The sequence below is a fragment of the Paraniabella hibiscisoli genome (genome assembly GCF_022512515.1).
Classification (GTDB): domain Bacteria; phylum Bacteroidota; class Bacteroidia; order Chitinophagales; family Chitinophagaceae; genus Niabella; species Niabella hibiscisoli.
Map to the genome: position 1 here is coordinate 955,965 of NZ_JAKWBK010000001.1, position 110,743 is coordinate 1,066,707.

The 110,743-nt window shown below is 41.7% G+C and carries 142 protein-coding genes and 9 pseudogenes (2 of these 151 only partly in view); 90 read left to right on the forward strand and 61 right to left on the reverse strand.

Features of this window, described 5'->3' with window-relative positions; all coding sequences use genetic code 11:
• Together guaB and MKP07_RS43645 are read right to left on the reverse strand one after the other, a co-directional pair.
• A protein-coding gene (gene guaB / locus MKP07_RS43640; protein ID WP_240845832.1) for an IMP dehydrogenase crosses the window boundary here: on the reverse strand, positions 1–666 show its 5' portion. Its footprint begins 246 nt before the window's first position; 666 of the gene's 912 nt are visible here — the first part of the coding sequence; its start codon is at positions 664–666; its stop codon lies off the left edge, out of view.
• Entirely contained in the window at positions 660–1,250 is a 591-nt protein-coding gene (locus tag MKP07_RS43645) for an IMP dehydrogenase (protein WP_240845834.1), read from the reverse strand. The genes guaB and MKP07_RS43645 overlap by 7 nt, the downstream gene beginning before the upstream one ends.
• A gap of 240 nt (positions 1,251–1,490) precedes the next feature.
• Between MKP07_RS43645 and MKP07_RS37825 the strand changes: the two genes are divergently transcribed.
• The 3 genes from MKP07_RS37825 to MKP07_RS06155 all read left to right on the forward strand — a co-directional run bounded on the left by MKP07_RS37825 (position 1,491) and on the right by MKP07_RS06155 (position 5,819).
• Positions 1,491–1,769, forward strand: a complete 279-nt coding sequence (locus MKP07_RS37825) for a hypothetical protein (RefSeq protein WP_262919171.1) — start codon at positions 1,491–1,493, stop codon at positions 1,767–1,769.
• A gap of 2 nt (positions 1,770–1,771) precedes the next feature.
• The gene (gene zwf, locus MKP07_RS06150) at positions 1,772–3,016 is read left to right on the forward strand and encodes a glucose-6-phosphate dehydrogenase (protein ID WP_262919172.1); all 1,245 of its coding nucleotides are present in this window, start codon (positions 1,772–1,774) and stop codon (positions 3,014–3,016) included.
• A gap of 310 nt (positions 3,017–3,326) precedes the next feature.
• Positions 3,327–5,819, forward strand: a complete 2,493-nt coding sequence (locus MKP07_RS06155; RefSeq protein ID WP_240845836.1) for a DUF5686 and carboxypeptidase regulatory-like domain-containing protein — start codon at positions 3,327–3,329, stop codon at positions 5,817–5,819.
• A 52-nt stretch (positions 5,820–5,871) separates the two neighbouring features.
• Here MKP07_RS06155 and MKP07_RS06160 read toward each other — a convergent pair.
• Positions 5,872–6,560, reverse strand: a pseudogene (locus MKP07_RS06160) (zinc metallopeptidase).
• A 480-nt stretch (positions 6,561–7,040) separates the two neighbouring features.
• Between MKP07_RS06160 and radA the strand changes: the two are divergent.
• The 4 genes and pseudogenes from radA to MKP07_RS06190 all read left to right on the forward strand — a co-directional run bounded on the left by radA (position 7,041) and on the right by MKP07_RS06190 (position 10,393).
• Positions 7,041–8,432, forward strand: a pseudogene (gene radA, locus MKP07_RS06170) (DNA repair protein RadA).
• Positions 8,433–8,548: 116 nt separating this feature from the next.
• On the forward strand, positions 8,549–9,253 hold the full coding sequence (locus MKP07_RS06180; RefSeq protein ID WP_240845846.1) for a ComF family protein: 705 nt from the start codon (positions 8,549–8,551) through the stop codon (positions 9,251–9,253).
• Between the two features lie 26 nt (positions 9,254–9,279).
• Positions 9,280–9,801, forward strand: a complete 522-nt coding sequence (locus tag MKP07_RS06185) for a glutathione peroxidase (protein ID WP_240845847.1) — start codon at positions 9,280–9,282, stop codon at positions 9,799–9,801.
• A gap of 208 nt (positions 9,802–10,009) precedes the next feature.
• Complete coding sequence (locus MKP07_RS06190) at positions 10,010–10,393, forward strand: transposase (protein ID WP_240845849.1); 384 nt, start codon at positions 10,010–10,012, stop codon at positions 10,391–10,393.
• 1,528 nt (positions 10,394–11,921) lie between these two features.
• Here MKP07_RS06190 and gnd read toward each other — a convergent pair.
• Positions 11,922–13,373 (reverse strand): decarboxylating NADP(+)-dependent phosphogluconate dehydrogenase, encoded by a 1,452-nt coding sequence (gene gnd / locus MKP07_RS06195; RefSeq protein WP_240845851.1) that lies wholly within the window; start codon positions 13,371–13,373, stop codon positions 11,922–11,924.
• A gap of 154 nt (positions 13,374–13,527) precedes the next feature.
• Between gnd and MKP07_RS06200 the strand changes: the two genes are divergently transcribed.
• Both MKP07_RS06200 and MKP07_RS06205 read left to right on the forward strand, forming a co-directional pair.
• Entirely contained in the window at positions 13,528–13,869 is a 342-nt protein-coding gene (locus MKP07_RS06200; protein ID WP_240845853.1) for a hypothetical protein, read from the forward strand.
• Positions 13,821–15,164, forward strand: a pseudogene (locus tag MKP07_RS06205) (amidohydrolase). Before MKP07_RS06200 ends, MKP07_RS06205 begins: the two are co-directional and overlap by 49 nt.
• A gap of 50 nt (positions 15,165–15,214) precedes the next feature.
• Here the strand turns inward: MKP07_RS06205 and MKP07_RS06210 are convergent.
• Positions 15,215–16,246: an endonuclease/exonuclease/phosphatase family protein gene (locus MKP07_RS06210; RefSeq protein WP_240845855.1), complete on the reverse strand. Its 1,032-nt coding sequence runs from the start codon at positions 16,244–16,246 to the stop codon at positions 15,215–15,217.
• Positions 16,247–16,353: 107 nt separating this feature from the next.
• Between MKP07_RS06210 and MKP07_RS06215 the strand changes: the two genes are divergently transcribed.
• The 5 genes from MKP07_RS06215 to MKP07_RS06235 all read left to right on the forward strand — a co-directional run bounded on the left by MKP07_RS06215 (position 16,354) and on the right by MKP07_RS06235 (position 20,384).
• The gene (locus MKP07_RS06215) at positions 16,354–17,394 is read left to right on the forward strand and encodes a hypothetical protein (RefSeq protein WP_240845857.1); all 1,041 of its coding nucleotides are present in this window, start codon (positions 16,354–16,356) and stop codon (positions 17,392–17,394) included.
• A 98-nt stretch (positions 17,395–17,492) separates the two neighbouring features.
• The gene (locus MKP07_RS06220) at positions 17,493–17,759 is read left to right on the forward strand and encodes a hypothetical protein (protein ID WP_240845858.1); all 267 of its coding nucleotides are present in this window, start codon (positions 17,493–17,495) and stop codon (positions 17,757–17,759) included.
• A 68-nt stretch (positions 17,760–17,827) separates the two neighbouring features.
• Positions 17,828–18,169, forward strand: coding sequence for a hypothetical protein (locus tag MKP07_RS06225; RefSeq protein WP_240845859.1), 342 nt, complete (start codon positions 17,828–17,830; stop codon positions 18,167–18,169).
• A gap of 145 nt (positions 18,170–18,314) precedes the next feature.
• Positions 18,315–18,935, forward strand: coding sequence for a hypothetical protein (locus MKP07_RS06230; RefSeq protein WP_240845861.1), 621 nt, complete (start codon positions 18,315–18,317; stop codon positions 18,933–18,935).
• Between the two features lie 15 nt (positions 18,936–18,950).
• Complete coding sequence (locus MKP07_RS06235) at positions 18,951–20,384, forward strand: DUF5689 domain-containing protein (RefSeq protein ID WP_240845863.1); 1,434 nt, start codon at positions 18,951–18,953, stop codon at positions 20,382–20,384.
• 16 nt (positions 20,385–20,400) lie between these two features.
• Here MKP07_RS06235 and MKP07_RS06240 read toward each other — a convergent pair whose 3' ends face one another.
• Positions 20,401–20,559, reverse strand: a complete 159-nt coding sequence (locus tag MKP07_RS06240) for a hypothetical protein (RefSeq protein WP_240845865.1) — start codon at positions 20,557–20,559, stop codon at positions 20,401–20,403.
• Between the two features lie 159 nt (positions 20,560–20,718).
• Between MKP07_RS06240 and MKP07_RS06245 the strand changes: the two genes are divergently transcribed.
• The 12 genes from MKP07_RS06245 to MKP07_RS06305 all read left to right on the forward strand — a co-directional run bounded on the left by MKP07_RS06245 (position 20,719) and on the right by MKP07_RS06305 (position 27,072).
• Positions 20,719–20,985: a hypothetical protein gene (locus MKP07_RS06245; RefSeq protein WP_240845867.1), complete on the forward strand. Its 267-nt coding sequence runs from the start codon at positions 20,719–20,721 to the stop codon at positions 20,983–20,985.
• Between the two features lie 120 nt (positions 20,986–21,105).
• A complete protein-coding gene (locus MKP07_RS06250) occupies positions 21,106–21,783 on the forward strand; it encodes a porin family protein (RefSeq protein ID WP_240845869.1) in 678 nt (225 codons plus the stop codon).
• Positions 21,784–21,870: 87 nt separating this feature from the next.
• Positions 21,871–22,563, forward strand: a complete 693-nt coding sequence (locus MKP07_RS06255; RefSeq protein WP_240845871.1) for a hypothetical protein — start codon at positions 21,871–21,873, stop codon at positions 22,561–22,563.
• Between the two features lie 152 nt (positions 22,564–22,715).
• A complete protein-coding gene (locus MKP07_RS06260; RefSeq protein ID WP_240845873.1) occupies positions 22,716–23,417 on the forward strand; it encodes a DMT family transporter in 702 nt (233 codons plus the stop codon).
• A complete protein-coding gene (locus MKP07_RS06265; RefSeq protein ID WP_240845875.1) occupies positions 23,414–23,605 on the forward strand; it encodes a hypothetical protein in 192 nt (63 codons plus the stop codon). Before MKP07_RS06260 ends, MKP07_RS06265 begins: the two co-directional genes overlap by 4 nt.
• A 74-nt stretch (positions 23,606–23,679) precedes the next feature.
• On the forward strand, positions 23,680–24,441 hold the full coding sequence (locus MKP07_RS06270; protein ID WP_317235955.1) for a UDP-2,3-diacylglucosamine diphosphatase: 762 nt from the start codon (positions 23,680–23,682) through the stop codon (positions 24,439–24,441).
• Positions 24,442–24,481: 40 nt separating this feature from the next.
• Positions 24,482–24,889 carry a hypothetical protein gene (locus tag MKP07_RS06275; RefSeq protein ID WP_240845879.1) on the forward strand — a complete coding sequence of 136 codons (408 nt, stop codon included), beginning with the start codon at positions 24,482–24,484 and terminating at the stop codon, positions 24,887–24,889.
• A 50-nt stretch (positions 24,890–24,939) separates the two neighbouring features.
• On the forward strand, positions 24,940–25,248 hold the full coding sequence (locus tag MKP07_RS06280) for a hypothetical protein (RefSeq protein WP_240845881.1): 309 nt from the start codon (positions 24,940–24,942) through the stop codon (positions 25,246–25,248).
• A gap of 27 nt (positions 25,249–25,275) precedes the next feature.
• Positions 25,276–25,614 (forward strand): hypothetical protein, encoded by a 339-nt coding sequence (locus MKP07_RS06285; protein WP_240845883.1) that lies wholly within the window; start codon positions 25,276–25,278, stop codon positions 25,612–25,614.
• 29 nt (positions 25,615–25,643) lie between these two features.
• Positions 25,644–26,102, forward strand: coding sequence for a ferritin-like domain-containing protein (locus tag MKP07_RS06290; RefSeq protein WP_240845884.1), 459 nt, complete (start codon positions 25,644–25,646; stop codon positions 26,100–26,102).
• 80 nt (positions 26,103–26,182) lie between these two features.
• Positions 26,183–26,404: a hypothetical protein gene (locus MKP07_RS06295; protein WP_240845886.1), complete on the forward strand. Its 222-nt coding sequence runs from the start codon at positions 26,183–26,185 to the stop codon at positions 26,402–26,404.
• Positions 26,405–26,631: 227 nt separating this feature from the next.
• Positions 26,632–27,072, forward strand: coding sequence for a YciE/YciF ferroxidase family protein (locus MKP07_RS06305; protein ID WP_240845889.1), 441 nt, complete (start codon positions 26,632–26,634; stop codon positions 27,070–27,072).
• A gap of 137 nt (positions 27,073–27,209) precedes the next feature.
• On the opposite strand, the gene MKP07_RS06310 is transcribed toward MKP07_RS06305, so the two are convergent.
• The 3 genes from MKP07_RS06310 to MKP07_RS06320 are packed head-to-tail and all read right to left on the reverse strand — an operon-like array spanning position 27,210 to position 28,278.
• Positions 27,210–27,650 carry a cold-shock protein gene (locus tag MKP07_RS06310; protein WP_240845891.1) on the reverse strand — a complete coding sequence of 147 codons (441 nt, stop codon included), beginning with the start codon at positions 27,648–27,650 and terminating at the stop codon, positions 27,210–27,212.
• Positions 27,651–27,705: 55 nt separating this feature from the next.
• Positions 27,706–27,960 (reverse strand): short-chain dehydrogenase, encoded by a 255-nt coding sequence (locus tag MKP07_RS06315; protein ID WP_240845893.1) that lies wholly within the window; start codon positions 27,958–27,960, stop codon positions 27,706–27,708.
• A 42-nt stretch (positions 27,961–28,002) separates the two neighbouring features.
• Positions 28,003–28,278, reverse strand: coding sequence for an RNA recognition motif domain-containing protein (locus MKP07_RS06320; protein WP_240845895.1), 276 nt, complete (start codon positions 28,276–28,278; stop codon positions 28,003–28,005).
• A gap of 284 nt (positions 28,279–28,562) precedes the next feature.
• Here MKP07_RS06320 and MKP07_RS06325 point away from each other — a divergent pair, with 284 nt between their 5' ends.
• The gene (locus MKP07_RS06325; protein WP_240845897.1) at positions 28,563–29,612 is read left to right on the forward strand and encodes a fatty acid desaturase family protein; all 1,050 of its coding nucleotides are present in this window, start codon (positions 28,563–28,565) and stop codon (positions 29,610–29,612) included.
• An 18-nt stretch (positions 29,613–29,630) separates the two neighbouring features.
• Here the strand turns inward: MKP07_RS06325 and MKP07_RS06330 are convergent, their stop codons facing one another.
• From MKP07_RS06330 to MKP07_RS06340, 3 genes are read right to left on the reverse strand one after another with little or no spacing between them, the layout of a single operon-like run.
• The gene (locus tag MKP07_RS06330; protein WP_240845899.1) at positions 29,631–29,963 is read right to left on the reverse strand and encodes a dihydrofolate reductase family protein; all 333 of its coding nucleotides are present in this window, start codon (positions 29,961–29,963) and stop codon (positions 29,631–29,633) included.
• Positions 29,933–30,172 (reverse strand): hypothetical protein, encoded by a 240-nt coding sequence (locus MKP07_RS06335; RefSeq protein WP_240845900.1) that lies wholly within the window; start codon positions 30,170–30,172, stop codon positions 29,933–29,935. Before MKP07_RS06335 ends, MKP07_RS06330 begins: the two co-directional genes overlap by 31 nt.
• Positions 30,173–30,194: 22 nt before the next feature.
• On the reverse strand, positions 30,195–31,127 hold the full coding sequence (locus tag MKP07_RS06340) for a peptidyl-alpha-hydroxyglycine alpha-amidating lyase family protein (RefSeq protein WP_240845901.1): 933 nt from the start codon (positions 31,125–31,127) through the stop codon (positions 30,195–30,197).
• Positions 31,128–31,462: 335 nt separating this feature from the next.
• On the opposite strand from MKP07_RS06340, the gene MKP07_RS06345 reads away from it, so the two are divergent.
• Together MKP07_RS06345 and MKP07_RS06350 are read left to right on the forward strand one after the other, a co-directional pair.
• Positions 31,463–31,861: a hypothetical protein gene (locus MKP07_RS06345; RefSeq protein WP_240845903.1), complete on the forward strand. Its 399-nt coding sequence runs from the start codon at positions 31,463–31,465 to the stop codon at positions 31,859–31,861.
• Positions 31,862–31,918: 57 nt separating this feature from the next.
• Positions 31,919–32,965, forward strand: a complete 1,047-nt coding sequence (locus tag MKP07_RS06350; RefSeq protein ID WP_240845905.1) for a BtrH N-terminal domain-containing protein — start codon at positions 31,919–31,921, stop codon at positions 32,963–32,965.
• 75 nt (positions 32,966–33,040) lie between these two features.
• Here MKP07_RS06350 and MKP07_RS06355 read toward each other — a convergent pair whose 3' ends face one another.
• Both MKP07_RS06355 and MKP07_RS06360 read right to left on the reverse strand, forming a co-directional pair.
• Positions 33,041–33,595, reverse strand: a complete 555-nt coding sequence (locus MKP07_RS06355) for a hypothetical protein (RefSeq protein WP_240845907.1) — start codon at positions 33,593–33,595, stop codon at positions 33,041–33,043.
• A pseudogene (locus MKP07_RS06360) lies at positions 33,576–34,492 on the reverse strand (TPM domain-containing protein). Before MKP07_RS06360 ends, MKP07_RS06355 begins: the two are co-directional and overlap by 20 nt.
• 101 nt (positions 34,493–34,593) lie before the next feature.
• Here MKP07_RS06360 and MKP07_RS42205 point away from each other — a divergent pair.
• Positions 34,594–35,660, forward strand: a pseudogene (locus MKP07_RS42205) (DUF2891 domain-containing protein).
• Positions 35,661–35,725: 65 nt separating this feature from the next.
• Here MKP07_RS42205 and MKP07_RS41015 read toward each other — a convergent pair.
• From MKP07_RS41015 to MKP07_RS37835, 8 genes are all read right to left on the reverse strand, one after another.
• Entirely contained in the window at positions 35,726–36,334 is a 609-nt protein-coding gene (locus tag MKP07_RS41015; RefSeq protein WP_317235956.1) for a peroxidase family protein, read from the reverse strand.
• A complete protein-coding gene (katG, locus tag MKP07_RS41020; protein ID WP_317235779.1) occupies positions 36,322–37,773 on the reverse strand; it encodes a catalase/peroxidase HPI in 1,452 nt (483 codons plus the stop codon). The genes MKP07_RS41015 and katG overlap by 13 nt, the downstream gene beginning before the upstream one ends.
• A complete protein-coding gene (locus MKP07_RS41025; RefSeq protein ID WP_317235780.1) occupies positions 37,773–38,000 on the reverse strand; it encodes a hypothetical protein in 228 nt (75 codons plus the stop codon). The genes katG and MKP07_RS41025 overlap by 1 nt, the downstream gene beginning before the upstream one ends.
• A 245-nt stretch (positions 38,001–38,245) precedes the next feature.
• On the reverse strand, positions 38,246–38,746 hold the full coding sequence (locus MKP07_RS06380; RefSeq protein ID WP_240845915.1) for an archaemetzincin: 501 nt from the start codon (positions 38,744–38,746) through the stop codon (positions 38,246–38,248).
• Between the two features lie 545 nt (positions 38,747–39,291).
• A complete protein-coding gene (locus MKP07_RS06385; protein WP_240845917.1) occupies positions 39,292–39,546 on the reverse strand; it encodes a phosphopantetheine-binding protein in 255 nt (84 codons plus the stop codon).
• Positions 39,547–39,554: 8 nt separating this feature from the next.
• Positions 39,555–40,226 (reverse strand): beta-ketoacyl-[acyl-carrier-protein] synthase family protein, encoded by a 672-nt coding sequence (locus MKP07_RS06390; RefSeq protein ID WP_240845919.1) that lies wholly within the window; start codon positions 40,224–40,226, stop codon positions 39,555–39,557.
• A complete protein-coding gene (locus MKP07_RS37830; protein ID WP_317235781.1) occupies positions 40,148–40,396 on the reverse strand; it encodes a beta-ketoacyl synthase N-terminal-like domain-containing protein in 249 nt (82 codons plus the stop codon). The genes MKP07_RS06390 and MKP07_RS37830 overlap by 79 nt, the downstream gene beginning before the upstream one ends.
• Positions 40,323–40,862, reverse strand: coding sequence for a beta-ketoacyl synthase N-terminal-like domain-containing protein (locus tag MKP07_RS37835; protein WP_262919177.1), 540 nt, complete (start codon positions 40,860–40,862; stop codon positions 40,323–40,325). Before MKP07_RS37835 ends, MKP07_RS37830 begins: the two co-directional genes overlap by 74 nt.
• A gap of 29 nt (positions 40,863–40,891) precedes the next feature.
• Between MKP07_RS37835 and MKP07_RS06400 the strand changes: the two genes are divergently transcribed.
• The 3 genes from MKP07_RS06400 (at position 40,892) to MKP07_RS06410 (ending at position 42,589) form a co-directional block, all read left to right on the forward strand.
• Positions 40,892–41,476, forward strand: coding sequence for a hypothetical protein (locus MKP07_RS06400; protein WP_240845921.1), 585 nt, complete (start codon positions 40,892–40,894; stop codon positions 41,474–41,476).
• Positions 41,437–41,661, forward strand: a complete 225-nt coding sequence (locus tag MKP07_RS06405; protein ID WP_240845923.1) for an energy transducer TonB — start codon at positions 41,437–41,439, stop codon at positions 41,659–41,661. Before MKP07_RS06400 ends, MKP07_RS06405 begins: the two co-directional genes overlap by 40 nt.
• A 334-nt stretch (positions 41,662–41,995) precedes the next feature.
• Positions 41,996–42,589: an SIMPL domain-containing protein gene (locus tag MKP07_RS06410; RefSeq protein ID WP_317235957.1), complete on the forward strand. Its 594-nt coding sequence runs from the start codon at positions 41,996–41,998 to the stop codon at positions 42,587–42,589.
• A gap of 75 nt (positions 42,590–42,664) precedes the next feature.
• Here MKP07_RS06410 and MKP07_RS06415 read toward each other — a convergent pair whose 3' ends face one another.
• Positions 42,665–43,270, reverse strand: coding sequence for a superoxide dismutase (locus MKP07_RS06415; protein ID WP_240845927.1), 606 nt, complete (start codon positions 43,268–43,270; stop codon positions 42,665–42,667).
• Between the two features lie 186 nt (positions 43,271–43,456).
• Here MKP07_RS06415 and MKP07_RS06420 point away from each other — a divergent pair, with 186 nt between their 5' ends.
• The 5 genes from MKP07_RS06420 to MKP07_RS06440 are packed head-to-tail and all read left to right on the forward strand — an operon-like array spanning position 43,457 to position 48,136.
• On the forward strand, positions 43,457–43,834 hold the full coding sequence (locus MKP07_RS06420; protein WP_240845929.1) for a carboxypeptidase-like regulatory domain-containing protein: 378 nt from the start codon (positions 43,457–43,459) through the stop codon (positions 43,832–43,834).
• Positions 43,828–44,673 carry a TonB-dependent receptor plug domain-containing protein gene (locus MKP07_RS06425; RefSeq protein WP_240845931.1) on the forward strand — a complete coding sequence of 282 codons (846 nt, stop codon included), beginning with the start codon at positions 43,828–43,830 and terminating at the stop codon, positions 44,671–44,673. Before MKP07_RS06420 ends, MKP07_RS06425 begins: the two co-directional genes overlap by 7 nt.
• 32 nt (positions 44,674–44,705) lie before the next feature.
• Complete coding sequence (locus MKP07_RS06430) at positions 44,706–46,643, forward strand: SusC/RagA family TonB-linked outer membrane protein (protein ID WP_240850672.1); 1,938 nt, start codon at positions 44,706–44,708, stop codon at positions 46,641–46,643.
• An 18-nt stretch (positions 46,644–46,661) separates the two neighbouring features.
• Complete coding sequence (locus MKP07_RS06435) at positions 46,662–47,756, forward strand: RagB/SusD family nutrient uptake outer membrane protein (protein WP_240845933.1); 1,095 nt, start codon at positions 46,662–46,664, stop codon at positions 47,754–47,756.
• Between the two features lie 2 nt (positions 47,757–47,758).
• Positions 47,759–48,136 carry a RagB/SusD family nutrient uptake outer membrane protein gene (locus tag MKP07_RS06440; protein WP_394803632.1) on the forward strand — a complete coding sequence of 126 codons (378 nt, stop codon included), beginning with the start codon at positions 47,759–47,761 and terminating at the stop codon, positions 48,134–48,136.
• Between the two features lie 31 nt (positions 48,137–48,167).
• Here the strand turns inward: MKP07_RS06440 and MKP07_RS06445 are convergent, their stop codons facing one another.
• Entirely contained in the window at positions 48,168–48,608 is a 441-nt protein-coding gene (locus MKP07_RS06445; protein WP_240845935.1) for a nucleoside deaminase, read from the reverse strand.
• A 164-nt stretch (positions 48,609–48,772) separates the two neighbouring features.
• Between MKP07_RS06445 and MKP07_RS06450 the strand changes: the two genes are divergently transcribed.
• From MKP07_RS06450 to MKP07_RS06475, 7 genes are read left to right on the forward strand one after another with little or no spacing between them, the layout of a single operon-like run.
• Positions 48,773–49,045 carry a hypothetical protein gene (locus MKP07_RS06450; protein ID WP_240845937.1) on the forward strand — a complete coding sequence of 91 codons (273 nt, stop codon included), beginning with the start codon at positions 48,773–48,775 and terminating at the stop codon, positions 49,043–49,045.
• 47 nt (positions 49,046–49,092) lie between these two features.
• Positions 49,093–49,338, forward strand: coding sequence for an aldehyde dehydrogenase family protein (locus MKP07_RS37840; protein ID WP_262919624.1), 246 nt, complete (start codon positions 49,093–49,095; stop codon positions 49,336–49,338).
• Between the two features lie 7 nt (positions 49,339–49,345).
• Positions 49,346–50,143, forward strand: coding sequence for an aldehyde dehydrogenase family protein (locus MKP07_RS06455; protein WP_317235782.1), 798 nt, complete (start codon positions 49,346–49,348; stop codon positions 50,141–50,143).
• A gap of 10 nt (positions 50,144–50,153) precedes the next feature.
• Positions 50,154–50,594 carry a hypothetical protein gene (locus tag MKP07_RS06460; RefSeq protein WP_240845939.1) on the forward strand — a complete coding sequence of 147 codons (441 nt, stop codon included), beginning with the start codon at positions 50,154–50,156 and terminating at the stop codon, positions 50,592–50,594.
• Complete coding sequence (locus MKP07_RS06465) at positions 50,591–51,259, forward strand: hypothetical protein (RefSeq protein WP_240845941.1); 669 nt, start codon at positions 50,591–50,593, stop codon at positions 51,257–51,259. The genes MKP07_RS06460 and MKP07_RS06465 overlap by 4 nt, the downstream gene beginning before the upstream one ends.
• Before the next feature lie 58 nt (positions 51,260–51,317).
• Positions 51,318–51,689, forward strand: coding sequence for a mycothiol transferase (locus tag MKP07_RS06470; RefSeq protein WP_240845942.1), 372 nt, complete (start codon positions 51,318–51,320; stop codon positions 51,687–51,689).
• Entirely contained in the window at positions 51,686–51,922 is a 237-nt protein-coding gene (locus MKP07_RS06475; protein ID WP_240845943.1) for a hypothetical protein, read from the forward strand. The genes MKP07_RS06470 and MKP07_RS06475 overlap by 4 nt, the downstream gene beginning before the upstream one ends.
• Positions 51,923–51,963: 41 nt before the next feature.
• Here MKP07_RS06475 and MKP07_RS06480 read toward each other — a convergent pair whose 3' ends face one another.
• The 4 genes from MKP07_RS06480 to MKP07_RS42210 all read right to left on the reverse strand — a co-directional run bounded on the left by MKP07_RS06480 (position 51,964) and on the right by MKP07_RS42210 (position 54,892).
• Entirely contained in the window at positions 51,964–52,644 is a 681-nt protein-coding gene (locus MKP07_RS06480) for a DUF3575 domain-containing protein (RefSeq protein WP_240845945.1), read from the reverse strand.
• Positions 52,645–52,765: 121 nt separating this feature from the next.
• Complete coding sequence (locus MKP07_RS06485; protein WP_240845947.1) at positions 52,766–53,047, reverse strand: P-loop NTPase family protein; 282 nt, start codon at positions 53,045–53,047, stop codon at positions 52,766–52,768.
• A 196-nt stretch (positions 53,048–53,243) separates the two neighbouring features.
• A complete protein-coding gene (locus MKP07_RS06490; RefSeq protein WP_240845949.1) occupies positions 53,244–54,347 on the reverse strand; it encodes a hypothetical protein in 1,104 nt (367 codons plus the stop codon).
• A 404-nt stretch (positions 54,348–54,751) separates the two neighbouring features.
• Positions 54,752–54,892 carry a VF530 family DNA-binding protein gene (locus tag MKP07_RS42210; RefSeq protein ID WP_394803633.1) on the reverse strand — a complete coding sequence of 47 codons (141 nt, stop codon included), beginning with the start codon at positions 54,890–54,892 and terminating at the stop codon, positions 54,752–54,754.
• 688 nt (positions 54,893–55,580) lie between these two features.
• Here MKP07_RS42210 and MKP07_RS06495 point away from each other — a divergent pair.
• Positions 55,581–56,024 carry a fatty acid desaturase gene (locus MKP07_RS06495; RefSeq protein ID WP_240845951.1) on the forward strand — a complete coding sequence of 148 codons (444 nt, stop codon included), beginning with the start codon at positions 55,581–55,583 and terminating at the stop codon, positions 56,022–56,024.
• 160 nt (positions 56,025–56,184) lie between these two features.
• On the opposite strand, the pseudogene MKP07_RS06500 reads toward MKP07_RS06495, so the two are convergent.
• Positions 56,185–57,129: pseudogene (locus MKP07_RS06500) on the reverse strand (tRNA dihydrouridine synthase).
• 323 nt (positions 57,130–57,452) lie between these two features.
• Between MKP07_RS06500 and MKP07_RS06505 the strand changes: the two are divergent.
• The 6 genes from MKP07_RS06505 (at position 57,453) to MKP07_RS06525 (ending at position 60,469) form a co-directional block, all read left to right on the forward strand.
• Entirely contained in the window at positions 57,453–58,094 is a 642-nt protein-coding gene (locus MKP07_RS06505; protein WP_240845953.1) for a hypothetical protein, read from the forward strand.
• The gene (locus tag MKP07_RS06510) at positions 58,052–58,420 is read left to right on the forward strand and encodes a CPBP family intramembrane glutamic endopeptidase (protein WP_240845955.1); all 369 of its coding nucleotides are present in this window, start codon (positions 58,052–58,054) and stop codon (positions 58,418–58,420) included. Before MKP07_RS06505 ends, MKP07_RS06510 begins: the two co-directional genes overlap by 43 nt.
• Positions 58,410–59,192, forward strand: coding sequence for a phosphatidate cytidylyltransferase (locus tag MKP07_RS06515; RefSeq protein WP_262919178.1), 783 nt, complete (start codon positions 58,410–58,412; stop codon positions 59,190–59,192). The genes MKP07_RS06510 and MKP07_RS06515 overlap by 11 nt, the downstream gene beginning before the upstream one ends.
• Positions 59,180–59,302: a phosphatidate cytidylyltransferase gene (locus MKP07_RS37845; RefSeq protein WP_262919179.1), complete on the forward strand. Its 123-nt coding sequence runs from the start codon at positions 59,180–59,182 to the stop codon at positions 59,300–59,302. The genes MKP07_RS06515 and MKP07_RS37845 overlap by 13 nt, the downstream gene beginning before the upstream one ends.
• A 71-nt stretch (positions 59,303–59,373) precedes the next feature.
• On the forward strand, positions 59,374–60,087 hold the full coding sequence (locus MKP07_RS06520) for a DNA-processing protein DprA (RefSeq protein ID WP_240845957.1): 714 nt from the start codon (positions 59,374–59,376) through the stop codon (positions 60,085–60,087).
• A 112-nt stretch (positions 60,088–60,199) separates the two neighbouring features.
• On the forward strand, positions 60,200–60,469 hold the full coding sequence (locus tag MKP07_RS06525; protein ID WP_240845959.1) for a DprA-like winged helix domain-containing protein: 270 nt from the start codon (positions 60,200–60,202) through the stop codon (positions 60,467–60,469).
• Positions 60,470–60,535: 66 nt separating this feature from the next.
• On the opposite strand, the gene MKP07_RS06530 is transcribed toward MKP07_RS06525, so the two are convergent.
• Together MKP07_RS06530 and MKP07_RS06535 are read right to left on the reverse strand one after the other, a co-directional pair.
• The gene (locus MKP07_RS06530; protein ID WP_240845961.1) at positions 60,536–60,763 is read right to left on the reverse strand and encodes a YtxH domain-containing protein; all 228 of its coding nucleotides are present in this window, start codon (positions 60,761–60,763) and stop codon (positions 60,536–60,538) included.
• A gap of 88 nt (positions 60,764–60,851) precedes the next feature.
• The gene (locus MKP07_RS06535) at positions 60,852–61,589 is read right to left on the reverse strand and encodes an ABC transporter ATP-binding protein (RefSeq protein WP_240845963.1); all 738 of its coding nucleotides are present in this window, start codon (positions 61,587–61,589) and stop codon (positions 60,852–60,854) included.
• Positions 61,590–61,725: 136 nt separating this feature from the next.
• Between MKP07_RS06535 and MKP07_RS06540 the strand changes: the two genes are divergently transcribed.
• From MKP07_RS06540 to MKP07_RS06555, 4 genes are read left to right on the forward strand one after another with little or no spacing between them, the layout of a single operon-like run.
• Complete coding sequence (locus MKP07_RS06540) at positions 61,726–62,208, forward strand: insulinase family protein (RefSeq protein ID WP_240845965.1); 483 nt, start codon at positions 61,726–61,728, stop codon at positions 62,206–62,208.
• Complete coding sequence (locus tag MKP07_RS06545) at positions 62,205–63,662, forward strand: M16 family metallopeptidase (RefSeq protein WP_240845967.1); 1,458 nt, start codon at positions 62,205–62,207, stop codon at positions 63,660–63,662. The genes MKP07_RS06540 and MKP07_RS06545 overlap by 4 nt, the downstream gene beginning before the upstream one ends.
• Positions 63,634–63,834, forward strand: coding sequence for a hypothetical protein (locus tag MKP07_RS06550; protein WP_240845969.1), 201 nt, complete (start codon positions 63,634–63,636; stop codon positions 63,832–63,834). The genes MKP07_RS06545 and MKP07_RS06550 overlap by 29 nt, the downstream gene beginning before the upstream one ends.
• Positions 63,835–63,890: 56 nt before the next feature.
• Positions 63,891–64,664 (forward strand): M16 family metallopeptidase, encoded by a 774-nt coding sequence (locus tag MKP07_RS06555; protein ID WP_240845971.1) that lies wholly within the window; start codon positions 63,891–63,893, stop codon positions 64,662–64,664.
• Positions 64,665–64,794: 130 nt separating this feature from the next.
• Here the strand turns inward: MKP07_RS06555 and MKP07_RS41030 are convergent, their stop codons facing one another.
• The 5 genes from MKP07_RS41030 to MKP07_RS06580 form a co-directional block, all read right to left on the reverse strand.
• Entirely contained in the window at positions 64,795–65,676 is an 882-nt protein-coding gene (locus tag MKP07_RS41030; RefSeq protein ID WP_240845973.1) for a 3-oxoacyl-[acyl-carrier-protein] synthase III C-terminal domain-containing protein, read from the reverse strand.
• Positions 65,622–65,939: a hypothetical protein gene (locus MKP07_RS06565; protein ID WP_240845974.1), complete on the reverse strand. Its 318-nt coding sequence runs from the start codon at positions 65,937–65,939 to the stop codon at positions 65,622–65,624. Before MKP07_RS06565 ends, MKP07_RS41030 begins: the two co-directional genes overlap by 55 nt.
• Positions 65,940–66,205: 266 nt before the next feature.
• Positions 66,206–66,931, reverse strand: coding sequence for a hypothetical protein (locus MKP07_RS06570; protein ID WP_240845976.1), 726 nt, complete (start codon positions 66,929–66,931; stop codon positions 66,206–66,208).
• Positions 66,932–67,018: 87 nt separating this feature from the next.
• Entirely contained in the window at positions 67,019–67,174 is a 156-nt protein-coding gene (locus MKP07_RS06575) for a hypothetical protein (protein WP_240845978.1), read from the reverse strand.
• Positions 67,175–67,178: 4 nt separating this feature from the next.
• Entirely contained in the window at positions 67,179–67,556 is a 378-nt protein-coding gene (locus MKP07_RS06580) for a hypothetical protein (RefSeq protein ID WP_240845979.1), read from the reverse strand.
• A gap of 143 nt (positions 67,557–67,699) precedes the next feature.
• Here MKP07_RS06580 and MKP07_RS06585 point away from each other — a divergent pair, with 143 nt between their 5' ends.
• The 13 genes and pseudogenes from MKP07_RS06585 to MKP07_RS06645 all read left to right on the forward strand — a co-directional run bounded on the left by MKP07_RS06585 (position 67,700) and on the right by MKP07_RS06645 (position 78,111).
• Positions 67,700–68,212: a hypothetical protein gene (locus tag MKP07_RS06585; protein ID WP_240845980.1), complete on the forward strand. Its 513-nt coding sequence runs from the start codon at positions 67,700–67,702 to the stop codon at positions 68,210–68,212.
• Positions 68,213–68,245: 33 nt separating this feature from the next.
• Entirely contained in the window at positions 68,246–69,046 is an 801-nt protein-coding gene (locus MKP07_RS06590) for a glycosyltransferase family 2 protein (RefSeq protein ID WP_240845982.1), read from the forward strand.
• A 5-nt stretch (positions 69,047–69,051) separates the two neighbouring features.
• The gene (locus tag MKP07_RS06595) at positions 69,052–69,453 is read left to right on the forward strand and encodes a DUF2062 domain-containing protein (RefSeq protein WP_240845984.1); all 402 of its coding nucleotides are present in this window, start codon (positions 69,052–69,054) and stop codon (positions 69,451–69,453) included.
• Between the two features lie 207 nt (positions 69,454–69,660).
• Positions 69,661–70,107 (forward strand): hypothetical protein, encoded by a 447-nt coding sequence (locus tag MKP07_RS06600; RefSeq protein ID WP_240845986.1) that lies wholly within the window; start codon positions 69,661–69,663, stop codon positions 70,105–70,107.
• Positions 70,077–70,382 (forward strand): hypothetical protein, encoded by a 306-nt coding sequence (locus MKP07_RS06605; RefSeq protein ID WP_240845988.1) that lies wholly within the window; start codon positions 70,077–70,079, stop codon positions 70,380–70,382. Before MKP07_RS06600 ends, MKP07_RS06605 begins: the two co-directional genes overlap by 31 nt.
• Positions 70,383–70,548: 166 nt before the next feature.
• Complete coding sequence (locus tag MKP07_RS06610) at positions 70,549–72,162, forward strand: MMPL family transporter (RefSeq protein ID WP_240845990.1); 1,614 nt, start codon at positions 70,549–70,551, stop codon at positions 72,160–72,162.
• Positions 72,163–72,281: 119 nt separating this feature from the next.
• Positions 72,282–72,596: pseudogene (locus MKP07_RS06615) on the forward strand (lysophospholipid acyltransferase family protein); the annotation flags it as partial.
• A gap of 413 nt (positions 72,597–73,009) precedes the next feature.
• Positions 73,010–73,504: a class I SAM-dependent methyltransferase gene (locus MKP07_RS06620; RefSeq protein ID WP_240845992.1), complete on the forward strand. Its 495-nt coding sequence runs from the start codon at positions 73,010–73,012 to the stop codon at positions 73,502–73,504.
• 52 nt (positions 73,505–73,556) lie between these two features.
• Complete coding sequence (locus MKP07_RS06625) at positions 73,557–74,426, forward strand: ABC transporter ATP-binding protein (protein WP_240845994.1); 870 nt, start codon at positions 73,557–73,559, stop codon at positions 74,424–74,426.
• A gap of 11 nt (positions 74,427–74,437) precedes the next feature.
• On the forward strand, positions 74,438–75,919 hold the full coding sequence (locus MKP07_RS06630) for an ABC transporter permease (protein ID WP_240845996.1): 1,482 nt from the start codon (positions 74,438–74,440) through the stop codon (positions 75,917–75,919).
• Between the two features lie 74 nt (positions 75,920–75,993).
• Positions 75,994–76,329, forward strand: coding sequence for a hypothetical protein (locus tag MKP07_RS06635; RefSeq protein WP_240845998.1), 336 nt, complete (start codon positions 75,994–75,996; stop codon positions 76,327–76,329).
• Positions 76,311–77,003 (forward strand): hypothetical protein, encoded by a 693-nt coding sequence (locus tag MKP07_RS06640; RefSeq protein ID WP_240846000.1) that lies wholly within the window; start codon positions 76,311–76,313, stop codon positions 77,001–77,003. Before MKP07_RS06635 ends, MKP07_RS06640 begins: the two co-directional genes overlap by 19 nt.
• Positions 76,963–78,111 carry a M1 family aminopeptidase gene (locus MKP07_RS06645; RefSeq protein WP_240846002.1) on the forward strand — a complete coding sequence of 383 codons (1,149 nt, stop codon included), beginning with the start codon at positions 76,963–76,965 and terminating at the stop codon, positions 78,109–78,111. The genes MKP07_RS06640 and MKP07_RS06645 overlap by 41 nt, the downstream gene beginning before the upstream one ends.
• Positions 78,112–78,204: 93 nt before the next feature.
• Here MKP07_RS06645 and MKP07_RS06650 read toward each other — a convergent pair whose 3' ends face one another.
• From MKP07_RS06650 to MKP07_RS06665, 4 genes are all read right to left on the reverse strand, one after another.
• On the reverse strand, positions 78,205–79,020 hold the full coding sequence (locus tag MKP07_RS06650) for a hypothetical protein (protein ID WP_240846004.1): 816 nt from the start codon (positions 79,018–79,020) through the stop codon (positions 78,205–78,207).
• A gap of 202 nt (positions 79,021–79,222) precedes the next feature.
• A complete protein-coding gene (locus MKP07_RS06655) occupies positions 79,223–79,726 on the reverse strand; it encodes a heavy-metal-associated domain-containing protein (protein WP_240846006.1) in 504 nt (167 codons plus the stop codon).
• 116 nt (positions 79,727–79,842) lie between these two features.
• Positions 79,843–80,244, reverse strand: a complete 402-nt coding sequence (locus tag MKP07_RS06660) for a copper chaperone (protein ID WP_240846008.1) — start codon at positions 80,242–80,244, stop codon at positions 79,843–79,845.
• Positions 80,245–80,349: 105 nt separating this feature from the next.
• On the reverse strand, positions 80,350–80,736 hold the full coding sequence (locus MKP07_RS06665; RefSeq protein ID WP_240846010.1) for an HYC_CC_PP family protein: 387 nt from the start codon (positions 80,734–80,736) through the stop codon (positions 80,350–80,352).
• A gap of 50 nt (positions 80,737–80,786) precedes the next feature.
• Between MKP07_RS06665 and MKP07_RS06670 the strand changes: the two genes are divergently transcribed.
• From MKP07_RS06670 to MKP07_RS06680, 3 genes are all read left to right on the forward strand, one after another.
• Positions 80,787–81,815: a phytoene desaturase family protein gene (locus MKP07_RS06670; RefSeq protein WP_240846012.1), complete on the forward strand. Its 1,029-nt coding sequence runs from the start codon at positions 80,787–80,789 to the stop codon at positions 81,813–81,815.
• Complete coding sequence (locus MKP07_RS06675) at positions 81,812–82,330, forward strand: hypothetical protein (RefSeq protein ID WP_240846014.1); 519 nt, start codon at positions 81,812–81,814, stop codon at positions 82,328–82,330. The genes MKP07_RS06670 and MKP07_RS06675 overlap by 4 nt, the downstream gene beginning before the upstream one ends.
• A 78-nt stretch (positions 82,331–82,408) precedes the next feature.
• Positions 82,409–84,013, forward strand: coding sequence for a C45 family autoproteolytic acyltransferase/hydolase (locus MKP07_RS06680; protein WP_240846016.1), 1,605 nt, complete (start codon positions 82,409–82,411; stop codon positions 84,011–84,013).
• Between the two features lie 118 nt (positions 84,014–84,131).
• On the opposite strand, the gene MKP07_RS06685 is transcribed toward MKP07_RS06680, so the two are convergent.
• Positions 84,132–84,929, reverse strand: a complete 798-nt coding sequence (locus MKP07_RS06685; RefSeq protein WP_240846018.1) for a M12 family metallopeptidase — start codon at positions 84,927–84,929, stop codon at positions 84,132–84,134.
• A 192-nt stretch (positions 84,930–85,121) separates the two neighbouring features.
• Between MKP07_RS06685 and MKP07_RS06690 the strand changes: the two genes are divergently transcribed.
• Positions 85,122–85,700, forward strand: coding sequence for a nitroreductase family protein (locus MKP07_RS06690; protein WP_240846020.1), 579 nt, complete (start codon positions 85,122–85,124; stop codon positions 85,698–85,700).
• A gap of 123 nt (positions 85,701–85,823) precedes the next feature.
• Here MKP07_RS06690 and MKP07_RS06695 read toward each other — a convergent pair whose 3' ends face one another.
• The 4 genes and pseudogenes from MKP07_RS06695 to MKP07_RS06715 form a co-directional block, all read right to left on the reverse strand.
• The gene (locus MKP07_RS06695; RefSeq protein WP_240846022.1) at positions 85,824–86,582 is read right to left on the reverse strand and encodes a response regulator transcription factor; all 759 of its coding nucleotides are present in this window, start codon (positions 86,580–86,582) and stop codon (positions 85,824–85,826) included.
• A pseudogene (locus MKP07_RS06705) lies at positions 86,560–87,251 on the reverse strand (sensor histidine kinase). The gene MKP07_RS06695 and the pseudogene MKP07_RS06705 overlap by 23 nt, the downstream one beginning before the upstream one ends.
• Before the next feature lie 323 nt (positions 87,252–87,574).
• Complete coding sequence (locus MKP07_RS06710; protein WP_240846026.1) at positions 87,575–88,027, reverse strand: gliding motility lipoprotein GldH; 453 nt, start codon at positions 88,025–88,027, stop codon at positions 87,575–87,577.
• 44 nt (positions 88,028–88,071) lie between these two features.
• A complete protein-coding gene (locus tag MKP07_RS06715; RefSeq protein WP_240846028.1) occupies positions 88,072–88,947 on the reverse strand; it encodes a YicC/YloC family endoribonuclease in 876 nt (291 codons plus the stop codon).
• A 726-nt stretch (positions 88,948–89,673) separates the two neighbouring features.
• Between MKP07_RS06715 and MKP07_RS06720 the strand changes: the two genes are divergently transcribed.
• The 4 genes from MKP07_RS06720 (at position 89,674) to MKP07_RS06730 (ending at position 91,536) form a co-directional block, all read left to right on the forward strand.
• Positions 89,674–90,621 (forward strand): UDP-3-O-(3-hydroxymyristoyl)glucosamine N-acyltransferase, encoded by a 948-nt coding sequence (locus MKP07_RS06720; RefSeq protein WP_240846030.1) that lies wholly within the window; start codon positions 89,674–89,676, stop codon positions 90,619–90,621.
• 9 nt (positions 90,622–90,630) lie between these two features.
• A complete protein-coding gene (locus MKP07_RS06725; RefSeq protein WP_240846032.1) occupies positions 90,631–91,143 on the forward strand; it encodes a DUF72 domain-containing protein in 513 nt (170 codons plus the stop codon).
• A 67-nt stretch (positions 91,144–91,210) separates the two neighbouring features.
• Entirely contained in the window at positions 91,211–91,345 is a 135-nt protein-coding gene (locus MKP07_RS37855) for a hypothetical protein (protein WP_262919181.1), read from the forward strand.
• Positions 91,342–91,536: a hypothetical protein gene (locus MKP07_RS06730; RefSeq protein ID WP_240846034.1), complete on the forward strand. Its 195-nt coding sequence runs from the start codon at positions 91,342–91,344 to the stop codon at positions 91,534–91,536. Before MKP07_RS37855 ends, MKP07_RS06730 begins: the two co-directional genes overlap by 4 nt.
• Here MKP07_RS06730 and MKP07_RS06735 read toward each other — a convergent pair.
• Complete coding sequence (locus MKP07_RS06735; RefSeq protein ID WP_240846036.1) at positions 91,533–91,679, reverse strand: HAD hydrolase-like protein; 147 nt, start codon at positions 91,677–91,679, stop codon at positions 91,533–91,535. The genes MKP07_RS06730 and MKP07_RS06735 overlap by 4 nt on opposite strands.
• Positions 91,646–92,005 (reverse strand): HAD hydrolase-like protein, encoded by a 360-nt coding sequence (locus tag MKP07_RS06740; RefSeq protein WP_240846038.1) that lies wholly within the window; start codon positions 92,003–92,005, stop codon positions 91,646–91,648. The genes MKP07_RS06735 and MKP07_RS06740 overlap by 34 nt, the downstream gene beginning before the upstream one ends.
• A 325-nt stretch (positions 92,006–92,330) precedes the next feature.
• Between MKP07_RS06740 and MKP07_RS06745 the strand changes: the two genes are divergently transcribed.
• From MKP07_RS06745 to MKP07_RS06755, 3 genes are read left to right on the forward strand one after another with little or no spacing between them, the layout of a single operon-like run.
• On the forward strand, positions 92,331–93,032 hold the full coding sequence (locus MKP07_RS06745; protein WP_240846040.1) for an SDR family oxidoreductase: 702 nt from the start codon (positions 92,331–92,333) through the stop codon (positions 93,030–93,032).
• 51 nt (positions 93,033–93,083) lie between these two features.
• Positions 93,084–94,106 (forward strand): BatD family protein, encoded by a 1,023-nt coding sequence (locus tag MKP07_RS06750; protein ID WP_240846042.1) that lies wholly within the window; start codon positions 93,084–93,086, stop codon positions 94,104–94,106.
• A gap of 2 nt (positions 94,107–94,108) precedes the next feature.
• Positions 94,109–94,504, forward strand: a complete 396-nt coding sequence (locus tag MKP07_RS06755; protein WP_240846044.1) for a hypothetical protein — start codon at positions 94,109–94,111, stop codon at positions 94,502–94,504.
• Here the strand turns inward: MKP07_RS06755 and MKP07_RS06760 are convergent.
• Complete coding sequence (locus MKP07_RS06760; protein ID WP_240846046.1) at positions 94,481–94,783, reverse strand: DUF3817 domain-containing protein; 303 nt, start codon at positions 94,781–94,783, stop codon at positions 94,481–94,483. The genes MKP07_RS06755 and MKP07_RS06760 overlap by 24 nt on opposite strands.
• Positions 94,784–94,952: 169 nt before the next feature.
• Between MKP07_RS06760 and MKP07_RS06765 the strand changes: the two genes are divergently transcribed.
• The 7 genes from MKP07_RS06765 (at position 94,953) to MKP07_RS06795 (ending at position 98,700) form a co-directional block, all read left to right on the forward strand.
• On the forward strand, positions 94,953–95,471 hold the full coding sequence (locus MKP07_RS06765; protein WP_240846048.1) for a hypothetical protein: 519 nt from the start codon (positions 94,953–94,955) through the stop codon (positions 95,469–95,471).
• Positions 95,472–95,532: 61 nt separating this feature from the next.
• The gene (locus MKP07_RS06770) at positions 95,533–96,051 is read left to right on the forward strand and encodes a phage tail protein (RefSeq protein WP_240846050.1); all 519 of its coding nucleotides are present in this window, start codon (positions 95,533–95,535) and stop codon (positions 96,049–96,051) included.
• Between the two features lie 67 nt (positions 96,052–96,118).
• The gene (locus MKP07_RS06775; protein ID WP_240846052.1) at positions 96,119–96,637 is read left to right on the forward strand and encodes a phage tail protein; all 519 of its coding nucleotides are present in this window, start codon (positions 96,119–96,121) and stop codon (positions 96,635–96,637) included.
• 67 nt (positions 96,638–96,704) lie between these two features.
• Positions 96,705–96,938 (forward strand): phage tail protein, encoded by a 234-nt coding sequence (locus MKP07_RS06780; protein WP_240846054.1) that lies wholly within the window; start codon positions 96,705–96,707, stop codon positions 96,936–96,938.
• An 8-nt stretch (positions 96,939–96,946) separates the two neighbouring features.
• The gene (locus MKP07_RS06785) at positions 96,947–97,231 is read left to right on the forward strand and encodes a phage tail protein (protein ID WP_240846056.1); all 285 of its coding nucleotides are present in this window, start codon (positions 96,947–96,949) and stop codon (positions 97,229–97,231) included.
• 21 nt (positions 97,232–97,252) lie between these two features.
• Positions 97,253–97,768 carry a protein phosphatase 1 regulatory subunit 42 gene (locus tag MKP07_RS06790; RefSeq protein ID WP_240846058.1) on the forward strand — a complete coding sequence of 172 codons (516 nt, stop codon included), beginning with the start codon at positions 97,253–97,255 and terminating at the stop codon, positions 97,766–97,768.
• 101 nt (positions 97,769–97,869) lie between these two features.
• Positions 97,870–98,700, forward strand: a complete 831-nt coding sequence (locus MKP07_RS06795) for a hypothetical protein (RefSeq protein ID WP_240846060.1) — start codon at positions 97,870–97,872, stop codon at positions 98,698–98,700.
• 91 nt (positions 98,701–98,791) lie between these two features.
• On the opposite strand, the gene MKP07_RS06800 is transcribed toward MKP07_RS06795, so the two are convergent.
• From MKP07_RS06800 to MKP07_RS06830, 7 genes are all read right to left on the reverse strand, one after another.
• Entirely contained in the window at positions 98,792–99,130 is a 339-nt protein-coding gene (locus tag MKP07_RS06800; RefSeq protein ID WP_240846062.1) for a DUF1501 domain-containing protein, read from the reverse strand.
• Positions 99,123–99,407 carry a hypothetical protein gene (locus MKP07_RS06805; protein WP_240846064.1) on the reverse strand — a complete coding sequence of 95 codons (285 nt, stop codon included), beginning with the start codon at positions 99,405–99,407 and terminating at the stop codon, positions 99,123–99,125. The genes MKP07_RS06800 and MKP07_RS06805 overlap by 8 nt, the downstream gene beginning before the upstream one ends.
• Complete coding sequence (locus tag MKP07_RS06810) at positions 99,407–99,994, reverse strand: DUF1501 domain-containing protein (RefSeq protein ID WP_240846066.1); 588 nt, start codon at positions 99,992–99,994, stop codon at positions 99,407–99,409. The genes MKP07_RS06805 and MKP07_RS06810 overlap by 1 nt, the downstream gene beginning before the upstream one ends.
• Positions 99,995–100,120: 126 nt before the next feature.
• Positions 100,121–101,584, reverse strand: coding sequence for a DUF1800 domain-containing protein (locus MKP07_RS06815; RefSeq protein WP_240846068.1), 1,464 nt, complete (start codon positions 101,582–101,584; stop codon positions 100,121–100,123).
• A 203-nt stretch (positions 101,585–101,787) separates the two neighbouring features.
• The gene (locus MKP07_RS06820; protein WP_240846070.1) at positions 101,788–102,078 is read right to left on the reverse strand and encodes a hypothetical protein; all 291 of its coding nucleotides are present in this window, start codon (positions 102,076–102,078) and stop codon (positions 101,788–101,790) included.
• Between the two features lie 12 nt (positions 102,079–102,090).
• Entirely contained in the window at positions 102,091–103,110 is a 1,020-nt protein-coding gene (serS, locus tag MKP07_RS06825) for a serine--tRNA ligase (protein ID WP_262919628.1), read from the reverse strand.
• Between the two features lie 17 nt (positions 103,111–103,127).
• On the reverse strand, positions 103,128–103,364 hold the full coding sequence (locus MKP07_RS06830; RefSeq protein ID WP_240846072.1) for a hypothetical protein: 237 nt from the start codon (positions 103,362–103,364) through the stop codon (positions 103,128–103,130).
• 238 nt (positions 103,365–103,602) lie between these two features.
• Between MKP07_RS06830 and polA the strand changes: the two are divergent.
• The 3 genes and pseudogenes from polA to MKP07_RS06850 all read left to right on the forward strand — a co-directional run bounded on the left by polA (position 103,603) and on the right by MKP07_RS06850 (position 107,631).
• Positions 103,603–106,456 (forward strand): annotated as a pseudogene (polA, locus tag MKP07_RS43650) (DNA polymerase I).
• Positions 106,457–106,666: 210 nt separating this feature from the next.
• Positions 106,667–106,879, forward strand: a complete 213-nt coding sequence (locus tag MKP07_RS06845) for a hypothetical protein (protein WP_240846076.1) — start codon at positions 106,667–106,669, stop codon at positions 106,877–106,879.
• Between the two features lie 131 nt (positions 106,880–107,010).
• Positions 107,011–107,631, forward strand: coding sequence for a peptide deformylase (locus tag MKP07_RS06850; RefSeq protein ID WP_240846078.1), 621 nt, complete (start codon positions 107,011–107,013; stop codon positions 107,629–107,631).
• A 27-nt stretch (positions 107,632–107,658) separates the two neighbouring features.
• Here MKP07_RS06850 and MKP07_RS06855 read toward each other — a convergent pair whose 3' ends face one another.
• From MKP07_RS06855 to MKP07_RS06880, 6 genes are all read right to left on the reverse strand, one after another.
• Positions 107,659–108,435 (reverse strand): glycoside hydrolase family 16 protein, encoded by a 777-nt coding sequence (locus MKP07_RS06855; protein WP_240846080.1) that lies wholly within the window; start codon positions 108,433–108,435, stop codon positions 107,659–107,661.
• A gap of 129 nt (positions 108,436–108,564) precedes the next feature.
• A complete protein-coding gene (locus MKP07_RS06860) occupies positions 108,565–108,786 on the reverse strand; it encodes a hypothetical protein (protein WP_240846082.1) in 222 nt (73 codons plus the stop codon).
• A gap of 39 nt (positions 108,787–108,825) precedes the next feature.
• Positions 108,826–109,074 carry a hypothetical protein gene (locus MKP07_RS06865; protein WP_240846084.1) on the reverse strand — a complete coding sequence of 83 codons (249 nt, stop codon included), beginning with the start codon at positions 109,072–109,074 and terminating at the stop codon, positions 108,826–108,828.
• 80 nt (positions 109,075–109,154) lie between these two features.
• A complete protein-coding gene (locus MKP07_RS06870) occupies positions 109,155–109,910 on the reverse strand; it encodes a hypothetical protein (RefSeq protein WP_240846086.1) in 756 nt (251 codons plus the stop codon).
• Positions 109,911–109,934: 24 nt separating this feature from the next.
• Positions 109,935–110,084, reverse strand: a complete 150-nt coding sequence (locus MKP07_RS06875) for a hypothetical protein (protein WP_240846088.1) — start codon at positions 110,082–110,084, stop codon at positions 109,935–109,937.
• A protein-coding gene (locus MKP07_RS06880) for a DUF4302 domain-containing protein (RefSeq protein WP_317235959.1) crosses the window boundary here: on the reverse strand, positions 110,068–110,743 show its 3' portion. Its footprint extends 356 nt past the window's final position; only the last 676 of its 1,032 coding nucleotides appear in the window; its start codon lies beyond the right edge, outside the window — the gene reads right to left on this strand; the stop codon is at positions 110,068–110,070. The genes MKP07_RS06875 and MKP07_RS06880 overlap by 17 nt, the downstream gene beginning before the upstream one ends.

Sequence of the window (110,743 nt, forward strand, 5' to 3'; positions counted from 1 at the left end):
CGGATCCTGGAAATAACGATCGCTGCTTCCGGTAGCCATAGCACCCAGGGAGCCCATGCCCCGGTAAGATTTAAACTTACGACCCTCGAAAATAATCGCTTCGCCCGGGCTTTCTTCCGTACCGGCAAATACGCTTCCCATCATCACACAATCCGCTCCTGCCGCTAAAGCCTTAACCATATCTCCTGTATAACGGATACCACCGTCAGCAATCAATGGAATGCCTTTTTTAGAAAGGGTTTTGGCCGCTTCCATAATGGCACTTAATTGAGGCATACCTGCACCGGCCACAATACGCGTGGTACAAATAGAACCCGGACCAATACCCACTTTTACTGCATCAGCGCCCGCTTCGGCCAGCGCCAGGGCGCCAGCTGCTGTACCTACATTTCCGGCTACCACATTCAGCTTTTTAAAATTCTTTTTCACTTTCTTCAAGGCATCAATTACGCCTTTTGTATGACCATGTGCACTATCTAATACCACCAGGTCAACGCCAACAGTCTGCAAGGCACTGATGCGATCCAGCACATCGGCAGTAATTCCAATGCCCGCACCTACTAACAATCTTCCAAAAGAATCTTTTATGGCATTAGGGAAACTGGTTACCTGCAAAATATCGCGATAAGTAATTAATCCTACCAGCTTCCCCTGCTTGTCTACCACAGGTAGCTTTTCAATTTTATGCTGGCGTAGAATTGTTTCTGCCTTTTAAGATCGGTGCCAGCCGGGGCTGTAACCAGGTTTTCGCTGGTCATTACTTCTTTCACTTTCCTGGAAGGATCTTGTTCAAAACGCAGATCACGATTGGTAAGAATACCTTTTAACCTGTGATTGCCATCTATAATAGGTATGCCTCCGATCTTGTTCTCTTTCATCAACCTCAACGCATCACCAATCGTTTCATCTTCCAAAAGCGTCAAAGGGTCTAAAATCAAACCGCTCTCACTTCTTTTTACCTTGCGCACATGGGCAGCCTGCTGCTCAATGCTCATATTTTTATGAAGTATGCCCAATCCGCCCTCGCGTGCCATTGCTATTGCTAATGCCGCTTCGGTAACGGTATCCATTGCCGCTGATAAAATGGGGGTATTTAGCGTTATATCTTTTGTAAGACGGGTACGTATGTCAACATCTCTTGGTAACACCTCGCTGTAAGCCGGTACCAACAGTACATCGTCAAACGTTAAACCTTCTAATGCTATTTTGGGGGAATTTGCAGTTGCTGCAGAATTATTTCTTGTTGCCATGTGCAAAATTAAGGGAATGACAATAAACTGGAAAATCGAAAATGAAGATTACACTTAATTCAGTCCCGCAACAACCTTATGGCTTCTACTTTGTTTATTATTCAATCGTTTGAAAAGCGACAGGCATTTGTCAGGCTTTTGTCCATCTTTTATATAGGCTTTATATTCTCGAACATCTACCCTACATTTGCCGGATAACAACGTGTTGATACACTCTTTAGTAAGAGTAAAACCTTTAGCATGCAAAGAGATTTAGAAAACAGAAAGCCCAAAGCTACCATCCTTTTTATTTTTGGTGGTAGTGGCGACCTTAACCAACGCAAACTAACTCCAGCCTTATTCAATTTATGTATAGATGGACTGATGCCGGAAAAATTTGCCATTATAGGCACCGGCAGAACGGATTATAGTAACGATAAGTTCAGAGATCATTTATTGGGCGGTATCAAAGAATTTTCCGTCGTAAAGAAAACCCTCCCGGTAGCTGGGAAGACTTTTCCGAACATATTTCTTATTTAAGAATGGATGTGGACCAGCCTGCATCTTATGAACCGATTAAAGAAATTATCGACAAATATGAAGCTGAGTGGGGCAATGCTGCAGAAGTAATTTTCTACCTGGCCGTCGCGCCGCAGCTGGTTCCTGAAATCACGACCAACCTTCATGGCCTGCAATTAGATAAATCGAAAGATTGCATGCGTATTGTTGTAGAAAAGCCTTTTGGGCATGACCTGAAGAGTTCCAAAGAGCTGAATAAATTGTTGACGGATATGTTTGACGAAAGCCAGATCTATCGCATCGACCATTATTTAGGAAAAGATACGGTACAGAATATCCTCGCGCTTCGTTTTGCCAATGCCTTGTTTGAGCCGTTATGGAACAGTAATTATATCGATCATGTACAGATCACTGCGTCGGAAACAGTGGGTGTGGAAGACCGTGGCGGTTATTACGAGCGTTCGGGGGCGTTGCGCGATATGGTGCAGAATCATATTTTACAGTTATTATGCATGGTAGCTATGGAAGCGCCGGTATCTTTTAATGCCGATGAAATTCGCAATAAGAAATCGGATGTACTGAATGCGATCCGCAAGATCAAAAAAGAAGATGTTCAAAAATACGCGGTTCGTGGTCAATACTCGCAGGGATGGATGCAGGGTAAAGAAGAAAAAGCCTATCGTGATGAGAAAGGTGTAAACCCTAATTCTGGTGTTGAAACATTTGCTGCAGTGAAGTTTTATGTAGACAACTGGCGCTGGCAGGGTGTACCTTTTTACGTGCGTACCGGTAAGTTTTTAAAGGAAAAAACCACCCTGATCACCATACAATTTAAAGAAGGACCTAAGTATGCCTTCCCGCCGGAAGCATCAGAAACCTGGCGCTCAAACAGGCTCACTATCAGCATACAACCCGAAATGGATATCCGGTTGCGTTTCCAGGCAAAGCGTCCCGGGCAAACAATGTCGCTGAATCCGGTAAACATGGTATTCAGCTATAATGAAACCTTCCAGGAACCACAGCCCGAGGCTTATGAAACCTTACTGCTAGATGCTATGATGGGCAACCCTACGCAGTTTATGCGTGGCGACCAGGTAGAAATTGCCTGGGAAGTAATTGAGCCGATTCTGGACACCTGGGAAAAACGCCCGCCGGTGGATTTCCCTAACTATGCCCCGGGAAGCTGGGGACCAGAAGATGCAGAAGCACTGATCGCTAAAGACGGCAGAAACTGGATCACATTACCTCCCGGTAAAAAAGAGCATTAAAAGTTTACTTTGTAAGATATTAAATGGCGGCAACCGAAAAAGTTGCTGCCATTTTTATTTTTCGCTGGGTTATTGCACCTGCAGATAAGCATTCACTACAAACCTCTCCGGAAATATTTTTAACAAAATAACTTTATTATTCATCTGTAACTTAGTTTTCTAAACTACTGCCGATGAGACATTTTGCTTTCCTTTCTTTAATGATATCCAGGAAGAATAACCTGATATCGGTAATCTTGATAAGACTACATGTTAAAAATGAATCCGGTTTGCAAGTAACATTTTGACGCACTTATACGAAGTAGCTTCAATGAGAAAATTTTCTATAACAATCCTTTTAGCTGTCTTAGCTATAACCATCACTAATGCTGCTAAAATCCAGGGCGTCATCAAAGAAGAGCATGGAAATCCGTTAGCTTATGCCAGCGTAACTATAAAAGGAACTACAGCTGGAACTACGGCCAATAGCAAAGGCTTCTATGCGCTGAGTCTGCAGCCTGGCCGCTACACATTAGTATTCGAATATGTAGGGTTTGTTGCGGTTGAAAAAATGATCGAAGTAACCGAAAATGACCAACTGCTGGATATAACCCTTATCACCAATCAAAACCTGATGGGTGAGGTGATTATAAAAGCCAAGGGCGAAGACCCTGCTTATCGGGTCATCCGAGAAGCAATTAAAAAAAGGAATTATTACCAGAATCAAACAGACTCTCAGTCAGTAAATATTTATCTGAAAGGCATTATACGTACAATTGCTATTCCCGGTAAAGTGTTGGGGCAAAAAATTGAACGTGACGGATCCGACGGCCTCGACTCTGCTGGAAAAGGTGTATTAATGCTTTCAGAGTCTCATCTTTTACTGGATGAGGCAAAACCAGATCGATCAAAAGTTACGGTGTTGTCCAGCTTCTCCAGGGGTAACAATATGGGATTAAGTTTTTCCAAAGTCACATCTTTCTACAGCAATAACGTTAATATTTTTGATGTGAACAGCTCGTCAAGAGGCTTTATATCACCTATTGCAGATGGCGCACTGAGCTTTTACCGGTATAAACTATTAAATACTTATACCAGGGATGGCATTACTATTAAAACGATCAGGGTCATCCCCAAAAGAAAGCACGAGCCACTGTTCTCCGGCAATATTGAAATAGCCGAAGGTAGCTGGCGCATTTACAGCCTGGATCTGCTGCTTACCAAAGATTACCAATTAGAGCTAATAGATACACTACAGATCAAACAATTGCATGGACAGGTAACAGCTGATATCTGGAAAACCAAAAACCAGATCATTTCAATCGGCTTCAATATGTTCAATTTTAAAGGCGTTGGTAGTTTTGTAAATGTTTATAGTAATTACAACCTGCATCCCCGGTTCTCTCCGGGATATTTCGACAATATTGTCATGAAATACGACACCGGTTATTATAAAAAGGATTCCAGCTTCTGGAAACAAAGCCGGCCGATTACACTTGAAGATGATGAAAAGCGATATTATACTTTTAGAGACAGTATGAACAAGGTGCGTGAAAGCCGTCCCAAATCTTACTACGACTCTTTAAGGCGTAAACAAAAGATTACAATATCCAATATTTTATGGAGCAACCAAAACTATAGATGGAACTCACAACAATCAACCACTACCTACCAGTTAAAAGGCCTGATCAAAGGATTGGCCTATAATACGGTAGAAGGAATATCCTTAAAAGTGAACCAGCATTTCAGCTATTTGCCCGATAAAGGCAATTACAATTACCATTTACTCTGGAATATGCGATATGGCTTGGAGAACAGGCACTTTAACAGCTTGGGTACTTTTACCATAACATCAAAGGAAAGCTCTTACCGTAACAGGTATCTAAGCTTCTCAGGAGGTAAAAGAGTGAGCCAGTTGAATAATGATGACCCTATTGATGCGCTTACTAACTCATTATATACCCTTTTTGCCAGAAGAAACTACATGAAACTCTACGAGAACTGGTTTGGGAATATACAATACAATAATAAATTCGAAAATGGATTTAAAATAAATATAGGTGCCAGTTTCGAAGACAGGATACCTCTTGCCAATACTTCATTTTATTCTTTTAATAAGAGCGCCAGGCCGTTTACATCCAATCACCCCGAAGAACTCACTGCCATCGCTTTTGATCGCCACCAGGCATTGACAGCAGATATCACCATCAGCTATCAACCCGGTCAGAAGTATATCCAATATCCTAACCGAAAGGTGTCCATCGGTTCTGACAAGCCAGTATTTACGCTTAATTATACAGCAGGCATACCCGATCTTTTAGGGAGCGATGTAAACTACAACAAATGGAAATTATCTGCCACCGATCATATCAACCTGAAATTGGCCGGACTTTTCAAGTATAACGTTGTCCTGGGCGGCTTTTTGAATGCCGATAATTACTCAATACCCGATATGAAGCATTTTAACGGCAATCGCACTTTCTATAATGTGAAGTACCTGAATAGTTTTCAGCTAGCGCCTTATTACGCTTACAGTAACACTGCCAGACTATATGGTGAAGCTAATATAGAACATCATTTTAATGGGTTGCTAACCAACAAAATTCCTTTATTCAATCAATTAAAGTGGAACCTGGTTGCTGGCAGCAATGCCTTTTATGTAAACCAAAACCAATATTATGCAGAGGCTTTTGTGGGTTTGGAAAATATATTTAAGCTATTTCGTGTTGATTTCATAGCCGGCTACCAACCTTTACTTAAAACTCAATTCGGTATACGCGTAGGTTTCGGCGGGTTTTTAGGTGGTGCTTTTAAAATAGACTAATAAAAAACGGGGTTGGAACCCCAACCCCGTCTATAATACATATTCTTTTCTATTAATCTCTTCTTCCGCCCAAATAGATCATGATATATTGAACCAAAGTAACCACTGCCGCCAGGGCCGCTACCACATAGGTTGTTGCAGCCCACTTCAAAGCGTCTTTCGCCTGTGGATATTCGTTATTGTTGGTTATATTAGTATGCTGCAACCAGGCTAATGCACGTTTACTGGCATCAAACTCAACAGGTAACGTAATTAAGCTGAACACAACCGTAACAGCCATTAATATAATACCTATGAGCAATAGTGTAGTACTACCCGAATATGCCATAACCACTCCAGCCAATAATACCCAGTTTACAATTGTGGAGCTAAATTGTACAGCAGGTACCAGTTTACTACGCATTTCCAGCGGTCCGTATGCTGTCGCATGCTGCACCGCATGTCCGCACTCGTGTGCGGCAACTGCAGCAGCCGAAATACTTCTGCCTTCGTACACATCAGGACTTAAGTTCACTGTTTTTTTGTTGGATCGTAATGATCAGACAAAAAACCGGGTGTGGATATCACCTGTACATCATAAATGCCGTTTTCCCTGAGCATCTTCTCTGCTACTTCTTTACCGCTCATTCCGTTAGCTAAAGGAATCTGGGCATACTTCTTAAACTTACTCTTCAGCACCATCGAAACCAGCATACTGATGCCTACAAAAATCATTGAAACCAAAAAAATGGATGAAGTCATCTATAAAATATAATTTGTTTATGAAAATCAATCAAATCCGGAACCAAAGGCAAAATACTTCAAAAAACCGACTTTTTGTCATGTACAAAAATATTTGGGGCTTTTTTAACCATTCCGTCAATTTAATTACTCATTAATTATCAATCAATTACGAAAAAACATGCTTATCTGCCAGCGTCATTTTATAATTTGTTAACCTGCCGTATTAATAATTTCATTTTTTAATGTTAATCTCAATTTGTACCTTAGTACCAGAATTTAATGGGTTAGTAAGTAAAAGGGCCAAGCGTAAGCGAGGCTTTTTGCTTTATATGCCTTCTTGTTTCAACTCCTTTAATAACTTTATCAGCAAGTCAATTATTCTCACCTTATCTGTTTTTTTAGATAAACGTTAATCGATATCACTTATTGCAACAACCATTCATAAATCATTGAATGTATACGGTTGAGCCTGTAAACTTCATTACCTAACTTTACCGAATGAGTAAAGTGAAGAAGTCTTTTTCTGCCAGAACTGTGGTTATGAAAGTGTGAAGTGGGTAGGTCAATGTCCCGCATGTAGTCAATGGAATAGTTTTGTTGAAGAAGTGATTGAGAAAGCCAATGGTAAACAAAACTGGGATGATTATACAGCTAACGACAAACGTGGATCAAAGGCGGTGGCACTATCGCAGGTTAAAAGCGGAGAGGAGAAAAGAATAACGACAACGGATGCAGAGCTCAACAGGGTTTTAGGTGGCGGCATTGTTAGTGGTAGTATTATATTAGTTGCCGGTGAACCTGGCATTGGCAAAAGCACTTTATTTCTTCAAAGTGGATTGCAGTTGCAGGACCAGCGGGTATTATATATAAGCGGAGAGGAGAGCGAACAACAAATTAAAATGCGTGCGGACCGGTTATATAACAATGGCGCATCCATCAATAACGACAATTTTTTCCTGCTTACCGAAACATCTACACAAACGATCTTCCAGGAGATAAAGAAGCTAAAGCCCGATGTGGTAATCATAGACTCTGTTCAGACATTACAGTCCAATTTAATAGATGCTTCACAGGGAAGCATTTCGCAGATCAAAGAATGTGCGGGAGAGTTTCAACGGTACGCCAAAGAAACCAATACCCCTGTTTTCCTGATCGGGCATATCACTAAAGAAGGAGGCATTGCGGGACCTAAGATCCTGGAACATATGGTGGATGTGGTATTGCAATTTGAAGGTGACAGGCATTATGCGTATCGAATCCTGCGCACGTTAAAGAACCGCTTCGGCGGTACGAGCGAGCTGGGCATTTATGAAATGACCGATAAAGGCATGCGCGGCGTAGCCAATCCCAGCGAAATACTCATTACCCAGAAAGAAGAACAGCTCAGCGGTATTGCTATTGCTGCCACACTGGAGGGCGTAAGACCATTGCTTATAGAAGTTCAATCTTTGGTAACTCAATCGGTATACGGCACTCCTCAAAGAACCGTAAGCGGGTTCGACCTAAGGCGTTTGCAATTATTACTGGCTGTATTAGAGAAAAGAGGTGGGTTTCATTTCGGCGTAAAAGATGTATTCCTGAATATTGCCGGTGGCATTAAAGTAGAAGACCCTTCCATCGACCTGGCTGTTCTTTGTTTTGCCTTTACTTTCATCTTACGAAGATGTTCCATTACCACAAAGTATTTGCTTTGCCGGAGAGATTGGCTTAAGCGGTGAAATACGGGCGGTTAATAAAATTGATCAACGCATAGCGGAAGCTGAAAAGTTAGGCTTTGAAAAAATAATCGTATCAAAATATAACCAATCAGTAAAGCAGAGCCGCCAAAAATTTAATATAGAAGTAATTACTATGGCCCGGGTGGAAGAAGTGTACCAATATTTGTTTTAACTTTATATTGCTGGCAAACAAACACTGGTACTTTTCTATAATCAGATAAGTACATTGTTTCAATAGAGGAAGTCGTTTGCCTGTCATGACCTATTTTGAAACGTAAACACCTAACCATGAACACCGTTACGTTAATTAAGGAGTCGCTGTTGCAGCTTTTTTACCCGCATTTATGTGCCGGATGTGGTTCAGATACTTTGCCTCCCAGCAGTCAACTTTGCATAAAATGTATACACGCTTTGCCCTTGAGTGGGTTTGAGAAGCAGACAGACAACCCGGTAGAAAAAATACTTTCAGGCAGAATTGAATTTGAAAAAGCAACTGCTCAATTATACTTCACCAAGCACTCTTCCCTTCAGCATATCATGCATGCATTTAAATACAAAAGCAATAAAGATCTGGGGCATCAATTGGGTTTGATTATGGGTAATCATTTATGGCAAAGCCACCGATTTGAAGAGGTTGATGCGTTAATACCCTTGCCATTGCATAAGAGCAAGAAAAGAAAAAGAGGCTATAACCAGGCAGAGGTTTTATGCAATGGTATAGCTGAAATCATGAGTATTCCTGTTGTAACAGATGCCGTAATAAGACCGGACGCTACCGAAACCCAGACAAAGAAAAACCGCACTGACCGTTGGAAAAATATGGAAGGAAAGTTTGCTTTGGCCAACAAAAACCTAATTGAAAACAAACACGTACTTTTAGTGGACGATGTTATTACTACAGGCGCGACCCTTGAGGCCTGCGGCCAGGAACTTTTACAGGTTTCAGGTGTTAAGCTAAGTATTGCAACGTTATGTTACGCATCTAAAATTTAATTCATTAAACAGTTAATCATTTTACAATGAAAACTTTATTCTTGACGCTATTATTATCATCTACCTTATTTTTTGCCGGCAATATTTACCAGTTTAAAGTAAATGGCTTAAGCGGTGGCAGTATCAACTTCAACGATTTTAAAGGCAGAAAAATACTGGTGGTAAACACGGCCAGCAAATGCGGCCTGACTCCTCAATACGAAGGACTGGAAGCTTTATATAAAAAATACAAAGGCAAATTGGTAATCGTGGGATTTCCAGCTAATAACTTTAAAGGACAGGAACCCGGAAGCAATGAAGAAATATCTGAATTCTGTCAAAAAAACTATGGTGTAACCTTCCCAATGGCTTCAAAAGTTTCAGTATCTGGCGATGATGTAGCGCCTATTTACAAATACCTATCAGAAGAAGCCAAAAAGAAAGGGCTGGAAAATCCTTTAACCTGGAATTTTGGAAAATTCCTGATCAATGAGAAAGGAGAATTGATCGCGACCTTCTCTCCCAAGACGCAACCTATGAGCGATGATATTTTAAAGTACCTGAATTAGGATTGAGAAAATAGGTTCAGCTGTCAGGCAGGCTAAAATAAGAGTTTAATCATAGCTCCTGCTAAACCTGGAAGGTTGCAATAGGATATATTAAATTGGCATGTATCCAATGAGATAAAATTATTGCATTCATGGCAGGCACATTTTCACAGGTTTATATCCAGGTAGTATTTGCCGTTAAGGGCAGGCAAAACCTGCTTGATAAAGCATGGAGGGGGAGCTTTTTAAATACATGTCAGGTATTATAACAGCAAAAGGTCAAAAATCGATCATTGTCAATGGCGTAGCTGATCATGTACATTGTTTTATTGGATTAAGGCCGGTTATGTCTATATCAGACCTGGTAAGGGACATTAAGAATAATTCATCGAAGTTCATCAATGAAAAAGGCTTTATTAAAAGCAGGTTCGAATGGCAGGAGGGTTATGGTGTTTTCTCTTATAACCACTCTCAGGTGAGAACGATATATGATTATATTCTTAAACAAGAGGAGCACCATCGTAAGAAAACCTTTAAAGAAGAATATGTTGAATTTTTAGAGGCGTTCGAAATCGAATACCAGCCGAAATATATTTTTGATTGGATTGAATAATACCATCCCTTCGGGGTTATGCACCTTCTAACACCTCTATGTAATACGAATGCCATTCCTTCGGAATTAGATTGAGCCAATAATTAGCTTAATCAAAGCGCTTCCAGTAACCGATGAGCAGGAAGAGCGGGATGAATTAATAATACCACCCCTTCGGGGTTATGCACCTTCTAACATCTCTATCTTATACGAATGCCATTCCTTCAGAATTAGATTGAGCCAATAATTAGCTTAATCAAAGCGCTCCTGGTAGCTGATGAGCAGGAAGAGCGGGATGAATTAATAATACCACCCCTTCGGGGTTATGCACCTTCTAACATCTCTATCTTATACGAATGCCATTCCTTCAGAATTAGATTGAGCCAATAATTAGCTTAATCAAAGCGCTCCCGGTAGCTGATGAGCAGGAAGAGCGGGATGAATTAATAATACCACCCCTTCGGGGTTATGCACCTTCTAACATCTCTATGTAATACGAATGCCATTCCTTCGGAATTATATTGAACAACTGACCAGCTTAACTCAAATGTTCATGCAATAGATAAACCAGGATGATTACATATTTGCCCGGTACAAACAGGATATTCTACAAACCCGAAGGGTTGGCATAGCTATAAAAAAATAGATCAACCAAAAAGGAACCCTGAAAGGGTGACATTAATAAACATGCTATCAATTACGTTACATTTGGAATGCATTGAATACTACCACCCCTTCGGGGTTGTGAATCTTGTACTATCGTTATGTTATACCAATACCACTCCTTGAATTAGATCGGCAAAATAATGGGCCTGACTAGAAAGCTCCAGGCAACTGATGAGCGGGATATATGAATAATTTGGGGGCAAACGGAATCTCCCACAAACCCGAAGGGTTGGCATAACTATAAAAAATAGAAATCAGCAATGAACCCTGAAAGGGTGACATTCAATTTAAAATCAATTGCCACTCCTTCGGAATTGGCAACAAAAATTTCCACATACCCGAAGAGTCGGCATAACTATAGAAATATATAACCCGGCAGTAAACCCTGAAAGCGTGACATTCAGTTGAAATCAATTGCCATCCTTCGAAAATGGTACATGCCTATCAGGTATATGTGCTTTACAATAGTAAATTGTTGCGCAACAAAAAATTTCTATAAACCTAAAGGGTGGCATAACTATAGAAAAATAGAAATTAGCATTGAATAATATCACCCCTCCGGGGTTTGCAAATCTTTTACCATCTTCATTCTAGAGAAATGCCATTCCTACGGAATTAGATTGAACCAATAATCAGCTTAACTCAAATGCTCCCGGAAATCGATGAGCCAATGACTAACATATTAGCTCGGTACAAATAGGATCTCCCACAAACCCGAAGGGTTGGCATAACTATAAAAAATAGAAATCAGCAATGAACCCTGAAAGGGTGACATTATATTATCTACGCTGATGTAAGCTATTCTGTTTACATAAGAGTAGTACACAATACCAAAGAGGCCAGCTCGAAACGGCTGGCCTCTTTCTATAAACCTAATGTTTTTTTAAACGTCGTAAGTAGTAGATGCAGTTTCACCTCCACGACCCGTCCAGTTGGTATGGAAGAATTTACCTCTTGGCTCATCTATTCTTTCGTATGTATGTGCTCCAAAATAATCGCGCTGTGCCTGAAGCAGGTTAGCGGGTAGTCTCTCGGTGCGATAACCATCATAGTAATTGATAGCAGCACCTAAACATGGTGCAGGTATACCATTTGAGATAGCTGTTGCCGTTACTTTTCTCCCTTCCTGGCAAGCCTGTATCTTTTCTGCAAAATAAGGATCCAGTAACAGGTTCACCAATTCAGGGTTGTTGTCAAATGCCTCTTTAATATTACCTAGGAAACGGGAACGAATAATGCAACCGCCCCTCCACATCAGTGCAATATTACCGTAGTTAAGCTCCCATCCATATTCCTTAGCGGCGGCACGCATCATCTGGTAGCCTTGTGCATAGGAAATTACTTTGGCCGCATATAATGCATCTCTCAGTTGATCAATAAATTGCTTTTTATCACCATTGAAAGCAGGTGCAGGGCCTGCAGTCAACACCTTAGATGCGGCTACACGCTCATCTTTTACTGCCGATAAGCAACGGGAGAATACGGATTCTGTAATTAAAGTAAGCGGAATACCCAGCTCTAATGCTACAGTTCCTGTCCACTTGCCGGTACCTTTCTGACCAGCTGTATCTAATATTTTATCAATGGTAGGTTCACCATTTTCTTTATGTGCTAATATATCCCTGGTAATTTCAATCAGGTAACTGTCCAGCTCACCCTCATTCCATTCTTTAAACACTTCGTGCATTTCATCAGCAGACATGCCTAAAACATCCTTCATAATCTGGTACACCTCGCAGATCAATTGCATATCACCATATTCAATACCGTTATGCACCATCTTTACAAAATGGCCGGCACCACCATCACCTACCCAATCACAACAGGGCGACCCATCAGCCACTTTAGCAGCTATCCCCTGGAAGATAGGTTTTACCTCAGGCCATGCAGACTTAGAGCCACCTGGCATAATAGATGGGCCCAGCAATGCACCTTCCTCTCCGCCCGAAACCCCGGTACCAATATAACGAAGACCTTTACTTTCTACATATTTCACTCTTCTTTCTGTATCCGGAAAATGCGAGTTTCCGCCATCAATGATAATGTCGCCTTCTTGTAAATGAGGCAACAATGTTTCAATAAAATCATCAATCGGTTTACCAGCTTTCACCATCAACATCACTTTGCGCGGCGATTTAAGCGAACCCACTAATTCTTCTATTGAATGCGCTCCTGCAATATTTTTCCCTTTGGCCCTGCCATTGATAAAGTTATCCACCTTATCTACAGTACGATTATAAGCCGTTACCCGAAAACCTTTGCTTGCCATATTTAAAATGAGGTTTTCGCCCATTACAGCAAGGCCTATTACACCTATATCTGATAATTCTGCCATACTATTTGTAGATTTAATCGTTAGAAAATTTTTGATTTTTAAAACAGAGTGCCAAATTTAAACTGCTTCTGCTTTACAACCAATTAATTCTATAGACTATTAATAAAGCCGGGGAACCAGGGCTATTTTCTATATTCGTTTTAAATCTCACATTATGCGCACGCCCCTGCTATTTTTGTTATTGACTATTCTTGTTGTAGGTTGTCAATCCAAGAAAACCGCCGACCTGTTAATTTATAATGCTACGATTTATACGGTCGATTCTCAGTTTAATAAGGCAGCGGCAATGGCCATTCTGGACGGAAAAATTCTTGCCACCGGCACCCAGGCAGAACTCACCAGTAGCTACAACTTTAAAGACAGCCTCAATGCCGAAGGCAATTTTATCTACCGGGATTTATTGATGCACATGCTCATTTTGCGGGCTACGCCCAATCGCTCACCGAGATCAACCTTTTTAATACAAATAGCTGGGATAGCATTTTACAACGGGTAAGCAGCTATCAATCTCCTACCGGCGATACCAGCGGCTGGATTGTGGGCCGGGGCTGGGATCAAAACGACTGGCCAGTAAAAACTTTCCCCATCAACGAAATGCTGAATGCGCGTTTTCCCGATCGTCCTGTTTACCTGGTTCGTATTGACGGCCATGCTGCTATTGCCAATAACAAAGCATTGGAACTGGCTGGAGTAAAAGCTGGCGATACCATTGATGGTGGCGAATTCGTAACACATAATGGCAAGCTAACCGGAGTTTTGGTAGATAATGCGATGGACAAGGTTGCGGCTCATATCCCTGTCCCGGCAGATAAAAACTTTTAACAATCTTTACAATTAGCGCAGCAAAATTGCTTTGCAAGTGGCCTTACAACCATACATGATTGCGGCTTAAACTATGATGTGGTAGAAAAGATACAATCCTTCCAGGAAAAAGGATCTTTAAAAATGAGGTTGTTTATTTTGCTAAGCGATGCTAAAAAGAACTACGATTACTTAATCAAAAAAGGATCGATTAAAACGGACCGGCTCAAGGTAAGCGGCTTTAAATTATATGGCGATGGAGCATTAGGATCGCGCGGCGCCTGCCTGTTAAAAGACTATTCAGACAAGCCCGGATGGAAAGGATTTTTATTAAGTAGCGCTACGCATTTCGATTCTATGGCAGCTCTTATTGTTAAGAACAAATGGCAGATGTGCACACATGCTATTGGCGACAGCGGCAATCGTGTTTTACTGAATATATATGCTAAGTATCTAAAGGGCGATAATGATCTGCGCTGGCGGATAGAACATGCGCAGGTAGTAAATGAAAACGACTTCCATTATTTTGGAGACTATAAGATCATTCCATCGGTACAACCCACGCATGCTACTTCTGATATGTATTGGGCAGGCGACCGGTTAGGAAAAGAGCGTTTAAAAGGAGCGTATGCATACCGGCAATTGTTGCAACAAAATGGCTGGATGCCTTTGGGAACAGATTTCCCGGTAGAAGACATTTCACCCTTTAAAACTTTCTATGCGGCGGTGATCCGTAAAGACGCAAATGGTTTTCCTTCAGGTGGCTTCCAGATGGAAAATGCTCTAACCCGCGAACAGGCTTTGCGTGGCATGACGATATGGGCGGCCAGAGCCTCTTTTGATGAGCTGGAAAAAGGAAGCCTGGAAGCCGGCAAGCTGGCTGACTTTATTATACTGGACCAGGATATTATGACAGCTCCTGAGCAAGGTTTGCTCCACACAAGAGTATTAAAGACCTTCCTGAATGGAGAGCTGGTATACTCCCGGTAATGATGATCGAATTCAAGAGCTAAAGGTTTTGTCGTTTCACCCAACAAAAACTATCTCTTCAATAATACTACATAAGTTGGAAAGTGGTCGCTATAACCACCGCGGTACACATCGCCATTATAGCTGCGCATAGGATAGCCTTTGTATTGTCCGGTGTTTTCTATCATGTAGGCGGCTTTAAAGACCTGGTGCTTATAGTAAAAGAACCCTGGCTTCATCTTATCTAGGAAGGGAGCAGATAATAGTATCTGATCGAATAAGCTCCAGGCATCCTGGTAGGCTAATGTTCCCATACCGTTTTTATACATCGCTATCCAGGGATTGTAAAGCTCATCAGGCTTCAGGCTTTTGCTATCTCCAGAGGCTTTTAAACCTTTGGTAATACTGTTATCGATAGGATCATCGTTCAAATCACCCATCACAATTGTTTTTACGCCGAGGGCAATAATGTCCAATGAGTCAATCCAGTTTCTCACGGTTATCGCAGCAGCCATCCTTGCTGGCTCAGAGCGTTTTTGTCCGCCTGAGCGGCTGGGCCAGTGATTCACAAATAGTTGTATTGGCTCTCCATCTAGTAAGCCCTTTACCCATAAGACATCCCTTGTATAAATTGCGTCTTTTGTACCAGCCGGAATCTTTACAAAAACAGGCCGGCTTCGCTCTACTTTAAAGTATTTGGGGTTATAGATCAATGCCACATCAACGCCCCTGAAATCTTTGGAATCATAATGTACATACCGGTAACCGCGTGCTGCAATAAGGGGGTGCCGCAGTAAAGTATCCAGCACATACTTGTTTTCAATTTCAGCAACACCTAAGATGGCAGGACCATCAGGATTGATATCTGTGCCAATCTCTGATAAAACCCTGGCCAGTTTGGCCAGCTTATCCTGAAAGACTTTACTGGTATAAGCTTTGGCTCCATAGGGTGTAAACGATACATCATCATTGCTGCCATGAAAGATGGTATCATATAAATTCTCCAGGTTGTAAAATCCAATAATGGCCGAACGGTAGGCGGTTTGAGCGTTGGCAATCCTTCCTGCAATTAGGAAGAGCAATAGTAAATAAAAGTGTTTCATACGGTTACCAGGTTAGTTAAAAATGATAAAATAAAATTAATAAATATTAGGCCTCGTTGCACTTTTTATCAATCAAATTATTTAATTTTATAACGCATAATAACCATATGATAAAGCACATTATCACCGCATCTGCTTTCCTGGCAGCCTGTGAGACCTATGCACAAGCGTTGCCTGCAAAAGACAGTTTACCCAAAGGAGATTCTACTATAGTAGATATCAGAAGCGAGGTTCGCGACAACCTGCCTACAATTATAATTAACGAGGATGACCCCGATGATGAAGGCTCTAATGTGGTGTCGTCTATCTTAACAGCGGGGCGGGACCCTTTTCTATCCGCGGCAGAATTTAATTTCAGCCCGGTGCGATTCCGGTTGCGGGGTTACGAAACGCAAGGCAATGCCGTTTATATTAATGGCATCGATTTTAGCGGCCTCGACAATGGTTTTACCCCATTCGGCTTATGGAGTGGGTTAAACCATACCATGCGGGCACAGCAAAATATTTACGGCCTGCAGGGAAATGATTTTTCTATGGGAGCCATTGCGCTAAACACTTATATAGATATGCGTGCCGGAGCGCAAAGAGTCCAAACCCAGGTCGGGTACGCATTTTCTAACAGGAACTACAACCACAGAATAGTACTTCAACATGGTTCTGGTTTCAATAAAAAAGGATGGGCCTACAGCATGGCTTTTACAGGCCGATATGCTAAAGAAGGATATGTGCCCGGAACTTACTACCAGGGTGCAAGTTATTATGCCGCTATAGACAAAAAAGCGGGAATGCGTCATACCTTTTCCCTGATCAGCTTTGGTGCTCCCACAGAAAGTGGAAGACAAGGCCCATCTGTACAGGAAGCGATGAACCTGGTTGGCACCCATTATTACAATCCATCCTGGGGATATCAAAACGGGAAAAAACGTAATGCCAATGTGCTCCAAACCTTTCAGCCTGTATTTATGATTACCCATGATTATAAACCTGGAGAAAAAGCCGGCTTCTCACTTCCATTGCATATACTTCAGGAAAAAGAAAAAACTCAGGGCTGGATTGGTATAATGCGCCTGACCCCAGACCCGACTATTACCGTTATTTACCCAGCTATTATGAAGCTACAAATCCGTCAACCTTCCAGTCGCTGCTAACTCATTACCAGCAACATCCTAAAGATCTACAAATACAGTGGGATAAGCTTTATGAGGCTAACTCTGCCAATATACGAACCATTCATAATGCCGATGGTATGGATGATAATAATGTTACGGGAAAGCGATCTGTATATATTTTATCCAACCGCGTGAATGATATTAAAAGACTAATGGGCATTATGGTGTACAATAACAAACTAACCCAGGCACTTAGCCTAACGGCTGGCGCCAACTACCAACAACAGGTAAACCATTACTACCAGGAGGTGAAAGACTTATTGGGCGGCGACTTTGGGTCAACATCAACCAGTTTGCAGAAAGAGATTTCCCTACCGATCCCGACGCCGTACAGTACGATTTAACTCAACCCAACAGGATCATAACTTCAGGAGAACAATATGGATACAACTATACTATTACAATGACGCAGATGGCAGCATGGGCACAACTGCTCTTACAACTTCGATCCTTTGACCTTTTTGCAGCAGCCGAAATGTCCTCCACCTCTTTTTACCGCAATGGACTAAATCGTAACGGCTTGTTCCCGGAACTTTCTTATGGCAGGTCTCCCCGGCAAAGTTTTTATAATCCTACAATCAAGGCAGGCCTTACTTATAAATTGAATGGAAGAAACTATTTTTTGCAAACGGCACTTACAGAACGGCCGCTCCTTTCTTTGAAAATGCATATATCTCGCAGCGCACACGCAACACCGTACAGGATGGGCTTAAAAGCGAAACCATTATTTCGGGTGAGACGGGTTATAAACTGAACGCTCCAGGTATAAGGCTGGGTATTGCAGCATACTATACCCAACTCAGCCATGGAGTGGATGTATTAACCTTCTATCACGACCAGTATCAAAATTTTGTCAACTATGCACTAAGTGGTATTGACAAAGTTTTTTTGGCGTAGAAATGGGCGCAGAACTAAAGATCAATTCCACTTTAAGTTTTAATGGTGCAGCTTCTATTGGCCGTTACTATTTCGATAGCCGGCAACGCGCCATAGTTACTGTTGATAACAGTGCTAAAACGCTTGCCCGGCAAACTATTTATCTTAAAGATTACCGCATCCCTTCTACACCGCAAAATGCGTACAGCGCAGGTTGGTTTTATCGGTCACCTAAATTCTGGTATGCCAGCATCACCGGCAATTATTTCAGCAATATGTGGTTAAGTCCAAATCCATTGAGAAGAACATCCGATGCCATTGCAGATGCTGATCCTGAAAACCCTTCAGCAGATGCGATAAAGCGGGCAATTCTTCAGCAGGAAAAATTTGACAACCAATTCACTCTTGATTTTTTTGGTGGCTGGAGCAAACTACTACCGCGTAGCTACTACATTAATAACAGGAGAACCTACATCCTTTTTAATCTGGGCGTAGGTAATCTGCTCAATAACAAGAGTATTCGATCAGGGGGCTTCGAGCAATTACGTTTCGATTTTGAGGAAAAGAATGTAAACAAGTTTCCGCCCAAATATTATTATGCATTCGGCCTCAACTTTTTCGCCAGTATCGGCTTAAGGTTTTAAAATAAATGCTTTGCTATGAAAAGAAATTTACTGAACAAATGGATAATCACTTTGATGGCAATTGTACTGGCAACCTCCTGCAACAGGAAGTTTGATGTACCTCCGGCGAATGCAGATCCCGAGATAGACGCCACATTATCTATTATGGAGCTCAAAAACCGCTACTCCGCTATTGGTGATTTTCAACGTATTGAAGATGAGCACATTGTTTCGGGAATAGTGATTGCAGATGACCGGTCGGGTAATTTTTACAAACAAATCATTATACAGGATGAGACAGGTGGTATACCTGTTTTGCTGGACGCCAATAATGTGTATACCCAATACCCGGTTGGCCGCAGGGTATATATTTTACTGAAAGGAATGATGCTTGGAGACTATGGCGGTACGATCCAGATTGGAATCGACTCCTCCCGGTCAGGTGATGGTCGCTTTTTAAACCTTGAAGGTATACCTCAAACATTGTTTGACCAGTATATTGTAAAGGGTTCATTTAATAATACCGTAACGCCCAAGATTGTAAAGCCTGCCGACTTTACGAAAACAATCAACGATCCGCTACTAAGCACCCTGGTACAAATCAATAATGTAGAATTCAGAGATGCAGATATTAGTAAAACTTATGCGGATCCTACTACCAATATTAGTGCGGTAAACTTCACCCTTACTACCTGCGAAAAACAAAGCATGATATTAAGAACCAGTAGCTATGCACGTTTCGCCGCTTTTAATGTTCCTGATGGGAATGGAGGGCCAACCGGTATACCCAGCATTTTTAATGGCACCATGCAATTGACCATTAGGGACACGACGGATGTAGCATTCACAGGGACCCGCTGCAATGGCCAGGTGCCGGTACCTGTTTTAAAAACCATTGCTGACCTTAAGGCCTACGCCACCGGATATTCATCGGTTCCTGCAGGTGTTTCTATTAAAGGGGTTGTTGTTTCCAGCACCAAGAATGAAGCAGCAGGAAATTATCGCCTGCAGGACGCCAGCGGCGGCATTCAATTGCGTTTTACTACGGGCGCCAATCCTAATGCCGTGCCAGGAGATTCATTAACAGTAAATGTAGGAGGACTTGCACTCAGCACCTTCAATGGAGGATTACAGGTAAACAATGTAGCTGCAGTGGTCAAATCGGGAACAGGTATTATTACGCCCAGACCAGCAACTATTGCCGATATAATAGCGAATAACAGGGAATGGGAATCTACACTGGTATCTATTAATAATATAAGTATTACAGCCAGCACATCCGGCAGCACCGGTTCCAATTACATCCTATCCGATGCAACTGGACAACTTGCGACTTTTGTTCGCAATACCGCAGATATCATCATGCCGGCCGCAGCAATCAGCATCACGGGTTATGTTTCTGTATTTCAGTCTGCAAGCGCGGCGCTCCGCTCGAAACACAGATCACACTCCGCCAACAAAATGATATAGAAGGAGGAACGGGTGGCTATTTTGCTGCAGTATATGACTTTGCTAGTGTTACCAATACGTCAGGCACCACAGATCCGGGAAACCCTCCAACAGTAGAGGGGTTGATCTTTAGCCCATTTTCCGCAGTTGGTGTTGGGGCCAATTCATCCGCAGGAGGCAGATTCTCTTTTACCAACTGGCCAACGGATGTCGCTACCGGATCGGATAGTTTAAAAGGCTCCCCGATTTAAATAAGTATTATGAAATAGTTATAACACCAGGTGCTGGTAAAAAAATAGATCTTAGTAAAATTACATTCACCCTTCAACGTTCAGGAACAGGCATAAGGCAGGTAGTGCTGCGTTCTGGTATGGATGGCTATACAGCTAATTTGTCTGCTGCTATTGTACCTCTCAACAGTAATCTGTCAGTTGCCGCCAACAATATTTTCCAGATAGCCGATGCTGCTACTACTGCACAGGAAGGTTGTGTGGTGATTCCGGGAGAAAGTTTTACCAATATCAGCACTCCAATTAGAGTCCGATGGTACGGATTTAATGCAGAAACAACTGGAGGAACCTTTAGCATCGACAACGTAAAAATAGAAGGGGTCGTACGGTAACCTTACTATCCCCATAAATGGGTATCGGCAAATTTCATCATTTCATGGTATTGTTCTAAACCGCCATGTTTTGCAGTTTTACACTGTAAAAACAATTGGTTCATTTAAAACTCTATCATTATGAAAAAGATAATACTAAGCGCCCTGTTACTGGCCACTATTACCACACAGGCGCAAACAAAGTTTGGTATACAGGCCGGCGCAATAGGCAGCAACTTTAAAGTAAAAGCCGATGGCGATGAAAATGTAAAATACCGGATGACAGCCGGTTTCAAAGCCGGTGTATTTGCAGAAATACCTGTAAGCCAAAACGTATTCATCAATCCTGCACTAAATTTTGTGCATAAAGGAGGCAAGGCTGTAACCCATATAGAGAATGAAGGCGGAAGCGGAGATTTGAATGTGGTTACAAAAACCAACTATCTCGAAATGCCTGTTAACCTGATGTACAAACTAAATGGGGCAGATGCTCAGGGCTTTTATTTTGGAGCAGGGCCTGTTTTAGGCATGGGCCTGGGAGGAGAAATTAAAACAACCGCCAGAGGTACTACCAGTGGCGGCGATCCTATCAACGAAAGTGAAGGCATCAGCATAAAATTCGATGGTAAAAATACATCAGACGATAACGCACACTTTAAACGCCTGGAGTGGGGAGCCAATGCTTTTGCGGGTTACCAGCTTAATAATGGCTTAAGCTTTCAGCTACAGTATCGCCCCAACTTTACGAATGTAAGCGTTGAAGATAATGTATCGTATAAAAACAACTACTTCGGTTTCAGTATCAGGTATAGGTTTTAAAGGACAATTTTCATTTGTAAGAAGCTACTGAGCAGGTAGCTTCTTTTTTGGCAAATTTCAACACTCTGAAAAAATAAATCAAACGATATGAAAAATTGCCTGTTAATATCCGCGATGGCCATTTGTATAGCAGGCTGCACAAAATCCGGCTATAACGCCACGCCTGAGGCCGGAGCAGAGGCACAGCATCCCGTTCAGCCAAAAATTAAGATAGCCGCATATGCATCCAACTATTTTGGACAAAGTATTAAAACCGAAGCTTTAGCAAATGCAATAGCTATACCATCTGCCACCCATGTAGTGCTGGAGTACACCGAACTATCTGGCAATGTAAAAGATGTGAGGTGGTTGATAGATGGAGAGCCAATTGGCAATGGAAACAAGGTATCGGTGTCCGTGCCAACGCTGGGTACTAAAAAACTTACGGTAAATTATACGGATGCTGCCACCAGCAACAACTATACAGAATTATTACAGCTAAGACCTTTTCGCCATGTATATGCAAAAATTACGCTTACAACCCCTGGTAATGTATGCGGTGAAGTGAAGCTGGTTGCAAGCAAAGGGCAACAGACGGTAGAAATAGATTGCAATACCGGAAGGGCTACGATTGAAAATTATATTTTCCTGATCACAGATTACAGTTCTGATGTATTTGTAGGGTATATTAAGGACAATATAATTCCCCAATTGCTGCTGCGGTTAAACCCCGCCCTATGTAATAATTTTTCTGCCGGAACCTACTCTATCGGAGGAAACACTGTGACGATAATTCAATAATACCAGGTTTAAAGACGACTATAACAGCTGTATTCTAAATTTTGGATTAAGGGTAAATGAGGAATAAGATATGCCGGCCATGAAAAAGGCCTTAAAAGTGCCTACTCTCTTATTGTTGCAGCAAACAGTACCTTTGCACCATTTTTAGAAAGATGAATAATAAGCAGTCATGGCTGATCACGGGGTTTATTTTTGCCATACTCTGGCCCTCGGCAGCAACGGCAACTAAGGTGGCTTTGAAAGATGCACAACCATTAGTAGTGGCAGTGTTTAGGTTTGGCATAGCCGCCGCTATTATGTTATTGGTTTCTCATTTTATTTTAAAGAACAAATTGCCACAGGGCAGGGAGTGGCGGCAGCTGGCTATTTATGGGTTGCTCAACATTTCTGTTTATCTCGGCATGTATGTGGTAGCTATGAAGGAAGTAACAGCCAGCGTAGGAGCACTCACCGTGGCTGCCAGTCCGGTTTTCATTAGCTTTTTATCGCTGATCTTTTTAAAGAAGCCGATCAGCCCGCGCATTTTGCTGGCTTTATTAGTTTGCATTTGCGGCTTTGTAGTAGTAGCCTGGCCTTTATTTGCGGATGCATCGGTAACGGCCCGCGGCTTGGTTCTGCTATTGGTAAGCATGTTTTCTTATGCATTAGGCACTATTTATTTTACGTCCCGCAAATGGGAGGGGTTACACCTGCTCACCATCAATGGCTGGCAAACGCTATTAGGAGGCATTTTCCTGCTTCCCTTTATGCTATTAACCTATAAGTCAGACGCTAATCTTTTTCAACCGGCTTCTGGGCAGGAACCCTTTGGCTCGCGCTCCCCGTTTCTATTGCCGCCGTACTATTATGGTTGAGGCTGATCAAACAGGATGCGGTAAAAGCAGGGCTTTGGCTATTCCTTTGTCCAATATTCGGTATCATTATAGCGGCTCTTTTGATGGGCGATCAAATCAGCCTGTTTACCGTTGCTGGTTTAGCAATGGTATTGGCAGGGCTGGGTGTCAGCCATTATGACAAAAAGCTAAATACACCCATGGAGTAGCAGCCTGGAATTAAAATGAAAACATCTCCCTAATTTTACCAACTACATCCGGTTAACTTGGAACAGAAAAAAATATATACTTTTTATCAGATTTTCACCTGGGTACTCCTTCTCATGCAGATAGCCTGGTGCGTGAGAAGCTCATTGTTCAATTCCTGAATGAAATTGAAGATAAAGCAGCGGAGATCTTTATTGTAGGTGATATGTTCGACTTCTGGTATGAGTATAAATATGTTGTGCCCAAAGGATACGTAAGGTTGCTGGGCAAGCTGGCACAACTTTCTGACAAAGGAATACAGCTACACTTTTTTGTGGGCAATCATGATATGTGGATGACCGATTACCTGCAACAGGAGCTGAACATGCCGGTGTATTTTGAGCCAAAAGAATTTAACTGGAATGGCAAACAATTTTTGATTGGTCATGGCGACGGATTGGGCCCCGGTGATAAAGGTTACAAAAGACTAAAGAAAGTTTTCAGAAACCCGGTATGTCAGTGGGCATTTGGTGTGTTGCCACCCCAGATCGGCATTGGCGTAGCCAACTATATGAGTCGCCGAAGCCGGGCTAAAACGGGTAGCTCGGAAGAAGTATTCCTGGGAGCAGACAAGGAATGGCTGGTACAATACTGTAAACAAAAGCTGCAGGAAAAGCATTTCGATTTTTTTGTTTTCGGACACAGACATTTACCCATCGACTTTCGTCTTACCGCAGACAGCCGTTATATCAACCTCGGAGATTGGATCAGCTTTTATACCTACGCAGTATTCGACGGGAATGATATGCAGCTGTTATCGTATCAACATAATGATCATAAAATAGTACGCAACCATTGAGACGTTTAATTATCCTATTTTTTTATTTGCTGTCAGCCTTTTGGCTGAAAGTCAGCCTATATCTCCCGGGCCGATGTTAAAAAATATACCGGGCAATTATGTTTCTTTCTCGGTAGATAACCTGGACAACATTTACCTGCTCGGCGCTTCCAACCAGCTTAAAAAGCTGAATGCCAACGGTGATTCGGTTTCCGTTTTCAACGATATTAAAAAATTTGGAGAAGCCAGCCTGGTGGACGTTTCCAACCCGGTTAAGATACTACTCTATTATAAAGGCTTTTCAACTATTGCCATATTAGATGGTATGCTGAACCTGAAAAACACCATCGACCTGCGCCGGCAAAATATTTTTAATGTTACTGCCGTAGGACTTTCTTATGATGGAAAGATCTGGATGTACGACGATATGGACAATGTATTGAAAAACTCGACGACGAGGGCAAGGTAATCTTTAAAACCTCCGATTTTCGCCAGGTCTTTGACAAAGCACTGACGCCGGTGAAAATTTTTGATCAGAACCGTTTAGTATATCTCTACGATTCGCTGCAGGGCATTTTTGTATTTGATTATTATGGTGCTTATAAAAATAAGATAGACATAACCCGCTGGAGCCATTTGCGAATAGCCGACCAACTGATTACCGGTGTTGCCAATAGTAAACTATACAGCTATAATGTATCTACATTCAAATACGATGAGTGGCCCATCCCGGAAAACATGCTTACCTATCGCCAGCTTTTGTTGAAAGAGGGGAAATTATATGCGCTGGGAAAAGCCGGATTGGAAATGTACCGCCTGCATAGATAGCAATATCACCCCTTTTACCGATGCCAAATGGTTAAGCTGGAATTTTTTTTGAAAAAATGCAAAGAAAATTTTGCTTACTTTTTATTTGCCCAAAAGAACGTTCGCAATATTGGTGTAGCATTATTTACACACTCATTTTCTGACAAAATATTAAATAGCCCTTCACAAATCAATACCACCAGGGGTTATCCAAAAAGTGGTACACGCACTCGCTGCAGTTGTGTAAATTATTCTACACTCGTTTCGCTGAAATGCTTACCTGTGTTAGGTTACAGCGTACTATCCTATCCTCTTCCTGAGCCAGACCGATCACTTTTTGGTACACTAATTGGATTATTCATTCCAAAGAAATCAGTACCTATTTAAAAATATGTAACCTCTAAAAACGAATAAAAATGGAACACAAAGCTTGCATTGATGCATTAAATGATCTTATTCAAATTAATAACGATCGTATTGTTGGGTATCAAAAAGGCATAGAAGAGCTGAAAGACGGTCAGGACGCAGATTTAAAATCTTTATTCAATTCTATGATCGGTGAAAGTACAGAGCACAAGAAAGAGCTGGAGGACCTGGTGGTGGAGTATGGCGGATCTCCGGCAGATGGCACTACTACTTCAGGCAAATTGTACCGGGCCTGGATGGATGTGAAAGCTGTTTTTACCGGTGGAGACAGGGAAACCGTATTAAACAATTGCGAAGCGGGTGAAGATGCTGCTCAGAAAGCCTATCAAATGGCTTTGGATGACGAAGAAGTAATGCCACGTACTAAAGACCTGATCCGCAAACAAAAATCGGCGCTTAAGGCATCACACGACCAGATCAGGAACCTGCGAGATGCAGTTATACATTAGGCAAACTCCATATAAATCAGGCGGCGAAATTTATTTCGTCGCCTTTCCTCTCACCCCTTCTAATCATTTAACTTAATAATATGCGCATATTTCATAATAATACTAACAGCGACCAGGAAAGTGGATCTGCTATCCCGGTTTTATTTACGGGAAGCTCTATTGCCTACCTCACAAACATCAATACGTCGATTAACCTGGCTGAATGGCAATGGCATGAAGAGGTAATTGACGGAAGGCGTACGCGTATTGTTACCGATAAATTACAGGACGAACTGGAGATTTATCCTGTCGGAGCTTTTTAGTTTTAATCAGTTCCTTTTAGAATGCTGAATGATCAGCGCTAATAATTTGTTCTAACCCATTTAATATATTCTAATCCATTAATTTTTAAACCTTATCATTATGGCAAAAGCAAAAAGGCCGCCCCTCAAAAAACAGCTCGGCCAGCAGGCAAAGCAGCCGCAAAAAAATCACCCGCAAAAAAGGTAGCTGCAAAAAAGTAGCTCCCAAAAAAGATGCGGCTACAGAATTGAGGGAGCTATTTGAGCATGGATTAAAAGACATTTATTGGGCTGAAAAAGCACTCACCAAAGCTCTTCCTAAAATGCAGAAAAATGCTACTTCTCCAGATCTTCAAAATGCTATTGCTACACACCTGGAGGAAACCCGCGGACATGTAACTATTGTAGAAGCGGTTTTTGAATCGATTGGGAAAAAGGCAAAGGCTGAAAAGTGCGATGCCATGCAGGGGTTAATAGAAGAGGGAGATAGTATTTTAAAAGAAACTTCGCCGGGGCCTGTGCGTGATGCGGGAATCATAGCAGCTGCCCAAAAAGTAGAACATTACGAAATAGCTACTTACGGCACATTGGCTACTTACGCTAAAACCTTAGGTGAAAAAACAGCCCTTGATCACTTACTGAAGATCTTAGCGCAGGAAAAAATTGTGATGAAACACTCACAGAGTTAGCTAAGGGTGGAATTAATATAGATGCTATGGAATAATTGTTATTACTACTCCATAGCAAGGGGTTGCAACAAGTTGTTGCAGCCTTTTTATTAATAGTCTTCTATTTAGAAGAAGATGGTTTTCTTCAAAGGCGGGCACTATGCCGCCGCAACATTAACGGCAACCAGTCCTTTGGGGCCCTGCTGCACTTCAAAAACTACTTTTAGGTTTTGCTGTAAATCAACCATTGAAGAATTAATGTGCACGAAAATACTTTCCTGCGTACGGGTATCCTTAATAAAGCCATAACCTTTGCTGCTATCGAAAAATGTAACGATACCATTTCGCTGAGTAACAGCTTCCTCATTCAGCTCCCTGCTATTAGCCACTGTAGGTGGTATAGGTAACGATGAAGGACGTTTGTCTTTAGGTGGAGGCGTATCTGATAAATTTCCAAACTCATCCACATAAGCCATCATTTCATCAAGGCTTTTTCCTTTAGAGGTATTTTCTTTACGCTCCTGCTTTTTCTCGTCTTTCTGCTTTTTAGCATTTCTCTTTTTCTGTTCTCTTTCCCTTTTGTTCCAGGTTTCTCCCATTAAAATGTTTTAGATTGTTTAAGATTAATAAAATTGCACAACAAAGATAAGCACCTTACTTAGCTGATGCCGTAAGTTTTGTAAACGAAGCACCATTAAACAGGCGGGATAATTCTACATCACCCGTTTGCTCCCATTGTTTCATATTCTTAACATTTACAACGCGCCAAAAGTTTTTAGCTTTTAACTCGTCGTAATCTCTATGGTTAACAAAAAGGCCAGTTACAGTAGACCTGTCTTTAAAATGTACATTAACAACTTTAGCGGTTGTTTTTGTTTCCAGGAATTTTTCTATCGATAAACTATCCATATATAAATCTTTTAAAATGTTCTGCCATAACTGGCACCTTTTTTACCAACGGCTGTTAGAATAACCCGTTTTTTCTTCTTTTGGACGAGCTTCTATTACTTTAATAGAGCGGCCATCCTGCATAGTACCATTTAAGTCTTTAATGGCTTTTTGAGCAGAATCTTCATCAGCCATTTCAACAAAACCAAAGCCACGACTCTGTTTAGTGAATTTATCAGTTATAACTCTTGCTGAGTCAACTGCTCCGTAAGACGAAAATAATTCGGTAAGGTCTTCTGTACTGAAGCTGTACCCAAGATTGGACACGTAAATGTTCATTTGTAAATTTTTTAATTTTTGAAATAGATTCGAGGAAATGGCAAACTTGTAAAACAAAGGTGGGAACACAAGGTGTTTACAACGAGCAGTAACTCAAATTAACAATGCAAATATACAATTATTACTTCACATAAGGGTATTTTTTTAAAAAATCAACATTTTACCCAGTTTATTTTAACAAATTCTCAATCATTATACACATAAATAGCAGTAGATTGCAGCCCTGCTGCGTTATTTCTTCAAATACATGGCCTGTTCCCATTTTATTTATCTAATTTACCGCAATGAAGTCTTTGCAAAATCTCACCGACCCTGTATATAATGCTGATTATCAGCCAACAGCCTATGATCGGCTTTGGCTCAAGTTAATGAACGATAAGCGGGACCTTCCGTTTATTCATTTGTTGACTCTTATTCATCTTACCGTTTTTCCGTTGGCCATACTTTTGTTTACTAATATTCTTACAGGATGGATCTGGTGGGCGGTTGCAGTTGTCTACTTCTACATAGCCCAGCTTTATTTTAAGGGGCGCTTTGGCCTGATGTTTCATTGTATGTGTCATCGAAAAGTTTTCAAAAAGCCTTACCAATGGTTGCATACGTACATTACATGGATTGTTTGCCCGCTTTTTGGACATGCACCTGAAGGTTATTTTAGTCATCACATGGGTATGCATCACGTAGAAAATAATAATGAAGAAGATACCAGCAGTACCATGCATTATCAGCGGGATAGTGTGGTTGATTTCATCAAATATTTTCTAAACTTTATCTTCCTGGGTGTTATTAATACGATTCAGTATTTGTTCAATCGTAAAAGAAAAAAATTATATACCCGCCTCACATTAGGCGAATATGTGTATATGGCTTTTTGCATTGCAATGTGCTTTGTAAATTTTAAAGCTACAATGCTTGTGTTTATTGTTCCTTTATTGTTTGCGAGGCTGGTAATGATGTTAGGCAACTGGACTCAACATTCTTTTATAGACGCTAAGGATCCGGATAATTTATATACTAATTCTATCAATTGTATTAATACGGTGTATAACCATACCTGCTGGAACGATGGGTACCACATTATCCACCACATCAGACCAGGCTTGCATTATACCGAAATGCCCGCAGAGTTTTTAAAACGAAAAGATGAGTTTGCGGCGCGAAAAGCGATCGTTTTCGATGGCATTCATTACCTGCATATATTTATTTACCTGATGACCAAGCAATACCATAAACTTGCAGACAACCTGGTAAATATCAACGGTATGTTTGATACCCGGGAGCAGGCCATACAGGTAATGCGGGAGCGCACTCAAAAATGTTATAGACCGTTATAGGGCAGGTACATTCATTTACTATTGCGGCTCGTAAATAAGCTGCACTACCCCCGATTGAAACACATTGGTCTTAATCAGTTTTAGCGCTATGCGTTCTTCCAGGTCTTCAAACAAAGGTTTGCCGGCGCCCAGTGCTATGGGATGAACCGAGATGCGGTAAATATCAATCAATCTTTCCTGTATAAAAGTTTTAATAAGGCTGGCGCCTCCATAGAGCCAAATGTCTTTTCCTTTTTCGTTTTTAATGGAAGACACTGCGGCGGCTATACCCGACCGGATAAATATAGCTTTGTCATCTTGCCTGTGCTGGCTGGAAAACACTATTTTTTCTTTTCGTGCACAGCGCTCCATAGGTTTCGCTCTGCCTCCGATGCTTCTGCATTGGGTTGGTAATTTCCCCAGGCATCATAGCTCACGCGACCATAAAAAATGGTATCAATGCCCGCCAAAAAACCATCAAAGTCCATATCGTCATCCATAATGCACCAGTCAATTTCGCCATTGGGCCCCTCAATAAATCCGTCGAGGGTTACAGCAAGGTCTAGTATTACTTTTTTCATAATCGAACAATTTTATCCAATTCTATTTTGTTAGCTTTTTGAATTTTTGAATCGTATTTCCCAGAATATCGCCCACATAAATATTGCCCTCGCTATCTGTTGCCAGATCGTGATACCAGGTAACAGGACCCTTATAAAAACCACTACGGCCTATTCTTGTTTGAAGCTTGCCATCTGTGTCGAAAACTAAAATATCAGATCCGCGGTGTTTCATCTTTAAAAAAGCAACATCATCAGATGCAAACATTTGTAATCCTGTAGGATCCCAATCAACCGAATTAACGGCTCCCCAGTTTCCTGATAATTGCTTTATAAAAGTACCGACCGCATTAAATACCTGTATCCTGTTATTTTCCCGGTCTGCCACATATACCCATCCTTTATTGTTGATAGTTATACCATGCGGAATATTGAACTCACCGGGTTGATTGCCTTTTGTACCCCATTGCGACAGGTATTTCCCATCGGCCGTAAACCGGAGTATCCTGCTATTTCCATAACCATCACTCACATAAAACGACCCATCATCAGCAACTGCAACACCTGTGGGCATATTAAAATGTGCGCTATCATTACCAGCAACGCCAGCTTCTCCTAGTTGCAACAAAAGTCTTCCCTCATGGCTAAACTTAAATACCTGGTGTAAGCCCAAATCTGTTATCCATAAATTATTTTCACGATCTACCGTAAGCCCGTGAGGCATTATAAACAGCTGATCGCCCCAGCTATGCAAGAGCTTACCATTATCCTTATTAATAAAAAGCACTGTTTTTTGTTTGATAAGATCTTGCGGCATCGGGCCAAATAAAGGCCACTTACGATCAGCCCGGTGTAATACCACCACATTCTTGTTCGTATCGAGAGCAATGCCTGTAGGATTACCTAATTTAACTGAGGACGGCAAAGAAGGCCAGTTTGTATCTAACCGGTACCGGGTTATTCTATCTGATCCCAAACCCTTTTTAAGGGGCTGTAATAAAAAAGCTATGATAAGTAAAGCCGTTATTCCTAATAAAATATAGATGGTTTTTTTTATCATGAGGTGTATGGCTTCAAAGAAAAATCAATTATGTGTTCCATCCAAAACTTTACTTCAATGTATTTCATTTTACTGACAACGTGTTATTTAGTGTGACTGATAACCTGCTGCAGTTTAATGCTGCTTGCTGCAAATTGGCATACCTTTTTAATTCTGTTTTTTCGCTGGCCAGTCCCTTTCAGAGCATACCCTATTTCAGCTATCTTCGTTTCGCCAAATTTTATTAGCTTGCCCCGGTAAACATTTTTTCTATGAAGAAAGAAGAAATTCCACAGGATGATGGCGCTTTAGGCCGCATAGCCAAAGAAGTAACTTATGTGGTAGGCGCAGATGGTAAATATGAAACAGCCCAAAGCACCGGCTGGGACGTAAAAACAGACGCACTGAATGTGGCCTGGGGAGAAGTAAATAGTAAAATAGAGGCTGCGCGACAAAAAGTGTTAAATGGCGAAGCCAGTCCCCTGCTGTATTTCATGGAAAAGAAAATTATGGACCTTTCTATACTGTCGGCTTATACCGGCTATTGGAAATGGACCATCAAAAAACACATGAAGCCTTCAGTATTCAGTAAGCTGTCTGAAGAAAAACTGAAAAAATACGCTGAGCTTTTTGAGGTAGGTGTAGATGAGCTGAAAAAACCATTTGGTTGATCTTATTATACCTCTTAAGCCAACGCCTTTAATTAAAAACAAGAAATCAAACATAATTTGGACTCCATTAATCAATCAACCGTAGCAAATGGTTTTCATCATTTGCAGGCCGCTCATTGCGAAAACGGTGTAACTACTGCTTTATTAAAACATTACGGTGTTCATAAATTAACTGAGCCAATGGCTTTTGGTATCGGCTCCGGGCTGTTCTATATTCAACTGCCTTTTATGAAGGTAAATGGCGGTCCTGCTATTTCCTTCAGAACCATGCCGGGTCTTATTTTTAAAAGAACCTGCAAAGCGCTGGGCATTCCGGTAACCCGCAAAAAATATGTATCCCCTCAAAAAGCCATGCAGGAGCTGGATGAACGCCTTATTGCAGGTAAACCAACCGCCTGCCAGGTGGGTGTTTTTTACCTGACTTACTTCCCTAAAGAATATCGCTTTCATTTTAATGCGCATAATTTAATTGTGGTGGATAAACAGGGCGATGATTATATTATCAGTGATCCCATTATGGAAACCCTGGTTACTATGAACAGTTATGAACTGCAGCGGGTACGTTTTGCCAAAGGCGCATTTGCACCGCGTGGTCAAATGTACTACCCGGGCGATCATCTTAACGAGGCTACCGACGAGCAGATCCGCAACGGCATTATTTCCGGTATTAAGCGTAATTGCCGCGATATGCTGATGATCCCCGGTTCCTTTGGAGGGGCAAAGGGCATTGCTTATACCGGCAGAAATATTAAAAAATGGAAGGATAAATTAGGCGATGATAAAGCCCGCGGCTACCTGGCGCAGCTGGTAAGAATGCAGGAAGAAATTGGTACGGGCGGCGGTGGATTCCGTTTTATTTACGGCGCGTTTCTGCAGCAGGCACATGCTTACCTGCCTATGGACGAGTTGTTGCAGATATCTCAGCAAATAACGACTACAGGTGACAAATGGCGCGATGCGGCCATCCAGGCTTCAGGCATTTATAAAGGGCGGCTGGGTACGCAGGCAGACTACGACAACATGGGAGATCGCCTGATTGAGATTTCGCAGCTGGAAACAAAAGCTTTTAAACAATTGAAAGAAGCCATTAAAAAGGCCAAATAAACATTAATGTCAGCGAAGCCTGCCTTAAGTTTGATCAAGCATAAGGCAGGCTTTTTATGTCCAATTTATAAGATGTTACCAGCTTCCGCCAGCGCCACCGCCGCCGCTACGTCCGCCACCCCAGCTACCACTACTGCCTGATGAGCTGCTGCGGGAGCCACCAGAACCCGAGGAAGAGCTTTTTTGTAACTTAGGTAAGATAACAGTGCCGAACGATTGCTTATAGTTACAAAAAGTACAGTCCTGCATTTTTTCGCCCAGGCCCGATGAGCTATAGGTAGCAGCTGTGATTGTTTTGGTATACACTTTATTAAGCGTTCGGTTCTTACATTTGGGACAATCCTCATAACGCCTGTGTTTTCTGCCCTTCCATTTTATTAGCTTGATGGAAGCATCATCCAGGTGTTGCCATATTTCATAGGTAACGGATTTTATTTTTTCTTCCTGTAGCTGTCCCTGGCTAAGGTAAGCAGTTATGCCCTTAATTTCATCGCGATTGATTCTGACCCATTTGCCGGAATGGTCAGGAGGTTGTAAACGCAGTTTTAACCGGCTTTTTCTTCTGAGATACCCTATAAAAAAATGAGCAACAAGGGGCAAACCAATACTATTATCCAATATCTTTTTCAAATTGCCCCAATGCATTTACAATATTTTCTTCGTCTTTATAAGCATTGACAATATTGTTTCGCTGACCAATGTATTTGAACAGGATAAAGATGGAGCCCAAAAACAACGCAATCCAGGGCAATGCCGATATGGTGACTAATCGTTCTATATCGATCTCCAGAAATGCGATAACGAAGAAGCCCACGAAAACAATAACAAATACAAGGGCGCAGCCTCCTGCTATGGCTTTAGCGTCTTTATTTTTGGCTGACGGAGGTATATGCTTTTTGAAAGAAGATAACCAATAAAAGATAGCCATAAAAACAAGAATGACTGCACCTGCGGATAATAACTGATCGCTGTTCTTATACCAAAAAGAGTTCTGCTCTGCTTCTACCTTTAATTCTTTTATGACTTCCGGGTTTTGCAACACATTTTTAATAGCATTCATAGCGTCAACAAGGCCACCTCCATAGTCTCCCTGTTTAAACTTAGGTGCCAGGTAGCGTTCGCCAATCGTGCTTAGGGCTACGTCAGGCAGGGATCCTTCCATTCCATAACCGGTAATAAACTGGTACTTGCGCCGGTCGCGGGCTATAAATACCAACAGGCCATTGTTGTTGCGGCTTTGCCAATACCCCAGTGATTAAACAGGTCATAAGCAAAGTCGAAGTCGCTGCTGCCCTCAAAATCATCAACAGCAACAATCGCTACTTCGGCAGAACTCTGCTGCTCAATATCTACGCATATCCTGTTAAGTATATCAACAGTAGTTAACCCCAGAATGCCGTTGGGGTCGCTCACAAAAGAGTTTTGTCCCTGCTTTTTAGGATCGGGAACTGTTTCAATAGTATATTGACAAAAACCACTGATCGCAATCAGCAGGCAGAGGATAGCTAAAAACTTATGTTTAGTCATAATGATACATACTGCTCAAAGAAGGCACAATTTATTATTTTTAACGGATTGAACCGGTCCCGATCCACAAACACAATAATAACAACTGAATTTATCCCTACATGAAAAAAATATTTGCGCTATTATTTATACTATGTGCTGTTAAGAGCTTTGCTCAGAATAAACTTACAGAAGAGGTTGCCGCCCGGTTAAGCCGGTTGCCTTTACACTGTATTCCTACAGAATTTCCAAATAAAACATCTCACTTAAGTGATGGACCAGATGATGCGCGATTATTACCTCACGAGCTGCATCCCGTATTTTACGGGTGCCTGGACTGGCATAGCAGTGTGCACGGGCACTGGATGCTGGTGAGGCTGCTGAAACAATTCCCCCAACTCGCCGATAGGGACAGCATTATACAGGTTTTAGAACAATCGTTTCAAAAAGATAAAATGGAGCAGGAAGCGGTTTATTTTGGCAAATACACTGCTTCTAAAGGGTACGAAAGAACCTACGGCTGGGCCTGGCTGCTGAAGCTAGACGAAGAGCTATTGACCTGGAATGATCCGCTGGGAAAGAAATGGCACGAGGCTATGCAGCCCCTGACACAAAAGATAGAAGTGTTATGGAAGGATTTTTACCCAAACAAACCTACCCCAACCGAACCGGCGTACATGGCAATACGGCATTCGGACTTTGCTTTGCACTAGATTGGGCCCGAGCTAAAAGAGACACTGCTTTTGAACGGCTGATCGTTCAACGTTCCAAACATTTTTATTTAAATAATAAAAATATACCTGCTCACCTGGAACCTGATGGCGCTGATTTTTTCTCTCCCAGCCTGATGGCTGCAGACCTGATGCAAAGGATCTTATCACCAACAGCCTTTGCAAAATGGCTGGATACTTATTATAGTGCTGCAGGGATTCAACGGATCTGTAAGGCTCCTACGATCAGCGACCGGAACGACTACCAGATCGTGCACCTGGACGGGCTTAGCTTTAGCAGGGCCTGGTGTATGAAGGGTATTGCTCAAAAGTTGCCTGCGGGTCACCGATACAAAGCGCTATTTAAAAATACGGCGCAACAGTTCCTTAATGAATCCTTGCCTAAAATATTCAGCGGAGGTTATGGAGGAGAACACTGGCTGGCGTCTTTTGCCGTATATGCACTGGCTGTGCGATAATACGCTCACGAAAAAAGCCGCAGCAGAAATCTGCTACGGCCTGTCATAAACATCGAGAGTGTTTCTTATTTCAGATCGAATCTATCCAGGTTCATCACTTTGCTCCAGGCAGCTACAAAATCTTTTACAAATTTATCTTTTCCGTCGGAACTTCCATACACTTCTGCAATAGCTCTTAATTCAGCATTCGAGCCAAAAACCAGGTCGGCGCGTGTTGCCGTCCATTTTGCAGTGCCGGTAGCGCGATCTGTGCCTTCGTATAATTCAAGATCCTGCGAAGCAGCCTTCCAGGCGGTATTCATATCCAGCAGGTTTACAAAGAAATCGTTGGTCAACTGCCCGGGAGTATCGGTAAATACACCATGTGCCGAACCATCAAAATTGGTATTTAAAACCCGTAAGCCACCAATGAGTACAGTAAGCTCAGGAGCCGACAATGTTAACAGCTGGGCCTTATCTACCAGCAAAGATTCTGTTGTTGCACCCGATCTGTATTTGCGATAATTGCGGAATCCATCAGCCAGCGGTTCCAGGTAAGCTACTGATTCCACATCTGTTTGTTCCTGGGTGGCGTCAGCGCGGCCAGCGGTAAACGGAACCTGGATATCATGTCCGGCTTCTTTTGCTGCTTTTTCTATTGCTGCAGCGCCTGCTAATACAATCAGGTCGGCAATAGATACTTTTTACCGTCGGCAGCATCGCTGTTGAACTCTTTTTGGATGCCTTCCAGCGCACTTAATACTTTTTGCAATTGTGCAGGATTATTGACCTGCCAGTAACGTTGCGGCGCTAAACGAATGCGAGCGCCGTTCGCTCCACCCCTTTTATCAGACCCACGGAATGTAGACGCGGATGCCCAGGCAGTAGTAACCAATTCGGATACAGTTAACCCCGATCCCAATATCTTAGCCTTTAGGGATGCAATGTCATTATTGTCAATCAAAGCATGATCCACTTCAGGGATGGGATCCTGCCAAAGCAATACTTCTGCCGGCACTTCTGATCCCAGGTAGCGGGCGCGTGGTCCCATATCCCGATGGGTTAGCTTAAACCAGGCTCTCGCAAAAGCATCCGCGAAGGCATCATCAGGATCAGCTAAAAACTTTCTTGATATTTTTTCATATACCGGATCTAGTCTCAAGGAAAGATCGGTAGTTAGCATGGTGGGTTTTTGCTTTTTGTCTGCATCAAACGCATGGGGGATAATATCATCTGCATCTTTTGCTACCCATTGGTGGGCTCCACCGGGGCTTTTAGTCAGCTCCCATTCAAAAGCAAAAAGATTTTCAAAAAAGTTATTACTCCATTGCGTTGGGGTAGTGGTCCAGGTCACTTCCAGTCCGCTGGTAATCGCATCTGCGCCCTTACCGCTTCCAAATTTATTATTCCAGCCAAATCCCTGTTGCTCCAGGCCTGCAGCTTCTGGCTCCTTGCCTACGTTGGAGGAAGGGGCTGCTCCGTGTGTTTTACCAAAGCTGTGTCCGCCGGCGATCAGGGCCACGGTTTCTTCGTCATTCATCGCCATACGACCAAAAGTATCCCGGATATCTTTTGCCGCAGCTATAGGATCAGGGTTACCATCTGGTCCTTCAGGATTTACATAAATAAGGCCCATGTGCGCTGCCGCCAGTGGTTCTTCCAGGTGACGGGAATGGACTGCTCCGGAAGGGTCTTCATCAGACGATACTACGCCATGATTTTTATCGGTACCTTCCACACCTGAAGCATAACGCTCTTCATTACCCAACCAGGTGCTTTCTGCGCCCCAGTATACATCTTCATCAGGCTCCCAAACATCAGCCCGGCCGCCGGCAAATCCAAAGGTTTTAAAGCCCATTGATTCAAGTGCTACATTACCGGTCAATATTAACAGATCGGCCCATGATATTTTATTACCGTATTTCTGTTTAATAGGCCAGAGCAACCGGCGTGCCTTATCCAGGCTCACATTGTCGGGCCAGCTATTTAACGGTGCAAAACGTTGTTGACCAGAACCTGCGCCACCACGACCATCAAAGACCCGGTAAGTACCGGCACTGTGCCAGGCCATACGTATAAATAAAGGACCGTAATGCCCGAAATCTGCCGGCCACCAGTCCTGAGAGTCTGTCATCAGGGCATGAAGATCTTTTTAACGGCTTCCAGGTCCAGGCTTTTAAAAGCTTCAGCATAGTTAAACTCACCGTCCATCGGATTCGATAATGAGGAGTGCTGCCGGAGAATGTTTAGCTTTAACTGGTTGGGCCACCAGTCCCTGTTTTTGGTACCACCACCGCCGGTGTTTTGTTTTAAAGTTCCGTTGTGAAACGGGCATTTACTAATGTCGTTAGAATTTTCCATTTTATACGTTTTCGCGATTGAATAATTGGGAAGCAGAACGCTGATATTTTCAGCATGACAAACTTATCACAACACAAGTATAATCAAAATCGATTAAATCTATATTTCTATAGTTTTAAGCTATTGTGAAATTGAAGATCCGTTAATGCGCAATCCAGTCTTTTACTCCAAGCTTTTCAAATCCTTCATCAAATACTGAAAATCTTCTTTTAAACCGGTGTGTTTAAAAAAAGCGGTAAGCTCCATTAATCTTTTTGCAGATCGAAGCCACGTGCCAATTGAAGTTTTTTCTGGCATTCAGAACAAAGTCTGTTGGGAGAAAGATCTGTTTCGTGTAAACCATTAGAGCCATTCATAACACAGTGGGCAGTTATGCAATGTTTCATTTTAAACATATGTCCTATTTCATGACTCGATATATTGATCAGTCTTTTCAGGCATAGGTCAAAGTTTAAAGAGTCCAATTTACTGTTTTGGAGCCGGTAAATAGAACTCACCCCAATTCTTTTTGTATAAGACGCCAGACCAAAAACATAATTCCAATTTTCGGATGGGAAAAGGTCTTTTTCCGTGATAGCCATCAAGGCCAGTGTATTAGCAGGCTTTTCCTCTTTGTATAAAATATCCAAAACTGTGCTGGCTAATATCTGTTGATGATTTTCGTGGGTTCGAATATCCTTCGTGGGAATGACCCTTTCATCAGTTGGGTTTAGCAAACCAGAAGAGGTTTGAAAAAATATCTGCAAATAGTCAAGTGTTAAGCTGATTGCCTTCCATTGAAGTGGAGTAAATGTTCCTATAGGTTTAATGTAAATTGTCGTTAAGGAGGAATCGTTTTTAATAGATTTTATTGCCTGATATTCTTTGAAACTTTGCCCTGTTTCTTTGTTTCGAAATCTCCACTCGCCTTCCAGCGGCTCTGAAAGACTTATGTCATTTTTTTGACCAGATCAAAATATTGCTCATTTGTCAGACGCCCCGGGTTCCTGTTTGTTTTCCCATTGCAGAAACTGAACAAAACGACAACTAATAAGTAACAGATTGTACGGATAATCATTTTTAGGCTAATGAATACCCAATTTAGTAAATGCCGCCTTTTTAAAAGTAGAAATCCTATCTAATTTTTCGTGCTTCTAAATCAAATCTACTTATTATAACGCCTCAAATGCATTACGGCCTGGTTAGGTACAAAAGTTTTTATATCCCGAAGAGGGGAGCATAGAATGCATTCCTATTTAACCGTAAAGAAAGACCGTTAATGTAAAATGACAAAATCAACCGAACTACAATTTTAAGAAACGGATTCTTTCTTTTGTATCTGGGCTTGTATATAACTGTAAAAGTCCTGGAAGGTAACCAGAGGTAAAAAGTCGCCGGGCTGTACTTTGAAGTGAAAATTGCTTTCGAGAGCAACAACCAGGTCTATATAGTCCAGGCTGTCAAGGTCCAACACCTCTTTCAGACTGGCCCCGGGGTTTATTAATGAGGCATCTGCCTCAAATTCTTCAACCAAAAACGCGTTAGTTTTCTCAATTATTTCCTGCATTTCCATATTTACCACTTTTTGACGATTAGGGTAGAATTAGTTCCCCCAAACCCAAAAGAATTGGACAAAAATACATTTATATTTTTGTCTGTGGTATTTTTTATGATGTTGAGATGTTGCGTATCCTCATCAGGATTCTCAAAATTGATATTAGGAGCAATAAAGCTGTTTTGCATCATCAACGAAGAGTAAATGATCTCGCTGGCGCCCGCCATCCAGCACTCATGCCCTGTCATTGATTTAGTGGAACTTACGGGTGTATAAGCAGCTCCGAATACCTCATGTATCGCCTGGGCTTCGCTGGCGTCACCTGCAGGAGTGCTTGTAGCATGGGCATTAATATAATCTATAGCCTCTGGTGGTAAATCTGCATCTTGCAGCGCCATTTTCAATGATTTTGCGGGCCCCGCTATCGTAGGATTGCTAATATGCTCCCCATTAGATGAGAAACCGTAACCAATTATTTCTCCAATAATATTCGCTCCCCGCTTTTGGGCGCTTTCCAGGCTTTCTATCACTACGGTAGCTGCGCCTCCACTGGGAATCAGCCCGTCACGGTCTTTATCAAATGGCCGGCTGGCACTTTCGGGAGCCTCTTCTTTTACTGAGAATGCACCCAGCGCATCGAAAGTACCCATCGAGAGATGATTGATCTCCTGAGCCCCCCTGCAATAATGCAATTTTGTAAACCCATCTTTATCAATACATAAGCCAACCCTATCGCATGTGAACCGCTCGCACAGGCAGCGCTTACCGTTAAGTTGATCCCTTTCAGTTTAAAAATAGTAGAAAGGTTCATGGTCACCGTAGAATTCAGGGTTTGGAAAACCGCTGCCGACCCCACCAGCATGGTGTCTTTTTTCGCGGATCAGATCGGTAGATTCGATGACCGCTTTAGCAGAACTGTCGTTACCATATAAAATACCCGGCTGTACTTCAGCAATATAAGACTCATCTATACCCGCATTTTTCAACGCTTCGATGGTAGCCATATAAGCATACTCGCCTTCTTCCGGTAGCATAATGCGGGAACGCCTGTCCAGTAGCCCTTTTAGGGAAGGCCGCTCTACCCAACCCGTGAGGGCCGAACGATAGCCAAATTCTTTTCTGACCGGGTCGAAAATAATACCCGACTTGCCGGCTTTTAAGGACGCTGTTACTTCCTGCAGATTTTTACCAATGCAGGAATAAATACCCATACCAGTGATCACCACTCTGTTCATAAATACAAAAGTATTTTTAAAATAATAAATATCAAAAGACTTTGTTACAACAAAAACAGGTACAGGTCGAATGGGATTTAGAATTGACTGCAATCTTATACTTTTGCCAGTAAAGCTTATTTATGAAAATATGGATATCGGCCATTTGCCTGTTTTTTCAAATCAATTTATGCGCACAAAAAAATGATACACTCTATTTTTATAGTGATCATGATTATAAAATAGAAGCCAGGGATACAGCAGAGTGCTTTACCAAACAATTTAAAACAGGCGATCGCTGGGTTCGTTATAAATATAGAATCAAGGATATCGGTATGTATATGTGTGATATTGATGAAAATATTGATTCTGCGTTTACGAAACTAAACGGTATGCATATAGGCTACCAGCTAGGATTGTTGTATGATTCTGGTTATCATAAAAATGGCTTAAAAGAAGGGGTATGGCATTTTTATTATCCGGGCACCAGACAACCCGGAATGATAGCCCATTTAAAAGATGATGCACCTGTGAGTTTTCAATGTTTTGCAGAAGACGGCTCTCCCAAAAAGGAAAACTGCTTTTATGAAAGAGAAGCAGATTACCCTGAAGGCCTGTCCGAGTGGCTAAATTATGTAAGCCGCAATGCAGGTAAGGCATTGAATCGAAATCAGAAAGCGTTAAAAAAATGGGAGAAGGCCAATATCGGGCAGATATTCAGTTTGTAATTGATTCGCGCGGTAAAGTAACAGATGTTGCTATACGCAAGAGTTCGGGAAATGAAATACTCGACCAATATGCACTAGAGATTATTACTAAAAGCAAAAATTGGGTACCTGCCGTGCAGTATGGCCGGTTTGTAAAGGCCTACAGGATACAACCAGTAAGCTTTGAGATAGCAGATTTCCGCTAATACTCTCTCTTCCTTTTTCCCATATTTTCTAAGGCTACTCCATTATGCAGAAGCAGCGTTTTTTAGCGACAGTAGGCCTGGCGTTTGCTGTTTGCTCCAAATTAAAAAGGTTGCATGCCGTTTACGATTTCATAAAGAATTAAGAATAAATGCCTTAAAGCCTAAAATTTTGCAAAGGGCTATGTAACGCCACGATTCTTCTCATCTTAATAGCAAATTATTGATCATTTAAAAAATCGTATCGTATGAAACAAATTTTAACCGCATTAGCATTTTTCTTTTCATTAACCGCTTTTGCACAAATGGGCGAAAAAATTTTATTGACAAAAACTATATCGAGGTAACCGGAAAAGCCGAAATGGAATTTACCCCCGATAAAATATTCATCCAGGTGTTGCTTACAGAAAAAGACAGCAAAAATAAGAATGCCATCACTGAACAGGAGAAACAAATGCTGCAGAAGCTACAATCCTTAGGTATTGATATTAAAAAAGATGTAATGATTAAAGATTTAGCCAGCAATTTGAAAACCGGTTTCCTGTCGAAAGACGTATTATTAAGTAAGCAATATCAAATTATTGTACACGATGGCAAAACTGCCGGACAGGTATTTTTAGCACTGGAAGAAATAGGTATTTCTAATGCGAGTATTGAAAAGCTGGAAAGCAGTAAAATAGAAGAGTATCGCCAGCAAGTAAAAATAAAAGCTATCAAAGCAGCTAAAGACAAAGCAGCCCTTCTTTGCGAAAGCATTGGTCAGAAAGCTGGTAAGGCCTTATACATACAGGAGCAGCAAATTTTTGAGCGTCCTTATGCTATGGCTAATGTAATGATGAAGCAGGCTGATGCAGTTGGCGGAGCAGCCGATCTGAACTTTGAGAACCTGAAAGTAGAAGCGACCGTAATGACCCGTTTTGAAATTCTATAGATCCGTTGTTTTACATAAAAAATAGCCCATGGTTTAAACCATGGGCTATTTTTTATGCTATTAAGTGAGCTTAGCTTATTTAGCGGCTTCAAATTTTTCGGCCACTTTGTCCCAGTTTACTACACTCCAGATGGCCTGAAGATAGGCCGGGCGTTTGTTCTGATATTTCAGGTAGTAAGCATGTTCCCATACATCAATACCCAAAATTGGAGTACCTTTTACTTCAGCTACATCCATCAAAGGATTATCCTGGTTAGGCGTAGAACTTACTTCCAGCTTACCGTCTTTTACGATAATCCATGCCCAGCCGCTACCAAAACGTGTAGCGCCTGCTGTGCTTACTTTTTCTTTTAAAGCATCCAAAGAACCAAACGCTTGTGTAATAGCATCAGCTAATGCGCCTGTTGGCTCTGTAGCGCCGCCTGGTGTTAATATTTCCCAGAAGAAAGTGTGGTTCCAATGCCCGCCACCATTATTTCTTACTGCCGGAGAGATGCTACCTGCATTTTTTACCAGGTCTTCTAAAGACTTGTCGGCATGCTCTGTTCCATCAATTGCTTTATTTAAATTATCAACATAAGCCTGGTGATGCCTATCGTGATGTATTTCCATTGTTTGTGCGTCGATATGTGGTTCCAATGCTTCTTTCGCATAAGGAAGGGCTGGTAAGGTAAAAGCCATGATTGTTCAATTTTTATATTATGATTAAAAAAATAACGGTTTGCCTGGCAATATAACAAATTTAGAAAGAGATAGTTGAATTTGTTACAGGAATAGGCTCAAATACTATTCCAAAATGAGGGTATTGTAATTTATAGTTTAATAACTTATATTTAACATATCCTTAAACTAAAAAAATCTGCATCTATGAATGGAAAAACCCTGACACTTTTTTTCATGCTGCTTTGTTGTCCTTTCTTTTTGCCGGCCCAAACCCGGCAGATAACAGGAACTGTAAAGAACAGTGGTGGCGAACCGGTTGCCAATGCGACGGTGATTCAAAAGGGGACCAATAACACTACAATGGCCGGGGAAGACGGCCGGTTTTCACTTACGGTTACCGGGGCAAATATTATACTTTCTGTATCGGCGGTTAATTACCAGGATGTGGAGGTGAATGCAGGCACACAGACAGTTGTAGATATCATATTGCCCGAAAGTACTACTACTAAAATGGATGAAGTATTTGTGGTTGCTTACGGTACTGCCAAAAAAGTAGTTATACCGGGGCCGCCACGGTGGTAAACGCAGACAAAATAAAAGATATTCCTACTACCTCTTTCGAAAATGCGCTTAACGGAAGAGTAGCTGGACTACAGGTTACTCAGACTTCCGGCCAGGCTGGCTCCACTCCTGCATTGCGTATTCGAGGTATTGGTTCCATGAATGCCTCTAACGACCCTTTGTACGTGCTGGATGGAGTGCCGATCGTTTCAGAGTCGGTAGGCCAAATGGGTAGCTATTTGAATACTACCAATAATATAATGGCTAATATCAACCCTGATGACATCGAATCCATCACTGTTTTGAAAGATGCTGCAGCCTCTTCTTTGTATGGATCCAGGGCGGCAAATGGAGTGGTTATTATCAACACTAAAAAAGGAAAAACGGGTGCGCCTGTAATAAGTTTTAAAACCTCAGTAGGTATGACGCCTACATGGGCTACAGACAATTACGAAGCTGCCGGTGTTCAGGAGCAAATAAATATGCTGTACCAGGTGTTTTATGACCTGAATATCACGGGCGGCAAAACACCTGAAGCAGCCAATACCGATGCTTTGGCAAGGCTGAATACCCGATTTAACCGACATGGCTATCGATTTGAAACATCTGGTACAGACAGGTATCAGAACGTGGCAATTTTGGGAATGACTGATGGTATTGAAAATAGGGAAGGCCGCTATTTTAACTGGGATGAAGTACTGTTCAGAACAGGCTTTTTTACTACGAATGATCTTTCAGTTAGTGGCGGGACAGATAAAACAAAGTATTACTCTTCATTGTCATATACACAGGATAAAAGCAGGGTTGCAGTTAACGAATTTCAGCGTATCGCAGGCCGGCTGAATTTAACTCAAAAATAGGAAGCCGATTAGAACTGGAAAGTAATATCGGTATTTCAAAAAATGATAAATCGGGCTTTAACGACAGCAGGAGTACCGGCTCCAACTACATGCTACAATCGCGTAATTTGCTATGGCCCGTTTACTGGCCAACAGATTATAAAACAGGCTTACCTTTTACTGCGCGCTTTGGTAGCCTTGCTCAAAACAACGTTTACTACGACAACGAGTGGGATAATACAGCCGGGACCTTAAATATTTCTGCGGTTGAAGCTTTAACCGTAAATATACTTTCCGGACTTACGGCCAAATCGATCTTCTCCTACAATAATTCGCAGATTAAAGAACATCTCTATTACAGTGCGTTGCATTTTAGCGGTGTTGCTCCTGTTAACGGCCAGGTACATGAGTTAAGTACCAACATTAATAAGATGGTGAGCTCTACCACTTTAAACTACAACAAAAAAATTCTTCAACATAGTATTGGTGTGCTGGCAGGTTACGAGGCCGAGAAAAACCTAACCGATTTTATGCGTTCCAGTGGTAATAATTTACCATCCAGTTCTTTGCCAACCGTAGTAACAGCAGGTACTACCAATGCCAGTGCTTATAACTGGGGCTATAATATGCAGTCATTTCTGTCACGTGCCGAATATAATTTTTCAGACAAATACTTCCTCTCTGCGTCCTATCGCCGTGATGGAAACTCGCGCTTCGGTCCGGTAAACAGATGGGCGAACTTTTGGTCTGTAGGTGGCGCATGGAATATTTTTAAAGAAGATTTTTTAAAAGAAAGCGAGATTTTGAATGAGCTGAGAATCAGAGGCTCTTACGGTACCAACGCTACAACACCATCTGGAAATTACGGCTGGAGAACTTTACTTTCTTTTACAGACAAGTATATGGAGCAGCCCGGCGGTAGTATCATTTCCATAGCCGATTCAGGTCTTGCGTGGGAAACCAATTACAATACAAACTTTGCTATTGAGTTTGGTTTACTGGAAAGAAGGGTTACCGGATCCATTGAGTATTTTAACAGAGACTCCAGGAACCTCTTGATGGATGTGCCTATTTCAATGGTAACGGGTCTTGGCAGTACATTAAAAAATATTGGCAAGATAAATAACAGAGGTATAGAGTGGAACCTGGGTATAGACATTGTGAGAAAAGAGTTCCTTAAATGGAGTTTGGGACTAAATGGAACCCTCATGAATTCGAAGGTTACAAAATTAAACAGGCAGGGAGGAGCCCAGGCGGGTCAGGATATTATTTGGAATGACCCTACCGGGAACGATGCCAGAGCGCAGTTTATTTACCGCGAGGGGCAGTCTATGCTGGCCTTTTATGGATTCGAGTGGGCAGGTGTTGATCCAACAAACGGCAAAAATGTTTGGTACATCAACGATCCCAATAGTTCCACAACCGGAGATTTTGAATTTAACGGGAGGGGAGCAACCTATACTTATAGCAAGGCCAATCGCATTATCATCGGAAATGGTACTCCAAAAATGTTTGGCGGTTTTACATCAGACCTGGAGTATAAGGGCATATCGTTGAATTTAAACTTTATTTACAAACTGGGAGGTGATTTATACGATGGCGCTTACAAAGATGTAGCCGATGATGGATATTATTGGGAAAGAATACGTTCGCAAGACTATTATGATAATATGTGGACGGACAATAATACTTTAGGAACCTTACCCAAGCTAAGTGGTAATGATCTCACAGACCCCATGCAATATAGCACACGCCAACTTCATGATGCCTCCTTCCTAAGATTGAAAAACGCAACGATTGCTTATCGGCTACCCCATAACCTGTTGGGAGGCATAGGTGTTCGAAATGCAAGAGTTTTCGTGAATGGAACTAATTTATTCACCACAGCCAAATACAAATTGGCCGACCCTGAGGTAAACCAGTTTGCTACACGTGGATGGGAAATTCCATTTGCAAAAACCTACACCTTTGGTATTGAAGTAAGTTTCTGACACCTAAATTGAATTAATATGAACTACAATAATATAAAAATATTATCCATAATAGTCGCCATTCTTTTCCTTTCCGCCTGTGGAAAAGGCTTTTTAGATGTAAAGCCAACGAACTCAGTTCCTGCCGGTACCGCCATAAAAACAGTGGCAGATGCACGGGTAGCTGTCAACGGAATCATGCGGAATATGACCAATTCAAACTACTATGGTCGTAATTTTATTTTATATGGAGATGTAAGAGGTGGCGATATGACCCTATACTCACAGGGTAGGGGGTTGGATGCCTTGTATACTTTCAACCATACGGTGAGCGCCAACAATTTTAGTGGTTTTTGGTCCACTATTTACAATAATATTCTACAAGCCAATAACCTTATTTTCAATATTAATAAATTAAAAGCCGAAGGCTCTACCGAAAATTTCGACAGCTTTTTAGGGCAGGCATTAACCGCCCGCGCGCTCATGTACTTTGATTTGGTACGTATTTATGGAAAATCCTACGCCGATAATAAGTCTGCCTGGGGAGTACCCCAGCCCCTGGAACCATTGCCGGCATCGGCTCAGCCGCTTCGATCTACAGTAAATGATAACTATACGCAAATTTTAAAAGACCTAACAGATGCCGCACCGCTATTGCCTAAAACAAAATCGAATGGTTACCTAAACTACTACGGCAACAGAGCCATTCAGGCAAGAGTGTATTTAACCATGGGCGATTTTCCAGCTGCTCTGACGGCAGCAGAAGATGTAATTAATAATGGAGGGTACACATTGTATAACCGTACCAATTGGGTTAGCTCCTGGGCTACACAATTTGGATCTGAATCCATTTTTGAGTTAGGGATCTTTCCCAATGAAGGCGATTTAACTACTGCCTCTTTAAGCTTTTATTTAAGAAGAAGGTCGCATGGGAACTCGGCAGCACTGGGCTTCTTTGGAGCAAGCGATTATTTTCTAAACCGCCTAAAACAAGATGCTACTGATGTAAGATGGGGCATTATGCTGGCCGATGAAATATCTACTACTGCCAACCCAAGGTTAGAGCATCTTACAAATACAGTGGTACTACTACACTATCGGGAGATGGCAAATCGGCATCTACTACAGCAGTAAACATCAAAGTAATCCGATCTTCTGAAATGTACCTGATTGCCGCCGAAGCTGCTTTTGCAACAGATAAAACCAAAGCGGCTACTTATTTAAATGCCATCCGTAGCCGTGCTCCTGCACTTGCCCCTGCTACTGCGGCTACCGTTACACTTGATATGATCCTGGATGAAAAAAGTAAGGAGCTGTTTACAGAGGGGCAGCGTTATTTTGATATGATACGTTTAAACAGGCCCATCACTTTTAACGATGAAATCTTAGGTCTTACTATTCCAACAAGGCCCAAAACGATCGAAAGGAGTTTTGAAAAGGCGATACTGCCCATACCTATCGGCGAAATAAATGCGAATCCAGGTATTAAAGAACAACAAAACCCTGGTTACTAATTTTAAAAGGCAGTTCATCAAACAACTGCCTTTATCTTTTCCCCTTAAAAAACGCTTTCATCAAAGCAGCACATTCTTCGGCCAGAATGCCTGTAGTAATTTCTGTTTTAGGGTGAAACGGAGACACCGCCGGCTGAATACGACTGAACCCGTTTTTAGGATCGGAGGCGCCCCATACTACTCTTTTTATTTTGCTCCAATACAATGCTCCGGAGCACATCACACAGGGTTCTACCGTTACATACAAGGTGGCCTCTGGTAAGTATTTAGCGCCAATCTCACTAAAAGCCGATGTAAGCGCAATAATTTCTGCATGTGCCGTTGTATCGGTAAGCTTTTCGGTCATATTACGGCCCCTGGCAAGGATGCTATCGTTTTGCACCACTACTGCACCAATAGGAATTTCATCTTCTTCGAAAGCCAGCATGGCTTCCTTCAATGCCAGCTGCATAAAGTATTCGTCCGGATACATTTTTATTATATAATTAGGTCGGACGGAACGCGCCATATATCGAGAAAGTATAAAAAAATCTTATACCCGCGTTTCGTCCGTCATTTACCACTTGTTTTTTATCTTCAAACAAAAATAGATTAAAGCGTTTATACCCTTTAGTTTTATCATTTTAATTCATTGCCATGAGCTATATACCCAACCTGGAATCTTTACGCCATTTTTTTAATAGCGGCGCTAATCAGGAATTAAGCTTTAGAAAAGAACAACTCAAAAAACTAAAAGAAACGATTCTTAAATATGAAGAAGAGCTGAATGAGGCTTTGTACAAGGATTTAAAGAAAAGTAAGGAGGAAGTGTGGATCACTGAAACAGGGTTGGTGCTATCTGAGATCAGCTATTTCTTAAAAAACCTGGATGAGTTAGCTGCTCCACAAAAACCGGCACCAATTTGTTGAACCTGCCGGGTAAAAGCTTTATTATACATGAACCACTTGGGGTTGTTTTGATCATTGCTCCCTGGAATTATCCTTTCCAGCTATCATTAATTCCCCTGGTAGGAGCTATAGCAGCCGGCAACTGTGTGGTGCTCAAACCAGCGAAGCTGCCTTGGCCACCGAAGCCATTATTCAAAAGATATTGGCGGAAACATTTGTGTCGCAATACATCAGCTTTGCCTCTGGCGATGGTGCTACAGTGGTGCCGGAGATGGTACAGAATTTTCGGTTCGATCATATTTTTATACCGGTAGTACTGCGGTGGGGAAAATTATTTATAAGCTGGCTGCCGAGCAATTGGTGCCTGTAACATTAGAACTGGGCGGAAAAAGTCCCTGCATTGTATCATCAAAAGCAAACCTGAAACTGGCTGCCAAGCGGATTGCCATGGCTAAGTTTTCCAACGCCGGCCAGATGTGCATTACACCCGATTATTTACTGGTACATCAATCCGTTAAGGATGAGTTTATTGAAATACTAAAGCAAACCATCACCCAATTTTATGGAGACCATCCCGTAGAAAGCTATGACTACGGACGTATCATCAATAAAAAACAGTTTGATCGCCTGATGGGATATTTGCAACATAATACGGTATTGGCCGGAGGTACCCATAACGAAGACCTGCTTTATATTGCTCCTACGCTGATCGATTCGCCCCAAATAGATGATCCTATTATGCAGGAAGAAATTTTTGGACCCTTATTGCCCATTCTTACTTATACGGATGATGCATTTGCCCTGGATATAATTCAACATAATCCTAACCCATTGGCATTTTATGTATTTACAGATGACAGCAGGGAATCTGATGCTTGGCTGCAAAAAGTGCCCAGTGGCGGCGCCTGTATTAATGCTGTAGCCATGCATTATCTCAATAAAAACCTGCCCTTTGGCGGTAGAGGTAACAGTGGTATCGGGCGTTATCACGGTAAATTTTCGATAGAAACATTTAGTCATGCCAAAGCTGTTTTAAAAGCGGCTACCTGGCCCGATCTGCCAATGGCTTACCCGTCTTTTAAAGGGAGATTAGGATTGCTTAAAAAGATCTTTAAATAAAAGTGGCTTCATGAAAATACCCGGTTTTTTGTTCTTTTTCTTTCTGTTCAAAATTGGCTGTTCCCAATCTATAAAAAAGTACAGCTTTGATATTAACCCTGTCGCATTATACGGTGTTGAACAAGCCACCGGAAAAATACTTTTAGAGCGGCTTGATAGTTTTTTACTGGATATGAAACGGGACATCTCACGTTCGCATGTTATCAGATATGATCCTGAAAATGACGGTTATGACTTTAGTTATTTTTATGGCGCCGGCCGCAATGATTACTACAAGCCATTATTGCTAGTCGCAGAAAAAGTAAGTATTAATGATTTTTTAGTGAAAATGGCATACTTAAGAAGCGACTCCACAGGAATGAAAATGCAATTTATATATAATGTATATGCAAAAAAGAAAACGGCACCTTCTTCTTTTATCCGGGGTTATATTATAACGCATCAAAAATGAAAACACACGTAGAAGGAAATATCAGGTACCGGTACAAAGATAATCTCCATATTGCCCGGTGTAAAGAAATGAATGCCATCAATAACCAGCTGGCAGCCCAGTTTAGGATAGAACCTTTAAAATTCGTTTACTACAAATTTAAAAATGCAAAGGAGTTATTTAACGGTTTAGGGTTCGATTATATTTATAATATGTACTTAGATACAACAGGAGGTTTGAGAAGCAATTCGACCGAGGCTGTTTATTGCGGTAATGATTCTGAAATATATACTCATGAAATAGTTCATTTATACACTGATAAAATATGTAATAACCTCAATTCATTTGCTAACGAGGGGATTGCCACACTGTTAGGCGGAAGTGGAAATATTTCTTACACCAGCGGTATAAAAATGATAGCCAAGCATATATCTGGAAAGTCCGGCCTGAATATCCTGGAAACTTTATTGAACGATACACAGGTAGAGGGCAAAGTATCTATGAAATACTTTTTGAGTGCATTAATCTGCAAAAGAGTTAGGGACAAGTCGGGAATAGATGGTATTAAAAAGTTACTTTGCTCAGGAAACTCTATCGACGACTTTTTAATGCAAACCAATGAACTAATCGGTTTAAACCGGGAAAACTTTAATGAATATATACGGAAAGCAATCAACAGCAACTAGCGTCCACCCACTACTGATCGGCTAATATTTAGTATATTAGTAGAATAAAACACCTTTTATGCAACGAAGAAATTTCCTAGTCAAAACGGCTTTGGCGGCGGGTAGTTTGAGCGCGTTTCCTTTTTTCGCTCATACGGCGGCCTCTTTATCAAGCCCTCCTGATGAGTTAATGCTTATAGGCCCCAAAGAAGGCTACTCGCCACAGGTAGGCACCCTGGTTTCTATGCTCAATTATAACAGAAGCACTATTATCGGCGCAACAAAAGGACTTAGCATAGAACAGCTCGACTACCTGCATGATCCCAAGGCTAATACGATCGGAGCCCTGATACTGCACCTGGGAGCGACGGAAGTGTTTTACCAGGCCAATACCTTTGAGGGAAGAGATGATTTTAATGATGCTGAAAAAAGCTATGGGATGACGCCATGAACCTGGGCGACGCGGGTCGTAAGAGTATTAAGGGACAGGAGATAAAATACTATATCGATCGCATAACAGAAGTGCGGGAAAAAACTTTACGTGAGCTTAAGAACAAGGACGATAAATGGCTAATGGCAATAGATAAGAAATGGTCGAACGAAAAAGGTCGATCAACACTTATTGGAAGTGGTTTCATGTTTGTGAGCATGAGTCCAATCACCGGGGACAAATTACCTGGTTAAAAAGCAGGATGCCTGGCGCTAAAGAAAGCGGGGAATAAGGTTTAAAACCTGAAAGCAAGTAAGATCCCTGTTCTTATTCCTGCCCAGGAGCCGGTAAGGTCCATACGCGCGCCATTGGCATTTACCGAAACCTTTTCGGTAGCAAACGGCACATTAATATCTTGGAGGTAGGTTCTCAGTTCATCCTGGGCTTCTGCAGGTAATGTTTGATTGGCTACACCAATAATATGACCATTAGCACCACCAATGCCGGGACCGGCAATCCAGAGATCCAGACTGAGGCTTTTACCGAGATTCCATTGGGAGCCCAATAATAAGCCCCCGGTATGCCCGGTTAAATCTCCTGATACCCGAACCGAATAAGTCTGGTCTGCTTCATAAGATAAAGTGGCCTCATGCATTTTATATTTTGCAAACCGGTAATAAGGTGCAATATAAAATCCCTGGCCATACCCTTTCCGGCCTAAATAAATACGCAGCTCGGGCGTAATCGCAAAATTGCTGAATTGTACCTGGTTTAGAATATCTGTTACCAGCTCATTGTCGTCGCGAATGACTTCATCCCTGATCAATCTTTTTAACGGGATGGTGGACGCGGGCATTATTCTTCCGGATAAAGCTACCGAAATACGCTTATTCAATACCCTTTCATACTGCAGGGCATAGTTTTTTAAGATAGGTGCAGTGAGGTTGAATTTAACCAGGTTACTTTTTACCTGCATATCCGAATCGACCTCTGTTTGTGCCAGCGCTGCTGGCTGAGAAGCATACTCCTAATAATATAAGCCCTAAGTTTTTCATAGTCAATCAGCAAGCAAAAAGTTATCCAATTTAAACTGCCTGCTAAATGATTTCCATTTTCTTCATCAGGTAGCTAGCACTCAGTGTATTGCAAACACCCTCTTTTAATTGATAATCAAATAGTAATTCATCGTTAATAATGGCAGACTCAAATGCTTTATTAGCAATAAAAGCAGGATATTCCTTTATCAGGTCTGCCACTACCGTATCGTGCGTCGCAATAATGCCAAAAGTATCAAAACCGGCCATTTTACGGATGAGCCCGATAGTACCGTTGCGTTTATCATTACTGTTGGTTCCTCTTAAAATTTCATCCAGTATCACAAAATGTTGCCGTCCCCCTCCAGGCTTTTAATAATGGATTGCAGCCTTTTTAACTCTGCATAAAATAAAGATTCACTGTCCTGGAGCGAGTCGGTAATACGCATGCTTACAAAAACATCAAAAGGATAAAACTCTAATCGGGTGGCACAAACAACAGAGCCGGCTTTAGCTAAAACCAGGTTGGTGCCCAGGGTTCTTAAAAAGTGCTTTTGCCACTCATATTGGACCCGGTAAGTATCACAAACTTCTGATCGTTAAACGACACATCATTGCAAACTCGTTTATGAGACTTTACCAATATATGCCCCAGTGCGGAAGCGCTGAATGCTCTTGCTTCGTTCAGCTGAGGTGCACAAAATGCCGGATTATTATAAGACAGATTACCAAAGCTACCGAGGGCTTCAAACTTTCCTATTAGTTCTAACCAGCCTTTTATATCATGTGCGTGCTGTTGTTTCCAAATGCCCAACCTGTATAAAATATGCACATGAAAAAGGAAAAGACCATTTAACAATAAGCTCACTACCAGGTTCACTACTGTTTCCAGGTAGTTGAATAAGGAGGCTAACTGCCCGATAAGCTTCGAGGCGGTCAAGCCATTTTTCCCTAATTGTTTCTGATATCCTTGCAGCAATCCGGATTGAAAATGTTCTTTCTCTATCGACTTCAGCTGGTTGCTATAGTTCTGTAGTATTTTGGTGACTGAGGTAGAAACCGATAATTGAGCGGTAATTTTCCGGGAAAACGAAAACGCAATGATGAGGTTCACCACAAACAGTTTGGAAAAAAGTGAAAAAGCGGTTTCGTTCTCTGTTGCTATATAATAAATGAGGCTGCCTATTGTTGCCAATGGAAATATCATTAATCCATAATACCAGGGCGCAGTAATCATTTGCGTATCGGTGTCAATCCATTGTATCAGCCTATCCAACTCTTTCTTTTTAGTTTCGTGCAGGCTTCCGTGGGCATATAGTTCCTGCCTGAAATCTATTTTCCCTGATAACTCTTTAATGGCTTCCTGCTTTTCTTTAATAGCCGTAATGTCAGGGTTCAGCAAATCATTGGCCAGCGCTTCTTTCCCAAAAGAAGTACTGCAACGATTCAGGTAAGAAAATAAACCACCTTCGCTAAAAAGATCGAGGTCGTAAGAGTAAGGGTGATGTGGGTTCTCGTACTCTTTGCCGGTATCATAACCAGAGCTATTGGTTTGCACAAAAGCATCTTCCCGTTCATTCCATTGTGCCAACGCCAGGTAAAACTGTTTCTCCTGCTGTACCCGTCCATACCATCTTACCAGCAATAAAAAGGTAACAAAAAAAGTATAGCGCCTATTATGGTGAAAACAGAACCCGTTTGCGAAGACAGGTAAATAAGATAGATAAATACCAAAAAACATAATAATCGTATAAAACTCAACCAACTTAGCTTTTGCTTCAGATCGTTAAACTTTTTGTGAAAGCCAGTAGCTTTTTTCTGGTAAATGGTAGCGTTCATATAGTAGTAAAAATAAACATTGCCGCGAAGAATAAAACACGGATAGTGTAAGAACCAGGCTTTTATGTAAGTGTTAACATCCCTTTTATAAAACCAGAGGGCAGCAACTAGCGACATTTAAAGCAACTTTCACTATAATGAAAATTCGTTCATTAGTACTTTTGCAGAGGCTCTTTTTCGCTGGATGTTTTGCTAAAAAGTGGCATATTTCTAACCTTGCCTGGCTTTCTTTTTCTGTCTTAGTACATATAAGTACAGGCTTTCTACTTTGGTTCTTGCCCAGGGTGTTTTTCGTAAAAATTTTAAAGAGGAGCTAATACTGGGATTATCTGTAAAACATTTGATACGTATTTGCTCTCTAACTTTTCAAACCCCTGGTAATAGGCTACTAACTCTTCTAGGATAGTGTCCAGCCTTTTACCGTGTAAGGGATCTTTTGAAGTTTGCTCCATCTTTTTTAGTAAAAGTAGGAAAAAGATAAGGTTGCCATGAGTGTTTACCGGTGAATGATGAAGGAGGCAGAACAAATAAAACAAATAGAGGCAAAAATTGTTTGTATATTCGGCCCCGCAAATTAAGTAAGGATTTAAAATCCTGGCTTAGCTTTATTTTACTTTTTAATTTGCTTAAAGTAGCGTGTTCGTTTTCATAAGATCCGGTGAAAGGTTTATCAAAAACAGGTTTTTGAATACATCAGGCCCTGAACCAACGGTTTAAAATCAACGCATGATTACTGGCGGTTTAAACAAATTCAATGGCAGTTTTAATTTTCTTTCTGGCTCACTGGTTCTTATCGCTTTTTTGTCAGACTTTTTTCTCCACCGGTATGCTTCTCATAAAATGTTTACCATGAGCAAATTCTGGGAGCGCTTTTTTATGGATTTACCATTTTGCTACAGGGGTCTTCTTTTTTAAATCCCAGGGCTTATGCCATTATGCACCGGATGCACCATGCATACAGCGACACCGAAAAAGATCCCCATTCTCCTCATTTTTTAAAGATGTTTGGCAGATGACGATGCGTACAAAAGACATTTATTTGAATTACGCAAAGTATAAGGTGGAGCCGGAAAAACCCTTCCAGGGAAAATATCCTGAGTGGCCTTTGATGGATAGGATCAGCAATATGTGGAGTGTAAGAATCTTGTTCGGAATCGGATATTTGCTATTCTACATTTTTTTCGCCACCCATTGGTGGATGTTTTTATTACTGCCCATTCATTTTTTTATGGGGCCTATACATGGGGCCATCGTGAACTGGTGCGGTCATAAATATGGATATTCAAATTATGATAACCATGACCATAGTAAAAACTCATTGCCCCTCGACTTTTTACTAATGGGAGAACTTTTTCAAAATAACCACCACAAAAGCCCGAACAGCGTCAATTTCGCCAAAAAATGGTTTGAATTTGACCCCACCTACCCGATTGTTTTGGTGTTGAATAAACTAAGGGTAATACGATTGAGGAGGGAGCCATAGGTGTTGTTAGCCTGCGATGTGCTTTATTGCCTGACTGCGTACCTCACAATAATGTTTTACCTGGGTTAGCGTTTTTCTAGAATCAATGGGGGAACGCCTCCCTGCGCTTAACAGCGCCTGCTAAGAGCAGTGCAAAGCCCTTTTATAGTAGAAAACAGTATTACCCGCACTTTTCGTGGTAATTGATCAGCTCAATAGGTGTTGCCTCGATTTCATAACTGGAATAACGAACAATGATTTCGTCCAGGATGGCTTCTATATCATCGCCATTATTTAGCGTAACCAGCTTACTGCGATATTCTTTAATATTCGGAAGTCCTTTAAGATAATTGGCATAATGGCGGCGCATTTCGTTAATGCCCACGATGGGTCCTTTCCACTCCAGGCTTTTACGAAGGTGTTTACGCACTACGTTCACACGCTCTTCTACTGTAGGAGGTGCTAATACTTCCCCGGTTTGAACAAAATGTTTTATTTCCCTGAAAATCCAGGGATATCCAATAGCAGCACGACCTATCATAACGCCATCTACGCCATACCTGTTTTTGTATTCCACCGCTTTTTGAGGACTGTCAATATCGCCGTTTCCAAAAATGGGGATATGAATACGTGGGTTGTTCTTTACTTTACCTATTAGTGTCCAGTCGGCTTCGCCTATACATCTGGCAGCGGGTGCGCCCATGAATCGCTAAGGCTTTAATTCCCACATCCTGCAGGCGCTCCGCCACTTCTTCAATATTCAGCATGCTATCATCCCAACCCAGGCGTGTTTTTACGGTAACCGGCAACGAAGTACTTTTTACCACGGCTTCGGTCAATCTTACCATCAGGTCCACATTCTTCAATACACCTGCTCCGGCTCCTTTCAGCGCCACTTTTTTACCGGGCAACCAAAATTAATGTCCAACAAATCGGGCTGTGTAACGTCTACAATTTTAGCGGCCAGGGCAAGGCTTTCTTCATCTCCTCCAAAAATCTGGATGCCTATTGGGCGTTCATAATCGAAAATATCCAGCTTGCGGCGGCTTTTAATAGCATCGCGAATCAACCCTTCACTACTGATAAATTCTGTATACATCAGGTCTGCACCATTGTCTTTGCACACTGCCCTAAAAGGAGGATCGCTTACATCTTCCATGGGAGCGAGTAATAACGGAAAATCGGGTAATGCTATTTTATTGCCTATTTGTACCATTTGCTAACTGAATAATATACGATAATTTGTTGACGATATGTGAGCAGCGCTCTGAAGAGTTTTACACCCTTTTGCGCCGAACGGGCAGGCAACGAAGACGATAACAACATTGCAGTTCACTCAACAATAATTAATCAAAATCCATCAAAACTTTTAATCTTATTTTTGCGCCTACCCGCACATACCCGGGCGGAAATGTTCGGGCGGGCAAAAATACACACTTATTTTAGAAAATGACTGACGAAAACAGGAGTGCTTTATTAAATGATGCACAGCAACGGGGTATGGGAGAAAAGGGTTTATCTTATCTGGCAGGCTTTTTTATGCTGATCGCTTTTGGAGTGGGAGGTATGCTTTTAGGCGGTTTGCTGGGTATTCCGGTTGCAGCGGCCATGAGCGGAAAAAGCATAGGATTTATTACGGAAAACCTGCAAAAACTTACAGGAGACAGCACTTACTTAAGAGAAATGCAGGTAATACAAACTTTTTCAGCTGTCTTCGGCTTTTTATTACCTACGCTGTTTACAGCTTCGCGCTTAAGCTGGAGCCCAATGAAACTGACTGGTTTAAAAGGCGTTATCTTGGGAAAAGATCTGCTTTTAACGATCTTTATAACTGTTGCTGCCCTTGCTCTAAGCGGAGCCTTAGGGTATTTTTCCTTTAAACTTCCTTTTCCTGTGGACTGGCGTATAGCTTTCGACAAAATGGAAAGCAGTTATGCAGAAACTGCTGCAGGTATTATTAACCTGGATTCGATACCGGAGTTAATTATTTCCATTATTGTTTTGGCCCTGGTACCGGCCATTTGCGAAGAGGTTTTTTTAGAGGAGGTTTGCAAAATTATTTATACCGCAATACGGGAAGACTTTGGGTAAGTGTAATTGTGGTTAGCATTATTTTTAGCGCAGTGCATTTTTCAGCATATGGCTTTCTATCCAGGTTGGCTCTTGGAATTATTCTGGGCTTACTTTACCAATATAGTGGAAAGCTCTGGCTCAGCATTTTAGCTCATTTTATTAATAATGCTACAGCCGTGCTGGTAATGTACGTTGCCAAAATGGACGGCAAATCGATGCAGGCCGTATTAAGCGATAAAGAAGGGAGCTACCTGGGTTTCCTGGCCCTACCGGTCATTATCTTCCTTTTTATACAATACCGGAAGAATACCAAAACCTCATTAACTGCATCCGATGGCGTTTAATTGGTCAACTTTCTGGACAAGAGCATTTACCGCACTCATTTTTGTAGCGGTAATGATGTTTGGGTTACTATATAATCAATGGAGCCTGTTTCTATTAATTACCCTGATCTACTTTGGGTGCTCCTGGGAATATGGTCGCCTGGTTGAAAAAATCACCGGTCAGTCGATCCATGCTTATATGAAGCTGGGCACCGCCCTGATTGGATACCATATCGTTCTGTTATTGGGCGCGGGTAACATGCAGCTGGGCAATTATGGTATCAGGGAAAACTTCAGTCTTCCTTTTCTGATATCTGGTTTTATCTTGCTGGTTTGGGGAATTTTTAAAACAAAAATCGTTTCAAAAAAGATGATTGGGTGGCTATTGGGCGGCTTGCTATACACCGCTGTTCCGCTTGGTATGCTCCAAAGTCTTTCTTTACCCGCTACTTACGATATTCATTTGCATGATACATTTTACGTAGTTGCGGCTAAGCACCTCGTACTATTTATTATTGGCAGCGTGTGGATCAACGACACGATGGCCTACCTGGCAGGGTCTGTAATTGGCAAAACACCGCTGAGCAAAATATCGCCTAAAAAAACCTGGGAGGGTACTATCAGCGGTATTATATTAAGCTCTGCTCTGACATGGTTATTGTTTTCACTCATCTTCTTACATACTATCGAATGGCCTTTGGCTATTACCGGGGGTATCATCAGCTTATTCACTGCTGTTTCAGGCACATTTGGCGACCTGTTTGAGTCGAAACTTAAGCAATGGCAGGCGTAAAAGACAGCGGTCGTATTATGCCTGGCCATGGAGGGTTTCTCGACAGGTTTGACTCCGTATTATTTGCAGCACCCGCCATCTGGCTGTTGGTGCAACTGTTTCACCGCTAACAGAATTTGCAACTGCGGGTTTGGTGTTGATATATGAGATATTTTACGTAAGTTTAATATGCTAAATCACTATGAACACCCCACTATTATACCAGATAGCACTCACACTTATTCCCAATATTGGCTGCGTACAAACCCGCAACCTACTGGAGCATTTTGAAGCTGAAGAAATTTTTAAAGCACCTAAACGTTTGCTTGAAAAGATAGAAGGCCTGGGTGAAGTAAGAATCAGGAATATTAAAAGTTTTACCAACTTTGCCGAAGCAGAAAACGAACTGGCCTTTATTGAAAAATATAAAATACAGCCACTTTTTATACAAGACGAAGCCTACCCTAAGAGATTACTGAATTGCTACGATGCACCCATATTGCTATATTATAAGGGCAATACCGATCTTAACCAGTCAAAAATCCTTTCAATAGTAGGCAGTCGCACTCATACTGATTATGGAAAAGAGGTTACCGAAACGCTGGTAGCATCTCTTTCAAATGAAAATGTACTGATTGTAAGTGGGTTGGCCTATGGAATAGACTCTATCGCTCATAAAGCCTCCCTGAAAAATAAGGTCGTAACGCTGGGCGTTTTAGCCCATGGCTTAAACAAAATATACCCGAATAGCCACAAGGATATGGCAAAAGAAATGATACAGCAGGGTGGACTGCTTACCGAATTCAGGCATACAACTAAGCCCGATCGCCATAATTTCCCCAGTCGCAACCGTATTGTCGCGGGCATGGCCGATGCAACAATTGTAATAGAAACCGATATTAAGGGGGCAGCATGATCACTGCGGAGCTGGCCAACGGTTATAACAAAGATGTGTTTGCGATTCCCGGAAAGCTGACAGATAAAAAAGCAGCGGGTCCAATCATCTGATTAAAAACAACAAAGCGATATTGCTAACCGACGCTACACAATTATTAGAAACCATGGGATGGATCAGCACTCAAAAGCGAGACCTGCCAAAAGCGAAGGAATTATTCATAAGCCTTACCCCGGAAGAAAAAGTAATTGTGGACCTGTTGCATGAAAAGGCAATGGTTAGTATTGATGAGATTAACCTGCAGAGCGGCCTGAATAGCAGCACCGTTGCTGTAAGCATTTTGAACCTCGAATTGAAAAATGTAGTACAGGGTATGCCGGGAAAAATGTATAAATTGTATTAAAACGAATAGCCGCCCCAAAGGAACGGCTATCATTAACTTTATAAGGTTTAATAGTTAAGTTCTTGCTTAAATAGCTTCAGAGCGAATATTTTCCGCTTTCATATTAGCATAATCTTCAATTTCGTCTGCAGTGTGCTCAAACTTACCTGCTACATTATCTATAAAATCTGCAAACTGGTTTTTCAGGTCGTTGCCTTTGTCACTAATTCTTCTGCGTGTGTAAGTTCCCTTATCCGGAGCATATAGTACACCCACTATCAGTCCTAAAGCAAAACCTGTAAGTAATTTATTCATAAAATGTTATTTTTCAGTGATTAAAATTCAAATATAGCTACAACAAATTTTTTGCCAAAACCCCTTTTATTAAAATTTATTTAAAAAATTAATCCCGGTAAGAGCGCCCGGTTAACTCTAAAAACAATCCTTCCAGCCCATCTTGCCGGTGTTGCTGCAGTAAATTTGCTAAACTGTCTTTTACAATAATAGCACCCTGATCAAAAAGAGCAACTGTATTACAAAGGTCTTCTGCTTCGTTTAGCTGGTGTGAAGTGTACACCAAAGTGGTTCCCGCTTCATTAATTTCTTTTAAAAAACCAATAATAGCGTTTCTCGATTGTACGTCTACTCCTACAGTAGGTTCGTCTAAAAATAGTATTTTGGGATGGTGCATTACGCCTATGGCCAGGTTTACCCTCCTTTTCATACCTCCCGAAAAAGTCTTAACGGGTTTATTGGCTACTGAGGTTAATCCCATTACCTGTAAAAGTTCCCTGCTTTTTTGCCGGGTAGTTGCTTTATCCAAGCCATACCAGGCGCCGAAAAACTCCATATTCTCTTCCGGGCTCAGGTCATCATAAAAAGAAAAATCCTGAGGAACTAATCCTATCATTTTCTTCACTTCTTCTTTTTCGGATTCAATTTCTTTTCCCCATATTTTAATGCTCCCTTCTTTGTATGGTAGCAGGCCGGTAATAAGGCTCATTAATGTGGTTTTGCCGGCCCCGTTAGGACCAAAAATACCGAACCGTTCACCTGCTTTAATTTGCAGGCTCAATGCCTTGATCAACGACGACTGCTCTTTGTATTTAAAAGAAAGATTTTCTATGAGTACTGCATCCATGCTGCCACGAAAGTAAAAAAACCTGTTTAAATGCCATCCATCTATTGTTTTTACTTTTCATCCTATTAATACTCCAACAAAACCCCATTATCGTTACATTTAGCATTACATTTAATTATAATCAATATTCATTTTAATGAAGAAGCTATTTTTAACGCTCTTGCTGGGTGGTGTATTATGCCAAACAGCAAGGCTCCAAAACAACTACCAGTGGAAGGAAACCAAACCTGCGAATGGTTACGCTTATAAATATGTATCCAACGACCCCATGGACGTACGCATTTATACGCTTTCTAACGGACTTACGGTTATGTTAAGTCCGAATAAGAAAGAGCCCCGCATTGCTTACCGTATGGCTGTAAGGGCCGGCAGCAATACCGACCCTAAAGATCATACAGGGTTGGCGCATTACCTGGAGCACCTGCTTTTTAAAGGCACCGATAAATATGGAAGCCTGGATTGGACAAAGGAAAAACCTAAACTGGATTCAATTGATGCCCTGTATGAAGTGTACGGTAAAACTACCGACCCTGAAAAAGAAAAGAGATCTATAAACAAATTGATGCGGTTTCGGGCAGAGCTTCTCAATACTCTATTGCCAACGAATACGATAAAATGATGACGGCTATGGGAGCGCAGGCTACCAATGCCCATACCTGGGTGGAAGAGACAGTTTATGAGGAAGATATCCCTTCCAATGCTGTCGACAAATTCCTGGCTGTACAAGCAGAAAGGTTCCGCAATCCTATTCTGCGTATTTTCCATACGGAGTTGGAAGCCGTTTACGAAGAGAAAAACCGCTCTATGGACAATGATGGCTGGAAGGTATTGGAAACCACCTACCGTAACCTGTTTCCAACACACAACTACGGTCAACAAACCACTATTGGAACCATCGAACACCTGAAAAACCCTTCGCTTACAGCGATCAGGGATTATTATCACAAATATTATGTACCTAATAATATGGCTGTGATTTTGGCAGGTGATTTTGATCCGGATGTAATGATCAAGAAGATTGACGCCGCTTTCAGTTACATGAAGTCTAAGCCTGTGGCAGAATACAATCCTGCTCCTGAGCAGCCAATTACAAGCCCTGTTGTATCAGAAGTATACGGCCCCAGCGCAGAAAACATCACGATTGCATTTAGAAGTGGTGCGGAAACATCGAAAGACAAACTGATGCTGAACGTTATTGATGGTATTTTTGCCAATGGTAAAGCCGGCTTATTGGACCTGAATCTGAACAAACAACAAAAAGTGCTTTCAGCAGGTTCTACACTTTCTCAATACAAGGATTATGGCATTTTCGAATTAAAGGCTTCTCCCAAACAAGGGCAAACCCTTGATGATGTAAAAGCGCTGTTATTAGGCCAGATAGAAGAATTAAAGAAAGGTAATTTCGATGATAAGCTGATTAAAGCTATTGCGGCCAATTACAAACTGTCTAAGCTAAACTCGCAGGATAATAATACCGTACGGGTGAATAGTATGGTAGATAATTTCATTAAAACGAAAGCAGCAACCTGGCAGGATGATGTAGCCTTCCTGGATGCAATGGGTAATGTAACGAAGGCTGAGGTGTTGGCATTTGCCAACCAGTTCTTTAAAGACAATAACTACACTGTTGTTTATAAAAGAAAAGGAGAAGACAAAAGCATTACCAAGGTTGACAAACCCACTATCACACCGGTTGAAACCAATGCCGGCAAGGAGTCTCCTTTCGTAAAAAATATCAATGCGTTGCCCTTAGCCCCCATTAAACCGATTTGGCTGGATTATAATACCGCCATTCAAAAAAGCAAAATCGATAATGCAGAAGTAATGCAGGTAGCCAACAAGCAAAATGGGTTGTTCAATTTAAATTTCAGGTATGAAATGGGTAAATGGAACAACAAAAAGCTGCCTTTCGCCCTGGATTATTTACAATACCTGGGAACGGATAAATACTCGTCAGAAGAGATCAGCAAAGCCTTTTATCAGTTAGCAGCCAGCTTTTTCTGCGAACGCCGGCAACGAAGAAAGCAGTATCACGCTCAATGGCTTGAACGAAAATTTCACCCAGGCGCTTGAACTCTTGGAGCACCTGTTACGTAATTGTAAAGCAGACGCCGCTGCGCTGGACGGATTAAAGAACCGGATGCAGAAAGCGCGCGCTAATTCAAAAGCTAATAAGGGCGCGATTATGCAGGGGCTGGTAAGCCAGGCTACTTACGGATCAAAAATCCCTTCAACTACAATTTAAGCGATGCTGAACTTAACGCAATAACTGCCGACGAGTTAGTAGCTATTATTCATAGCATGCCAACTTTTAAACACCAGGTTCTTTATTATGGTCCGCTGAGCCCCGCAGCCTTGAGCGCAGCAGTTAAAAAGGTGCATAAAACGCCTGCGAGCTGGACAGCTATACCTACGGCTGAGAAATTTACAAGAGCCGTGCAAGACGAAAACAAGGTTTTCTTTAGTCATTATGATATGGTGCAGGCCGAAATGAGCTGGGCCCGGAACCTGACCGCTTACGAATTTCAAAAAGAAGCAGCGGTAGATGTGTTTAATAACTATTTTGGTGGCGGTATGGGTTCCCTGGTTTTTCAAACCATCAGGGAGTCAAAAGCATTGGCCTACTCTACCTATGCATTTATAGGTACACCATCCAAGAAAACAGATCCATTCTCTTTCATTGGATATGTGGGTAGCCAGGCTGATAAACTGCCGGAGGCCGTATTGGCAATGAACGAGTTGATCAACGTATTACCCGACCGTACTAATGCATTTGAGCAGGCAAAAGGTAGTTTATTGAAAGACCTGGAAACAGACCGGGTTGAAAAAATGGGTATTATCTACAGCTATATTGCGAATCAGAAAAAAGGCTTAACGGGCGATCCGCGTAAAGCAAAATACGACCAGGTGAAGGCGATGAGTTTTAAAGATATACAGTCTTTACACAACCAGGAGCTTTCGGGCAAAAAGTATAGCTATACTATTATCGGAAACGAAAAAAATATTAAAACGGAAGATCTTTCCAAATATGGCACATTAAAAGTGCTTAAATTGGAAGAGCTGTTTGGATATTAATATTGATGATCATTTATTTAAAAAACCTCTTTGCGATGGCAAAGAGGTTTTTTATTGGTAGCTGCAGGGGGCAAACAAAAAGGTGAAAGAATTGCTTCCTTCACCTTTCCATGTATCATTTCTGAATAAATTATACTGCTGTTAATAACGCATACATATAACTAAACCTGGAGCTCTCAGGCACCAGCAAAAATATCTTATCACCTTTTTTGAGCTTTCCGCTATTTAGCAGCTCATCTACCATAAAATAAACAGACGCCGCTCCTACATTACCTACTGAACTCAGGTTTACAAACCATTTTTCATAAGGAATGGTATGTCCGAGTTTAATATGCTCTTCGTAAATCTTGTCTTTAAAAAAGTTACTGCTCATGTGGGGGCAGTACCAGGTAATGTCATCAGGGTTCAAGCCTCTTCTTTCAAATAGCTCGGGTAAAGGTTTTCCACCCAGAGGAACAATATTGGGACTTAAAAGCTTAACGTCCTGCTTAATGCTCATGATGGATTTTTCGTTCAATTCTTCATGGCTAAATTCCAGGTAGCTTTTAAGGTGACCATCCTCCAGCTTTTCTGCACCACAGTACATGCAGCTTTCCATATCATCAGCATAAGAAATCCCTTCAATCCATTCTACTTTCAAACTCAGGCCCTCTGTGTTGGGTTTGTTGCTCAGCAAAAAGGCCGAAGATCCATCTGACAACATCCAGCGTAAAAACTCCTTATCAAAGCTGATGTAAGGATTCTCCTCCAGTTCTTCCAGCTTATGCACTTCATCTTCAAACTGGTTGGCCACTAAAGATGCAGAGAACCTTTCTGATCCGGTAGCCACGGCAATAGCTGCATCCCCTGTTTTAACCGCCATATACGCATATTTAAATGCATGCATACCGGCGCAGCAAACACCACTGGGGGATACTACTTCCAGCTTGCCTAATTCAGGCAACCAACCATGGGTCATCACACCATGCGATGGCATGATCTGGTCGGGAGAGGAAGTACCGCAGGAAAGCACATCTCTACGTTTTTAATGCCTTCAGGGTCGCTTTTAAATAATTCTTTTACTGCCTCTGCAGTTAATTGTGCGTTGGTATGGGTGGTCTTTCCACCTTTTTCCAGTGCATAATAGCGGTTGGTAATACCATTGTTTCTTAACACAATTCTGCGCGACTTAGATGGCTTGCCATTAATATAGCCAAGGTACTCTTCCATCTCATCGTTACTCACCGGATTATTGGGAAAATAATGTGAGGTACGGTTAATATAAACTTCGTTCAATGACATAATTTTTTGATCCTTTTTTTATGAGCATGACTGACGACTATGATTCATCAGTTTTATCACGCCCGCCTGTACCATTAGCAGGCTCGTTTTATAGTTTTGGTCAAATAATATCTTCTCTTTTTCAGTGAATTAACATTTAACCATCTATCAGATACGTTCTCTATACTCTATGCCCCTGTAATATTGCATTAATCTCCTGATCTTCTTTTGCGAAAAGGGCCGGAAAAGTACTAAATCTACCGCTAAAATAATGGGAGATGCTACCAGTAGTGCCACGGCAAGATAATATTTATATACAATAAGTATATTTTTCCTTTTTGCGGGAACTTGTTAATTAGGTCTACCCATTTCTGAAATATCTTACCTGCTTTTCTTTCAATAAACATCAGCGAATACTTTACCGGCGCCGCGCCTATCTGGCTAAGATCCTGCTGAAGACCTTCCCAACTATTGAGCCGCAAGTACTCTTTTACCAGGTTTCCAAATTTGGATGCTCCTGTGATATCTTTTTCTGACACACCAGGTTTGGGGAATATGCCCCATTTCCTATCCTTCCTGCCCGTTCCCAGCCAGTGAAAAATAGTAAAATAGCTCAGGTGATTGGGGTGCCTGTCTACCAGCGCAATATTACCTACCAGTTGTGCGCCAGCTGCCTGCAGCAACTTTTTATTTTTTTCCTGTGCATTGATCCACATATTCCGGCACCCGCTTATGGTAATTACCGGTTTACCTTTAATTAAAGCTTTGAATTTTTCATCCTGCAAAATAGAGCTAAAAGGTATGCTGGGCGAAAGATTCCAGGGTTGCCATCCCAACACGATCAGGTCGTACTGCGCCAGTTTAGTCTGCCAGGGCTCCAATGTTGTCGGAATAATATTAACCGATTCCGGTACGGTATCGAAGAAAACAGGGGTAGACCAAGGAAAAGGGAATTGATGAACTGTTTTTATTTGCAGGTACTCCACTTCGTTGCCATCTGCAATCACCGGCCGCAAGAAGCTTTCGACAATAGCTCTCGTTTGCCCTGATTGTGAAAAGTATACCGCTAAAATTTTTTTCCCATAATGATGCTATTACAGCCCGCTGAGCGCTTTGGACGTTTTGCTGTATGATAAAACTGCTTTTTGTACTACTTCAGGTAATGATTTTAAGGATGCCTTAACCAGCTTTGCGTCATCAGTAATATTTTTATTATAGCCAACAATTTTGGGAGCATTCTCCTGTATCATCAGCCTAAAAACCGGTATTCGGCATTTTTACCCTCCTGCCCAATAGCTGCCTCCAGCAATTTATATCCCTGCTTAAACATGGATAATTTTTGCCCCGGCGTTTTCTGAGCGCGGATTTACGCATCAGCAATGCTCCCTGAAACGCACTCTTGTCGTTGCCCGGCAAAGTGTTTACGGCCTCCAGCTGTTTATTCCAAACTGCTGCACTATTAGAGGCCAGTGCATTATAAAAAGCCTGCTTACCCGAACCCGTTTGTGCGTGCGCAAAAGACATTATTGCAAAAGCAATAAGACAACCGATTATTAATTTCATTTGTGCCCTCATATAGAAGTCTGCAAATTTATAGAATATACCCTTTTTAATCTTAATAAAGTAAAACAATACATTTATGTTTACTTCGGTATTATTTTTGTCAAACCATTAATAACATAATGCCCTCTAAATACTCTCATTTGAAATGAAGTCTTTAGATATTTTTCTACTTTAAAAGACTTTATGATGATCAAGATGAAAAAATCGTTTTGGTGGTTGCTTTTATGTACTGCCAATTTTTAGTTAACGCGCAAAGCGGTTATAAACAAGCAATTGGACTACGATTTACTTCTCATACCACGTTTGATGTGGTGGCATTGTCCTATAAAACCTTTGTTTCAGACCACAGTGCGCTGGAGCTCAACCTCGGTTACGGCGGGAAAAATTATATAGTGCCCAATACCGGTGGAACCACCAGCTACTCTCCGGGTTATAGTATTTCCGGATCTTACCAATATCACGAATTAATAGAAACAGCCTCCAATGAAAATCTCCATTGGTTTGCAGGCGGCGGACTGAATTTCTTTAATATCTCTTCCAAAAACAATGGCTATAACGGATTCGGAACCGGGATATTCGGCACCGCCGGCATTGATTATAAGTTTAAAGCAGCACCGATCAATGTAACAGCAGACTGGAGACCTACCGTATATATTTCGACCCCTTCCGCTTTCTTACCCATTCAAATTGGCACATTGGGGCTAGCCATGAGATATACTTTTTAGTTTATTTGCCGGCAAGCTTTATTTTTGATGCCCGTGGGCAATGAACCAATAATAAAAGCTGATACCGTATCCCGGTCTTTTGCAGATCTCAGGGTATGCGTAATTATTCCAACTTATAATAATACGGCTACCATTGCCAAGGTTATTTCCGATACATTACAGTTTACCGATCATATCATTGTAGTGAATGACGGCTCTACTGATGATACAGAAAAAATCATCAGGGAATTTGATCATATAACTATTCAATCCTATCTACCCAACCGCGGTAAAGGAATGGCGTTAAGAACAGGTTTTAAGAAAGCCATAGAGCTGGGTTACCGCTATGCGATTACTATTGATTCGGATGGACAGCACTTTGCTAAAGACCTCCCGCTTTTTATTGGAAAACTCAACAACGAGGGGCCTGCACTGATCATGGGCGCCCGTAACATGGATACAGCGGATAATGTGCCCGGAAAAAGCAGCTTTGGCAATAAGTTCAGCAACTTCTGGTATAAGGTAGAAACGGGTATTGAGTTGCCTGATACGCAAACAGGCTACCGGCTTTATCCTTTGGAACCCATCAGTAAAATGAAATTTTTTACGCGTAAGTATGAGTTTGAAATAGAAGTGATTGTAAGACTGGCATGGGCTGGCGTGAAGGTAAGCTCGGTTCCTATAACTGTTTATTATCCACCCAAAGAAGAGAGAATCAGCCATTTCAGGCCCTTTAAAGATTTTACAAGGATCAGCATTGTTAACACCGTACTGGTTACTATTTGCTTTTTTATATCTGGCCACGAAACTTTTTCAGAAAGTTTTATAAAAACAAAAACTGGAAACAGGAGTTAAAGCAGATGTTATTAAAGGCCGGAGAATCTGATGTTCAAAAGGCAAACGCCATGGCATTTGGCGGCTTTATGGGTATTATTCCTATTTGGGGCTTTCAGTTGCTGGTGGGCGTTTTTTTGGCTCATCTGTTTAAATTGAATAAAGCACTGTTTGTGCTGGCCGCCCACATCAGTTTTGCGCCGATGATCCCTGTAATTGTTTTCTTAAGCTATAAAATGGGAAAACCTTTTATGGGCAGCCGCGCGGTAGACATTTCGCTCAACAAACAGCTCACGCTTTCTAAAATAGGGCAAAACCTGGAACAATACATTTATGGCAGTCTGTTGCTTGCCGTAGTGGTGGCTGCTTTTTTCTGGTTACTCACTTTTATTTTATTAAAGGTTTACCGAAGAGCTAAAAGCTCCTAAAGAAGTTATGCCTCGCTCAACTACATGCTACCCAACCTGCGTTAAAAAGCATTTCGGCGCAATATGAAAGAGCACTAAAAAACATGGATAATAATTTTTTGATATTTTGCCGCTCCGCTTAAGAACGTTATTTTGGCCCTACCCAATCTATAAGCTAACCTTGCACTTAAACCAACTACAATCGATATTTTTGCCGCTGTTTTTTAAATGCAAAAGATTTTTCTATCCATATTCAATTTCTTCGACAGAAATAAGATCGCCCTTTATGCCTCATTCGCAGGCACATTGGCGCTATTTGCTTTTTTCTCCCTCCGCGTTAAGTTTGAAGAAGATGTTTATGCTATTATTCCCAAAGATGAGAAAACTGAAAAACTAACAGAGGTATTTGGCAATTCGAAATTTGCCGATAAGCTGGTAGTGATGGTATCGTTGAAAGATACCATGGTAACTAAGCCCGATCAACTGGTAAAGTACGCCGATGTATTCGCTGAACAACTGGGAGAAAAGGCAAAACCATTTATAAAAAATATACGTTACAAAATCGATGAAGCATTTACTTACTCACTTTTTGAAAGTATACAGCAGCATCTACCGGTTTTTTTAACCAAAGCCGATTATAAAAAATGGACACGCTGCTGCAGCCGGCTGAGCTAAGCAAATCTATGAGCCGCAGCAGCTCTATCCTGGGTATCCCCGCTTCCAACCCCATCAAGAATATCGTATTAAACGATCCTTCAGGCATTTCATTTCTTGCGTTAAAAAAACTACAGCAATTACAATATGAAGACAATTTCACCTTACACAACAATCATTTTGTAACAAAAGATAAAAAGACGCTGCTACTTTTTGTAGCACCATCTTTGCAGCCGGTAATACGGGTAAAAACCAACAGTTCTTCCAGGTCATCGATCAAACAATTGATAGTTTAAATAAGGCGGGGTTTTCCACTATTCAAACCCAGTATTTTGGAGGAGCGGTGGTGTCGCAAAACAATGCAGCTCAGCTACGAAAAGACACATTGCTAACGCAAGGAATTACGGTGCTTTTTTTAATAGTCTTCCTGGGCATCTATTTTAGAAAAAAAGGGCGCCGCTATTGATATTGGTACCTGTTATTTATGGTGCCGCTTTTTCTTTGGCAGCCATTTATTTTATAAAAGGGAGTATTTCTGTAATTGCCCTCGGTACAGGATCAATTGTGCTGGGCATTGCAGTTAATTATTCTTTACATGTATTCAATCATAGCCGGCATCATCCTGACATCAGGGAGGTGATAAAAGATTTGTCCTTCCCCCTTACCATAGGTAGTATTACTACCATACTGGGATTTCTCAGTTTGCAATACGCCGCATCAGATATGTTGAAAGACCTGGGTTTGTTTGCTGGTTTCAGCCTTATCGGGGCAGCGGTATGTTCGCTGGTGTTTTTACCTCATTTTATTCGTTCTGATAAAAATGTTGTAGTAAAAACATCCTGGCTGGATAAGATTTCTTCCGTGAGACTTGAGTCTAACAAATGGCTGGTAGCCGGCATCATCATCATCACCATTGTATTGTATCCCTTCGCTAAAAAAGTAGGCTTCCAACCGGATATGATGCAGCTGAATTACATGTCTCCCCAGCTAAAGCAGGCAGAGGCTAAAATGAATAGCATCAGCGGCGCTGCATTAAAGTCTGTATATATTGTAAGCGAGGGCAGCAATCTGGACGATGCTTTGGAAAAAAATGAAGCATTACAAAGCCAGGTAGCAGGTTTGAAGGCAAAAGGCCTGATCAATACCAGTTCCGGCGTATCAGATCTATTTATGTCTGATAGTTTACAACGCTCCAGGATCGACAGGTGGAATGCTTACTGGACTGCTGATAAAAAGCAACAGGTGATTTCCCTGGCAACAGCATTGGCTCCCGCTGCAGGATTTACTATAGACGGTCTGGATAATTTCAAAGAATTACTAAGTCGTTCCTACGAGCCGGTTACCGCTCAAAAGCTACAACCGTTACGCAATAGTTTCCTGGACGATTATATCACCGAGCAAAATAACAAGGCTTCGGTTGTAACATTAATCAAAGTACCTGAGCAATATAAACCCCAGGTCTTGGCTGAATTGGAGAAGCGATCAGATGCAACAGTGCTGGACCGGCAGTACCTTACCTCCCGGCTTACACAAATGGTTAATGATGACTTTAACCGAATTGCATGGATCATTTCTTTGATAGTAGCTGTTATGCTTTTATTAACCTATGGCCGGATAGAGCTCATGCTGATGTCATTTATCCCAATGGCGATCAGCTGGATATGGATATTAGGCATCATGACTGTTTGTGATATCCAGTTCAACATCGTTAATATCATTATCTCTGCTTTGATCTTTGGCCTGGGCGATGACTACAGCTTATTTGTAATGGATGGGCTATTGAATGAATATAAAACCGGAAAGAAAAACCTGGCTTCTTACAAATCATCCATACTGCTGTCAGCTATTACTACTGTAGCAGGTTTAGGTGTGTTGATCTTTGCCAGGCATCCGGCACTCAGGTCCATCGCATTCATATCGGTTACGGGTATTCTTTGCGTGGTTATTATGTCGCAGATCTTAATCCCGTTTTTCTTTTCTCTGGTGATCAAAAAAGGATTGACAAAGGTTTTCATCCCTGGACGCTCTGGAGCTGGAGCAGGTCTGTATTCTCTTTCTTTTACTTCGGGTTTGTAAGTGTATTGCTCACTGTATTAGGCTTGTTTTTAATTAAGCTTAAAGTGGTGGGGCATAAAAAAGGCAAGTATGCTTACCATTACCTGTTGTCGAAGTTCTGTATGTCTGTATTATATATTATGGGCAATTTCAGAAAGCGGCAGATCAACCCCCAACGGGAGAACTTTGATCAACCGGCTGTAGTAATTGCCAATCATCAATCCTTCCTGGATATATTGCAAATGGCTATGTTGAATCCCCGGTTGATTTTATTAACCAACCGCTGGGTTTGGAACTCTCCAGTTTTTGGCTGGGCAATTAAGATGGCTGACTTTTACCCGGTTGCCAATGGTGTTGAGAATAGCGTGGATTTGCTGAACACACAAGTACAACAAGGGTATTCGATATCGGTGTTTCCTGAAGGTACCCGTACTTCGCAGCCGCCGATGAAGCGCTTTCACAAGGGTGCATTTTATTTAGCAGAACAATTGAAGCTGGATATAGTGCCTGTATTATTTCATGGGCTGGGATATACCATGACCAAGGGCGATTTTTTACTGAAGAACGGGCCGATTACGGCAAAGTATTTACCCCGGATCAAAGCTGATGATGAGGGCTGGGGAACCACTTACCAGGAGCGGACTAAAAATATTTCCCGGTATTTTAAAGAGCAGCATGAGGCGTTAACCAAAGAGCTGGAGCAACCTGCTTATTTTAAAGAACACCTGTTTTTTAATTATATCTACAAAGGGCCTGTTCTGGAATGGTACCTGAAAATAAAATTGAAGCTGGAAAATTATTATCAGTCCTTTCATGAATTATTGCCGGGGAAGGCAGGTTCCTGGACCTGGGTTGTGGGTATGGTTTTATGTGCTATACCCTGCATTGGGCCAGCCAGGGAAGGAGATCCTTTACTGGCGTGGACTATGATGAAGATAAGATCGCTACTGCACAGCATTGCTTTAGCAGAACCGGGTCACTTCAATTTATGCAGGGAGATATTTCAACCTATCCACTCGAAAAATACAATGGTATTATCATCAGTGATGTATTGCATTATCTCGAACCGGCACGTCAGCAACAGGTAATTGAAAATGCAATAGACAGCCTGGCGGCCGGCGGTGTATTGATCATTCGCGATGGAGATGCCGACCTGAAAGAAAAGCACCAAGGCACAAAATTGACAGAACTATTGTCTACCAAAATATTTTCATTCAACAAAACCACCAATCAGCTTTATTTTCTTTCAGGCAAGATGATCGAAGCGCTTGCTATTAAAAAAGAAGTGGCTTTGCAAAGAGTAGATCATACAAAATATACTTCAAACGTAATGTGGGTTATTACCCGAAAGGAAGGTTGCTAAGTTTTTCAGTTGCAGTTTTTTTTAGTATTTTGGTTAAAACTTTTATAACCCTATGCAACTGCAAATAGAGAATTTGAATAAGACCTATGGGAACCAGTTAAAAGCACTTGATAATATAACGCTTACCATTGATAAAGGAATGTTTGGGCTTCTTGGTCCCAACGGAGCCGGTAAAAGTACTTTAATGCGTACGATCGCAACGCTTCAAAACCCTGACAGCGGAAGTATAAAGCTCGGTGATATTGATGTATTAAAACAAAAGGATGAACTTAGAAAAGTGTTGGGTTACTTGCCACAGGATTTTGGTTTTTATCCAAAAGTTACTGCGCTCGATCTACTCAATCACTTTGCCATTTTAAAAGGCATCAATAATAAAGGAGAGCGTAACGAGATTGTAAGTGCGCTGCTTCAGCAAACTAATTTATACGAAAGCCGCAAGCGCTATGTAAGCAACTACTCCGGTGGGATGCGTCAGCGATTTGGCATTGCACAGGCGCTTTTGGGAAGCCCCCGGTTGATGATCGTAGATGAGCCAACAGCGGGATTGGACCCCATGGAGCGCAATCGTTTCTATAATATTTTAAGTGAAATTGGCGAACAGGTAATTGTAATATTATCCACCCATATAGTGGAAGATGTAAGAACGCTTTGCAATACCCTGGTGGTAATGAATAAAGGCCGCATACTACTTCAGGGTAGCCCGGCCCAGGCCGTACAGGAGTTTCAGGGCAGGATATGGAGAAAGCGAATTGAGAAGAGTGAATTCAACCAATATAAGAACCGGTTTAAAGTGATATCCCAATATGTAAGTGAGGGGAAAGTGATCATCCATGTTCTATCTGATAATTTACCGGATGAAAGTTTCGAACACGTAAATGCCGGACTGGAAGACGTATATTTTTCATCCATTGCTAACAGCTAAAGCTATTCCTGATGTTTAAAGAAATATTTTCTTTTGAAGTAAGGAGCGGGTTTAAGCGTCCTGCTACCTATATTTATTTTGCTATTCTATTCCTGTTCTTTTTGCTCATCGGTATTGCAATGGCGGGTGTGTTGCCTACATCAAGAGCCGATAGCAATACCCTGGTAAACTCTGCCGTAGCCGTCGCTAATGTGTTAAATAGTATGGGTGGTAATATTTTCAGCATCCTGGTATCGGTAATTTTAATTGCATCCGTGGGAGTAGCTATTCAAAAGGATTATCAATACAATTCGCATGCGCTGTTCTTTACCAAGCCCATCTCAAAACCAGGTTATTTTTTTGGGCGATTAGCGGGAGGACTAACTATTGCCTTATTCATATTTTCAGGCTCCTTGCTGGGTTATCTTTCTGGCACCTTAAGCGGAATAGGTAATGCCCCGGTAGGCGCATTTACCTTTTTGAATTTTGCGCAACCATTTTTGTTTTTCACAGTCATCAATACCATTTTACTTGGTGTCGTTTTCTTCTCGTTAATTACATTTACAAGAAGCACAATGGCAGCCTATGTATTTGCAGTAGTGCTTATGGTACTTCAAATAGTAATTGTTGTAATGGGCAATAACGATGACTATAAAAAAGTAGCAGCCATTTTAGATCCTTTGGGGATAAATGCATTAGGTTATATAACCCGGTACTGGACTCCCCAGGAAAAGAACACTCAGCTATTGCCTTTAACAGGCGTATTATTATATAATCGTTTGTTATGGGCGGCCGTGGCTACTATAGTAGGTGCTGTGTCGTATTGGAGGTTTAGCTTTTCCCAGTTTTTGAAACCTTTTACATTGTTTAATAGAAAACAGGTTGACGATGTATTTGATAAACCCGAAAAACAATATGATGCTATTCCGGTTGTAGCGCAACAATTTGGCGGAAGAAGCCAACGAAGCCAGCTATTATACCTGGCAAAATTTGAATTCTACAAAGCAGTTAAACATCCATTCTACATTATCATTGCTTTGTTATGCCTGGGCATTATCATTATCTCGCTGGTACTGGAAGATAAATTTTCACCCTCGCCCACTTATAAAGTGACGTATAAAATGGTATCTTCTGTAATGGGCATTTGTTCTTCCTTCGGGGTAATATATCTTATTTTTTCATCAGGTACCCATATCTGGCGTAATAAAGAAACAAAAATGGATGAGTTGGTTGGTACCACGCCGGTTTCCAACACCAGCCTGTTTCTTTCCAGCTTTATAGCGTTAAGCGGCGCCATGCTCCTGTTATTGCTGATGGCTTTTATTTCAGGCGTATTAGGGCAGTTGTATTCCGGTGTATACCACATTGATATCTGGCAATATATAGTATCGGTAGCAATTCATTTTTTTGAAGTTATTATTGTTATAGGATTTTGCCTGGCTGTGCAGTGTTATGTACCTAACAAGTATCTCGGATTCCTGTTTTCCCTGGTCCCATTGCTTTTTTACCCATAATATTTGGTCTTTTAGAGTGGAATGGAGAACTGTATGATTTTAACAGTATAGGCGCTTCTAAACCCTATTCGGATATGAATGGTTTTGGTGGTGTGTTTTCCAACTGGCCATTCTATAGAATATACTGGATGGCCGTAACCGGGCTATTGGTTTTACTGGCATTCCTGCTGTATCCCAGAGGTAAAGAAAAGTCTTTGAAACATAGGTTCCGCTTATCAAAAGGACTTGTTAATCCGGTCTTTAGGTTACAGGCCACAGTGCTGTTAGTGGTAGCTATTCTCGCAGGCAGTTTTATTTATTATCAAAACAACATACTTATTTATAATCCTTCTTCCAAAACTTCAGAGAAGATGACTGCTGAAATGGAAAAAAATATAAGAAGTATCAAAAGATGCCTCAGCCGCGAATAGTAGCCATCAATGTTAATGCAGATATATATCCCAAAACGAAAGTATTACATGTAAGTGGCATTTATACGTTAAAAAATAACACCAGCCAGTCTATTGATACTATTTACATCGATTACCCGGGCGGTAGAAAAAGCCCGGTAACTTTTTCAAAATTTGGCGTCTCTGTACCATCCAGCGTAATCGATGATAGCCAGGACTATGGTATCCGTCTGCTCAAACTAAAGCAGCCGCTGCAACCAAACGACAGCTTAAATTTTGAGTTTGACCTCACTTTTACCCCAAGGGGTTTGTTCGACCGGATGAATTCGCCGGTTGTGGATAACGGCACCTTTATCCATAATACTATATTACCTACTGTAGGCTACAATACAGATGGGGAACTTTCTCAAAACGCTGCCAGGAAAGAGTATGGGTTAGCCCCGCAACCCCGTATGGCTAAAGTGAACGATAGCATGGCCAGAAAGAATAATGATATATCACGCGATGCCGATTGGATAAGGTTTACTACCACAGTAAGCACAGATGAAGGGCAAATCGCTATTGCCCCGGGATACTTGAAAAAGATTGGAGAGAAGACAACAGGCATTATTTCACGTATGAAATGGATAGTCCTATTCTCAACTTTTATTCTTTTTGAGTGCAGCCTACGAGGTACAAAAAGACAAATGGAATGATGTAGCCATTGAAGTGTATTACCAAAAGGGACATGAGTTCAATATTGATCGTATGATAAAATCGGTAAAACGATCCCTGGATTATTACTCAAAAAATTTTGGACCCTATCAGCACCGCCAGGTACGCATATTAGAGTTTCCCCGTTACGCCAGCTTTGCGCAATCTTTTCCCAACACTATTCCTTATTCTGAAAGTATGGGCTTTATTCAAAAAGTACAGCAAGGGCCCGATAAGATCGATTACCCCTTTTATGTAACAGCGCACGAGGTGGCGCACCAGTGGTGGGGGCACCAGGTAGCCGGGGCCGACGTTCAGGGTAGCGCAGTTATCAGCGAAACATTAAGCCAATATGCTGCTTTAATGGTGATGGAAAAGGAATATGGCAGGGATGGGATGAGAAAGTTTTTGAAGGATGAAATGGATAGCTACCTGATGGGACGCACATTCGACGGGAAGGGAGAGCTACCTTTGATGCTGTGCGAGCGACAGCAATATATACATTACAATAAAGGAAGCGTTGTTATGTATGCGCTGAAAGATTTTTTAGGCGAAGATGTTTTGAACCAGGCACTTCGCAGGTTCCTGGATAAAAATAAATTCAAAGGTCCGCTGTATACCCATACACCCGAGCTGGTAGGCTATATAACAGCCGCTACTCCTGATAGCCTGAAATACCTGGTAAGCGATTTGTTTGAAAAAATTACTGTTTATGAAAACTATGTCGCCGCGCTGAGTTATAAAAAACAACGTGATGGCAAATTTAAAGTGACGCTAACAGTAGGTGCAGCAAAGTTTTATGCAGATAGTGTTGGTAAACAAAAACGGGCTGCCGTAAATGATTATATGGACGTGGGTGTATTTGCCGGAAGGGATACTAACGGTATTTACAAGCCCTTGGTACTTCAGCGTATAAAAATGGATCAACCACAAAAAATATTTGAATTTATTGTAGAGGGGCAGCCCGTAAGTGCTGGTATAGACCCTTATCTGAAATTAATTGACCGCACTCCTGATAATAATATTGTTTCATTTGGAACCTTGCCCGAAAAAGTCGACCTGGATCCCAATAAATCCCAGTTGCCTTTTTCCACGGGGAGCAAAAAATAAAGTGGCTCTGTTTAAAAATAGAAGCGGCCCTGCCTGAACTTAACAGGCAAAGCGCACTTCTGATATCATCTGATGAGATTTCGCTGATGCGTCTTACAGCACCCCGAAAAAGGTTCTTTCAAAACTCAACTGAAAGCTATTGGTCGCCATTCGGTACATATCGCTGCCCAACTGGAACCGGTAACCCAGGTTAAGTTTGGAGTTGCTGTTGAAAATAAGCTGAACGCCCGGCGCCATATCAATATAATATCGTTTGGTATCCAGCGTTTGTTGCGCCAGTATTTCAGTATAGATATTAAAGTTGGTTTGGTTGTAATCCTCATATTTGCGAGGAAACAATAAATAACCTGCAGATAAAGAATAGTTCATTGCCTGATATGGCAAGCGTAATGGCAACTCATCAAATCTTGATTTGTCTAAAACCTGCACATGGCTTACAATACCACTTATAGCCAGTTTGTTAATTAGCTGGGTGGCCACAACTCCAGCTTCGGCGCCTGTTTTATCGCCCATTAAGGCAATTTCATCGTACCTGAACGGCGCTTTGCTGATAGAAGCGTCTGCAAATGCAGCCATTCTAAAATGACGATGCGCCTCATCTTTCGATAAAAACCTGTATTTGCCGTATAGAGAAACAGACTCGAATTTAAAGGCATCCGTATGCATATTCGCAAATGTGCCCGACGCCCGCAGCATAAAGTTTTTGGATAATCCCATATACATTTCAGGCCGGTAACGTTGCACCAGGCTTTTACTGCCGTCCCGCATTCCTTCAGCGTAGTTGGCACTTAGCTTTGCGCTGATGGATTTAGCCGGAACATTAGATGCTGGTTCGGTATAAATGTAAAGCTCCTGTGCGCCCACCCGCATTATCGACAGCAGGAGCACGCATAACGTAATATATCTCACTAATTTAATTTAAAGGTTGAAAATAACCGGTTAATACCCGTCTATACAATGCAGTTCCCTGGTTAGAGGAAATACTAACCAGGGCCTTCGCCTTGTACACTCGTGTTTAAGACAACGATATCGCGTCAATTACCGGTATATGCTCATCGCACTAGCAGTGTCACTAACTAAATAGTAGTGTGATACATTCTTGAGCCTTGCGCTACATCACTGCAGCAATGAGAGGCCTTTCCCGTGTTGATACAATCTTTTTTGTAGCAGCCTTTATGGCCTTAAACGTTTTATCGCTTACAAAATTTTTGTCAACAATGGTAATGGTTTGCTCACCATTCAACACCTGATCTTTAACATTCACAAAATGAAAATTGGCATTGCCGATCTTGTGATGTTTGTCGTTCTCCACCTTAAGGTTATTAAAATTGCCTGTAAGCTTTAAACTACCTACCGAAAAGCCAGCTTCTTCAACCGCCTTACGGATCTGGTCCACATTTACCTCACTTCCTTCTTTAAATTGTATGTTAAAAGCCGTATTCTTAATGTCTGATTTTACTGATTCTACAAAACCTACTTTCTGAAGGGCTTTGTTGATGGAGTTGCTGCACAAAGCACATGTAAGCCCGTTTGCCTGTAAAGTGGCTTTTGAAAACTGGGCATTTACAGATGAGGATAGTATGGCTATTGCCATTATTAAAAGTAATTTTTTCATGTGTATCATTTTAAACAGCATTTTACTGCCATTTTTGTTTTAAGAAAAGGAAAAGACATAGGCATCATGAAAAAGTCGTCGATGCCCACGTTTACCACAAAAGATGAAATGAGTATTTATTTGCAGCAATCTGCACCCGATGCACAGGCTTTATCATCCTTAGCTGTTTTAATTTCAGCTTTTAAGGTTCTTTCGTACTGACAACATCCGTGCAATTTATTATACGCTTCATCAGAGGCTTTGGCGCCTGCGTTGTCATAACCAGCTTCAGCTATCTTCTGTTGAATTTTTGCCGCGCTGGTGTTTTTAGCATATTTAACGGTAAGCTTTTTAGAGTCTGCACTCCAGGACGCATAGGAGGCCCCTGCGGCTTTCGCTGCTTTCTCTATGTTCGATTTGCACATACCGCAATTGCCGGATACATCAAAAGTTTCCGCTTTTTTGGATTGGGCTACGGCTTCACTGTTTGAAACGATTGTAAAAAGGCATGCTAAAAGAAATATCTGTAATGTTTTCATTATATAAATTTTAAAAGTATTAGATAGAATAATAACGGGTACTACCTATTGGGTAGTTGCCAACTCAAGAATCCCATGTACACTAAGTGCATGAGCGCAACTATTCTATATTCTGAAAACATTATTAGCCAGATAAAGATCATTATCAGGCAAAGGGGGCGAATGACTTTGATTGTCTAAATGATTATTACCATTTAAAAGGGTGGTCAGCAAAAATTCGGTAATAATCACCGGCATTTCATCAAGGGCCGGAAGGTTATATACGTATAAAGGAGTTTTATTGTGATCGGTATCGCCCTTAACTAAGGTTTCCTGATCGTTGCAACAACTATGTTGCTCTTTTTCCATTCCACACTTGCCACATTTTTTCTCTTCAGCAGCGAAAAGGGAAACAGATGCCAAACGGTCCATACAGTAATGCGATACCGCAACCACTCCCGTGGTCATCAGCATATAGCATGAAAGTAATATGAACAGTGTGATTTTTTTCATCTGCAACGCAAAGGTAATAACATTCCTTTTCCGTTTTTGTTAAAAACCATTTGTTTTCTACGAATTTTGCTCCTTCGATGACAACCGGTAAAAAATACGATGTGGTAATAACAGGCAGTGGCCTGGGCGGATTGCTCTGCGCTAACCTACTGGCAATGCGTGGCATGAAAGTATGTTTACTGGAGAAGAACAAGCAATTTGGAGGTAATTTGCAAACTTTTTCCCGCGATAAGCAGATTTTCGACACCGGTGTGCATTATATCGGCGGACTTGAAAAAGGACAGACACTCTACCAGGTATTTAAATATGCGGGATTAATGGAGCAGCTAAAGATCGAACAAATGGATGAGCGCTTCGACAAAATTCTTATTGAGAATGATGACCAGGTATATGGCCAGGCGCAGGGATATACTTCTTTTCAAAACAACCTGGTTGGAGCTTTCCCTGATGAACGGGAGGGAATTGTTGCTTATTGTAATAAGATTAAAGAGGTTTGTAGTTCTTTTCCTTTATACAATCTCACCTTAAACCCTTCAACTGCTGAATTATATAAGGGCAATAATGAAAGCGCAGCTTTGGTGATTGCTTCCTGTACGCAAAACAAGAAATTGCAGGCGGTACTGGCAGGCAATAACCTGCTATATGCCGGCGACATCAACACTACCCCATTTCACGTTCATGCACTTATTGTAAACAGTTATATCGAAAGCAGCTGGAAATGCATTGGTGGCGGATCGCAGATAGCCAAAATACTGGTAGCTTCTATCAGGAAAAATGGTGGAGAGATTTTTAGAAACAGAGCTGTGACATCCATTAAGGAGGAAGAAGGCAAAATAACACACGTAGTTACGGAAGATGGTGAGCAGATTAAAGGAAGCTATTTTATTTCGAATATACATCCTGCCGCAACATTGGCAATTACTGAATCGGCCTTATTAAAAGGTTTGTATAAGAAAAGAATTGTGGGTCTCAATCAAAGTGTTTCTTCATTTTCGATTCATATCGTTCTTGAAAAAAGGCCGTCCCTTATGAAAACTGCAATTACTATTTTCATAAAGAGGGGCAGGTTTGGCAATTGAATCACTATACAAAAGAAAACTGGCCGCTGGGGTATGGCCTTTACTTTACCGAGGATCAGCAGCATCCGGGTTTTTCATCTACTATTTCGGTACTAACGCCTATGCGTTATGAGGAAGTGAGTAAATGGGCAGACACCTTTAACAGGGTTGGAAGGGAAGGCAACAGAGGCCTGGCTTACGAGCAATTTAAAGAAGAAAAAGCACAGGTTTTATTGAAACTGATGGCAGAGCGATTCCCTTTGATTGCCGCCAATATCAAACAATATTATACCTCTACACCGCTCACCAACCGGGATTATATTGGCGATGCGGAAGGCAGTATGTATGGTATTCAAAAAGATTACCATGATCCGCTGCAAACGATGATCAGCCCAAGAACAAAAATTCCTAACCTGTTTTTAACAGGGCAAAATTTAAATTTGCATGGCATTTTGGGCACTTCCTTGAGTGCGGTACTAACCTGTGTTATGTTAACAGGAGATGAACGCCTGGTAGATAAGATAAGAGAAGCGTGATGAAATGTACGATGTTAGTTGTACAATGGACGGTATGTAAATTTGTGCTGGATATTTAAAGAGACTTATAAGAAGCAAATGAGCAAAAGATTCTGGAGAAGGTTTTTACGGGTGATAGGAGTGATCGTGTTGCTCTTTGGATTGTTATTTGCCTACCTGGCCTGGGTTTCAAAAATCAATCCGCCAACGATTACCGATTTGTCAGCATCGCAGCTACGAAGACAGCTGGCCGATACTGGTTTATATACCATCAAAAACAGCTGGTTCAGAAAAAGCAACTCAGGTCTCTATGAAATGTATGTGGAAGGGGCGCCTTATGAAAGGGGTACCATTAATGGCAAGCTAAGCGAGGAGCTGGTTAAAAAGCAGGAGGATTATTTCAGCGAGCAGATCAATAAAATGATCCCTTCAAAATCTTACCTGCATTTTTTAAAATACTTTATTGGTTGGTTTAATCGCGACTTGCCTAAGCATGTAACGGACGAATATAAGCAGGAGATCTATGGGGTTTCACAATCGGCTTCAGACGGCTATACTTATATCGGTACCAAATACTCGCGCATTTTAAATTATCACTCCGCACATGATATTGGCCATGCCCTGCAAAATATGATGCTGGTGGGCTGCACCTCTTTTGGCACCTGGGGTAACGCTTCCCAAGACAGTACGATGATCATCGGGCGTAATTTTGATTTTTGGGTGGGAGACGATTTTGCTAAAAACAAAATAGTGGAGTTTGTTAATCCATCAACAGGGTATAAATTTATGAGTGTAACCTGGGGCGGCTTTATTGGTGTAGTATCTGGCATGAACGAAAAAGGGCTAACGGTTACCATTAATGCCGCCAAAAGCAGCATTCCCAGTGGATCTGCCACCCCTGTAAGCCTGGTGGCCAGGGAGATTGTTCAATATGCAAAGAATATAAAAGAAGCGATTGCCATTGCACAAAAGCGAAAAATGTTTGTTAGCGAATCTTTTTTAGTGGGGTCTGCTATAGATAACAAAGCGGTAGTTATTGAAAAAACGCCCGATTCTCTTTCCATTTACGATCCTAATAAGAACGAACCTCGCCTGTCCGGCGGGCAGGTATTATGCACGAATCATTTTCAGAGCAATAATTTCTGGAACAGTGAGCCTAATGTGGAGCAGAGAGAAAACAGCGCATCCGTATACCGTTATCAGCGACTTACGCAGCTGCTTCAGCACAACGGCCTCAACACTGTTCAAAAAACCATTAATATTTTGCGTGATTACAAGGGGGTTAATAATGCGGACATAGGGCTGGGTAATGAAAAAGCGGTAAACCAGTTTATTGCGCATCATGCTATTGTATTTGAGCCCCAGAAACTGAGGGTATGGATCTCTACTTCTCCCTGGCAAATGGGGCAATTCGTATGCTATGATCTGAATAAAGTATTCGCTTTAAAAGGCATGAAGAATAACCGGGAAATATATGAAGCTGATTTGAACATTAAAGCAGATAGTTTTATTTATACGCCAGAGTTTAAGCGGTTTGAACAATTCAGGGCTAACCGGCAATTAGCAATGGATGGAGGCCAGGTGATCCCTGATAGCCTGGTAGCTGAAAATCCCAATTATTATAATAGCTACGTAACTGCGGGGGATTATTACTTCAAAAAAAGGAGTATAAAAAAGCCTTGCCTTATTATCAGAAGGCTTTAACGCTCGAAATAGCAACTGTAGGAGAGAAAGAACGTATTGAAAGCCGTATCAACAAAATACAGAATAATAATAAATAGCACCTGAGGTAGAAGCAGTCCAGGCGCTATTTTATTTCATCTTATTTTGGATACACTGTAGCAATAAAGGATTTATCAGTTGGTGATAGCATTGTATTCCATCCCACTGAAAAATTGCCGATGGTTAATTCTTCCTCCACCGGGTAGTGCATGATAGACGCCTGGTCGTAAGCGCTAAAGTTAGTTTGAGAGGTGGCGTATTTTTGAAACAGGTTTACATCTACCTGTTGAGTGGTCCATCCCTGAGTTTGTTTGTAATATTCATACACCGCCGGCTTGTCCCAGGGTATGTCCGCCAAAGGATGCTGATGCTCATGAATCATCCCTAATGCATGCCCAAATTCGTGTATGGTGGTGCGGCTAAACTCTTCGTCGTCGGTAGTGTTGTCAAACCAGCCAAAGTTCATCGTGGCTTTACCTCCTTTTATGGAGTTGGCGTCATTGCCAATATACGACCACGATCCGCCAGGTGAGAAACTAACCCTTATTGTTGCTTTTCTGTCATTGGTAACAAAATTGAATCTAATATTTGCGTAAGATTCCCATTGTTTGGCAAATGCAATTACTTTATTGCGTACAAAGGTTGTGCCCCCGTTAAGGCTAACGGTTAGCGTAGTGCCATTGGGCCATTGCTTGGTTTTTATAGTGGCGCCTCTCGGGATAGTACCTTCGGGATATAATTCTGTACAAACATGCAGGTTGGCGAACCTGGGAGAAATAGCCATAACGTCTACTTCTGGTTCGTCAACCGGTGGCGCTACTACGCCGTCGCTTTTTTGACAGGCGGTAAAGCATGACATGGTAAATGCTGTTAATACAGCGAGGTTAAGTTTTTTCATAACTAGATACTTGAATTGTTATAAATTGGTTTAATAAAAATCCGATAACCAAAGCTCAGCTCTGTTCGGATAGCAAAGCAAATGATAGACAATTTAATTAATAATTGCAATAAAAACACCATATGATCTTTTTACTCCGAAAAAATTGATTGTAGTAAATTTTCGCTATTATTATCAGACGAAACGAATAAAATGAATAAGCATATAAAAACTGCGGAAACTGAGTTTCCGGTACTTGATCTAATACAGATGCGCTGGAGTCCGCGTGCTTTTGCCGACAAACCGGTAACTGAAACCGATATGCATACCATATTGGAAGCAGGATCCTGGGCAGCCAGCTCCGGCAACGAACAACCCTGGAAGTATGTGTATGCGATGAAGGGAACGCCGGGCTTTGATACATTATGGAACTGCCTGATGGAAGGTAACCAGGGCTGGACAAAACATGCGGCCGTTTTAATGGTGGCGATAGCGCGCAAAACCTTTACCCGCAATGGAAAGCCTAACGTACATGCCGAACATGATCTGGGGCAAAGTAATGCGAGTATGTTTTTACAAGCCGTTTCAATGGGTATCTACCCGCACCCAATGGGTGGCTTTTTCCCTGATAAAGTACGGGAAGTATTGTCGCTACCTGAAGATGAAAAGCCGGTTTGCATGATTGCCTGGGGATACCCGGGCGACCCCGAAATGCTGGATGAAAAGAATAAACAAAGCGAGCTACAACCCCGCAGCAGGAAACATTTTTCAGAGTTCTCGAAAATGCTGTAAAACTATCCATTTTTTGGAAGGATCAGCCTGTATTTGTACCACAAATGAAGGACGTGATACACGTCCGACCAATTCACTCATGCAGCAATACTAATGATAGCGGCACTGTTGCCGACGTCCACATTATTCAGAATACTTATACCCTACGCCCCTTACAGAGTGGAAGAACTTTGGATTGCGACTGTCCTTCTCAAAGTATTTTCTAAAATTCAGGATGAAATTATCAATAGTTCGTGTAGTAGGATAAACGTTATAACCCCATACATACTGCAGGATCTTTTCGCGCGTAACCACTTCATTTTTGTTTTCAATCAGCAGCTTTAAGAGCATCGCTTCTTTCTTGCTCAATTGTACTTTACCTGCATACTTGGTACTGGCCTCCTGGGCTTTAAAATCGATCACGTTCCCTCCAAATGTATAAGAGTTGCCCAGGGTGCTTTTATCCTGCAACTTTAAATTCTTTTCAATGAGTTTATGAACCCTTATTAAAAGCTCCTCCAGGTTAAAGGGCTTGGTCAGATAGTCATCAGCCCCTTTCTTTAATCCCAGCACCTTGTCGGCACTGGTATTTTTGGCGCTGAGCATTAAAATGGGCACTTCATTATTGCTGATGCGAATAGTTTCGGCTACGGCAATGCCATCAACCTCTGGTAGCATTACATCCAGTATAATAAGATCAAAATACTCGTTTTTAACGGCTTTTATGGCTTCATTGCCATCATAGGCGGAAGTAACCTGGTAGTCTTCTAATTCAAGATTTAACTTTAATGCTTCATGAAGATTCTCTTCATCTTCGACTAATAATATGTTTACGGCTCTCTCTTCCATTCTAAATACAGATTCATCAGGTAATAACGTATCAAAGAAAAAATCTAACGGCAAAAATACTTCCCTTTAAATTGTTATTTGTCATTAAAATGTCTGCATTATGATCTTTTGCAATCTTACGGCAAAGGTACAATCCCAGGCCAGTCCCTTTCTTTTTACGGGTGGCTTCGTTTCCTATCCGGTAGAACTTCGAGAAGATCTTTTTCGCTCCTCTGCTGCAATTCCCGGCCCTTCATCTATTACCTGTAACGTAATATCCTCCTCGTTTTTAACCAATATTACTTTTACGGCTTCCTCCTTTTCCGAGTATTTCAGGGCATTCTCCAGCAGGTTATTAACCAATATTTCTAATAAAAGCGGGTCTCCTTCTACATCCACTCCTCCTTCTATATCGCTTGATATTTTTCTTTCGGGAAAGCGTTGCGCGAATTCAGCAACGCGGGCTTCCAGCAGGTTAGAGAAGTCCAGCTCCTCCTTGTTCATTTTATACCATTTTCCCTCTAATTGAGAGGATACTAGTATGTTATTGGTTAAGAAATCCAGTCGTTTTGTTTCCTCCAACGAAGCATGTATGAGTTTCTTTTGTTTTTGCTCATCCAGTTTCTGGTGTCGCAAAAGTGTTTCCAGGTTGAGTTTGGCGATGGCAATAGGAGTTTTCAGTTCGTGGGTAACTGCCATCATAAAATTCTGCTGCTGCTCCTGTATCTGTTTTTGCTGCCGCATGGACCGGTATACAAAGGTGGCGCCTAAAATGATCAGACCTAAAAACACGATACCCTCCCCCGTATTTTATGGCGTTGCTATGATAATCTTCTTTGGTCTTTCTTAATTCGGCCTGGTATTGTACCGGGTCTTTATCCTTATCTATAGTAGTATTTAAATGATTCAACTGGTAGATGTACATTTCTTTGCTTTGCTTCTCCAAAGAAATAAACCACCATACCAGTGCTGCAACAATGTAAAACAGCAATATCCAAAACTTTACAGTAGTTCTTTTTAAGCGGGCCTTTAATCGTTCTTCCATAACTGCAGATTATACTTTGATATTACTGGTTCAATGCTATGCCCACATTTAATATATAGGGGATGGTCTGTTCTTTCATAGCTTGCTGCAAAACAAAGCGGTAAGACCCAGGGCGCAGAAAAACAGGAGGATTTACCTTTATCCTGCTGTAATATATGTCGTCCATGGGTATACCATTCCAGCTACCATTGCTATGGGTTAAAGGCGCATTGATGTGCATAGAGCCAACCGTACGCTTTGCGGTATCCTGTATAAGCAACCGCACTAAAAGTTTATTAAAAGGGAATTTCTGTGTATGCCTTACCACGAGGTATAGCTGGTGACTGGAGCTATCCGTGATCTCGAACCGGATTACTGCATTCTGGTTTCTTTTCCACTCATGCTGCGGCAGATCCACCTGTTTTTCATAAACATTGACATGTTTACAGGAGGACGCGATTGATATAAAGAAAGTAAAAATTAAAAAGTAACGCACACTTACATCTTTGCTGCAAAAGTAAGTGAACTTATGAAGCGCTGTTACAATACGTTTAATACCTGTTCTTTGGCTTTCTCCAGCTCATCCTTCATCATCACCACAATCTTTTGTATGGCAGCATCATAGGCTTTTGAGCCTGTTGTATTTATTTCACGACCTACTTCCTGTAAAATGAAAGAAAGTTTTTTGCCCTTGCTATCGCCTTCTTCGTTTAGTATCTCCTTAAAGTAGTTACAATGATTATCCAGTCTTACCATTTCTTCAGTAATATCAATCTTTTCTATATAGTAGATCAACTCCTGCTCCAGACGGTTCACGTCATAATTATCTTTTCCTACTTTCTCTTCCAGCAACTTAACCAGGCCTTCGCGCATGGTTTCCTGTCTTAGTGTATCAAGCGGATTGATCTCCGTTTGCAATCTGGCAATATTGTCAATACGCTTCTCTAATTCCTCTCTTAAAATGTTACCCTCATTAGCCCTGTGCTTATTCAAATCATTTACGGCTTCACCAATCAACAGTTTCAGCTGCGACCAGTCTTCATCAGACAATGACTCGCTGCTGGGCGTAATAACTTCCGGCAGTTTAATCAGTGCATTTAAAATATTCGATGTGTCGATACCCAATTCATTCGAAAGGTCTACCAGTGAATGATAATAGGCTTTTGCAAGATCGGTATTGATAACAACAGGTTTGGCATCGCCGGTGTCTTTCAGGCTGATAGTACAATCTACGCTACCCCTGTTGAGCCCTTCGGCCAATACTTTGCGTATATCAAACTCAAAGGGCTTTACTATAGCAGGCAGTCTCAGCGATAAGTCAAACTGTTTTCCGTTCAATGATTTTATATCGATCAAAAAAGTTTTACGGCCTATGATCTTCTCCGCCCTGCCAAAGCCTGTCATTGATTTGAGCATATATACTTGTTTTGTGTAAAGATAATATTTGCAAACTGCTGTAAGGTATATTTTTATACTGCCTGTTTTGTTTTACAATAGGCTCTATTCAATAAGATGTACAAGCCTCCCGTTATAAGGCAATAGCTTTCACATTCCATACTAAAGAATACGAGTATCTTTTAATGTTAATTGTTATTAGAAAAACCAAGGATTACTGATGTGAAAGTGGAAGGCTCTTAAAACAAAAAATCCCTTCAAATGAAGAAGGGATATTTTATATAGATGGGTTAGTAAGTACAGGAAATAAATTTCCCTACACAATATTAATTATTATTTCAACGATACAAAAATTATTTACAAAAAATTTTATTAACAAATAACAAATCAGCTTGTGGATATCGATGAACGATTACAACAATGATTATTACTTTATCGATCATTATGATCATTATTCAATGTATACGCTACTCAATGTGACTAGCTCAAACACTGATGAATAAAGGGTTTCAAAGGACTGGCCTTATACATTCTTTTTCGACGTTTGCGACCAACACCCTGTAAGCTGGTCTTAGTTTTTGTAGTAATCCATAATATATCTTATTTCCAAAAAATTACCTGGTTGTATGATGAGATGCAATACAACAATGCTCTTTGGTTATCATGCAATACCTCAAACACTATTCATTCTTGTTACTGCTATGCTTACAGATGAATAATTTCATGTACGTTTGATAAAATGTTTTTATGAAGTTTGATCATCCCGTTCCACTCATTCAAATAGCCTCACTTATTGGAGCGAATCTTTTGGGAAATACAGCAGCTAGTGCTACAGGCATTAATGAAATTCATGTAGTAGAAGAAGGAGACCTTGCGTTTGTAGATCACCCTAAATACTATGAAAAGTGCATTAACTCAGCAGCGAGCTTTATCATCATTAATAAAGAAACTGGTTTTCCAGACGGCAAAGCCCTGCTGGTAGTTGAAGAGCCTTTTGAAGCCTATCTTAAAATAGTAGCGCATTTCCGTCCTTTTCAACCTTCTATGGATGTGGTAGCTATATCTGCAACTGTGGGAGAAGGCTCAGTAATAATGCCCAATGCTTATCTCGGTAACCATGTGGTTGTAGGTAAGAACTGTACTATCTTTCCCAATGTAACTGTTTTAGATCACTGCGTTATTGGCGACAATGTAGTGATACAAAGCGGCACTGTTATTGGTAGTGATGCATTTTATTATAACAAGAAAACGAATAGGGATATTCACTATAAAAAAATGACGAGCTGCGGACGTGTAGTGATAAAAGATGGTGTTGAAATAGGTGCCGGCTGTACAATAGACAGGGGCGTAACTGGTGATACTATTATTGGTGAAGGTACCAAGATGGATAACCAGGTACATATAGGTCATGATACAGTAGTAGGCAAGAACTGCCTATTTGCAGCACAGGTGGGTATAGCCGGAGCAGCTGTGATTGAAGAGGAAGTGATTCTTTGGGGACAGGTAGGCGTCAGCAAAACATTAACTGTCGGACGAGGTGCAGTTATTAACGCGCAAAGCGGTGTTCCATCTTCTTTACCCGGTGATAAAACGTATTTTGGTTCACCGGTTATTGAGTCTCGCGAAAAAATGAAGGAGATCGCCTGGATCAAACGCATTCCTGAAATATGGGAAAAGGTGAAAAACATTAAATAAAAAGATTGTATGAAATTCGGACAGGTAGCCGATCCCGGCGGTATCAATTTTAAGCTGCCTAAAGACCCCGCAGCAACTACAGAACTGTTATCTAAAGCCAAAGGCAAAGGCTTTGAAGTATCTGTAGGATGTGCCAAATGGAATAAAACCGACTTAAAAGGGTTTTATCCTAAAGGGGTAAAGGATGAGTTGGAGTATTATGCAAGCCAGTTTAATTCCATTGAGTTAAACGCTACCTTTTATAATATGCCTACGCCGGAACAGGTTACCAAATGGAAAGAAAAAACACCCAAAGAATTCAGGTTCTTTCCCAAGCTCACCAATTCAATCAGCCATTTTAAAAGATTAACGCCCGATAGCCTGCCAGTTGCCGAAACCTTCTGCAATGCTATTGCTAATTTTGAAGAGAAACTGGGAATGGCCTTTCTTCAACTACACGATAAGTTTTCACCCAAAGAGTTTGAAAAGCTCACCAATTTTATTGAGCATTTCCAAAAGGAATTCCCCTGGCCGTGGAAGTAAGAAATGAAAACTGGTTTTCTGATCCCCTGCAATGGTCATCCTCTGCGACCTGCTTCAGAAAAAGAAAATGGCGAACATTATCGTAGACACGGCTGGTAGAAGGGACATGGTGCACATGAGGCTGACCACCCCTGAAGCCTTTGTTCGTTTTGTGGGTTGCAATGACGATACTATTGACAAAAAAGACTGGATGACTGGTTGAAGCGTATTAAATTATGGCATGAAGAGGGTTTGAAAAAACTATATTTCTTCGTGCATCAGAATGTGGAACTATCATCTCCCCTGCTATCAGTATATTTTATTGAGAAGCTGAATAAAGCCCTGGGGTTGAATCTGCATATCCCTCAAATGCCGGATAACGATAAGGATAAAGGACAGGGAAAGTTGTTTTAAAATATCGTCTCCAATTCCTTCAACGATCTAACCATGTAAGTGGGTTTAAAATCGTGCACAGCGTCAATATGATTAATAAATACCTGGTCCATACCCGCCTTATGGGCTCCTAAAATATCCGCTTCCAGGTCATCTCCCAGCATAATGCTTCTTCGATTTTGGCTTTAGAAGCATTTAAAGCATAGTCAAAAATTGCTTTATTAGGTTTAAGGCTGTTGCTACCTTCTGAAGTGATCACCTGATCAAAGTAATGATTGATCTTGGAGTTGTTGATCTTATGATGCTGCACTTCTTCAAAGCCATTTGTAATCAGGTGCAGTTTATAACTCTTATTATGCAGGTATTCCAGTATTTCTACTGCATGAGGGAACAGTACATTACGTGTGGGTAACATTTCGAGAAAATGTACGCTCATGGTTTCCGCCAGAGCTTCGTCAGCAATTTTAAAATCGAGCAAAGCTAACCGCATTCTTTTCACGCGCAGCTCTGCCTGCTTAATGAAGCCGCTCCTGTATCTTGCCCAAAGTTTTAAATTATGTGCCAGGTAATTGCGGTAAAACAGCTCAAAATCATCTACCCCCTGCGTTCCAGCTCAAGAGTTTCATAAAGATCCTGCAAGGTAAGTTTAGCGTTTGCGTCAAAGTCCAAAGTGTATGATCCAGATCAAAAAATAAATGCTTATACTTCATTTGAATTGTCGTATTTGGCCCGATATCCTGTAAAAATAAAATACTAAAACTTAAATACAGAACTTTATGCGGTATGTTTATTGCAAATAAAGAAAAGATAATATTATGAATACTGTAGTAATTACCGGTGCATCGAGAGGAATAGGCTTTGCCATTGCTGAAATATTTGCACAAAACGGTTACAACCTCCTGCTCACATCACGCAGCGATATTAATTTATATAAGGCCATGGAAACATTACAGACGAAATATGAAGGCATTGAGATGAGGGCCAAAGCATTTGATTTATCTGTTAAAGAAGAAGCTATTGCTTTTGGAAACTGGTGCCTGCAGCACGGCACACCTCATATACTGGTGAACAATACAGGGAGCTTTGAACCTGGCAATATAGGCGATGAGGCGGATGGTATCCTGGAACGCCAGGTGGCAACCAATCTCTACAGTGCTTATCACGTAACCAGGGCATTGTTGCCGGCTATGAAACAACAAAAAAGCGGGCATATTTTTAACATGTGTTCCATTGCTTCTTTAAAAGCATATCCCAACGGCGGTGCTTACAGCATCAGTAAATATGCGTTACATGGCTTTAGCACTAATCTCCGCGAAGAGTTAAAAACAGAGGGAATCAAAGTAACTTCTGTCTTTCCGGGAGCTGTATTAACCGATTCATGGGAAGGGTTTGACAATAGCGCTAAGCGCATTATGGAGGTCACGGATGTCGCAGAAATGGTATTAGCTGCTTCAAAACTTTCTATTGCAGCCTGTGTAGAGGATATTGTATTAAGGCCCCAGTTGGGAGATCTGTAACGGATTCGATATTTTAAAATTTTGATTGATGAAGTACCTTATTGCTTTTGTTTGGATACTCTTTTTTCTGCGGCCAACGCACAGGACGAAGACTATGTGTCGTTACAGGACCGGTTAAAAAGCAATATCTTCCTTAAAGTTGATGCCAGTAATACTGATTGCTTTGTAGGGGAGCCCATTGTAGTAACTTATAAGCTCTACAGCGCTTTAGCTACCGAATCGAGCATTGTAAAAAATCCTTATTTCGATGGGTTTGACGTAAAAGATCTGAAAGGCAGTTCGGATAATATTGCCTCCAGAGAAACCGTAGATGGAGTAAGGTTTGATGTACACACTTTATTGAAGCTTCAATTAACGCCAAGAAGAGCAGGCAAGCTAACCCTGGGAGCACTTACAGTACGTAACCGTGTAAAGCTGGTAGATAGCCGCGGCAACGAAGATCCCCTCCTTGACGGGGTAGAGGAAGGATACACATTAAACAACGGTTATTTTACTTTGCCGGTATCATCGGTGCCCATAACAGTTTTGGTAACGGCATTGCCTGGAAATTCAACAACGGCTCCATCAACTCAGCCCAACGGATTGGTAGGTGATTTTAAGATGGATGTTCAGCTTTCGAAAAAGTTATTAGCACCCGGAGAGCAGGCACAGCTTACCATAATGCTAACCGGCAGGGGCGACTTTAGTAAAATAGAACAACCGGAAATTGCCTGGCCCGAGGCGGCTGATGTATTGGCAACCAAAGTAGATGAAGATAAGACACAAAAACAGGATGGAAGTGGTTATAAATCTTTTACGATCCCGTTCACTATAAATGCACCGGGCAAATACACTATTCCATCTATTCGCTTTTCGTTTTTTGATGCGCAGGGTGGCCGCTACAAAACCATCACTAATGTACCTGTTGAACTGAGTGTGGTAAGCGAAGGAGGCATTACCGGCAATGAAACAAGCACCAATAAGCAGGATAAAGACATACCTCTGACCGGGATCGGCCTTGCGGCATTGGCAATAGCCCTTCTTTTTACATTGATTATACTTTATAAAAAAGAAAACAGCCGGTTCGGCAGGTAGCAGTGAAGCCAATCCAAGAAGACAGCCCCAAAGACACCGCTCCGGCCACCCTATCTGTCAGCGAAGCCTTAAAGCCCGCAGAAGCAGATATCGATAAACAAGGCAGCAGCTTTGGCGCTTCTTTAAAGGAAGGAGTTCTTAACTATGTGGAAGGTCGCTGGGGTATGCCTGTTCGCCCATATAGCGCGGAGCTTATGCAACAGTTTTTTACAGAAAGAGGCATTTCTGCCAGGGTTCAATCAGAATTGCTGGAACTGATAGCGGCTATTGATATGAATATTTACAGCGGGGAGAAACGGAGACAGACCGGCAATACCTCCTGCATAAAGCCAAAAGCCTTTTACAGCAATTTTAAGCACCGATTTAGCCAGCGTTTACTTCAGGATACTCTTTTTTAAGCGGGCATCTAAAACAAAAGTGCCAAAGGGAAGCAGCGATGCTAAGAAAGCTAAGAAAGCTTTGCCAAAGCTCCACTTTAAACCGATCCACACTTTTAGCAGGTACAGACAAAACAGTACAAATAAAACACCGTGCGCCCAGCCAATATATTTTACCCCTTCAGGAATATTGGCAAGATATTTTAGAGGCATTGCTATCAATAGTAACAACAGATAGGAAATACCTTCAAGGAAGGCAATTTTCATAAAAACTTTAAGATCCTTTAATGCTGGGCTCATAATTTAAATGGTTAAAAGCAAAACAAGCATCGCTCAAAAAAGTTTAAAACGATGCTAATTTTTAGTTAAAATAGTTTTATCTTCACCTTGAAATACACCTTTGGAGGAAGCCCTTTAACGAAATTCATATTCCCCACAAATGTTTTCTTAACGACTAAACCAAATAATCGTGAATGCACTGCAAGCAAGCCGAAGAGGCTTTTTAGGTAACCTGGTTATTTTAACTGCGGGTGTTGCACTAGGCAACAAACCAGGTATTATTCCTGACGGTAATTCATCCACCAATTTAGAAATGCTGTGGAAAAACTTTTGCCGTCAACAAGCGGGACGAAGCTTTTCGGGAGTGGTAAAAACTAAAAAAGAAATAATTCCCTGCAAAGGCCATCAACATCAGGAGGGGCCAATGTATTTCCCCAAAGAAAATATTATAGCACAACCTGTATGGATACATTGGGCTTGTAATAAAACGCGGCCTTCTGATGTAATTGTCAATTTTTACCAACAGGATGGCGGCGTTGTTAGTATCAATCAGTTTGAGTTGAAATCGTTGACACAAATGGCTCTTTTACCCGATAAAAGTCAAGCGCTGGATTTAACCGAGCTGCTAAAGGTAGATGGTAATGGAGGCGGCTATATGCTGTGCAAACAACAATTGGAACCAATAACAGCATTTCCACTACAACCGTAGCTGTAAAAACGCAACAGGCATTTGTTTAAATTAACCCTTTAACAATTTAAGTTTACTATTTATGAACCCATATCTCGGCGCTATATTACAGTTTGCATTTGGCTTTGCTCCTAAAGGCTGGGCACCGTGCAATGGCCAATTACTTCCCATTGCCCAAAATCAGGCGCTGTTTTCACTATTAGGAACCTTTTATGGAGGAAATGGGACGACTAATTTTGCGCTTCCCGACCTTAGGGGCAGGGTGCCAATCGGTTGGGGCCAGGGGCTCGGGCTTCCCTCTTATGATATTGGTCAGCCAACGGGTACAGAAACGGTGAATCTGTCTGTTGCTAATATGCCCCAGCATAAACACCTTATTAATGCTTCTTCAGAAACGGGTGATGCCGGCAGCCCTGCTAATACGTTTTTTGCCAATAGTAATGTTAACGATAATGAGTATAAAACCTCCGGAACCCAGGTGGCAATGAATGCAGCGATGATGGCTAACGCAGGTAGTGGTGCACCTGTTCCTATTATGCAGCCGTATTTAGTAGTGAATTACTGTATTGCACTGCAGGGAATTTATCCCTCGCGTGAGTAGCTCATTAAGCAATAAAGTAACAGCATTAAAAAATGAATTCATTCATAATTAAATTAAAACAGATACAATGGAAGATCCTTTTATCGGCACTCTTTGCATATTCGGCTTTAATTTTCCTCCCCGCGGTTGGGCTTTTTGCCAGGGACAAATATTAGCGATACAGCAAAATACAGCTTTATTTGCACTACTAGGAACGCAATATGGTGGAAATGGGACGACAACCTTTGCCCTGCCTGATCTGCGGGGCAGGGCCCCGGTTTCGCAGGATGTGGCGTCAGGACCTATGGGTTTACAAGAAGGCACATCCTCTATGACTTTGATCACTTCAAACCTGCCCGCACACAATCATTTGATAAACGCTTCATCTGAAGCAGGGAACGTAACGGCTCCTGCAGGTGCGTACAGGGCTGGTACGGGGGCATTAGACAAAGACTACAGGAAGACAGTAACAGGTCCCACAACGGTGCAAATGAACCCCTCAATGGTAGGTAACACCGGCTCCAGTACGGCTTTTTCGATTATGCAACCCTCTTTGGCAGTTAATTACAGCATTGCATTAATAGGTATTTTCCCGTCGTTCGGATAGGCCACAAATGGTGAAATAGTGGAAATAGTCAAAATAAATATTACTATACAAATTTAAAATACTATAAATGATTCCCTTTATAGGAACGATTGCGATGTTTGCCTTTGGCAGGGTACCCAATGGCTGGGCGCTATGTAACGGGCAGCTGCTGTCCATTGCTGAATACGAAGTGCTTTTTGTATTAATTGGCACCACCTATGGCGGCGATGGTCAAACAACATTTGCAGTACCCGATCTGCGTGGAAGATTACCCATAGGTCAGGGTACCGGCCCGGGGCTTTCTCCCGTGTCCTTGGAGTAAAGGCCGGTGTGGAAAATGTTACCTTAACAACGGCACAATTACCTGTACACAATCATCCCATAATAGCTGTATCGGAAGAGGGGAATGTCGCTGCGCCGGCTGGTGCATACCTCGCAAATACAGGTGTATTGGATAAGGAATACAAAACTACGGTAACAGGCCCCACAACCGTACAAATGAACCCTGCAACGGTAGGCAGTTCGGGTAGTAGCCAAGCATTCCCGATTGTTCAACCCATCCTGACCATTAACTTTTGTATTTCATGGGCTGGTGTATTTCCTTCACAAACTTAATCAAAAAGGAACTGTTAAAATATGTCCAATATAGCTTGGTGGAACAGTTTGGAACAACAATGGAAAGATACATTTGGTGGTATTACATTAGGTCATTTTAACCCGCCCACTGTTTCTGAGATCGAACAACTTCACACTTCAAAAGTGCTGAGGCTTGCAGGTCCGGGTGCCCCTTATCCCAATATGGCTTTCCAATTGACAAACCTTTCAGGGATTAGAGATTTTCGGTATTTGGAAATACTGGTGGTTACCCATCATCAACTCAAAAGTATTAAGCCTTTACAATCATTAAAAAATTTAAAATCCCTTTTTCTTTTTAACAATGAAATTGAAAGCCTGGAGGGAATTGAAGACCTGACCGAGCTGGAACAATTATTTGTTCAATTCAATAAAATTGATTCTTTAAAACCGCTCCAAAACCTTACCCGTTTAAAAGAAGTGTATGTAAACAACAATTTAATTACTTCGCTGGAGGGCCTCACAGAGACGCACGCAGATAAGCTGGAAGTCTTTTTTGTAAGCCTAATGACGGATTAAAGCAAAAGGAAATTATTTATGTTGAAAACCAATTAGGCATCAGGTGCAAAGGCCTGTAAAGTAAAAATGAAAACCCATATATAACCTCAAATACCAGTAAAATGAAAAAAATATATACCCTCTTTCTTACCATCCTGCTGTATAGCACTGTTGCGGCTCAAACTATAACAGTGAATGGTGGCTGTATAAGCGCGCCTGTAACATTGACGTTGGGAGCAAACCCAGAGGTTCCCGAAGCCTACGTGGGCATGGGTACGATAAATACTACAGATGACGGGCCTGTATCGGCGGAAATAGCTATTCTTTGGGATAATGAAACTAATAGCTGGGATCTCATGTACGATGGGCAGCCTTATTTCACAAGTACGGCGAATACGTCTGTACCTCCAGGCACAGCCAGCACGGTGTTTTCATGGCAGACAGCGGCCGCTGCGCCTTGTGCGTCCCCAGCGGCTTTATCCGTTACCGGTAACGTAGCACTATGGGTAACCTTCGGTACTATTGATGCGTATGTAAAAGGCAACAATTTACATGTAAACTGGACCACCGAAAAAGAAGTAAACAATGATCATTTCGAAATTGAAGCGTCCACTGATGGAGAAAACTTTACTACAGTAGGCAACGTAAAATCGCAGGCGGAAAACGGGAACAGTGATATTACATTGAACTATGAATGGACGGCCAGCAGCAACCTGCACTTAGGAGTATTTCCTTATATCGCAGTTGTTCTTATTCTTTTGTTATTGGTTCGCCGCAGGAAAACGATATGGCTGGCTTCGGCCGTAATAGGCTTGATAGCAGTTACACAATTAAGTTGTAAGAAAGATAAAGACGCCGTTTCTGGTACAGAAAATTATTATATCCGTATTGCGCAGATTGATAAAGACGGCACTAAAACCTATTCAAAAGTTGTTCGTGTTAACGGGGAGTAATATCCCTAAGACCAACCATTGAGCCCTTAAACCTAAAACCCACTGTTTGTTAAGCAGTGGGTTTATTATTTTATGCAGGGGACAGATTCATCTACACAAACCCTAAAGTATTGTAGTGGCCCCCTAAAATTTTATCCGCATCCGCACTTAACCAGTTTTCTAAAATAGTGGCATATACATCTTTAAAATCAACATTGTATTTTAAATCCCCCTCGTTCAGGTTAGCAAGATCCGGCATAGCGTTAAGCATGCCTTTTTGTTTAAGCCCGCCACTGATCAAAAACATATTGTTGGCAGTTCCATGATCGGTTCCGTTACTGGCATTTTGTGCCACCCGGCGGCCAAACTCTGAGAAGGTGAAAAGAAGCACATCGTTCATGCGGCCATTTTTCTTTAAGTCGTCTGTAAATGCTTTTACGGCATCATTCATTTGGGTAAACAAACGAGTTTGCTGTGCATCCTGGCCCACATGCGTATCGAAAGCTGCCCAGGGAAAGATAATATACTTTGGTATTGATCTCCGAGTAGATCAATGATGCGATGGTTTTAAATCCATTGCCCAATTCTGTATTGGGATAGGTAGCGCCAGTGGGATGTAAACGACTTTGTTTAAAGATATAGTCTGCCGAAGAAAGCGTTTGTGCCATAGTCTTATATAAGTACTCAACCGGCTCTTCGTCGTGGTGATCATGCGTATGATTCTTCATCACATCTTTAAAAACTTCTCGTTGGAAGTACCAAACAACCGCTTAGGGTCTTTTACTGCAATAGCATTTGCCTGCTCTCCTTTGAGGGCAAGGCTTAATACATCGTCAACCTCCAAAGCCTGGGTAGGTTTATCACAACCACTGCATTGCGCATCCAGGTAGCGGCCGATCCAGCCCGTGTTCCAATATTCGCTGCTTTTGCTGGCAGAGTGCCATATATCCATGCTTCTGAAATGAGAACGGTCCGGGTTCGGATATCCCACATTATTCAGAATAGCCATGTTTCCTTCATCATACAAACCTTTAAAAGCTGTAAGGGCAGGGTGCAGGCTTACTTCATCGTTCAATGTAGCCGCCTTATCCATTTTTATTCCAAGTCCTGGTCTTAGCTTATAATAGATATCGTTACGCACAGGTATCACGGTATTGAGCCCATCGTTACCACCGCTTAGCTGCAAAACCACCACTACTTTATTGCCTGGGGGTACCAGGGCCTGCGATTCAAAAGCCTTTAAAAATTTAGGCATCATCATAGATGCGGTGGCTAATGATCCAATCTGTAGAAACTCTTTACGCTTGATTAACATAACAATATTTTTTGCAAGTAGGAAATAGGGCGCGTTAATGCTTAGAATTATTTGTTGACAGATGTTACCCACACTGATAATCATTCTCTATCCTGCTATCTACTTACTATTCCCCCATTAAACTTATCAACACAACTGGTACTCCGGTGTGCTCATTAACTGCACCGTGGCCGATTTTATAAATGCTTCTCTTGATGATTCATCGATATTCTTATTAATAACTTCCTGAACCTTGGGTGAATTTATCTGCAGCAGGTTAGTCTTTATAGTTGCCAAAAGTTCTTCCCGCTTTGTTTTTTCATATTTATCTACATACTGTGGCCAGTCGATCTTTGCATCCACGGCACCGTAAGGTTTTTTCTGCGGAGAGGCTTTAACCGGCACTGCAGCCATTCCATCTGTATTACGTCCCATCATCACATCATCGTCCTGCTTGGGCGTTACATTTAATTCGTCACGATCATAAAACATCTGCGGAATACGCAGCCGCATCATTAAGGTGCTGCTGTCTATCCAGGCCCTGCCGCCAGCCCAGCCTGCTACATTAGGCGGATAAAGAAGCTGTTGCCCTAGTATTTTCTGCATATTAAACAGAGCATAATCATTGTCTAATTTCATGGGCAGCATGCGTTGAATGCCCACTAACAATTCTATAGGTGATTTAATTCTGGCGCCTATATTTTGAGGCTGATAAAACCAGTCGCTGGTAAAAATGGTTTCCATCAGCGCACTGATATCGTACTTGCTATTGTAAAACTGATCGGCCAGTTTTGCTACAATCGTTTTATCTACTTTCTCATTTACAAAAAAACTATATATTTTTTGCGTGATGAATTGGGCGGTTTGCTTGTTCTCCAGTATGATGTTCAGCACGTCATCTCCATTAAAATTGCCCGTTTTACCCAGCACCGTCTTTTCGCCTGTATCATGGTTGTTCTCCCTAAAAACAAATTCACCCTTGCCTGTAGCTGTCCACCCTGTGAAAGCGCGGGCTGCTTCTTTAATATCTTTTTCGGTATAATTACCTCTACCCAGGGTAAAGAGCTCCATTACTTCCCGTGCAAAATTCTCATTAGGGCGACCTTTGCGGTTTTGCTGGTTGTTTAGAAAATAAAGCATGGAAGCCGAACGGGATACTTCTTTTAATAAAGTTCCGAAATCGCTCAGGCCATGTTTTCTGAATACATTCAACAAAAGCTGGTTATAAAATATATTGCCGTTCCTGCTGGCAAAATGGCCATGCCAGAAGAAGGCCATTTTTTCGCGTAACTGCGCCGAAGTGCCTACCATTTCTTTTAACCAATACAAGCTGAGATTGCGTACCGCAGCCTGCTGCATCCGGTTAATTTCCCTGCGCTGCATCTCATCCATGTTTTTACGCTTCTGCGCATCCTGCTGTTGCTCGTATAAGTCTATCAACTCCGAATTGGCTACATTAATATACACAGGCTCTTTAGCGGAAGCTTTTACTAATGCTTTATAATACTTTTCCGGCGAATATTTAGACAGTTCATTCAACTGTTCAACTGCGGGGCCAAAGCCTGCACGCCATAACAGATGCTGATTTTTTAACTGGTTAGAGATTTCCATACGAACAGTTTTTTATAGGACCTTAATAGTTAAGGAAGGTTTAAGAGCCTGTTCAATAATCATACAAAAAGCGTGCGGCAATCATTTATTAACAGAGGTTTATAGTATGGTATACAATGCAACAAGCCCGTATGGAACGGGCCTGATGATAAAATAGTATGTCTGCTTTAATTACTGCTTTGCCTTAGCTTTTACATAAGCCATCAGGTCGGCAGTTTCCTGCTCGGAGAGTTTCGCCTTTTTGCCATGCCCTGCATAAGCTTATCCTGCTCTGCAAATGTGTGCTTTGGCACATGCCCGGTTTCATCGCCGTGGCATTTGGTGCATTTTGCAGATGCAATAATTACACCGCCCGCTTCAACCGATCCGGTAACTGCAGCAGCTACTTCGGGTGTGGGTGGCGTGGCTGGTGGTGTGGGCGTTTTAGACGCTTTGGGTGTACACGCCACTACTACAGAAGCCAGGACGGCTATTGCCAGAATAGTTTTCTTCATATTGAAAATGAGTTATTTTATAATAGTTTCCTTTCCGAAATATGAATGTAACACTTTTGGTAATTGAATGCCTTTTTCCGTTTGATTATTTTCTAAAAGGCAGGCCACGATCCTTGGCAAGGCCAGGGAGCTTCCATTGAGTGAATGCACTAATTGTGTTTTACCGTTTTCGTCCTTAAAGCGGATCTTCATACGATTGGTTTGGTACCCTTCGAAATTGGAGGTAGAACTTACTTCCAGCCAACGCTCCTGCGCAGCGCTATATACTTCAAAATCGTAGGTTAATGCCGATGTAAAGCTCATATCGCCGCCACAAAGTCTTAATATGCGGTAAGGCAACTCAAGCGAAATCAATAGCTGTTCTACATGAGCCACCATCTCTTCCAAAGTTTCGTAGCTTTTGGTAGGATGCACCAGCTGAACGATCTCTACTTTTTCGAATTGGTGCACCCGGTTTAAACCCCGTACATCTTTACCAAAGCTGCCGGCTTCTCTTCTGAAACAAGGAGAATAAGCCGTCATCTTAATAGGCAGCTGCTCCGCTTTTACAATCTCATCACGATAGATATTGGTAACCGGTACCTCCGATGTAGGGATCATGTAAAAATTATCGGCTTGCATGTGGTACATCTGTCCCTCTTTGTCGGGCAATTGGCCCGTACCGTAAGCAGATGCCTCATTCACCATAAATGGTGGCAAGTACTCGGTATAACCTGCTTCTATATTATAGTCTAAGAAATATTGTACCAATGCACGCTGCAACTTCGCCCCTGCTCCTTTGTACAAGGGAAATCCGCTACCGGTCAGTTTAGCTCCGGTCTCAAAATCTACGATATCATATTCTTTAATCAAGTCCCAGTGCGGCTTAGCTCCTGCATACAAGGTTGGTTTGGCACCACCTTCACGTACCACTTCATTGTCTTCCGGACTGTTTCCTTTCGGAACCAGTGCAGATGGAAGATTGGGTAATTGCACGAGGGTCTGCTGTAGCTCCTCCTCAGTAGAGGCTAGTTGCTCCTGAATCGGTTGCAGTTTATTTTTGAGTTCTGTTACTTCTTTTTCTTTGCCTCTGCCGCATCTTTTTCTCCCTTTGCCATCAGGCCACCAATCTCTTTCGAAGCGCTGTTTACCGAAGCCTGGGTGGTATCAAATTCCAGTTGCAACTTTTTACGCTGATCGTCCAACGCGATCACCGAATCCACCAGCTCGGGGGTTTTAAAGTTTTTTACGGCCAGGCGTTCTTTCACTTCCTGCACATTTTGCCTAATCACATTAATTGGTAACATTATGAATCAATTTTGCGCAAAAATAAACACTAGTGATGGTACAGTGGTAATTTTTATATTACCAGCTACTGTGCCAGTGGCAACGGTATTGTGTCACTCTCTTGTTTTGTGGTGCATTTTCTTTCTTTTGCATTGCTAAATAGTAGCCTCAGCTTCATTGGCATTTTGCCGGAATAAAAAGTAGCACATTCATCATAAATCCGAAATCATCCATCCTAAATCTCCTACCTTAGCATTTATGGAAAAGAAGTTGTTTCTGCTGGATGCTTATGCCCTGGTTTTTCGTGCTTACTATGCGTTGATCCGTAGTCCGCGTATTACCAGTAAAAATAAAAATACCAATGCCCAATTTGGATTTACCAATACCCTGGTAGAATTACTCAATAAGCAAAAGCCGACCCATATGGCGGTTTGTTTTGATACGCATGAACCTACAGAGCGGCATATAGATTATGCTGAATATAAGGCCAACCGCCAGGAAACACCCGAAGATATATTGATTGCCGTGCCGGATATCAAGCGCATTATAAAGGGGTTTAATATTCCTTGCGTAGAAACCGACGGCTATGAAGCAGATGATGTGATCGGCACCCTGGCCAAAAAAGCAGCAGCAGAAGGATATGATGTATATATGGTGACACCTGATAAAGATTATGGTCAGCTGGTATCTGAAAAAATAAAGATCTATAAACCAGGCTACCAGGGAGGTGATGTAGAGATTATGGGCCCTGAAGAAGTATGTGCCAAATGGAATATTAAAAACGTTTCACAGGTAATTGATGTATTGGGATTGATGGGCGATGCAGTGGATAATATTCCGGGCATTGCAGGTGTAGGTGAAAAAACAGCCGCCAAATTATTAGCAGAATATGAAACCCTTGAAAATGTGGTAGCTAATGCAGAAAATATTAAAGGCGCCCTGGGGAAAAAAGTAGTAGAAGGCAAAGACCTGGCGATCCTTTCCAAAAAACTGGCTACCATCATCGTAGATGTGCCGGTGGAATTTCATGAAGAAGAATTTAAAGTAAAGGAATGGAATAAAGACGCTTTAAAAGAGATATTCGGAGAACTGGAATTCAGAACCCTAGCTAAAAGGTTATTGGGCGAAGAGGTTGAAGCATCTACGGGCGCTACAGCTCCAGGCGATAAAAAGGCCGGAGGCAAAAGCCTGCAAATTGATCTCTTTGGAAATGTAATCGGAGGTGAAGAAGAAGCTCCGGCTACTCCAGCTACGGTTATACCAGATGATGACGTACCCTCTTTTACAACATTGAAGAAACTAAGTGATGTACCGCATGAGTATACGGCTATTAGCGGGTTAGACGCGGTTAATCAACTCGTACAACAGCTTTCTTCATTTGACGAGATCTGTTTCGATACCGAAACTACCAGTATCGATGCCAACCTGGCCGAGCTGGTAGGCATGAGCTTTTCGGTAAAAGCCGGAGAGGCTTATTGGGTACCCTGTCCTGCAGACCGTACCGAAACAGACAGCATACTGGCAGCATTCCGGCCACTGTTTGAAGATGAATCTAAAACCTGGATCGGCCAGAACCTGAAGTATGACTTACTGGTAATGAAATGGTATAATGTAGAATTTAAGGAAAGCTATTCGATACCATGCTGGCACATTACGTGATTGAGCCCGATGGTAAACGTAGCATGGACCAGCTAAGCGCCAAATACCTGGGATATGAGCCTATTCCTATCGATGAGCTGATTGGCAAAAAGGGCAAGACACAAGGCACCATGCGCGATGTAGAGCTGGAAAAGATTACCGACTATGCCGCGGAAGATGCCGATATCACCCTGCAGCTCAAAGAAACTTTTGCCCCGCTTTTAACAAAGAAAGAAGTACAACGTGTTTTTGACGAAGTGGAAAACCCACTATTGCGTGTGTTGACCGATATGGAATTTGAGGGGATCAGAATCGACGAGGGTTTTCTGAAAGCTTATTCGCAGGAGCTGGAAAAAGACGCCGTAGAAGCAGAGAAGAAAGTATTTGAAATCGCCGGCGTTCGTTTTAACCTGGCTTCCCCAAACAATTAGGAGAGGTACTGTTTGATAAACTAAAGTTGGATGCTTCGGCCCGTAAGACAAAAACCGGTCAATACCAAACGGGCGAAGATGTGTTGCTAAAGCTGGCCGCCAAAGGACATGCCATTGCTGATGAGATCATCACTTTCAGGGAACTGACTAAATTAAAGTCTACCTATGTAGATGCGCTGCCCCAGCTGATCAATCCGAAAACCGGAAGGGTGCATACCACGTACGGACAGGCAGTGGCTGTAACGGGCAGATTGGCCAGCAATAATCCCAACCTGCAAAATATACCCGTAAGAACCGACCGGGGTAAAGAAATAAGGAAAGCCTTTATTCCGCGTGATGCCAATCACATTTTGTTATCCGCCGATTACTCCCAGATAGAATTAAGAATTGTAGCGGGCATCAGCGGTGATGAGAATATGGTAAATGCCTTTAAAAGTGGTATAGATATTCATACCGCAACGGCGGCACAGGTATTTAATGTGGCTGTGGAAGATGTAACCAAGGAAATGCGCTATAAAGCCAAGAGCGTCAACTTCGGGATTATTTATGGACAGGGCGCTTTTGGATTGGCAGATAACCTGGGCATTTCCCGAACAGAGGCCAAAGCGATTATTGATAGCTATAAGAAAGAGTTTTCGGGTATACAGCGGTATATGGATGATACGATCAATTTTGCCCGTGAGCATGGTTATGTACAAACCCTGATGGGTCGTAAGCGCTGGTTGAAAGATATCAACTCAGGCAATTTTACCGTTAGAGGTTTTGCTGAGCGAAACGCCATTAATTCACCCATACAAGGAACTGCCGCAGACATGATCAAGCTGGCGATGCAGAAAGTGCATGCAGCAATGAAGAAAGCCGGTATGAAGAGCAAAATGATCTTACAGGTACATGATGAGTTGATCTTTGACACATTACGGGAAGAAGTAGATGAATTAAAGCCATTGATACTGGAGAACATGGAAGCAGCACTACCGCTGCCTTTCGGCGTGCCGGTGATTGCAGAATGTGGGCAGGGGGAAAACTGGCTGGAAGCGCATTAGAGAATGTTGGTAATATGCAATGTCTCATTTTTTGCTTCAATTGGGTGTATAACATTTTTAAAAGTTGAAGTGGCGCGTGTCTTCACGCGCAGTGGCGGTATGACTTGATTCGTGTCTCACGAATCATAAAAGTGTTATAAACCCCTTCGATTTGAGTGCTTTAAGGGTGTAATATAAATTTTGTAAATTGTAGGATAAAGGAAACTGAATATGGAAGCCGCTTTAAATAACACACAGCTGGAAATATTAAACCTGTTTTCGAAAGAACAAAGTGAAGAAGATTTGAAGGAAATCAAATCCTTATTGATCATGTATCTTGCTGATAAAGTAGTTCGGGAAGCTGACAAATCGTTCAATGTTCAAAACGATACAGCAGAAATATTTGATCGTTGGGAAGAAGAGCACTACAGGAAAGCAGGGTAACAAAATGGTAGTGACTATCGACTGCAATATTTTTGTTATGAGCCTCACATCAAGATCTCCTTATCACATCATTTGCCCAAAAGCTAACAAAATCACTACAAAAAGATTAGCATCATGCGAATATTTCTTTTTTGATACTGCTAATATCAAATAGTGTCAACGCTCAAAACTTTACGGATGCTGAAAGAAAGATTATTCTCAGCGGCGATACCAGTTCCATGCTAAGGGTCATTCCGCTTATGGAACCAGCCGGCGCTAAAGCGTTAAAAGCGATGTCGAAGGATATTCAATACAATGATCCTTTATTGCCACTACTTAAAAACAGAATGCTGAAGTCTGTATTAGATAGCAGCCGGAGAGGCGTAGGCATTGCAGCGCCGCAGGTAGGCATTAACCGCAACCTGATCTGGGTGCAGCGCTTCGACAAAGCCGGTCAGCCTTTTGAGTTTTACATTAACCCCAAAATAGTATGGCGCTCCTCCATTCTTTGCCAGGGGCCCGAAGGAGATCTTTCTTTTGAAGGCCGGGGAGAGGTAGTGCGCAGCTTTTCGATCATGGTATCGTACACTGATATACAGGGAGCTCAGCATATAGAAATACTGGAAGATTTTTCGGCGATCATTTTTCAGCACGAAACCGACCACTTATTTGGCACCCTGTTTACAGACCGGATTGAAGAGCAGAAAACCAAAAAATTTGTTCCCTTTAAACCGGTGCGGGCTACTACGTTGTTAAAGGAGCAGACTCCATAATATGTTAACTGCAAGAGTCCCGCTCGACTATTGGTACACCCTTACATAATCTACTTCCATCCTCAATGGAAAGATAGCGTCATCTACACCTTTTTGTCCACCCCAGTTTCCGCCCACGGCTATGTTCAGTATCAAGGACATTTTATTATCGAAGGGCCAGTATTCATATCCTTTTTGCTCGTTGGCAAAACTAAAAAAAGGCTTGCCATCGATAGATACCGTAAGCAGCTTTTGATCCCATTCTACTGAATAGACATGAAAGGCTTTTGAAAAATCGGGCACCAGGGTTTTTGCAGTTTTTTGGGTACCGATAACATGGTTATACTTTTTGCTGTGGATAGAGCCATGCACCCATCCCGGATCGTAGCCAACGTGCTCCATAATGTCTATCTCCCCGTCATCGGGCCATTGTTTCATATGCTCTGCCAGCATCCATATAGCAGGCCAGGAGCCTCGTCCGCCGGGCAGTTTGGCCCTTACTTCTATTTTACCCTGAGACCAGGAGGCTTTTCCACGGGTAACCAGCCTTGCTGAAGTATAGTTAAATTGATCAATGGTTTCTTTACGGGCTTCTATTATTAAATGCCCTTTCTCTACCCGTGCGTTCTTTTTATCTCTTGTATAGTACTGCAGCTCGTTGTTACCCCAACCATTCTGGCTGCCTAAATCATAATCCCACTTGGTACTATCGGGCAAGCCTTTATAGTTAAACTCATCGCTCCAGACGAGTTTGCGGTGAGAGCTTTGGGCCACAGAAGTAATAGCCAAAAATGACAAAGCAGTTAGTGTAAGCAATCGTTTCATAGATGTAATTTACAAAAGCACCTGATAATTATGACGAAGGCCCCTACAAATAATGATTGAAACATTGGCTTTATAATACAAAAGGCAGGACGCATTAAAAATCCTGCCTTAAAAAATTATCCGCTCGTACTATCGCTTCTCTGTCAAAAAATAGACGATAACGATTAACACTGTAAGCCCCCAATACACCCTGTCTATTATTAACCAGCGTTTATTATACGCTGCTTTGGACTTTGGATTGTTTTTGTGAGGCAGCATAATATTTGTCCACCGTATTACTCTGATAACGGCCAATAATATTACCATTACTAATACTACAATTTGCCATTGCGCTTCAACATTTTCCCACATAGGCTTTAGTTAACTTAAAAAATACGCTTTCATATATTGTTATGGCAGTTGCTGTGAACTAAAATAATGTCCTACTTCAAGAGTTACTTCTGATCCTGGATCACATTTTGCCTGATAAGCATCTTCTACCATTGAACTAGCGTGTGCATACGTATAATTTCCAGATCCATTCATTAAATAGATGATGATCGCCTCCTTTTTCTGATTAAAAAAAACCTTGTCAGAATTAAAAAATTCTGCCGGTATAGGGCAATCTTCGCTTCCAATAAAAGTGGCATCTTGCTTCATACATTCGATAAATTCGTAAGTTGCTAACGCTAAGCCTATAAAACCGCTAAATCTTTTCGCTCCGTATTTTCCTAGAGATCTTAATACAGTCTTTTTTCTGAATAAGACAAACTATTCCAAAATTGAGTAAATGTAGCACCGCGTATTTGATCGGTTATTTTTCCCTCCATCCATTCAAAAATATCGCATGGTAGAAATGCAGCAACTGCACACTTAACTATTTTCTCATTAGAGTTGCAAGGATTCATTCCTACAGAATACATATTTGGCGGCAACTCGGTAAGAATTGTTAGAGCCATAGCAGCATAACCAATTTCGGGGTTATCCGTATAGTCAAAAATATCTACCAACTCACTATGGTCTATACCATATACATAGTCAAGTAACGCAACAGAGTTGGTCATTAATGTTTGAGTATGTGCTTGTGCTTCAAGTTCAGTAGATGGCGGTATGGCAGCCTCTAGATCAACTCCATAAAAAGTCTCGACAGCGTGGATAATTGTTGCAGGATTGTCAATGGGCTCTTCAGTATCTTGGTTAAATGCATTCTTGTCAAAATTAGCTCGTTCTTTTTCTTCTGTTTCATTTGAAGAAAGTGAACTAGATGCATCATTTTTGGAGCACGAGGGAGCCAAGAATATAATTAAAACAAATAGGTAGCAAAAAAAGATTTTTTCATGGTGTCTAGTTTTAAATCGGTTATATAACGAATATAAAACTATTTTTCCAATAAATACTATTTGTAAATGAACAATTATGAACGATGTAAAATTTAAGCCGCTTCTCTTTTCGAAGCGGCTTAAATTAACGAATGAACGCTGACGATGAGGCAACATTCGATGTCTTTTACTACTTTAATACTATCTTACCAATGCAAATGTCATTGCAATGGCGGGATTTTCTACGCTTGTCATTCTACCATAAGTGGTACCTGCCTCAGAGTAATAGTCCAGTGCCACTTTATTGTTACGAAGGAATTTATCAATGGTTTCTTTACCAGCTTCGGCCATCAGGTTCTGTACATATCCGTTTGCCGCCGATTGAGGTGTTGCTGGTCCGGATACATGCGTAAATGTATATACCCCGTTGGCATCCTTGGTATAGTTGTAGGTAAACCGTGTTCCACCCACCGGTACCAATAGCGGCACCCGCGGTTTGGGTATGCCAACCTGTTACCGTTAGCCTGCGGTTGGCAATGTCAAATGTAAACGTTAATGCACCTCCTACAAAAGTAAACCCGGAGTAAGCATTGTGCAGGTTGTTTACATATTGTCCTACAATTGCAGAGCCGAGAGTAGAGGTACCAGGATAAATTGTTCTGAAATTAGCCTGCAGGCGGAACTTAGCTCCAACCGCCAGGTGCAAAAGTGTTAAGGGGGCCGGGGAAAGCCCTACCTTATATTCTGTTCCTGCAGAGTCGTAAGCAACCATTTCCGTATCAGTTTTCCATTTGATACCTCTAAAGCGAACACCCTCAGAAACCAGCCCGTTAGAGAAATAAGCGCCATCGATACCAAATGCAAAACCACTTGCGGCTGATAATAAACTTTGCTGGGGTGTTAAATAATCGCCATCTACCACTTTTGTAGAGTTATTGATCCACATTTCGATCTTTTTCTCTGTGCCTCCCTGGTTCAAAACAATGTGCGGAAATCCTGCCACAAAATAA

What these genes read in the sequence shown, in the direction of transcription:
- MKP07_RS43645 (WP_240845834.1), bottom strand. Translation starts at nt 1,250, where the DNA reads ATGGCAACAAGAAATAATTCTGCAGCAACTGCAAATTCCCCCAAAATA.
- MKP07_RS37825 (WP_262919171.1), top strand. Translation starts at nt 1,491, where the DNA reads ATGCAAAGAGATTTAGAAAACAGAAAGCCCAAAGCTACCATCCTTTTT.
- zwf (WP_262919172.1), top strand. Translation starts at nt 1,772, where the DNA reads ATGGATGTGGACCAGCCTGCATCTTATGAACCGATTAAAGAAATTATC.
- MKP07_RS06155 (WP_240845836.1), top strand. Translation starts at nt 3,327, where the DNA reads ATGAGAAAATTTTCTATAACAATCCTTTTAGCTGTCTTAGCTATAACC.
- MKP07_RS06180 (WP_240845846.1), top strand. Translation starts at nt 8,549, where the DNA reads ATGAACACCGTTACGTTAATTAAGGAGTCGCTGTTGCAGCTTTTTTAC.
- MKP07_RS06185 (WP_240845847.1), top strand. Translation starts at nt 9,280, where the DNA reads ATGAAAACTTTATTCTTGACGCTATTATTATCATCTACCTTATTTTTT.
- MKP07_RS06190 (WP_240845849.1), top strand. Translation starts at nt 10,010, where the DNA reads ATGGAGGGGGAGCTTTTTAAATACATGTCAGGTATTATAACAGCAAAA.
- gnd (WP_240845851.1), bottom strand. Translation starts at nt 13,373, where the DNA reads ATGGCAGAATTATCAGATATAGGTGTAATAGGCCTTGCTGTAATGGGC.
- MKP07_RS06200 (WP_240845853.1), top strand. Translation starts at nt 13,528, where the DNA reads ATGCGCACGCCCCTGCTATTTTTGTTATTGACTATTCTTGTTGTAGGT.
- MKP07_RS06210 (WP_240845855.1), bottom strand. Translation starts at nt 16,246, where the DNA reads ATGAAACACTTTTATTTACTATTGCTCTTCCTAATTGCAGGAAGGATT.
- MKP07_RS06215 (WP_240845857.1), top strand. Translation starts at nt 16,354, where the DNA reads ATGATAAAGCACATTATCACCGCATCTGCTTTCCTGGCAGCCTGTGAG.
- MKP07_RS06220 (WP_240845858.1), top strand. Translation starts at nt 17,493, where the DNA reads ATGGATGATAATAATGTTACGGGAAAGCGATCTGTATATATTTTATCC.
- MKP07_RS06225 (WP_240845859.1), top strand. Translation starts at nt 17,828, where the DNA reads ATGGCAGCATGGGCACAACTGCTCTTACAACTTCGATCCTTTGACCTT.
- MKP07_RS06230 (WP_240845861.1), top strand. Translation starts at nt 18,315, where the DNA reads ATGGGCGCAGAACTAAAGATCAATTCCACTTTAAGTTTTAATGGTGCA.
- MKP07_RS06235 (WP_240845863.1), top strand. Translation starts at nt 18,951, where the DNA reads ATGAAAAGAAATTTACTGAACAAATGGATAATCACTTTGATGGCAATT.
- MKP07_RS06250 (WP_240845869.1), top strand. Translation starts at nt 21,106, where the DNA reads ATGAAAAAGATAATACTAAGCGCCCTGTTACTGGCCACTATTACCACA.
- MKP07_RS06255 (WP_240845871.1), top strand. Translation starts at nt 21,871, where the DNA reads ATGAAAAATTGCCTGTTAATATCCGCGATGGCCATTTGTATAGCAGGC.
- MKP07_RS06260 (WP_240845873.1), top strand. Translation starts at nt 22,716, where the DNA reads ATGAATAATAAGCAGTCATGGCTGATCACGGGGTTTATTTTTGCCATA.
- MKP07_RS06285 (WP_240845883.1), top strand. Translation starts at nt 25,276, where the DNA reads ATGGTTAAGCTGGAATTTTTTTTGAAAAAATGCAAAGAAAATTTTGCT.
- MKP07_RS06290 (WP_240845884.1), top strand. Translation starts at nt 25,644, where the DNA reads ATGGAACACAAAGCTTGCATTGATGCATTAAATGATCTTATTCAAATT.
- MKP07_RS06295 (WP_240845886.1), top strand. Translation starts at nt 26,183, where the DNA reads ATGCGCATATTTCATAATAATACTAACAGCGACCAGGAAAGTGGATCT.
- MKP07_RS06310 (WP_240845891.1), bottom strand. Translation starts at nt 27,650, where the DNA reads ATGGGAGAAACCTGGAACAAAAGGGAAAGAGAACAGAAAAAGAGAAAT.
- MKP07_RS06315 (WP_240845893.1), bottom strand. Translation starts at nt 27,960, where the DNA reads ATGGATAGTTTATCGATAGAAAAATTCCTGGAAACAAAAACAACCGCT.
- MKP07_RS06320 (WP_240845895.1), bottom strand. Translation starts at nt 28,278, where the DNA reads ATGAACATTTACGTGTCCAATCTTGGGTACAGCTTCAGTACAGAAGAC.
- MKP07_RS06325 (WP_240845897.1), top strand. Translation starts at nt 28,563, where the DNA reads ATGAAGTCTTTGCAAAATCTCACCGACCCTGTATATAATGCTGATTAT.
- MKP07_RS06330 (WP_240845899.1), bottom strand. Translation starts at nt 29,963, where the DNA reads ATGGAGCGCTGTGCACGAAAAGAAAAAATAGTGTTTTCCAGCCAGCAC.
- MKP07_RS06335 (WP_240845900.1), bottom strand. Translation starts at nt 30,172, where the DNA reads ATGAAAAAAGTAATACTAGACCTTGCTGTAACCCTCGACGGATTTATT.
- MKP07_RS06345 (WP_240845903.1), top strand. Translation starts at nt 31,463, where the DNA reads ATGAAGAAAGAAGAAATTCCACAGGATGATGGCGCTTTAGGCCGCATA.
- katG (WP_317235779.1), bottom strand. Translation starts at nt 37,773, where the DNA reads ATGACAGACTCTCAGGACTGGTGGCCGGCAGATTTCGGGCATTACGGT.
- MKP07_RS41025 (WP_317235780.1), bottom strand. Translation starts at nt 38,000, where the DNA reads ATGGAAAATTCTAACGACATTAGTAAATGCCCGTTTCACAACGGAACT.
- MKP07_RS06385 (WP_240845917.1), bottom strand. Translation starts at nt 39,546, where the DNA reads ATGCAGGAAATAATTGAGAAAACTAACGCGTTTTTGGTTGAAGAATTT.
- MKP07_RS37830 (WP_317235781.1), bottom strand. Translation starts at nt 40,396, where the DNA reads ATGCTGGTGGGGTCGGCAGCGGTTTTCCAAACCCTGAATTCTACGGTG.
- MKP07_RS06400 (WP_240845921.1), top strand. Translation starts at nt 40,892, where the DNA reads ATGAAAATATGGATATCGGCCATTTGCCTGTTTTTTCAAATCAATTTA.
- MKP07_RS06405 (WP_240845923.1), top strand. Translation starts at nt 41,437, where the DNA reads ATGGGAGAAGGCCAATATCGGGCAGATATTCAGTTTGTAATTGATTCG.
- MKP07_RS06415 (WP_240845927.1), bottom strand. Translation starts at nt 43,270, where the DNA reads ATGGCTTTTACCTTACCAGCCCTTCCTTATGCGAAAGAAGCATTGGAA.
- MKP07_RS06420 (WP_240845929.1), top strand. Translation starts at nt 43,457, where the DNA reads ATGAATGGAAAAACCCTGACACTTTTTTTCATGCTGCTTTGTTGTCCT.
- MKP07_RS06435 (WP_240845933.1), top strand. Translation starts at nt 46,662, where the DNA reads ATGAACTACAATAATATAAAAATATTATCCATAATAGTCGCCATTCTT.
- MKP07_RS06445 (WP_240845935.1), bottom strand. Translation starts at nt 48,608, where the DNA reads ATGTATCCGGACGAATACTTTATGCAGCTGGCATTGAAGGAAGCCATG.
- MKP07_RS06450 (WP_240845937.1), top strand. Translation starts at nt 48,773, where the DNA reads ATGAGCTATATACCCAACCTGGAATCTTTACGCCATTTTTTTAATAGC.
- MKP07_RS06460 (WP_240845939.1), top strand. Translation starts at nt 50,154, where the DNA reads ATGAAAATACCCGGTTTTTTGTTCTTTTTCTTTCTGTTCAAAATTGGC.
- MKP07_RS06465 (WP_240845941.1), top strand. Translation starts at nt 50,591, where the DNA reads ATGAAAACACACGTAGAAGGAAATATCAGGTACCGGTACAAAGATAAT.
- MKP07_RS06470 (WP_240845942.1), top strand. Translation starts at nt 51,318, where the DNA reads ATGCAACGAAGAAATTTCCTAGTCAAAACGGCTTTGGCGGCGGGTAGT.
- MKP07_RS06475 (WP_240845943.1), top strand. Translation starts at nt 51,686, where the DNA reads ATGAACCTGGGCGACGCGGGTCGTAAGAGTATTAAGGGACAGGAGATA.
- MKP07_RS06480 (WP_240845945.1), bottom strand. Translation starts at nt 52,644, where the DNA reads ATGCAGGTAAAAAGTAACCTGGTTAAATTCAACCTCACTGCACCTATC.
- MKP07_RS06505 (WP_240845953.1), top strand. Translation starts at nt 57,453, where the DNA reads ATGACTGACGAAAACAGGAGTGCTTTATTAAATGATGCACAGCAACGG.
- MKP07_RS06515 (WP_262919178.1), top strand. Translation starts at nt 58,410, where the DNA reads ATGGCGTTTAATTGGTCAACTTTCTGGACAAGAGCATTTACCGCACTC.
- MKP07_RS37845 (WP_262919179.1), top strand. Translation starts at nt 59,180, where the DNA reads ATGGCAGGCGTAAAAGACAGCGGTCGTATTATGCCTGGCCATGGAGGG.
- MKP07_RS06520 (WP_240845957.1), top strand. Translation starts at nt 59,374, where the DNA reads ATGAACACCCCACTATTATACCAGATAGCACTCACACTTATTCCCAAT.
- MKP07_RS06530 (WP_240845961.1), bottom strand. Translation starts at nt 60,763, where the DNA reads ATGAATAAATTACTTACAGGTTTTGCTTTAGGACTGATAGTGGGTGTA.
- MKP07_RS06535 (WP_240845963.1), bottom strand. Translation starts at nt 61,589, where the DNA reads ATGGATGCAGTACTCATAGAAAATCTTTCTTTTAAATACAAAGAGCAG.
- MKP07_RS06540 (WP_240845965.1), top strand. Translation starts at nt 61,726, where the DNA reads ATGAAGAAGCTATTTTTAACGCTCTTGCTGGGTGGTGTATTATGCCAA.
- MKP07_RS06545 (WP_240845967.1), top strand. Translation starts at nt 62,205, where the DNA reads ATGATGACGGCTATGGGAGCGCAGGCTACCAATGCCCATACCTGGGTG.
- MKP07_RS06555 (WP_240845971.1), top strand. Translation starts at nt 63,891, where the DNA reads ATGCCAACTTTTAAACACCAGGTTCTTTATTATGGTCCGCTGAGCCCC.
- MKP07_RS06575 (WP_240845978.1), bottom strand. Translation starts at nt 67,174, where the DNA reads ATGATACAGGAGAATGCTCCCAAAATTGTTGGCTATAATAAAAATATT.
- MKP07_RS06595 (WP_240845984.1), top strand. Translation starts at nt 69,052, where the DNA reads ATGTTATTAAAGGCCGGAGAATCTGATGTTCAAAAGGCAAACGCCATG.
- MKP07_RS06600 (WP_240845986.1), top strand. Translation starts at nt 69,661, where the DNA reads ATGCAAAAGATTTTTCTATCCATATTCAATTTCTTCGACAGAAATAAG.
- MKP07_RS06605 (WP_240845988.1), top strand. Translation starts at nt 70,077, where the DNA reads ATGGACACGCTGCTGCAGCCGGCTGAGCTAAGCAAATCTATGAGCCGC.
- MKP07_RS06620 (WP_240845992.1), top strand. Translation starts at nt 73,010, where the DNA reads ATGTGCTATACCCTGCATTGGGCCAGCCAGGGAAGGAGATCCTTTACT.
- MKP07_RS06625 (WP_240845994.1), top strand. Translation starts at nt 73,557, where the DNA reads ATGCAACTGCAAATAGAGAATTTGAATAAGACCTATGGGAACCAGTTA.
- MKP07_RS06630 (WP_240845996.1), top strand. Translation starts at nt 74,438, where the DNA reads ATGTTTAAAGAAATATTTTCTTTTGAAGTAAGGAGCGGGTTTAAGCGT.
- MKP07_RS06635 (WP_240845998.1), top strand. Translation starts at nt 75,994, where the DNA reads ATGAATGGTTTTGGTGGTGTGTTTTCCAACTGGCCATTCTATAGAATA.
- MKP07_RS06640 (WP_240846000.1), top strand. Translation starts at nt 76,311, where the DNA reads ATGCCTCAGCCGCGAATAGTAGCCATCAATGTTAATGCAGATATATAT.
- MKP07_RS06655 (WP_240846006.1), bottom strand. Translation starts at nt 79,726, where the DNA reads ATGAAAAAATTACTTTTAATAATGGCAATAGCCATACTATCCTCATCT.
- MKP07_RS06660 (WP_240846008.1), bottom strand. Translation starts at nt 80,244, where the DNA reads ATGAAAACATTACAGATATTTCTTTTAGCATGCCTTTTTACAATCGTT.
- MKP07_RS06665 (WP_240846010.1), bottom strand. Translation starts at nt 80,736, where the DNA reads ATGAAAAAAATCACACTGTTCATATTACTTTCATGCTATATGCTGATG.
- MKP07_RS06680 (WP_240846016.1), top strand. Translation starts at nt 82,409, where the DNA reads ATGAGCAAAAGATTCTGGAGAAGGTTTTTACGGGTGATAGGAGTGATC.
- MKP07_RS06685 (WP_240846018.1), bottom strand. Translation starts at nt 84,929, where the DNA reads ATGAAAAAACTTAACCTCGCTGTATTAACAGCATTTACCATGTCATGC.
- MKP07_RS06690 (WP_240846020.1), top strand. Translation starts at nt 85,122, where the DNA reads ATGAATAAGCATATAAAAACTGCGGAAACTGAGTTTCCGGTACTTGAT.
- MKP07_RS06715 (WP_240846028.1), bottom strand. Translation starts at nt 88,947, where the DNA reads ATGCTCAAATCAATGACAGGCTTTGGCAGGGCGGAGAAGATCATAGGC.
- MKP07_RS06720 (WP_240846030.1), top strand. Translation starts at nt 89,674, where the DNA reads ATGAAGTTTGATCATCCCGTTCCACTCATTCAAATAGCCTCACTTATT.
- MKP07_RS06725 (WP_240846032.1), top strand. Translation starts at nt 90,631, where the DNA reads ATGAAATTCGGACAGGTAGCCGATCCCGGCGGTATCAATTTTAAGCTG.
- MKP07_RS37855 (WP_262919181.1), top strand. Translation starts at nt 91,211, where the DNA reads ATGGCGAACATTATCGTAGACACGGCTGGTAGAAGGGACATGGTGCAC.
- MKP07_RS06735 (WP_240846036.1), bottom strand. Translation starts at nt 91,679, where the DNA reads ATGCTGGGAGATGACCTGGAAGCGGATATTTTAGGAGCCCATAAGGCG.
- MKP07_RS06740 (WP_240846038.1), bottom strand. Translation starts at nt 92,005, where the DNA reads ATGCGGTTAGCTTTGCTCGATTTTAAAATTGCTGACGAAGCTCTGGCG.
- MKP07_RS06745 (WP_240846040.1), top strand. Translation starts at nt 92,331, where the DNA reads ATGAATACTGTAGTAATTACCGGTGCATCGAGAGGAATAGGCTTTGCC.
- MKP07_RS06760 (WP_240846046.1), bottom strand. Translation starts at nt 94,783, where the DNA reads ATGAGCCCAGCATTAAAGGATCTTAAAGTTTTTATGAAAATTGCCTTC.
- MKP07_RS06770 (WP_240846050.1), top strand. Translation starts at nt 95,533, where the DNA reads ATGAACCCATATCTCGGCGCTATATTACAGTTTGCATTTGGCTTTGCT.
- MKP07_RS06775 (WP_240846052.1), top strand. Translation starts at nt 96,119, where the DNA reads ATGGAAGATCCTTTTATCGGCACTCTTTGCATATTCGGCTTTAATTTT.
- MKP07_RS06780 (WP_240846054.1), top strand. Translation starts at nt 96,705, where the DNA reads ATGATTCCCTTTATAGGAACGATTGCGATGTTTGCCTTTGGCAGGGTA.
- MKP07_RS06790 (WP_240846058.1), top strand. Translation starts at nt 97,253, where the DNA reads ATGTCCAATATAGCTTGGTGGAACAGTTTGGAACAACAATGGAAAGAT.
- MKP07_RS06795 (WP_240846060.1), top strand. Translation starts at nt 97,870, where the DNA reads ATGAAAAAAATATATACCCTCTTTCTTACCATCCTGCTGTATAGCACT.
- MKP07_RS06800 (WP_240846062.1), bottom strand. Translation starts at nt 99,130, where the DNA reads ATGAATGATGCCGTAAAAGCATTTACAGACGACTTAAAGAAAAATGGC.
- MKP07_RS06805 (WP_240846064.1), bottom strand. Translation starts at nt 99,407, where the DNA reads ATGAAGAATCATACGCATGATCACCACGACGAAGAGCCGGTTGAGTAC.
- MKP07_RS06810 (WP_240846066.1), bottom strand. Translation starts at nt 99,994, where the DNA reads ATGTTAATCAAGCGTAAAGAGTTTCTACAGATTGGATCATTAGCCACC.
- MKP07_RS06815 (WP_240846068.1), bottom strand. Translation starts at nt 101,584, where the DNA reads ATGGAAATCTCTAACCAGTTAAAAAATCAGCATCTGTTATGGCGTGCA.
- MKP07_RS06820 (WP_240846070.1), bottom strand. Translation starts at nt 102,078, where the DNA reads ATGAAGAAAACTATTCTGGCAATAGCCGTCCTGGCTTCTGTAGTAGTG.
- MKP07_RS06830 (WP_240846072.1), bottom strand. Translation starts at nt 103,364, where the DNA reads ATGTTACCAATTAATGTGATTAGGCAAAATGTGCAGGAAGTGAAAGAA.
- MKP07_RS06845 (WP_240846076.1), top strand. Translation starts at nt 106,667, where the DNA reads ATGGAAGCCGCTTTAAATAACACACAGCTGGAAATATTAAACCTGTTT.
- MKP07_RS06855 (WP_240846080.1), bottom strand. Translation starts at nt 108,435, where the DNA reads ATGAAACGATTGCTTACACTAACTGCTTTGTCATTTTTGGCTATTACT.
- MKP07_RS06860 (WP_240846082.1), bottom strand. Translation starts at nt 108,786, where the DNA reads ATGTGGGAAAATGTTGAAGCGCAATGGCAAATTGTAGTATTAGTAATG.
- MKP07_RS06865 (WP_240846084.1), bottom strand. Translation starts at nt 109,074, where the DNA reads ATGAAGCAAGATGCCACTTTTATTGGAAGCGAAGATTGCCCTATACCG.
- MKP07_RS06870 (WP_240846086.1), bottom strand. Translation starts at nt 109,910, where the DNA reads ATGTTGCCTCATCGTCAGCGTTCATTCGTTAATTTAAGCCGCTTCGAA.
- MKP07_RS06875 (WP_240846088.1), bottom strand. Translation starts at nt 110,084, where the DNA reads ATGGCCGAAGCTGGTAAAGAAACCATTGATAAATTCCTTCGTAACAAT.